The sequence below is a fragment of the Streptomyces longwoodensis genome (genome assembly GCF_001514125.1).
Classification (GTDB): Bacteria; Actinomycetota; Actinomycetes; order Streptomycetales; family Streptomycetaceae; genus Streptomyces; species Streptomyces longwoodensis.
In genome coordinates, this window is sequence record NZ_KQ948568.1 from 55470 (window position 1) to 144774 (window position 89305).

At 73.9% G+C, this 89305-nt stretch carries 83 protein-coding genes, 1 tRNA gene, 1 pseudogene and 1 riboswitch (1 of these 86 running past the window's edge); of the genes and pseudogenes, 46 read left to right on the plus strand and 39 right to left on the minus strand.

Going from position 1 to position 89305, the window contains the following annotated elements:
• A protein-coding gene (gene aspS, locus AQJ30_RS35530) for an aspartate--tRNA ligase (RefSeq protein WP_067242123.1) crosses the window boundary here: on the plus strand, positions 1-1316 show its 3' portion. 448 nt of this gene lie to the left of the window's left edge; the window shows 1316 of its 1764 coding nt (coding positions 449-1764); its start codon lies off the left edge, out of view; its stop codon occupies positions 1314-1316.
• Between the two features lie 60 nt (positions 1317-1376).
• Here the strand turns inward: aspS and AQJ30_RS35535 are convergent, their stop codons facing one another.
• Together AQJ30_RS35535 and AQJ30_RS35540 are read right to left on the minus strand one after the other, a co-directional pair.
• Positions 1377-3581 (minus strand): protein kinase domain-containing protein, encoded by a 2205-nt coding sequence (locus AQJ30_RS35535; RefSeq protein WP_067242125.1) that lies wholly within the window; start codon positions 3579-3581, stop codon positions 1377-1379.
• A gap of 137 nt (positions 3582-3718) precedes the next feature.
• Positions 3719-5140 carry an FG-GAP-like repeat-containing protein gene (locus AQJ30_RS35540; RefSeq protein ID WP_067242126.1) on the minus strand — a complete coding sequence of 474 codons (1422 nt, stop codon included), beginning with the start codon at positions 5138-5140 and terminating at the stop codon, positions 3719-3721.
• 179 nt (positions 5141-5319) lie between these two features.
• Here AQJ30_RS35540 and AQJ30_RS35545 point away from each other — a divergent pair, with 179 nt between their 5' ends.
• The gene (locus tag AQJ30_RS35545; RefSeq protein WP_067242128.1) at positions 5320-6660 is read left to right on the plus strand and encodes a pectate lyase family protein; all 1341 of its coding nucleotides are present in this window, start codon (positions 5320-5322) and stop codon (positions 6658-6660) included.
• A 141-nt stretch (positions 6661-6801) separates the two neighbouring features.
• Here AQJ30_RS35545 and AQJ30_RS35550 read toward each other — a convergent pair whose 3' ends face one another.
• Together AQJ30_RS35550 and AQJ30_RS35555 are read right to left on the minus strand one after the other, a co-directional pair.
• Entirely contained in the window at positions 6802-7689 is an 888-nt protein-coding gene (locus tag AQJ30_RS35550; RefSeq protein WP_067242129.1) for a helix-turn-helix domain-containing protein, read from the minus strand.
• Positions 7690-7838: 149 nt separating this feature from the next.
• On the minus strand, positions 7839-8354 hold the full coding sequence (locus AQJ30_RS35555) for an ATP-binding protein (RefSeq protein ID WP_079084535.1): 516 nt from the start codon (positions 8352-8354) through the stop codon (positions 7839-7841).
• Between the two features lie 112 nt (positions 8355-8466).
• On the opposite strand from AQJ30_RS35555, the gene AQJ30_RS35560 reads away from it, so the two are divergent.
• Positions 8467-9342, plus strand: a complete 876-nt coding sequence (locus AQJ30_RS35560; RefSeq protein WP_067242133.1) for a helix-turn-helix domain-containing protein — start codon at positions 8467-8469, stop codon at positions 9340-9342.
• On the plus strand, positions 9339-9539 hold the full coding sequence (locus AQJ30_RS35565) for a DUF397 domain-containing protein (RefSeq protein ID WP_067242134.1): 201 nt from the start codon (positions 9339-9341) through the stop codon (positions 9537-9539). The genes AQJ30_RS35560 and AQJ30_RS35565 overlap by 4 nt, the downstream gene beginning before the upstream one ends.
• Here the strand turns inward: AQJ30_RS35565 and AQJ30_RS35570 are convergent.
• The 3 genes from AQJ30_RS35570 to AQJ30_RS35580 form a co-directional block, all read right to left on the minus strand.
• Positions 9536-10219 (minus strand): nucleotidyl transferase AbiEii/AbiGii toxin family protein, encoded by a 684-nt coding sequence (locus AQJ30_RS35570; RefSeq protein ID WP_067242307.1) that lies wholly within the window; start codon positions 10217-10219, stop codon positions 9536-9538. The two genes, AQJ30_RS35565 and AQJ30_RS35570, sit on opposite strands and share 4 nt — an antisense overlap.
• A 55-nt stretch (positions 10220-10274) precedes the next feature.
• Complete coding sequence (metG, locus tag AQJ30_RS35575) at positions 10275-11990, minus strand: methionine--tRNA ligase (RefSeq protein WP_067242137.1); 1716 nt, start codon at positions 11988-11990, stop codon at positions 10275-10277.
• A gap of 136 nt (positions 11991-12126) precedes the next feature.
• Positions 12127-13776, minus strand: coding sequence for a VWA domain-containing protein (locus AQJ30_RS35580; protein ID WP_079084536.1), 1650 nt, complete (start codon positions 13774-13776; stop codon positions 12127-12129).
• 209 nt (positions 13777-13985) lie between these two features.
• On the opposite strand from AQJ30_RS35580, the gene AQJ30_RS35585 reads away from it, so the two are divergent.
• The gene (locus AQJ30_RS35585; protein WP_067242138.1) at positions 13986-16067 is read left to right on the plus strand and encodes a PhoX family protein; all 2082 of its coding nucleotides are present in this window, start codon (positions 13986-13988) and stop codon (positions 16065-16067) included.
• 92 nt (positions 16068-16159) lie between these two features.
• Here the strand turns inward: AQJ30_RS35585 and AQJ30_RS35590 are convergent, their stop codons facing one another.
• The gene (locus AQJ30_RS35590) at positions 16160-16954 is read right to left on the minus strand and encodes an alpha/beta fold hydrolase (RefSeq protein WP_067242141.1); all 795 of its coding nucleotides are present in this window, start codon (positions 16952-16954) and stop codon (positions 16160-16162) included.
• Between the two features lie 100 nt (positions 16955-17054).
• Here AQJ30_RS35590 and AQJ30_RS35595 point away from each other — a divergent pair, with 100 nt between their 5' ends.
• Complete coding sequence (locus AQJ30_RS35595) at positions 17055-18410, plus strand: aminotransferase-like domain-containing protein (RefSeq protein ID WP_067242142.1); 1356 nt, start codon at positions 17055-17057, stop codon at positions 18408-18410.
• A gap of 55 nt (positions 18411-18465) precedes the next feature.
• Here the strand turns inward: AQJ30_RS35595 and AQJ30_RS35600 are convergent, their stop codons facing one another.
• Positions 18466-19353, minus strand: coding sequence for a hypothetical protein (locus AQJ30_RS35600; protein ID WP_067242145.1), 888 nt, complete (start codon positions 19351-19353; stop codon positions 18466-18468).
• 105 nt (positions 19354-19458) lie between these two features.
• On the opposite strand from AQJ30_RS35600, the gene AQJ30_RS35605 reads away from it, so the two are divergent.
• Together AQJ30_RS35605 and AQJ30_RS35610 are read left to right on the plus strand one after the other, a co-directional pair.
• Positions 19459-20397 (plus strand): sigma-70 family RNA polymerase sigma factor, encoded by a 939-nt coding sequence (locus tag AQJ30_RS35605; protein WP_067242148.1) that lies wholly within the window; start codon positions 19459-19461, stop codon positions 20395-20397.
• A gap of 56 nt (positions 20398-20453) precedes the next feature.
• Positions 20454-21011, plus strand: a complete 558-nt coding sequence (locus AQJ30_RS35610; RefSeq protein WP_067242150.1) for a dihydrofolate reductase family protein — start codon at positions 20454-20456, stop codon at positions 21009-21011.
• Between the two features lie 26 nt (positions 21012-21037).
• Here the strand turns inward: AQJ30_RS35610 and AQJ30_RS35615 are convergent, their stop codons facing one another.
• A complete protein-coding gene (locus AQJ30_RS35615; RefSeq protein WP_067242152.1) occupies positions 21038-21478 on the minus strand; it encodes a hypothetical protein in 441 nt (146 codons plus the stop codon).
• 136 nt (positions 21479-21614) lie between these two features.
• Here AQJ30_RS35615 and AQJ30_RS35620 point away from each other — a divergent pair, with 136 nt between their 5' ends.
• The 6 genes from AQJ30_RS35620 to AQJ30_RS35645 all read left to right on the plus strand — a co-directional run bounded on the left by AQJ30_RS35620 (position 21615) and on the right by AQJ30_RS35645 (position 26938).
• Complete coding sequence (locus tag AQJ30_RS35620; RefSeq protein ID WP_079084537.1) at positions 21615-22874, plus strand: PP2C family protein-serine/threonine phosphatase; 1260 nt, start codon at positions 21615-21617, stop codon at positions 22872-22874.
• Between the two features lie 63 nt (positions 22875-22937).
• Positions 22938-24179 (plus strand): hypothetical protein, encoded by a 1242-nt coding sequence (locus AQJ30_RS35625; protein ID WP_067242155.1) that lies wholly within the window; start codon positions 22938-22940, stop codon positions 24177-24179.
• Between the two features lie 22 nt (positions 24180-24201).
• A complete protein-coding gene (locus AQJ30_RS35630) occupies positions 24202-25047 on the plus strand; it encodes a helix-turn-helix domain-containing protein (RefSeq protein WP_067242158.1) in 846 nt (281 codons plus the stop codon).
• Positions 25010-25204, plus strand: a complete 195-nt coding sequence (locus AQJ30_RS35635) for a DUF397 domain-containing protein (RefSeq protein WP_107119788.1) — start codon at positions 25010-25012, stop codon at positions 25202-25204. Before AQJ30_RS35630 ends, AQJ30_RS35635 begins: the two co-directional genes overlap by 38 nt.
• Before the next feature lie 37 nt (positions 25205-25241).
• A complete protein-coding gene (locus AQJ30_RS35640; RefSeq protein ID WP_067242160.1) occupies positions 25242-26180 on the plus strand; it encodes an ATP-binding cassette domain-containing protein in 939 nt (312 codons plus the stop codon).
• Positions 26177-26938 carry an ABC transporter permease gene (locus tag AQJ30_RS35645; protein ID WP_107119789.1) on the plus strand — a complete coding sequence of 254 codons (762 nt, stop codon included), beginning with the start codon at positions 26177-26179 and terminating at the stop codon, positions 26936-26938. The genes AQJ30_RS35640 and AQJ30_RS35645 overlap by 4 nt, the downstream gene beginning before the upstream one ends.
• 18 nt (positions 26939-26956) lie before the next feature.
• Here AQJ30_RS35645 and AQJ30_RS35650 read toward each other — a convergent pair whose 3' ends face one another.
• A complete protein-coding gene (locus tag AQJ30_RS35650) occupies positions 26957-30202 on the minus strand; it encodes an AfsR/SARP family transcriptional regulator (RefSeq protein ID WP_067242162.1) in 3246 nt (1081 codons plus the stop codon).
• Between the two features lie 694 nt (positions 30203-30896).
• Between AQJ30_RS35650 and AQJ30_RS35660 the strand changes: the two genes are divergently transcribed.
• Both AQJ30_RS35660 and AQJ30_RS35665 read left to right on the plus strand, forming a co-directional pair.
• Positions 30897-32240 carry a tetratricopeptide repeat protein gene (locus AQJ30_RS35660; protein ID WP_067242167.1) on the plus strand — a complete coding sequence of 448 codons (1344 nt, stop codon included), beginning with the start codon at positions 30897-30899 and terminating at the stop codon, positions 32238-32240.
• A gap of 134 nt (positions 32241-32374) precedes the next feature.
• Positions 32375-33085: a GAF and ANTAR domain-containing protein gene (locus AQJ30_RS35665; protein ID WP_245727294.1), complete on the plus strand. Its 711-nt coding sequence runs from the start codon at positions 32375-32377 to the stop codon at positions 33083-33085.
• Between the two features lie 19 nt (positions 33086-33104).
• Here AQJ30_RS35665 and AQJ30_RS38600 read toward each other — a convergent pair whose 3' ends face one another.
• Both AQJ30_RS38600 and AQJ30_RS35675 read right to left on the minus strand, forming a co-directional pair.
• A complete protein-coding gene (locus AQJ30_RS38600; protein WP_067242170.1) occupies positions 33105-33878 on the minus strand; it encodes a hypothetical protein in 774 nt (257 codons plus the stop codon).
• 282 nt (positions 33879-34160) lie between these two features.
• The gene (locus AQJ30_RS35675) at positions 34161-34517 is read right to left on the minus strand and encodes an ArsR/SmtB family transcription factor (protein WP_067242172.1); all 357 of its coding nucleotides are present in this window, start codon (positions 34515-34517) and stop codon (positions 34161-34163) included.
• Between the two features lie 80 nt (positions 34518-34597).
• Positions 34598-34783: riboswitch (cobalamin riboswitch) on the plus strand.
• A 28-nt stretch (positions 34784-34811) separates the two neighbouring features.
• Between AQJ30_RS35675 and nicT the strand changes: the two genes are divergently transcribed.
• Positions 34812-35894 (plus strand): Nickel transporter NicT, encoded by a 1083-nt coding sequence (nicT, locus tag AQJ30_RS35680; RefSeq protein ID WP_211279168.1) that lies wholly within the window; start codon positions 34812-34814, stop codon positions 35892-35894.
• A 34-nt stretch (positions 35895-35928) separates the two neighbouring features.
• On the opposite strand, the gene AQJ30_RS35685 is transcribed toward nicT, so the two are convergent.
• Positions 35929-36891, minus strand: coding sequence for a nucleoside hydrolase (locus AQJ30_RS35685; protein WP_067242178.1), 963 nt, complete (start codon positions 36889-36891; stop codon positions 35929-35931).
• 80 nt (positions 36892-36971) lie between these two features.
• Here AQJ30_RS35685 and AQJ30_RS35690 point away from each other — a divergent pair, with 80 nt between their 5' ends.
• Complete coding sequence (locus AQJ30_RS35690) at positions 36972-38618, plus strand: glycoside hydrolase family 13 protein (protein WP_067242180.1); 1647 nt, start codon at positions 36972-36974, stop codon at positions 38616-38618.
• Between the two features lie 13 nt (positions 38619-38631).
• Here the strand turns inward: AQJ30_RS35690 and AQJ30_RS35695 are convergent, their stop codons facing one another.
• A complete protein-coding gene (locus AQJ30_RS35695; protein WP_067242183.1) occupies positions 38632-39372 on the minus strand; it encodes a DUF4142 domain-containing protein in 741 nt (246 codons plus the stop codon).
• Between the two features lie 231 nt (positions 39373-39603).
• Between AQJ30_RS35695 and AQJ30_RS35700 the strand changes: the two are divergent.
• From AQJ30_RS35700 to AQJ30_RS39905, 3 genes and pseudogenes are all read left to right on the plus strand, one after another.
• A pseudogene (locus tag AQJ30_RS35700) lies at positions 39604-40354 on the plus strand (hypothetical protein).
• A gap of 367 nt (positions 40355-40721) precedes the next feature.
• A complete protein-coding gene (locus AQJ30_RS35705) occupies positions 40722-41516 on the plus strand; it encodes a glycoside hydrolase family 26 protein (protein ID WP_342671655.1) in 795 nt (264 codons plus the stop codon).
• A gap of 106 nt (positions 41517-41622) precedes the next feature.
• Entirely contained in the window at positions 41623-42384 is a 762-nt protein-coding gene (locus AQJ30_RS39905) for a M23 family metallopeptidase (protein ID WP_067242324.1), read from the plus strand.
• A gap of 325 nt (positions 42385-42709) precedes the next feature.
• Here the strand turns inward: AQJ30_RS39905 and AQJ30_RS35715 are convergent, their stop codons facing one another.
• Positions 42710-44293: a protein-lysine 6-oxidase gene (locus AQJ30_RS35715; RefSeq protein ID WP_245727295.1), complete on the minus strand. Its 1584-nt coding sequence runs from the start codon at positions 44291-44293 to the stop codon at positions 42710-42712.
• Between the two features lie 293 nt (positions 44294-44586).
• On the opposite strand from AQJ30_RS35715, the gene AQJ30_RS35720 reads away from it, so the two are divergent.
• A complete protein-coding gene (locus tag AQJ30_RS35720) occupies positions 44587-46740 on the plus strand; it encodes a TerD family protein (RefSeq protein ID WP_211279169.1) in 2154 nt (717 codons plus the stop codon).
• A gap of 46 nt (positions 46741-46786) precedes the next feature.
• On the opposite strand, the gene AQJ30_RS35725 is transcribed toward AQJ30_RS35720, so the two are convergent.
• From AQJ30_RS35725 to AQJ30_RS35745, 5 genes are all read right to left on the minus strand, one after another.
• Positions 46787-47596, minus strand: a complete 810-nt coding sequence (locus AQJ30_RS35725; RefSeq protein ID WP_245727297.1) for a GAF and ANTAR domain-containing protein — start codon at positions 47594-47596, stop codon at positions 46787-46789.
• A gap of 118 nt (positions 47597-47714) precedes the next feature.
• Complete coding sequence (locus AQJ30_RS35730; RefSeq protein WP_067242326.1) at positions 47715-49100, minus strand: hypothetical protein; 1386 nt, start codon at positions 49098-49100, stop codon at positions 47715-47717.
• Positions 49097-49897 carry a class I SAM-dependent methyltransferase gene (locus tag AQJ30_RS35735; RefSeq protein ID WP_079084539.1) on the minus strand — a complete coding sequence of 267 codons (801 nt, stop codon included), beginning with the start codon at positions 49895-49897 and terminating at the stop codon, positions 49097-49099. The genes AQJ30_RS35730 and AQJ30_RS35735 overlap by 4 nt, the downstream gene beginning before the upstream one ends.
• Before the next feature lie 106 nt (positions 49898-50003).
• Complete coding sequence (locus AQJ30_RS35740; protein WP_079084540.1) at positions 50004-50696, minus strand: TIGR04282 family arsenosugar biosynthesis glycosyltransferase; 693 nt, start codon at positions 50694-50696, stop codon at positions 50004-50006.
• Positions 50693-51424, minus strand: coding sequence for a glycosyltransferase family 2 protein (locus AQJ30_RS35745; protein WP_067242192.1), 732 nt, complete (start codon positions 51422-51424; stop codon positions 50693-50695). The genes AQJ30_RS35740 and AQJ30_RS35745 overlap by 4 nt, the downstream gene beginning before the upstream one ends.
• A gap of 111 nt (positions 51425-51535) precedes the next feature.
• On the opposite strand from AQJ30_RS35745, the gene AQJ30_RS35750 reads away from it, so the two are divergent.
• Both AQJ30_RS35750 and AQJ30_RS35755 read left to right on the plus strand, forming a co-directional pair.
• On the plus strand, positions 51536-52453 hold the full coding sequence (locus AQJ30_RS35750) for a response regulator transcription factor (RefSeq protein ID WP_067242194.1): 918 nt from the start codon (positions 51536-51538) through the stop codon (positions 52451-52453).
• Between the two features lie 2 nt (positions 52454-52455).
• Positions 52456-53565: a sensor histidine kinase gene (locus tag AQJ30_RS35755; protein WP_067242197.1), complete on the plus strand. Its 1110-nt coding sequence runs from the start codon at positions 52456-52458 to the stop codon at positions 53563-53565.
• A gap of 24 nt (positions 53566-53589) precedes the next feature.
• On the opposite strand, the gene AQJ30_RS38605 is transcribed toward AQJ30_RS35755, so the two are convergent.
• A complete protein-coding gene (locus AQJ30_RS38605; protein WP_067242200.1) occupies positions 53590-53955 on the minus strand; it encodes a hypothetical protein in 366 nt (121 codons plus the stop codon).
• Positions 53956-54044: 89 nt separating this feature from the next.
• Positions 54045-55622 (minus strand): carbohydrate-binding protein, encoded by a 1578-nt coding sequence (locus tag AQJ30_RS35765; protein ID WP_067242203.1) that lies wholly within the window; start codon positions 55620-55622, stop codon positions 54045-54047.
• Between the two features lie 390 nt (positions 55623-56012).
• Between AQJ30_RS35765 and AQJ30_RS35770 the strand changes: the two genes are divergently transcribed.
• The 6 genes from AQJ30_RS35770 to AQJ30_RS35795 all read left to right on the plus strand — a co-directional run bounded on the left by AQJ30_RS35770 (position 56013) and on the right by AQJ30_RS35795 (position 63226).
• Positions 56013-56477 carry a luciferase domain-containing protein gene (locus AQJ30_RS35770; protein WP_067242206.1) on the plus strand — a complete coding sequence of 155 codons (465 nt, stop codon included), beginning with the start codon at positions 56013-56015 and terminating at the stop codon, positions 56475-56477.
• 165 nt (positions 56478-56642) lie between these two features.
• Positions 56643-58145, plus strand: coding sequence for a hypothetical protein (locus tag AQJ30_RS35775; RefSeq protein ID WP_067242208.1), 1503 nt, complete (start codon positions 56643-56645; stop codon positions 58143-58145).
• Between the two features lie 90 nt (positions 58146-58235).
• On the plus strand, positions 58236-59507 hold the full coding sequence (locus tag AQJ30_RS35780; protein ID WP_067242210.1) for an AAA family ATPase: 1272 nt from the start codon (positions 58236-58238) through the stop codon (positions 59505-59507).
• On the plus strand, positions 59504-60790 hold the full coding sequence (locus AQJ30_RS35785; protein WP_067242213.1) for a vWA domain-containing protein: 1287 nt from the start codon (positions 59504-59506) through the stop codon (positions 60788-60790). The genes AQJ30_RS35780 and AQJ30_RS35785 overlap by 4 nt, the downstream gene beginning before the upstream one ends.
• A gap of 472 nt (positions 60791-61262) precedes the next feature.
• On the plus strand, positions 61263-62045 hold the full coding sequence (locus AQJ30_RS35790) for an SDR family NAD(P)-dependent oxidoreductase (RefSeq protein WP_067242216.1): 783 nt from the start codon (positions 61263-61265) through the stop codon (positions 62043-62045).
• A gap of 176 nt (positions 62046-62221) precedes the next feature.
• Positions 62222-63226, plus strand: coding sequence for a phosphotransferase family protein (locus AQJ30_RS35795; protein WP_067242218.1), 1005 nt, complete (start codon positions 62222-62224; stop codon positions 63224-63226).
• A gap of 37 nt (positions 63227-63263) precedes the next feature.
• Here AQJ30_RS35795 and AQJ30_RS35800 read toward each other — a convergent pair whose 3' ends face one another.
• On the minus strand, positions 63264-64253 hold the full coding sequence (locus AQJ30_RS35800) for an SCO2400 family protein (protein WP_067242221.1): 990 nt from the start codon (positions 64251-64253) through the stop codon (positions 63264-63266).
• Positions 64254-64608: 355 nt separating this feature from the next.
• On the opposite strand from AQJ30_RS35800, the gene AQJ30_RS35805 reads away from it, so the two are divergent.
• Positions 64609-65382 carry a VOC family protein gene (locus AQJ30_RS35805; RefSeq protein WP_067242224.1) on the plus strand — a complete coding sequence of 258 codons (774 nt, stop codon included), beginning with the start codon at positions 64609-64611 and terminating at the stop codon, positions 65380-65382.
• Positions 65383-65623: 241 nt separating this feature from the next.
• Positions 65624-66313, plus strand: a complete 690-nt coding sequence (locus tag AQJ30_RS35810) for a hypothetical protein (RefSeq protein WP_245727299.1) — start codon at positions 65624-65626, stop codon at positions 66311-66313.
• Positions 66314-66332: 19 nt separating this feature from the next.
• On the opposite strand, the gene AQJ30_RS35815 is transcribed toward AQJ30_RS35810, so the two are convergent.
• Positions 66333-67433 carry a carboxylate-amine ligase gene (locus AQJ30_RS35815; protein WP_425424184.1) on the minus strand — a complete coding sequence of 367 codons (1101 nt, stop codon included), beginning with the start codon at positions 67431-67433 and terminating at the stop codon, positions 66333-66335.
• A gap of 124 nt (positions 67434-67557) precedes the next feature.
• Here AQJ30_RS35815 and sigJ point away from each other — a divergent pair, with 124 nt between their 5' ends.
• Positions 67558-68502, plus strand: a complete 945-nt coding sequence (gene sigJ, locus AQJ30_RS35820; RefSeq protein WP_067242226.1) for an RNA polymerase sigma factor SigJ — start codon at positions 67558-67560, stop codon at positions 68500-68502.
• 122 nt (positions 68503-68624) lie between these two features.
• Complete coding sequence (locus AQJ30_RS35825; RefSeq protein ID WP_067242229.1) at positions 68625-69824, plus strand: NAD(P)/FAD-dependent oxidoreductase; 1200 nt, start codon at positions 68625-68627, stop codon at positions 69822-69824.
• Positions 69825-69901: 77 nt separating this feature from the next.
• Here AQJ30_RS35825 and AQJ30_RS35830 read toward each other — a convergent pair whose 3' ends face one another.
• The 3 genes from AQJ30_RS35830 to AQJ30_RS35840 all read right to left on the minus strand — a co-directional run bounded on the left by AQJ30_RS35830 (position 69902) and on the right by AQJ30_RS35840 (position 72175).
• Positions 69902-70192, minus strand: coding sequence for an SCO5918 family protein (locus tag AQJ30_RS35830; RefSeq protein WP_067242232.1), 291 nt, complete (start codon positions 70190-70192; stop codon positions 69902-69904).
• Positions 70193-70271: 79 nt separating this feature from the next.
• Positions 70272-71777 (minus strand): DEAD/DEAH box helicase, encoded by a 1506-nt coding sequence (locus AQJ30_RS35835; RefSeq protein WP_067242234.1) that lies wholly within the window; start codon positions 71775-71777, stop codon positions 70272-70274.
• Positions 71778-71971: 194 nt separating this feature from the next.
• Positions 71972-72175, minus strand: coding sequence for a cold-shock protein (locus tag AQJ30_RS35840; RefSeq protein ID WP_030379203.1), 204 nt, complete (start codon positions 72173-72175; stop codon positions 71972-71974).
• 563 nt (positions 72176-72738) lie between these two features.
• Here AQJ30_RS35840 and AQJ30_RS35845 point away from each other — a divergent pair.
• Both AQJ30_RS35845 and AQJ30_RS35850 read left to right on the plus strand, forming a co-directional pair.
• Positions 72739-73179, plus strand: coding sequence for a BlaI/MecI/CopY family transcriptional regulator (locus AQJ30_RS35845; RefSeq protein WP_067242236.1), 441 nt, complete (start codon positions 72739-72741; stop codon positions 73177-73179).
• A gap of 6 nt (positions 73180-73185) precedes the next feature.
• On the plus strand, positions 73186-74118 hold the full coding sequence (locus AQJ30_RS35850) for a M56 family metallopeptidase (protein ID WP_067242239.1): 933 nt from the start codon (positions 73186-73188) through the stop codon (positions 74116-74118).
• Between the two features lie 69 nt (positions 74119-74187).
• Here the strand turns inward: AQJ30_RS35850 and AQJ30_RS35855 are convergent, their stop codons facing one another.
• The 4 genes from AQJ30_RS35855 to AQJ30_RS35870 form a co-directional block, all read right to left on the minus strand.
• Positions 74188-74643 (minus strand): tellurite resistance TerB family protein, encoded by a 456-nt coding sequence (locus tag AQJ30_RS35855; RefSeq protein ID WP_067242240.1) that lies wholly within the window; start codon positions 74641-74643, stop codon positions 74188-74190.
• Between the two features lie 107 nt (positions 74644-74750).
• The gene (locus AQJ30_RS35860; RefSeq protein ID WP_067242243.1) at positions 74751-75524 is read right to left on the minus strand and encodes a polysaccharide deacetylase family protein; all 774 of its coding nucleotides are present in this window, start codon (positions 75522-75524) and stop codon (positions 74751-74753) included.
• A 144-nt stretch (positions 75525-75668) separates the two neighbouring features.
• Complete coding sequence (locus AQJ30_RS38610; RefSeq protein WP_067242246.1) at positions 75669-76244, minus strand: hypothetical protein; 576 nt, start codon at positions 76242-76244, stop codon at positions 75669-75671.
• A 70-nt stretch (positions 76245-76314) separates the two neighbouring features.
• Positions 76315-77700: a helix-turn-helix domain-containing protein gene (locus AQJ30_RS35870; protein WP_067242249.1), complete on the minus strand. Its 1386-nt coding sequence runs from the start codon at positions 77698-77700 to the stop codon at positions 76315-76317.
• Positions 77701-77888: 188 nt separating this feature from the next.
• On the opposite strand from AQJ30_RS35870, the gene AQJ30_RS39910 reads away from it, so the two are divergent.
• Entirely contained in the window at positions 77889-78695 is an 807-nt protein-coding gene (locus AQJ30_RS39910) for a DUF4232 domain-containing protein (protein ID WP_067242252.1), read from the plus strand.
• Between the two features lie 71 nt (positions 78696-78766).
• Here AQJ30_RS39910 and AQJ30_RS35880 read toward each other — a convergent pair whose 3' ends face one another.
• The 4 genes from AQJ30_RS35880 to AQJ30_RS35895 all read right to left on the minus strand — a co-directional run bounded on the left by AQJ30_RS35880 (position 78767) and on the right by AQJ30_RS35895 (position 80648).
• Positions 78767-79132 carry a MerR family transcriptional regulator gene (locus AQJ30_RS35880; protein ID WP_067242255.1) on the minus strand — a complete coding sequence of 122 codons (366 nt, stop codon included), beginning with the start codon at positions 79130-79132 and terminating at the stop codon, positions 78767-78769.
• Positions 79133-79632: 500 nt separating this feature from the next.
• On the minus strand, positions 79633-79965 hold the full coding sequence (locus tag AQJ30_RS35885) for an SCO5918 family protein (RefSeq protein ID WP_067242257.1): 333 nt from the start codon (positions 79963-79965) through the stop codon (positions 79633-79635).
• A 60-nt stretch (positions 79966-80025) separates the two neighbouring features.
• Positions 80026-80238, minus strand: coding sequence for a hypothetical protein (locus AQJ30_RS35890; protein WP_067242260.1), 213 nt, complete (start codon positions 80236-80238; stop codon positions 80026-80028).
• A 206-nt stretch (positions 80239-80444) separates the two neighbouring features.
• On the minus strand, positions 80445-80648 hold the full coding sequence (locus AQJ30_RS35895; RefSeq protein ID WP_067242263.1) for a cold-shock protein: 204 nt from the start codon (positions 80646-80648) through the stop codon (positions 80445-80447).
• Between the two features lie 359 nt (positions 80649-81007).
• Here AQJ30_RS35895 and AQJ30_RS35900 point away from each other — a divergent pair, with 359 nt between their 5' ends.
• The 3 genes from AQJ30_RS35900 to AQJ30_RS35910 all read left to right on the plus strand — a co-directional run bounded on the left by AQJ30_RS35900 (position 81008) and on the right by AQJ30_RS35910 (position 82919).
• Positions 81008-81862, plus strand: a complete 855-nt coding sequence (locus tag AQJ30_RS35900; RefSeq protein WP_067242266.1) for a hypothetical protein — start codon at positions 81008-81010, stop codon at positions 81860-81862.
• Positions 81863-82101: 239 nt separating this feature from the next.
• Positions 82102-82494 (plus strand): hypothetical protein, encoded by a 393-nt coding sequence (locus AQJ30_RS35905; RefSeq protein ID WP_067242269.1) that lies wholly within the window; start codon positions 82102-82104, stop codon positions 82492-82494.
• Positions 82491-82919: a DUF5994 family protein gene (locus AQJ30_RS35910; protein WP_067242272.1), complete on the plus strand. Its 429-nt coding sequence runs from the start codon at positions 82491-82493 to the stop codon at positions 82917-82919. Before AQJ30_RS35905 ends, AQJ30_RS35910 begins: the two co-directional genes overlap by 4 nt.
• 363 nt (positions 82920-83282) lie before the next feature.
• Here the strand turns inward: AQJ30_RS35910 and AQJ30_RS35915 are convergent.
• Positions 83283-83356, minus strand: a tRNA-Gly gene (locus AQJ30_RS35915).
• A gap of 567 nt (positions 83357-83923) precedes the next feature.
• Between AQJ30_RS35915 and dcd the strand changes: the two genes are divergently transcribed.
• Positions 83924-84499, plus strand: coding sequence for a dCTP deaminase (gene dcd, locus AQJ30_RS35920; RefSeq protein WP_067242275.1), 576 nt, complete (start codon positions 83924-83926; stop codon positions 84497-84499).
• Positions 84500-84506: 7 nt separating this feature from the next.
• Complete coding sequence (locus tag AQJ30_RS35925) at positions 84507-85016, plus strand: phosphoribosyltransferase (protein ID WP_067242278.1); 510 nt, start codon at positions 84507-84509, stop codon at positions 85014-85016.
• Between the two features lie 17 nt (positions 85017-85033).
• Here the strand turns inward: AQJ30_RS35925 and AQJ30_RS35930 are convergent, their stop codons facing one another.
• Positions 85034-85513, minus strand: a complete 480-nt coding sequence (locus AQJ30_RS35930) for an ArsI/CadI family heavy metal resistance metalloenzyme (protein WP_067242281.1) — start codon at positions 85511-85513, stop codon at positions 85034-85036.
• A gap of 78 nt (positions 85514-85591) precedes the next feature.
• Between AQJ30_RS35930 and AQJ30_RS35935 the strand changes: the two genes are divergently transcribed.
• Genes AQJ30_RS35935 through AQJ30_RS35950 form a run of 4 tightly spaced genes read left to right on the plus strand, consistent with a single transcriptional unit; the run spans position 85592 to position 88008 of the window.
• Positions 85592-85999, plus strand: coding sequence for an ArsR/SmtB family transcription factor (locus tag AQJ30_RS35935; protein WP_067242284.1), 408 nt, complete (start codon positions 85592-85594; stop codon positions 85997-85999).
• A gap of 23 nt (positions 86000-86022) precedes the next feature.
• The gene (gene arsB, locus AQJ30_RS35940) at positions 86023-87093 is read left to right on the plus strand and encodes an ACR3 family arsenite efflux transporter (RefSeq protein WP_107119793.1); all 1071 of its coding nucleotides are present in this window, start codon (positions 86023-86025) and stop codon (positions 87091-87093) included.
• Positions 87086-87505 carry an arsenate reductase ArsC gene (locus tag AQJ30_RS35945; protein ID WP_067242289.1) on the plus strand — a complete coding sequence of 140 codons (420 nt, stop codon included), beginning with the start codon at positions 87086-87088 and terminating at the stop codon, positions 87503-87505. The genes arsB and AQJ30_RS35945 overlap by 8 nt, the downstream gene beginning before the upstream one ends.
• Positions 87502-88008: a GNAT family N-acetyltransferase gene (locus tag AQJ30_RS35950; RefSeq protein WP_067242291.1), complete on the plus strand. Its 507-nt coding sequence runs from the start codon at positions 87502-87504 to the stop codon at positions 88006-88008. The genes AQJ30_RS35945 and AQJ30_RS35950 overlap by 4 nt, the downstream gene beginning before the upstream one ends.
• Positions 88009-88095: 87 nt before the next feature.
• Here the strand turns inward: AQJ30_RS35950 and AQJ30_RS35955 are convergent, their stop codons facing one another.
• On the minus strand, positions 88096-89133 hold the full coding sequence (locus AQJ30_RS35955) for a Yip1 family protein (protein ID WP_079084542.1): 1038 nt from the start codon (positions 89131-89133) through the stop codon (positions 88096-88098).
• Positions 89134-89305: the final 172 nt, after the last annotated feature.

The window sequence follows — 89305 nt, forward strand, 5'->3', positions numbered from 1 at the left end:
CGGCCATCCGGCAGAAGATGAGCGGGCTCGGCTTCAACGAGCTGGCCACCCCGATCCTGACCGCGACCTCCCCCGAGGGCGCGCGCGACTTCGTGGTGCCCTCCCGCATCCACCCGGGCCGCTTCTACGCGCTGCCGCAGGCGCCGCAGCAGTTCAAGCAGCTGCTGATGATCTCCGGCTTCGACCGCTACTTCCAGATCGCGCCCTGCTTCCGCGACGAGGACGCCCGCGCCGACCGCTCGCCGGGCGAGTTCTACCAGCTCGACGTCGAGATGAGCTTCGTCGAGCAGGAGGACGTCTTCCAGCCGATCGAGAAGCTCATGACCGAGCTGTTCGAGGAGTTCGGCGGCGGCCGGCACGTCACCTCGCCGTTCCCGCGGATCCCGTTCCGCGAGGCGATGCTGAAGTACGGCTCCGACAAGCCGGACCTGCGGGCCCAGCTGGAGCTGGTCGACCTCACCGACGTGTTCGAGAACAGCGAGTTCAAGGCGTTCGCCGGTCAGCACGTGCGCGCGCTGCCCGTGCCGGCCGTCCAGGACCAGCCCCGCAAGTTCTTCGACCAGCTCGGCGACTTCGCCGTCTCGCAGGGCGCCAAGGGCCTGGCCTGGGTCCGCGTCGGCGAGGACGGCAAGCTGTCCGGCCCGATCGCGAAGTTCCTCACCGAGGAGAACGTCAAGATCCTCACCGAGCGCCTCGGCCTGGAGGCCGGTCACGCCGTGTTCTTCGGCGCGGGCGAGTTCGACGAGGTCTCCAAGATCATGGGCGCGGTGCGCGTCGAGGCCGCCAAGCGGGCCGGCCACTTCGAGGAGAACGTCTTCCGGTTCTGCTGGATCGTCGACTTCCCGATGTTCGAGAAGGACGAGGAGACCGGCAAGATCGACTTCTCGCACAACCCGTTCTCGATGCCCCAGGGCGGCATGGAGGCCCTGGAGTCCCAGGACCCGCTGGACATCCTGGCCTGGCAGTACGACATCGTCTGCAACGGCGTCGAGCTGTCCTCCGGCGCGATCCGCAACCACGAGCCGGACATCATGCTCAAGGCGTTCGAGATCGCGGGCTACGACCGCGAGACCACCGAGCGCGAGTTCGCGGGCATGCTGCGCGCGTTCCGCTTCGGCGCCCCGCCGCACGGCGGCATCGCCCCCGGCGTGGACCGCATCGTCATGCTCCTCGCGGACGAGCCCAACATCCGCGAGACGATCGCGTTCCCGCTCAACGGCAACGCGCAGGACCTGATGATGGGCGCCCCGACCGAGCTGGAGGAGTCCCGCCTGAGGGAGCTCCACCTGACGGTGCGCAAGCCGCAGCCGAAGTAGGAGTACACAGAGCGGACGGCCCCGGGACATCACAGTCCCGGGGCCGCGTTCATTCGGGCATCACCATTGCTCGATGCCTGCTACAGCGGCAGAGATGATGTCGGTCACCCGGTTGACGCCAGTGACGTTCAGCGTGACGTCGTTGATCGTGAAGAACACCTGATAGGCGCCCTTGTTCCCGGCATGCCGCTGCACGCCGGGCAGCCTCGCAACGACTTTGTCGAGCCGGATGTTGATGGAATCACGGGCCGAGCGGCCTGACTTCAGTGACGGCACCGGGATCTTGTCGGTGACCGCGCACTCGAGTTCCATCGATGCCGTCCCCCTGGGAGTGATGTTCTTGATGCGCGCCACTATCTCGACCTGGCCCGATCGGCTGTTCATCCGGCACTCACCCTCGGTGGCCGAGTAGTGATTGATACCGGCGTACAGGTGGCCGATGCGGCGGCAGAGGTCCCCCTCGGGTATCTGGTCCGTGCCGCTGGCGATTTGGATGACCGACTCCGCGCGGCGCAGCTCACTGACGAAGTCGACCACTGTCTGCGGCCGCTCGCTGGGCTGTTTCGACGTCGAGGACTTGTAGAGGTTGATGAGCGTTGCGGCGGCGCGGTCGTCGACCCAACTCGCGAGATCGTGAGTGAGGATCTCCACGTTCTTCGTGAAGTTCTCACCGCTCGGATCCCGCCCAGTGATGACGAAGAACATCAACTGAGCCAGGCTGAAAACGTCGACGGTCTCGCTGCGGGCCGTTCGGGCGTTGGGCTCGAACAGTTGCTCAGGGGCTGCGTAGTTGATGACCCCACCCACACCGATGTTCGTGGTGACCGTGCGGTTGGTCTCGTGGTAGGCGAGATCGAAGTCGGTCAGGTAGGGGGCGAGCCGACCATCGCCGTTGTACTCGGCGATGATGTTCTCCGGCTTTATGTCCCGGTGACGGACCTGCTGTGAGTGGGCGTGCTGAACCGTCTCACAGATATCGATCATCAGTTGGAGCACGGACTCGGGGTCACCGCGGTCGATGTAGGCCTTGCGCAGGTTGTCGCCGGGAATCGAGTCCATGAGGAACCCGTACGGTGCGGCCAGCATCTCGTGAACTCGCACGATGTACGGATGTTCCAGCTTCCGCATGTTGTTGTAGCCGTTCGCGAAGCGCCGGACCTTCACCTCGTCGTCGAGCTCGTTGCCATGAAACACTTTCATGGCGTACCGCTTTCCTCCGTCACCCTCCAGTTCCCAGACATGGCCGTATCCGCCATGCCCCAGGTGCCGGATGACGCGACCGAACCGGGTCTGCTCGCCGACGCTGATGTCAGCGAGGTTCTTCCTGAACTCGCGTACGCGGGCAACCAGGTTGATCCAGTCGCTGTTGCGGCGCAGGTCCGGTAGTGCCTTCTCCGTCTCCTCGAACCAGTTCACCACGGGCTCGAGTTCGATGGAGCACGTCTTGGAGCCCTGCTGCAGCCGTACGTTGCGTTCCGACAGTTCCGTGAGCTGGAGGTAGTGGTACTGGTCGACGAGATGGTGTGCCTTGGCCAGATTCTGCGCCAGCTCGCTTCGGTCGATGGGCGGCCCCTCCCGCTTGGGGAAGCCGGAACCCAGAACCACCGTGCCGGCGATGTCGCCCTTGAAGACAGGTGTCTGGATTTCGGATGACAGAGCCGCGGTGACGTACTCGTAGATACCCAGCAGCGTGATGTTGCCGTCCCAGTTGACCGCGTCGCCCAGCATCGCGCTGGTCAGAGCATCCGTGAAGATGCCTCGTCCTCGCCGCTCCTCGGCCTCCTCCTCAGGCCGGCAGGCGGCAAGGATGCAGCGGCTTTCGTTCACCGCTGGTACTTCGCGCTCGATGTCACCGGCCTGGAGCGGCCTGCTGTTCGTCCAGCTGTATGCCGAGCCGGAGTGGCAGCAGTCGAGGATGGTCACCACATGGTCGAAGTTGTTGCTGGCAGACTCCATGATCTGTGCCATGTCGCCGAGCGAGATACCCGGGTCGTACATCTCACCGTCGTGGGTGACCAGGTGCCCCCCTTGGCCGAGAACCTGTCCATGCCCGGCGAAGTAGAAAAGGAGAGTCCCTCCCTCTTCCTCGCCGTACGCCAGCTCGTGCAGATGACGACGAATGTTGCTGCGGGTCGCCTGCCCGTTGAGCAGCAACTTGCTGTCGAAGTCGTACTGCTCCAAGGAAAGGCAGGACGCGACGTCCTTCGCGTCGTTCACACAGCCGAACAAGGGTGCGCCCGGATAACTGTCGATACCTACGATCACTGCTCGGTTCACTCGGCCCCCCAGGCGCGTGCGTCGGACATGGTCCGTTGACCAGATGTCACGCATCGTAGTGCTGGCAGCTAAGTTCGGGTACCGCAAAGCAAGGTGAAACCGTACCGATCGCACTGAGGCGGGGGTCAGGCCCAGAAGGAGAGGCCGGTGCCGCCCAGCATGGTCGAGGCCTGCTGGGTCAGGCCCAGCGCGGCGGCCGTGAATACGCGGCTGCGGGTGGTCGTGGGGCCGGAGGTGACGCCGGGGAAGACCCAGGCCGCACCGGTGTGGTTGTTCTCACCGAAGCCGCCGACGAACAGCTCGGGACGGCCGTCCCGGTCCACGTCCCCGACGGCGACCGTGGCGCCGAACTGGTCGTCGGTCTCGGAGGCGTCCGGCACGTTCGCGCTGTCCTGGCTGAACAGGTACGACCCGGTGCCGAGGGCGCCGGTGCGGCGGCCGGGGACCACGGTCACCTGGCCGGCGTGCACCTGGCCGCCCAGGGTCTCCGACGGGGCGCCGATCACGATGTCGGCCAGCCCGTCCCGGTTCAGGTCGGCCACCGTGAGCGCGGTGCCGAACGCGTCGCCCTTCTCGCTGGTCTCGGGGACACCGGCCGTGTTCTGCGTCAGCTGCTCGGGCACCGTGTCGGGCGTGATGCCGGCGGCCGAGCCGCGCCAGACCAGCACCCGGCCGCCCACGGCGCCGTCCACGCCGTCCCGCTCGGGCTCCCACGGGTCGCCGGCGACCAGGTCGGCGTACCCGTCGCCGTTGACGTCGCCGCTCGCGATGACCAGCCCGTTCCCGTTCAGGGCCTCGCGGTACCCGGTGCCCGTGGAGACCTCGCCGCCGCTGAGGCCGCTCATGCCCCCGGTGACGACCGCCGGGTCGCTGGTGCCGTTGCCGTCGAAGTCGCCGAGGGCGACGCCCAGCGGCGAGGGGGTGTCCTGGTCCAGGTGGACCGAGCCGTAGCGGCCGGTGCGGGTGAACGGGCCGTCGAACAGGACGGTGCCGTGCCAGCCGCTCACCCCGACGCGGGTGCCGGGGCCGGCGGTGCGCACGGTGACGTCCAGTCCGTAGTACCCGGGGTCCGTCTCCGGCGTCGGCAGGTCGGTGCCGCTGGTCAGCCCGTTCGGGCCGCCCCACAGCACGGTCACCGACCCGGCGTCCGTGCCCAGGGCCGTGTCCTCGTGGGGCGTGCCGACGACGAGGTCCGCGTAGCCGTCCCGGTCGAGGTCGGCCGTCGCCGTGGACGAGCCGAACCGGTCGAAGGCCTCGGCCGTGTCGGGAACGCCCGCGGAGTTCTGGGTGATCACGGCTCGCCGGGTCGGCGACAGCCCCGCCTTCGCGCCGTACAGGACGACGACGGCGCCCGCGGCCTCCTTGCCCGCGACGTTCGCGCCGGGTGCCGACAGCACGGCGTCGCGGTAGCCGTCGCCGTTGAAGTCGCCCGGTGCCGCGTCGTGCACGGCGGCCGCCGGGGCCGCGGGCAGCAGCGCGCCGCCGAGCAGCGCGGCCAGCAGGACGGCGGCGGCGCGCGGGGCGCCCCTGCGCGGACGGTCGTTCATGGCCGTGGATCCCCTCCCCCTCGGGGCGCGCACGTCACACCCCCTCGCGGAGCCTAGACGGAACGCGCGGGGCGCCGGGGGCCGTGGCGTAAAAAAGATCACCACGGGCGGCAACTCCCGGGCGGGCGGCGGCCACTGACAGGTGTACGACCGTTCCCTCCCGTTCGAAGGAAGTCCCCGTGGCAGCTCCCTCCCACCGCCGGTCCCTCCGCCGCCGCCGTGCGCTCGTCGTCTCCGCCGCCGTCGTGGCCGCGGGCGTGGGTGCCGGTGTCGTCGTGTTCAGCGCGAACGCCGGGACCGTCGACCTGTACCACCAGACGCTCGCCGCGAAGGACGGCTGGGCCTCCTCCGGTACGGGCACCTCCGGCGGGGCCAAGGCCGACGCGGCCCACACCTTCACCGTCTCGACCCGCGCCGAGCTGGTGAAGGCGCTGGGCTCGGCGTCCGACACCACGCCCCGTGTCATCAAGGTCAAGGGCACCATCGACGCCAACACCGACGCGAGCGGCCGCAAGCTCACCTGCGCCGACTACGCCGCCGGTACCGGCTACTCGCTGAACGCCTACCTGAAGGCGTACGACCCCGCCACGTACGGCCGCTCCGAGCTGCCCTCGGGCACGCAGGAGAAGGCGCGGGCCGCCGCGCAGAAGAAGCAGGCCGCGCAGATCGTCTTCAAGGTGCCGGCCCACACGACCGTCGTGGGCGTGCCCGGCACCGGCGCCGGGATCACCGGCGGTTCGCTGCAGATCCAGAACGTCGACGACGTGATCGTCCGGAACCTGACGTTCGCCGCGACCGAGGACTGCTTCCCGCAGTGGGACCCGACCGACGGTGACGACGGCAACTGGAACTCCGCCTACGACGCGGTGACCCTGCGGGGTGCCACGCACGTGTGGGCGGACCACAACACGTTCACCGACGCGCCGCACTTCGACAGCGCCAACCCGAGGTACTTCGGCCGCGAGTACCAGATCCACGACGGCGCGCTCGACATCACCAAGAGCTCGGACCTGGTGACCGTGTCGCGCAACGAGTTCACGAACCACGACAAGACGATGCTGATCGGCAGCAGCGACAGCGAGCCCGCGGGCAAGCTGCGGGTGACGATCCACCACAACGTGTGGAAGGGCATCGTCCAGCGCGCCCCGCTGGCCCGGGTCGGCCAGGTCCACCTCTACGACAACTACTACGACGTCACGGCCGTCAACGGCTACGCGGTGCAGTACAGCATCAACTCCCGCGCCAAGGCCCAGGTCGTCGCCGAGAACAACTACTGGAAGGTCCCCTCGTCCGTGAAGGTCGCCAAGCTGCTCAGCGGCGACGGCACGGGCGCGGTCAAGGGCTCCGGCAACCTCGTCAACGGCACGGTCACGGACCTGGTCGCCGCGTACAACGCGGCCGCGTCGAAGGACCTGAAGACCTCGGTCAACTGGACCCCGACCCTGACGGCGACCCTCGAACCGGCGACGAACCTGCCGACGACGCTGGCGACGACGACGGGCGCGGGCGTCCTCAAGTAGCCATGTGCCCGGTCGTCGCGGCTTCCTCGACGCCGAAGGCGTACTCCCACTTCCAGCTCAACCGCGCACTGCCCTCAGGGCCTCGTCGGAGGGCCTCGGGTGGGTGCTCGGGACGGGGAGGGCCGTACGTCATGGCGAGTCTCACTGCTGGTGGTCGCTTCCCTCTGGGTGGGGTGACCGAGCGGGACGGCAGTCGCGGCAGCGGCCGGGGGTCGGGGCGCGGAAGGGGCGGTCGCAGCCGTCGCAGGTCTGGAACGGGTGGCGGGGTTCCCGGGGGGTGGGGGGTGGGGTGAACGGGGGTGGGGGTGGGAGGTGGGCCGTCAGGCGGTGGGCCAGGAGGGCCGCCGGGCGGGTCAGGGGCTCGTGCGGGAGGTTCGCGGTCAGGGCCTCGCGTACGGCCGTGGGGGTGAGGTCGCGCTCCAGCCAGGCGGCGACCCCGGGAGCCAGGTGTTCCGCGTCCGTGGCCGACAGCAGCAGGCGGGGATCGTGACGGCGCAGGCCCGCCAGGACGTCGACGGCCGTCCGGAGGAGCGCGGGGGCCGGGTACGCGGGCTGCGGGACGGCGGGGAGGCGCTTGCGCGGGGCCGGCTCGTCGGGGGTCGTACGCCGGGCGGGCCTGCGGGGTGCCGTCTCCCGGGCGGCGGCCCGGTGGCCCGGGCGGTTGCAGGACACCGTGCGGGTGACGATCCGGCCCGTCGCGGTGCGCTCGCGGCTGCGGCGCAGGTAGCCGTGGGTCTCCAGCTCGCGCAGCGCCGCCGCGATGCGGGTCGGGCCCTCGGGGAAGCGGGCGGCCAGGGACTTGATGTCGACGGCCGTGCCCGGGCGCACCGACTGGATGTGGCAGGCCAGTCCGATGGCGAGCAGGGACAGCTCCGGGTGCTGCGCCAGGTCGTTGCCGATCACCGTGAAGTTCTCGGTGTGGCGGACGTGTTCGTGGACGACGCCGGCCGGACGGTACCCGGCGGGGTGGTTTTTCGCCGGGACACGGGACTCGGCGGGGGTGGTCGCGCTACGGTTTTCGGTGTCCATCGGGAAGCTGTTTCCTTCCTCGGTGGTCAGGCCCTCGCAGTGGGATGGCAGTCCCGGCGAGGGCCGTCGCATGTCTGGAGTTGTCGCGTGCTGCTGGCGCTGAGCGTAGGGCACGCAACCGGGTGCGAATCCAGCCCAGTTGGGCATATTCACTCGCCGGAGTGACGCTGCCCCGCGGGAGGGAGGGGTGGGGCTTGGTGGGGTGCTTTTTCCCCGGTGGGTTGTTCTTGGGGAGCGCCGGTCCGACCGGGGCGTGGGGGCTCAGGTTCCGGTGACTGCCCTGCCCGGAGGGTGACTTCGGCCCACACCGTCTTGCGGGGCGGCAGGCCCGGGACGACCCCCCAGCGGTCCGCCAGGGCGGCCACCAGCGCCAGGCCCCGACCGCCCTCGGCACCCTCGTCCGCGGCTCGGCGGTGCGGGAGCCGGTCACCGCGCGTGTCCGTCACCTCGATACGGAGGGTCCCGCCGACCACGTACAGCAGGAGCCGGAAGTTGCGGCCCGGTACCCGGCCGTGGGTGGCGGCGTTGTTCGCCAGCTCGGCCACGATGAGCCGCGCCGGGTCCAAGGGCAGCCCCCAGCTGCGCAGTTGCTCGGTCGCCAGCAGACGGGCGAGGCGGGCGCCGCGCGGGGTCGGGGACAGCAGGACGCTGAAGTTCTGGATCACGTCACTCAGCGTGGCCGGATGCGCCTACCGTGGGGAGTGACACCGTGCTTGCGTACGGTGACTGTCCGGTCGTTGTCCGGGGGTGTCCGGGCCTGTCGGGGGAGGAACGCGCATGTCGGTGGACGGTGAGGTCCGACGTCTGAGGACCGAGGCCGACGAGCCCGGGTGGGAGGTCGACCCGGACGACGAGTGGGGCGTGGCCGTCGTCGCCACCGTGGGGCGGCAGGTGAAGCTGCGGCGCGAGGCCGTCGGCATGCGGGCCGGCGAGTTCGGCCGGGCCGTGGGGTACGGCGAGGACCTCGTCTACAAGATCGAGAGCGGGAAGCGCATCCCCCGGCCCGAGTTCCTGGACAGGGCGGACGAGGTGCTGGACGCGGGCGGGCTGCTCGCGGCGATGAAGGAGGACGTGGCCAAGGTCCGCTATCCGAAGAAGGTGCGGGATCTGGCGGACATGGAGGCGCGGGCCGTTGAGATCGGCACCTATGAATGCAACATCGTCGCTGGTTTGCTGCAGACCGAGGAACATGCCCGGTCCGTCATCGGGGCGGCGCAACCGCCGTATTCACCGGACGACGTGGAGCGCATGGTGACGGCTCGGGTGGCCAGGCGGTCGGTGTTCGCGCGGGACCCCGCCCCCGCGCTCAGCTTCGTCCTGGAAGAGGGCGTGCTGCGGCGTCCCATCGGGGGCAAGGTGGTGTGGCGCCAGCAACTCGAACGGCTGCTGGAGGTCGGGCGCTTGCACAACGTCGTCCTCCAGGTGATGCCGATGGACTGCGACACCCACTCCGGACTGGACGGGCGCATCGAGCTGTTGAAGTTCGCGGACGGCACGGCGGTGGGCCGCTCCGACGGGGCGTTCAACGGCCGGCCGATCCACGATCCCAAGCACCTGCGCATCCTCGAACTGCGGTATGGCACCATCCGGGCTCAGGCCCTCCCGCCCCGGGAGTCGCTGGCCCTGATCGAGCACCTGCTGGGAGAGACATGAACCGCAAGGACACCGCCGAGTTGACGTGGTTCAAGAGCAGTTACAGCGGCGGCAACGACGGCAATTCCTGCGTAGAGATCGCCCACACCCCCGGCACCGTCCACGTCCGTGACTCCAAGTACCGCGACGCCGGCCCCCGGCTCGCCCTCGCGCCGCAGGCCTGGGTCGGCTTCCTCGTGCTCGCCGCCGGGCGCTAGGGCTCCGGGTCCGCGTCCGGGGACGCGCCCTCCTCCAACAGGCGTTCCGCGATGTCGTCGGACCAGTGCTGGGCCCACGCGCGCAGGTCGGGGATGGAGGAGGCCTCCAGGCCGTACGCGGTGAAGGCGCTCTCCGGGTAGTAGTCCGAGCCCGTCAGGCGGGACTGGAGGGTGGGCAGGTCGAACGGGTCGCGGGCGTGGCGGCGGCCCAGTTCCTCCAGATCGGGGAAGCCGAAGCGGGTGGCGGCCGCGCGGGCGTCGATCAGGTCGACGGCGGCGCCCCGGTCGTACAGGGCGCGGATCTTGGTGCCCACCGCGTCCTCCAGGGCCAGTACCGGGCCGAGGTCGGTGACGGCGAGCGGGTGCCCGAGGGCCTCCTTGTGGAGGGACAGCTCGCTCGTCCCCCCGGTCTGCGGGTCCGTGACCGTGAGCTGCGCGGACAGCGGGGTGAGGGAGCGGATGACCACCTCGTGGCCCCGGCCGGTCAGCGCCCGCTCGACGGCGGCGGTGACCTCCTCCATCGGCTCGGGGCCCTCCGTGGCCAGGTCGACGTTGGCGTGCGGGCGCTCGATCAGGCCGTGGGCCTCCAGGGCGTGGCCGCCGGCCAGGGCCAGCGGGTGGGACAGGCCGGCGGCGACGACGTCCGCGAGGAGACGCGCGTGGGGTGCGGGAACGTTCACGGGGTGTGGAGCGTAGCGGTCCGCGCCCACACCCCGCTGGTCACGCGCTGCGCGCTCAGGCGTCCTGGCCGCCGAAGCGCTCCTTGTAGCCCTCCAGGTCCTCGTCCGTCAGCTTCGCGAACAGCACCGGCGGGACCGTGAAGGGGGTGCCGGAGGGCACCGCGGTCAGGGACCGCGCCTCGTCCGCGGTGACCCAGCGCGCGGTGTCGTCCGGCAGGGTGAACGCGGCACGCATCGCGGCCGAGGTGGTCGGGATGAACGGCTCGGAGACCACCGCGTACAGGTGGATGAGGTTCATCGCCGTGCGCAGCGTGAGGGCCGCGCCGTCCTTGTTCGTCTTGATCTCGAGCCAGGGGGCCTTCTCCTCCAGGTAGGAGTTGCCGGCCGACCACAGGGCGCGCAGCGCCGCCGCCGCCTTGCGGAACTGGATGGCCTCCATCTGCTCCTCGTACTCCGCGAGCAGCCGGGCGATCTCCGCGCCGAGCCTGGCCTCCGCCTCGCCCGGCTCGCCGCCCTCGGGGACGGCCTCGCCGAAGCGCTTGCGGGAGAACGACAGGACGCGGTTGACGAAGTTGCCGAGGGTGTCGGCCAGGTCCTTGTTCACCGTGGCCGTGAAGTGCTCCCAGGTGAACGACGAGTCGTCCGACTCCGGGGCGTTGGCCATCATGAAGTAGCGCCAGTAGTCGGCGGGCAGGATGTCGAGCGCGTCGTGCGTGAACACGCCCCGGCGCTGCGAGGTGGAGAACTTGCCGCCGTAGTAGTTCAGCCAGTTGAAGGCCTTGATGACGTCGACCTTCTTCCACGGCGCCCGGGTGCCCAGCTGGGTCGCCGGGAACATCACGCTGTGGAAGGGGACGTTGTCCTTGCCCATGAACTGCGTGTAGTGGACGTCCGCGTCCGACTCCCACCACCACGAGCGCCAGTCGCGGTTCTCCGGGTCCTGGTCCGACCACTCCTTCGTCGCGCCGATGTACTCGATCGGGGCGTCGAACCACACGTAGAAGACCTTGCCCTCGGCCGCCAGGTCCGGCCAGGTGTCCGCGGGGACCGGGACGCCCCAGTCCAGGTCACGGGTGATCGCCCGGTCGTGCAGGCCCTCCGTGAGCCACTTGCGGGCGATGGAGGACGCCAGCACCGGCCAGTTGTCGGCCCGCTCGTCCACCCACGCCTCGACCTCGTCGGCCAGCGTCGACTGGAGCAGGAAGAGGTGCTTGGTCTCGCGGACCTCCAGGTCGCTGCTGCCGCTGATCGCCGAGCGCGGCTCGATCAGGTCCGTCGGGTCCAGGACGCGGGTGCAGTTCTCGCACTGGTCGCCGCGGGCCTTGTCGTAGCCGCAGTGGGGGCAGGTGCCGATGATGTAGCGGTCCGGGAGGAAACGGCCGTCGGTCACCGAGTAGACCTGGCGGATCGCCCGCTCCTCGATGAAGCCGTTCGCCTTCAGCTCGCGGGCGATCTCCTGGGTGATCTCGTGGTTCTGCGGGGAGGAGCTGCGGCCGAAGTAGTCGAACGCCAGGCTGAACCCGTCGTAGATCGCCTTCTGCTGCTCGTGCGCCTGGGCGCAGAACTCCGCCACCGGCAGGCCCTGCTCCTGGGCGGCCAGCTCCGCGGGGGTGCCGTGCTCGTCCGTCGCGCAGATGTACAGGACGTCGTGGCCGCGCTGGCGGAGGTACCGGGAGTACACGTCCGCCGGGAGCATGGACCCCACCATGTTGCCCAGGTGCTTGATCCCGTTGATGTACGGAAGGGCGCTGGTGATGAGGTGTCGAGCCATCGGGGGCTGCTCCCAGGTCGGGTTGTTTTACGAACCTGGAAATGGTAGCCGACACGGGTCGGCCGCCCGCTTGCCGTTTTACGGGGTGGGAAGCGGGCGGCCGGGGTGCTGTTCCGGTGGCTTTTCCTGCGGGTGCTTACGGGCGCCAGTTCGTGAGGACGCCCTCGTAGAGCTCGGCGTCCGTCAGCTCGCGGGGGGTGGGGCCCGCGTGGAAGAACGACACGTTGTCCGTCTTCAGCTTGCGGAGGTAGTCGAACGCCTTGTTGTCGTGCTCGCCGAACGCGACGAACGAGAAGAACACCTCGGGGTGCTTCTTCGCGGCGGCCGTGAGGGCCTGGGTGGCCGGGGTCTTCGCGTCGGGCGCGCCGTCCGTCTGGAAGATCACGAGGGCGTTGGCCTTGGGGTCTGCGGACTTCTTGTGGTGGGCGAGGACCGCGTCTACGGCGACGTGGTAGCTCGTACGGCCCATGCGGCCGAGGGAGGCGTGCACGTCGTCGATCTTCGTGGCGCGGTCGGGGTCGGTGGGGGTGAGGTCGGTGGTGCCGTCGACCTCCGTCGAGAAGAAGACGACGTGGACGGTGGGGGTGTCGGCGGGGTCCAGGTGCTCGGCGAGGGCGAGGGTCTGGTCGGCGAGGGCCTGGGCGGAGCCGTCCTTGTAGTACGGGCGCATGCTCGCGGAGCGGTCGAGCACGAGGTAGATCTTGGCGGGGGTGTGCTGTCTGTTGAGCTTGGCCAAGGTGTGGGCGACGGGGTTCTGGGGCTCGGGTGTCTCGGTGTCGGCCTCAGGTGCCGGTGCGGGTGCCTGTGCCGGCGTCGTCTCGGCCTCGGCTTCGCCTTCGGCCTCGGTCTTGTTCCCACCCGCACCACCCGTGCTGCTTTCGTCGTCGGGTGCGGGTGGCCCCTGCGGGGCGTCCTCGCCGTCGGCGGCTGCGGGCTCGTCCGACGCCGACTCGTCCTCGACGGCCTCCGCCGTCTCGGCCTCCGGCTCGGCTGCTACGGGCTCGTCGGCCTCCGGCTCTTCGGCGACGGCCTCCGCCGCGACCGGCTCCTCGGCCGTGGGCTTCTCCTCGGCCTCTGGCTCTGCCGCGACGGCCTCCGCCGCGACCGGCTCCTCGGCCGTGGGCTTCTCCTCGGCCTCCGGCTCTTCCGCGACGGCCTCCGCCGCGACCGGCTCCTCGGCCGTGGGCTTCTCCTCGGCCTCCGGCTCTGCCGCGACCAGCTCCTCCGCGACGGGCTGCGGCTCCTCGGCTATCGGCTCCTCGGCCGCAGGCTCAGCCTCGACCGGCTCGTCCTCGGCCTTGGCCTTCTCCTCGGCCTGCGGCTCCTCGGCCGCAGGCTCAGCCTCGACCGGCTCGTCCTCGGCCTTGGCCTTCTCCTCGGCCTGCGGCTCCTCGGCGACGGGCTCTTCGGCCGCGGGCTCCGCCTCGGCCACCGGCTGCTCGGCCGGCTCCTCCTGAGGATCGGCCTTCTCCTCCACCTTGGGCTCCGCCTCGGCGGCCGGCTCGTCCTCGGGCTTGGGCTCCGCCGTGACCGGCTTCTCCTCGGTCACCGGCTTCCGTTCCGCCGCCGGGGGCTCCTTGGGGACCGTGACGTTGTCGAAGGCTGCCGCCACCAGCTCGTGTTCGTCGTCCGCCGCCGTGCGGGGCTCCGGGATCGTTGCCGTCGGGGTGTTCGCGACCGGTGTCGTCGGGGTTGCCTCCTGGGAAGGGGACGCATCCTCGGGCTGGGGACCCCGGCCCTTGCGTGGCCTGCTGAACGCGTTTCGCAGGAGAGTGAGAATGCCCATGTGCGGAACCCTTCGCGTGAGGTGAGCCGTCGAACCCTGGCCAGGACGGACACGTAAGGTTAGCGGCGGTCGGTGTCAATACCGCCCCCTGCCCTCGGGAACCGTGCCGCTGCTCGGGATTCACCCGTCGTTCACCGCCATGCCGCGCACATGCACAGACGCACCCCTAGCGTCACGTTCACACCAAGGGCACGCAAGGGGAGAGCAAAGTGCGCAAGCTGCTGCCGATCATCGGGACGCCGTCCGCGGCCCACCCCGGCGGGCGTTCCGCCATGACCTGTCGTTTCCGGTGCGGTGACGCCTGCTTCCACGAGGTCCCCAACACCAGCGACAACGCGTACGTCGGCGACGTCATCTCCGGTGCGCTGAGCCGCCGTTCGATGATGCGCGCCGCCGCCGTCGTGACGGTGGCGACCGCCGCCGCGGGCACCGTGGCGGGGACCGTGGGGGCCCCGGCCGCCTCCGCCGCGCCGACGGCCGGGAAGGGCGGGTGGCCCGCCGGGAAGGGTGACGGTGCGCGCGGGCTGCGGTTCGGCGCCGTCGCGCCCAACACGGTCGACGCGGTCGTCGTGCCGGACGGCTACCGGCAGAACGTCGTCATCCGCTGGGGCGAGCCCATCCTGCGCGGTGCCCCCGCCTTCGACCCCGAGCACCAGACCGCCGCCGCCCAGGCCGGTCAGTTCGGGTACAACAACGACTTCCTCGCGCTGCTGCCCCTGCCGGGCGAGCACGGCCGGCAGCTCCTCGTCGCCAACCACGAGTACACCGACGAGGTGCTGATGTTCCGCGGCTACGACGCCGCCAACCCCACTCGGCAGCAGGTCGAGGTCGCCTGGGCGGCGCACGGTCTGTCCGCCGTCGTGGTGGAGGAGGACCGCCGTACCGGGAAGCTCACGCCCGTGCCGCGCCACCACCTCAACCGGCGCGTCACCGCCACCACCGAGTTCCGGCTCACCGGGCCCGCCGCCGGGTCGGACCTGCTGAAGACCTCCGCCGACCCGACCGGCACCAAGGTGCTCGGCACGCTGAACAACTGCTCCGGCGGCACCACCCCGTGGGGCACGACCCTGCACGGCGAGGAGAACTTCAACCAGTACTTCGCGAACAGCGGCCGCCCCACCGACAAGCGCTACGGCATCGGCACCGGCGCCACCGAGCGCAAGTGGGAGCGTTTCGACCAGCGGTTCGACGTCGCCCGGGAGCCCAACGAGGTGCACCGGTTCGGGTACGTCGTCGAGTTCGACCCGTACGACCCGTCGTCCACGCCGCGCAAGCACACCGCGCTCGGCCGGTTCAAGCACGAGGCCGCCACCGTGCGGCTGACCGCCGACGGGCGGCCGGTCGTCTACTCGGGCGACGACGAGCGGTTCGACTACTTCTACAAGTTCGTGAGCAGCAAGCGGATGCGGAAGGGGTCGGGCCGTGCCGTGCGCGAGCACAACCTCTCGCTGCTCGACGAGGGCACCCTGTACGTCGCCCGGCTCACCGGTGACTCCCCGGCCGCCGAGATCGACGGGACGGGCACGCTGCCCGCCGACGGTGAGTTCGACGGCAGCGGCGCGTGGATCCCACTGGCCACCGCGACCGCCGACGGCGCCGTCTCGCACGTCGAGGGCATGACCGCCGACGAGGTGTTCGTCTTCACCCGCCTCGCCGGTGACAAGGTCGGCGCCACCAAGATGGACCGGCCCGAGGACATCCAGCCCAACCCGGTCTCCGGCAAGGTGTACGTCGTCCTCACCAACAACTCCAACCGCGGGGTCGGCGCCAACGCGAAGGCCGACGAGGCCAACCCGCGCACCGCCAACAAGCACGGGCACGTCCTGGAGCTCACCGAGCGGCGCAACCGGCCGGAGTCGCTGACCTTCGCCTGGTCGCTGTTCCTGGTCGCCGGCGACCCGGACGACCCGGCCACCTACTTCGCCGGGTTCCCGAAGGACCAGGTCAGCCCGATCTCCTGCCCGGACAACGTGGCCTTCGACCCGCACGGCAACCTGTGGATCTCCACCGACGGCAACCAGCTCGGCTCGCACGACGGCCTGTTCGGCGTGGCCACGCGCGGCGAGCGGCGCGGTGAGCTGAAGCAGTTCCTGACCGTGCCGACCGGCGCCGAGACCTGTGGGCCGATCGTGCAGGACCGGCGCGTCCTGGTCGCCGTGCAGCACCCCGGGGAGATCGACGGCGCGTCCGTGGAGAAGCCCGCGAGCACCTGGCCCGACGGGCCCGGCAAGATCGTGCGGCCCGCGGTCGTCGCGGTGTGGCGGGCGGACGGGCGGGACATCGGCGTCTGAGCCGTCTGTCCTGTGACGTCGTCCGTGTGACGTCGTCCGCGTGACGTCGTCCGTGCGGCGGGGGCCGTGGTCTCCGCCGCACCGGGCATCGGTCACCGGTCCCGGTCCGCCGCCTCCACGCGCGTGAGGAACGCGGCCAGGGCTTCGTCGAAGGCCGCCGGGGACTCCAGGTTGGGCAGGTGGGCGGTGCGGGGGATCACCGCGAGGGTCGCGTCGGGGAGCGCGGCGTGCAGGGAGCGGGCCTCGGCGACCGGGGTGTACGTGTCGTCCTCGCCGACGACCACCAGCGCCGGGACGGTGACCTCGGCCAGCAGGGGGCGGTAGTCGGGGCGTTCGGCCCGGCCGCGCAGGGCCGCGGCGGCGCCCTCGGGGGAGGTGGCCGTCATCATGCGGTGGACGTGGGCCTTGACCTCGGGGTCGGCGTAGGGGGCGACCATCTTCTCCAGGACCTCGTCGGCGTAGCCGCGCAGGCCCTCGGCGAGCAGCCGGTCGGCCATGGCGGCCCGGGCCGCCTTCCCCGCGCTCGTCTCGGGTGCCGCCGAGGTGTCCGCGAGGACCAGGCCCCGGACGCGGTGGCCGAAGCGGGCGTAGCACTCCAGGGCGATCTGGCCGCCCATGGACAGGCCGGCCAGGACGAAGCGGTCCACGCCGAGGGTGTCGAGCAGGTCCTCGACGTCCTCGGCGAAGCGGGACAGCGGGGTGCGGCCGGGGGTGACGGGGGAGGCGCCGTAGCCGCGCAGGTCGGGCGCCACGACCCGGCGTTCCGCCGCGAACGCGGCCACCTGGGGAGCCCACATCGTGCGGTCGAAGGGGTGGCCGTGGATCAGGACAAGGGGAAGCCGGGGGGAATCCGCACCTTTGTCCTCGTATGCGAGGAAGGGGGTCATGGGAGCGACCCTAGGCGGGGCCAACTCCTCGGTGCAATATCGTCTTTGCCCTCGGTGCAATGCCGGGACGAGGGTGTGGGCGAGGGGGAGGGGGCCGGGCGTGGAGTCCTATCGGCGCATCGTCGAGCGGATCGCCGGTGACATCCGGGACGGGCGGCTGCTGCCGGGGCAACGGCTGCCGCCGCAGCGGGTGTTCGCGCGGCGGCACCGCATCGCGCCGTCCACCGCCGGGCGGGTCTACGGCGAACTCGTGCGGCGCGGGCTGGTCGTGGGCGAGGTGGGGCGGGGGACGTTCGTGCGGGCCGCGCCCGGGGCGCCGGCGGGGCGGGCGCTGGTGGAGGGCGGCGGGCCGCGCGACGTGGTGAACCTGGAGCTCAACTACCCCTCCGTACCAGGCCAGTCGGAGTTGCTGGCCCCCGCGCTGGCCCCGCTGCTGCGCCCCGACGTCCTCACCGAGGCCCTGCGCCCGGCCCCGGCCGTGGGGACGCCGGCCGCCCGCGAGGCCGCCGCGGCACTGCTCGCCGTCCCGGGCGGTGCCGCGCGGGCCGGGTGGCGGCCCGAGGCGGGGCAGGTGCTGTTCACCGGGAACGCGCGGCAGGCCATCGCCGCCGCGCTCGGCTCGCTGGTGCCGGCCGGGGGGCGGGCCGGGGTGGACGAGCTGACGTATCCGCTGGTCAAGGAGATCGCCGGGCGGCTGGGGGTGCGGCTGGTGCCGGTCGGCGGGGACGAGGAGGGGATGCGGCCGGACGCCCTGGCCGCGACGCACCGCTCGGGCGCGCTGTCCGCCCTGTACCTCCAGCCGGCGCTGCACAACCCGACCTCGCGCGCAACCGGTGAGCGGCGGCTGGCCGAACTCGCCGCGGTGATCGGCGACCTGGGGCTGCCGGTCGTGGAGGACCGGATCTGGTCCTTCCTGCGGCCCGGTGCCGTGCCGCTCGCCGCGCACCTGCCCGGCCTCGCGCACGTCGTCGACGGGCTGTCCAAGCGGGTCGCGCCGGGGCTGACCGTCGGGTTCCTCGTCGTCCCGCCGGAGCGGGTGGAGACGGTCGCCGCGGCCGTGCGGTCCGGCGGGTGGAGCGCGGGGCGGTTCGCGCTGGAGGCGGCGGTGCGGTGGCTCGGGGACGGGACGGTGGAGCGGCTGGTCGCGGCCAAGCGGGAGGACGCGCGGCGGCGGCAGGAACTGGTGCGCGAGCACCTGGCCGGGCTGCGCGTGCGCAGCGACCCCGGCGCCTACGTCGCCTGGTGGGAGCTGCCCGCGCCCTGGCGGGCCGACACCTTCACCGCCGCCGCGGCCGCACACGGCATCGCCGTCACCCCGGGCACCGCCTTCACCGTCGACCCGCACCGCACCCCGGACGCCGTCCGTCTGGGCCTGGCCTCGGCCCCGCCACGCACCCTGGAACGAGCGCTGCGAACCCTGGCCGACGTCGCCCGCGCGGGCCCGCCCGGCGGGTGAGCCGGGTGAGGGTGGCCGCCGTCAGGCCGGGGAGGGCACCGCACGCCGGGCGCCGTCAGGCCCTCGCTCGGCCCGGTTGTGTCGGGGAGCCCGGGGTCGGTGTCGGGGGCGTGCGGCGGCGGCTGCGGAGGGAGGCGCGGCGGGTGAGCCAGGTGATGGCGGCCGCCGTGAGGCCCAGGACGAGCAGGAGCCATGACGCGGTGCGCAGGGTCGCGGTGAGGGCGTCGTAGACGGCGGCGGCGGCCGGGCGGTGGGCCGGGTCGCGCAGGTCGGCCAGGGTGAGGCGGCGCCCGATGGCCACCGCGAGGCCCAGGAACGCCCCGCCCAGCGCGGTGCCCAGCGCGGTCGCGGTGACGGCGCGGCGGCGGCACGCGGCGACGGTGATCCCGGCGGCGCCGCAGAGCACGGCCGCGAGCGGCAGCCAGAATCCGGCGGTGTGCAGCACGTGGTAGCCCTTCCTCAGGGCCGCCAGCTCCCCCGGCGGCAGGACCGCGACGGGCCGGTGCTCGACCGGGAGGCGGGCGGCGAACGGGGCGTGGTCCTCGGTGAGGCTGCGCTTGAGCGGGGTGGTGACCGTGGCCAGGTCGACGGTCACGGGTCCGGCGCGGGTGTCGTCGTGCAGGGCCGTCATCACCGCCGCGTGCGCGGCCTGGTTGCCCGCGTCCCAGGCGGTGCGGAAGGCGCGGGTCGCGGTGAAGGAACGGGCCGCGTCCTCGGCGAAGACCCGGTTCACGCCGATCTCCTGCGCGATGCCGTCGCCCACGGTGTCCGCGACGGCGTCCCGCACCGCCGGGTCGGCGGCCAGCGGGGCCATCGTGGTGACGTAGCGGTCGGTGTCCGTCAGGTCGTACGCCGCCCAGGCCGCCAGCGTGCCCAGCGGCACGAGCAGGCAGGCGAGCGCGATCAGGACGGCCGAGGAGGCGGTCCTCAGACGGGGCGACACCCTTCAAGGCAACGGCGCCGGAGGGCGCACCGCGAGCGAGCGTGGGCCGTTCGGGTGGGCGGTCCGGCGCCTAGGGGGTGTCCGCCGGTGCGCCATGATGGGCCCGTGGACTTCGAGCCGTACCGGGGCGAGTTGGTGGCGTACTGCTACCGCATGCTGGGCTCCTTCCACGAGGCCGAGGACCTGGTGCAGGAGACGATGCTGCGCGCCTGGAAGGCCCGCGACCGCTACGACGCCACGCGCGCGTCCGTGCGGACCTGGCTGTACCGGATCGCGACCAACGCCTGCCTGACCGCGCTGGAGGGGCGCGCGCGGCGGCCCCTGCCGTCCGGCCTGGGCGCGCCGGGCGAGGACATCGGGGCGCCGCTCACGCCGGCCCTGGACGTGCCGTGGCTGGAGCCGTTCCCGGACGCGCGCCACGACGCGGAGGCGCGGGCGGACCTGCGGCTGGCGCTGGTGGCGGCGCTCCAGGTGCTGCCGCCGCGCCAGCGGGCCGTGCTGGTGCTGCGGGAGGTGCTCCAGTTCACCGCCGCCGAGGTCGCCGACCAGCTGGGGACGACGGCCGCGGCCGTGAACAGCGCGCTGCAGCGGGCCCGCGGGGCCGTCGCGGAGGTGGGCGGCGCGGACGAGGTGACCGAGCCGGGCGATCCCGAGGTGCGCGCGGTGGTCCAGCGGTACGTGTCCGCGTTCGAGGCGGCCGACGTGCCCGCGCTGGTGCGGCTGCTCACCGACGACGCGGTCCTGGAGATGCCGCCGGTGCCGCTGTGGTACCGGGGCAGCCGCGCCTACGGCCGGTTCCTGGACCGGGTGTTCGCCCTGCGCGGCACGGGCTGGCGCATGACGGTCCTGACCGCCAACGGGCAGCCCGCGCTCGCCGCGTACGCGCCGGAGCCGGACGGCGGGCACCGGCTGCACTCCCTCCAGGTGGTCACGGTCACCGGCGGCCGGGTCGCCCGCACCGTGGTGTTCGCCGACCCGCGGGTGGGCGAGGCGTTCGGCCTGCCCGCGAGGACCGACGGGGACGGGTTCCGCCCGGAGCGATGAACCGGGCCGGTGCCGCCGGTACGTACCGGTGAGCACCGAGCGAAGGGACACCCCTCATGAGCGTCATCGTCATCGAGTTCCTCACCCTGGACGGCTTCGCGTCCGACCCGGACGGCTCCCAGGGCACGCCGGGCGGCGGCTGGGCCTTCCGGCACGGCCCCGAGGCGGTCGCCGGGGACAAGTTCCGGCTGGGCGCCACCCTCGACGAGGGGGTCCTGCTGCTGGGCCGCACCACGTGGGAGCTGTTCTCGCGGATCTGGCCCGGACGCGACGACCCCTTCGCGGCGCGCATGAACGCCGTCCCCAAGCAGGTCGTCTCCCGGACCCTGACCGACACGTCGGCGTGGGCCCGCTCCGGGGTCGTCGGCGGCGACCCGGTCGAGGCCGTGCGGCGCGAGGAGCGCGACGTGATCGTCACCGGCAGCCTGGGCGTGGTGCGCGCGCTGATGGCCGCGGACCTGGTCGACGAGTACCGGCTGCTGACCTTCCCCACCGTGCTCGGCGCGGGCCGGCGGCTCTTCCCGGACGACGGCCCGCAGGCCGACCTGGAGTGCGTGTCGGCCGAGCGGGCCGGCGCCGCCGTCCTCGGGCGGTACCGCAGGACGGCGGCGTGACGGGGTGACGGGCGGGGGCGGCGGGGCTACCGGACGCGGTGGCCCTCCGCGTCCTCGCGGGTGTAGTAGCGGTAGAAGAGCAGCAGGAACGCGCCCGCCGAGACCGCGAGCGACATGAGCACCGCGCGGCCCACGCTCGCGTCGGTCTGGCTGTAGCTGAAGCCGAACGCGCAGCCGATGAACGCCGTCCACAGCCCGGCGTGCAGTTCGCGGGGCAGGCGCCGGGTCACGGTCCGCACGGCCACGTACAGCACCATGAACGCGAGGGCCGTGACGAAGCCGAACAGGACGTTCCAGCCCGTGATGGGGCCGCCCGAGCGGCGGATCTCGGCGGTCCAGTAGCCGTAGACGAGGCCGAGCGCGACGGGCGTCACCCAGGCCATGACCCGGTGAACGCTCGCGTCGAAGACGTCGCGTGTCCGGTGCATCCCGGTGGGCGTGCCCGCGGTGGGTGCGGCGTTGGCCATGGGAGCACTCCTTTCTCCTCGCTGCTCCTGGCAGCTCCTCGCCCCGGCTTCCAGGGCACACCCGCGGCGGAGCGGGGGCAACTCGGGCGGCGTCGGCGCGGATGCGGGCCCGTGCGGGCCGTGCTTGTCTGGGCCCATGAAGCGGAGGGCCCGAGCCGGACGCCCGCCCGCGCCGTCGCACGTCCCGGGCCGGCCGGGCGTCGCCACAGCCGTCGTGCAGCGCCTGAACCCGGCCCCGCGCCGGGCCGTGCTCCAGCGGCAGCAGCTGCTGCGGTTCCGGGGGCACAGCGTCACCTGGCTGGTGCCGCTGCTGCTCCTCGTGACCATCACGGTGGTCGACTTCAACACCACGGGACGGTTCCGGATCGTCTCGTGGTGCGTGTTCGTGTCGGCGATCGCCGCGGCACTGTGCGGGGTGTGGACGACGGCGGCGTTCGCCGTGCTGTCGCTCGCCACCTACGTCGGCACGGACGTCGTCGCCGCCGAGCAGTACAAGTCCGGGCCGTCCGACTTCGTCCTGGTCGCCGTCGGCGGGGTGCTGTCCGTGCTGGCCTGCGAGCTGCGGGTGCGCGGGGAGCAGCGGCTGATGCACATGATGGACGTCGCCGACACCACGCGCCGCACCGTGCTGCGCCCGCTGCCGCCGTCCTGGGGCGGCCTCGACCACGCGGCGGTGTACCTCGCCGCCGACGCCGAGGCCCGGGTCGGCGGCGACTTCTACGACGTCCAGCCCGGCCCGCACGGCACCCGCGTCCTCGTCGGGGACGTGCAGGGCAAGGGGCTCGGCGCGGTCGAGGCGGCGGCCGCGCTGCTCGGCACGTTCCGGGAGGCGGCCTACCACGAGGCGGACCTGGCGGTCGTCGCCCGGCGCCTGGAGACCCGGATGCGCCGGCACCGCCTGCACCTCGGGGCGCTCGGCCGGTCGGACGGCGACCGGTTCGCGACCGCGGTCCTGGTCGGCTTCCCCCAGGACGACGAGGGGTACGTCGACCTGGTCGGCTTCGGGCACGAGGCGCCGCTCGCCGTCGGCCCGGACGGCTCCGTGCGCCGCCTGCCGCAGGGCGACGGGCTGCCGCTCGGCCTCGCCGACCTCACCGGCGACCCGGGCCCGCCCCCGGTGCGGCGCGTGCCGCTCGCCCCCGGGGAGACGGTGCTGATGGTCACCGACGGCGTCACCGAGGCCCGCGACGAGCAGGGCTGCTTCTACCCGCTCGCCGACCGGCTGGCCCGCGCCGTCGCCCGCGACCCCCGGCTCGCCGAGCCCGCCCGGCTGGTGCGGTTCGTGCGCGACGGCACACTGCGGCACTGCGGCGGGCACCTCGCCGACGACACGACGGTCTTCGCGGTACGGCGCACCGCGCGCGACACCCCCGTACGGGGACGTTCGCCGTCCTGACACCCCTCTTTGCAGGCGCAGCGGTTACGGTGCTGACGTACGTGATCGAAGGGGGAGGGGACCATGCCCGGAACCGTGCTGCTGCTGGCGGCCTCGCCCGTGGGCCGGGGACGCCTGGTCGACGCCGCCTCCGTGCTGCCCGTGCTCGCGGCGGTGCCGCCCGCGGTGCTCGCGGGGACCGACACGGCGAACGTCGTGGAGCTCGCCGACCCCCTGGAGCCACAGGCCGTCCTGACCCGGCTGCGGGCCGCCGCGACGGCGCCCGGACCGCTGACGCTGTTCGTCACCGGCCAGCTCCAGCTCGACCGGCGCCAGCGGCTGCCGCACCTCGCGCTCGCCCGCACCACGCCCGCCACCGTGCGCTACACGGGCCTGCCCTGGCACTGGCTGCGCGAGGAGCTGCGGCTGCGCCCGCCCGGCAGCACCACCCTCGTCGCCGACCTGCACGCGGACGCCGAGTCCTGGGCGTGGCTGGGCGCCAACCCCCTCGACTGCGGGCGCACCACCGCCGTCTACGGACGGATCGCGCCGCCGCGCGGGCGGCGGACGGTGGCCGCCCCGACCTACATGAAGGCGGTCGCCACGATCCTGCGCAGCGGCAGCCGTCCGGCGGTGGACCAGCTCCACCAGGCGGCCGTGACCCGCGTGACCGCCGACGGGGAGGTCGGCGACCTGCTCCTGCCCCAGCACCTCGTCCCGGCCCAGCAGCAGTGGCCGGTGCCCGCACCGGCCGGGACCGGGCAGCAGCCGGTGGTCGCGCCCGGCGGGGCGTTCCCCCAGCCGCCGCCGCTGCCCGCGCCCGCGGGCGGTGCGGAGCCGGTCGCCGTGGCCGGGGCTCCGGCAGCCGTTCCCGCCGCCCGGCCGTCCGCGCCCGGCGCGTCCACCGACCCGCACACCGCCATCTCCGCCGCCGTCAAGGACGGACGGCACCGCGAGGCCGACGACCTCGCCGCCCAGTGGGAGCGGCAGGCGCGCGAGACCCACGGCGAGGGGTCCGACCAGGCCCTGCACTGGGCCGAAGTGCGCGCCGACCTCGCCATGTTCGCGGGCGACGCCGAGCGCAGCTGCCGCACCTGGCTGACCGTCGCCGAGGCCCGCCTCGCCGCCGGCCAGCCCGCCGACGCGCCCGCCGTGGAGGCCGCCGTCGACCGCGCCCACCACCAGTGGGGGCGCATCGGCGACCCCGCCCGCGCCCGTGAGCTCGGCCCCGCCCTCGCCGATCTCCGGCGCCGGGTGCCGGGCCGGCGGGAGGGCGCGCTGGACGACGTACGGGGACGGTTGCGGGACTTGCAGACGCAGGTGTAGTCGTCCGGCTACGCTCTGCTACATGGCGAACATCCGTGAACTCGACCCGAGCGCGTCGCCGTTGGACTACTTCGGCTACGAGCTGCGGCGCAAGCGGGAAGCGGCGGGCATGCGGCTGGCCGACCTGGGGTCCGTGATCTTCTGCACGGGGTCACTGGTCGGCCAGATCGAGACGGCGAAGAAGGTCCCCACGCGGGAGTTCGCCGAACGGGCGGACGCGGCGCTGATGACCGACGGGTTCTTCTCCCGCCTGGTGGGGCTGGTGCTGCGGAGCCAGTTGCCGACGTGGTTCCAGGCCTACGCCGACATGGAGGCGAAGGCGACGTACATCTCCACGTATCAGGCCCAGATCGTCTACGGCCTCCTGCAGACCGAGCCTTACGCCCGCGCGGTGCTGGCGACCGGTGTACGGGAGCGGCTTGACGAGCTGGTGGCCGCGCGGATGGAACGGCAGCGCATCCTGACGCGTGAGCAGCCGCCGTTGATCTGGATCATCCTCGATGAGGCGGCGCTCCACCGACCCGTCGGGGGGCAGGAGATCATGCGGCAACAACTCGCCCACCTGTTGGACTTCCTTCACCGCAGGTGGGTGCGTATCCAGGTGCTGCCGTTCGGAGCGGGTGAACACGCCAGTCTGATCGGGTCGTTCAACACCCTGCGCTTCGACGACCATCCGGACATCGTCTACACCGAGGACCTGATCTCGGGACACATGACTGCCAGCCCGGACGCGGTCCGCGAAGCCGCCCTTCGTTACGCTCACTTGCAGGCGTCCGCCCTCTCCGTAGAGGATTCGGCGGCATTGATCGCCCGCGTGATGGAGGAACGCTATGGCCGTGCAGCTCGACCCGACGATGCGGTGGCGTAAGTCCTCGTACAGCGGCAACACCGGCGGCGATTGCGTCGAGGTCGCCGACACCCCCACCCTCGTCGCCGTACGCGACTCCAAGAACCCCGACCACGGCACCCTCACGCTCACGCCGAAGGCCTTCGCCGCGTTCGTGGGGTTCGTGTCAGCGTCCTGACAGCGCCGTGTCAGGGCTCCCCAACACGCTGGGGGGCATGAAGAGTTCGGCGATCGCAGTCACGGGACTGCGCAAGGCATACGGCGACAAGGTCGTGCTCGACGGCATCGACCTGGACGTCGCCGAGGGATCGGTCTTCTCCCTGCTCGGACCCAACGGGGCGGGCAAGACCACGACGGTGAACGTCCTGACCACCCTGGTCGCGGCGGACGCCGGCACCCTACGGGTCGCCGGGCACGACGTGTCCGGCGCCACCCGAGAGGTGCGCGCGGCGATCGGCGTGACGGGACAGTTCGCCGCGGTGGACGACCTGCTGTCGGGCCGCGAGAACCTGCGGCTGATGGCGGACCTGAAGCGGGTGCGTGACCGGCACGGGGTGGTCGGGGGGCTGCTGGAGCGGTTCGACCTGACGGAGTCGGCGGACCGGCTGGTGTCGACGTACTCGGGCGGGATGCGCCGCAAGCTGGACCTGGCGATGACGCTGGTCGGCGGCCCGCGGATCATCTTCCTCGACGAGCCCACGACGGGCCTGGACCCGCGCAGCCGGCGCACCCTGTGGGGCATCGTGCGCGAGCTGGTGGCCGAGGGGACCACGGTGTTCCTCACCACCCAGTACCTGGAGGAGGCCGACCAGCTCGCCGACCGGATCGCGGTGCTCGACCAGGGCCGCGTGGTCGCCCAGGGGACCCCCGACGAGCTGAAGCGGCAGATCCCCGGCACCCACGTACGGCTGCGGTTCGCCGACGGCGACGCGCTCGACGCGGCGGCGCGGGTGCTGGCCGGGGCCACGCCCGACGACCAGGAACTGACCCTGCGGGTGCCCGGCGACGGGGACGTCAAGTCGCTGCGGTCCCTGCTGGACCGGTTGGACGAACACCGGATCGCAGCCCAGGAGTTCTCCGTGCACACGCCGGACCTCGATGACGTCTTCCTCGCCCTGACCGGGCGCCCGAGCGCGGAGGAGAGCGCGAAGTGAGCAGTGTCCCGTCGGCCTGGACCGACTCCGTGATCATGCTGCGCCGCAACCTGACGCACACCCGGCGCAACCCGATGGTCCTGTTCAACGCGGTGCTGTTCCCCGTGGTGATCATGCTGCTGTTCGTGAAGGTGTTCGGCGGCGCGTTCAGCGTGGGCGGCGCCTACGTCGACTACGCGACGCCGGGCATGCTCGTGATGGCCGTCGCCTACGGGCTCGGCGCCACGGCGATGGCCGTCCACGACGACATGGCGAAGGGCGTCATCAACCGCTTCAAGGTCATGGACGTCTCCCGCGGTGCGGTGCTGACCGGGCAGGTCGTGGTCACCACGGTGCGCTGCCTGGCCGCCAACGCCGCCATCGTCGGCGTGGCGTTCGCGATGGGGTTCGACCCGGGGGCGGACGTCCTCGACTGGCTGGGCGTCGTCGGTCTCGTCGTCCTGCTGAGCTTCGCGACCGGCTGGCTCACCATCGCGCTGGGGCTCGCCGCGAAGAGCGCGGAGTCGGCGGGGCTGACGAGCGTGCCGCTCGTGATGCTGCCCTTCCTGAGCAGCGCGTTCGTCCCCGCGGACACCATGGGGGCCGGGGTGCGGCAGTTCGCCGAGTACCAGCCCTTCACCCCGATCATCGAGACCCTGCGCGGACTGCTGGCGGGCCACCCGTCGGGCGGCGACGCGCTGGCGGCCTTCGCCTGGTGCGCCGGGCTCTCCGTGGTCGGGTACCTGTGGGCGGTGTCCTCCTTCACGAAGCGGGCCTGACGGCCGGCCGCCCGCCGTTCACGGGGCGAGCGTGACCTCCACCAGCTCCGGCCAGGGGGTCCGCGCGCCTTCCCGGACCGCCTCGGCGTAGCGCGCCTCGCCGAGGCGGTCGCGCGCGTCCCGCTCGACGCGGGCCGCGTCCGGGTGGGAGCGGTCGAGCAGACCGCGTACCGCCGCGCTCGCCGCGAGCAGCCGCGCCGCCTGCCCGGGGTCGTCGCGGCGCAGCGCCAGGTCCGCGACCCCGACCAGCACCTGCGCGACGATCAGCGGCTGACCGGCCTCCGTGGCCGCCGCGCAAGCCGCCGCGCGGTGTCCGCGGGCCTCCTCCGGGTCCTCGGCGAGGTAGCCCAGCAGGTCGTGCGTGCCCGCGCGGACGACGGCCCGCTCCGCCTCGTCGCCCCACAGGTCCGACGCGACCGCGAGCTGGCGGCGCGCCCCGGCGCCGTCCCCGTCCGCCCGCGCGAGTTCCGCCTTCACCAGGGCCAGGTCGATCAGCGCGTCCGGCCAGGTGACCCCCCGGGCGAGCTGTTCGGCCCCGGCGACGGCGGCCGCGCAGGCTTCACCGTCGCCCAGCAGCCGGTACAGCCGCGCCTGGCGCGCCCGCATCCGGATCGCGTCCTCGGTCGCGCCGACCTCGGTGACCGCCGTGATCGCCTCCTCGTAGTGCGCGCAGGCCGCCGCGAACGCGCCGCGCGCGGCGACCAGGTCGGCCCGTTCGCTCAGCGCGAGCGACAGGCCGTAGCGCTCGCCGAGGGCGCGGAACGCGGCGACCGCGTTCTCCAAGTGCGCTTCCGCCTCGGGGCCGCCCCGGCCGAGCGCCACCCGCATCTTGCCCAGGTGCCACCGGCCCAGCGCCCGCACCCAGGGGTCCTCGTCGTCGAGCAGCGGCTCGAACGCGGCGAGCGCCTCGTGCGGTTCGCGCAGCAGGCGCTCCAGGGGGGTGACGAGGCGGAGCAGCGGGTAGCGACTGCCGTTGCCGCCGCCGTGGGCGAGCCGGTACGCCTCGTGGATCCACCGTTCGGCGTGGTGCTCGTCGCCCCGGCCGCCGCTGACGAACAGCACGACCAGCGCGTACGTCATGGCTCTGACCTCGTCGTCCGCCGGGCCGGGCGCGGTGGCGGCCGCGGTGAGCAGCTCGACGCCCTCGGCCTTGTGGCCGCTGAGCCACCAGTACCAGCCCGCGCCGGCCGCGAGCCGCATCGCCTCTTGGGCCTCGCCGGCCGCGAGGGCGCCGCGCAGGGCGGCGGCGATGTCGTCGTGCCCGGCCGACAGCCGCGCCAGCCAGGCGAGTTGACCCGCGCGGCGCAGGTGCGGCTCCGCGGTCTCGGCGAGGTGGGTGAAGTGGGCCAGGTGCGCGCGGCGCGTGCGCTCCGCCTCGCCCGTCTCGGCCAGCCGGTGCCCGGCGTACTCCTTGATCGTGCCGAGCATCCGGTAGCGGGGGGCCGCGCCGCCCTCGGCGGTCAGCAGGGACTTCTCGGTGAGCGCGGTGAGCAGTTCCAGCACTTCGTCCGCCGCCACCGGGCCGCCCGCGCAGACCGCTTCCGCCGCGTCCAGGCCGACCGGGCCCGCGAACACCGACAGCCGGCGCAGGACCGCCCGCTCCGCTTCGCCCAGCAGCTCCCAGCTCCAGTCGACCACCGCGCGCAGCGTCCGGTGCCGGGGCAGCGCGGTGCGGCTGCCGCCGGTCAGCAGGCGGAACCGGTCGTCGAGGCGGCTCGCCAGCTGCTCGGGTGACATCGTGCGCAGCCGGGCCGCGGCCAGCTCGATCGCCAGCGGCATGCCGTCCAGCGCCCGGCAGATCCGGGCCAGCGCCGCGCGCGTCCCGGCGTCGGCGGTGAGGTCCCGGCGCACCGCGGCGGCGCGGTCGCGCAGCAGCCGTACGGCGGGGGAGGCGTCCATGGAGTCCGGGTCGGTGTCCTCCGGGGGCAGGGCCAGGGGCTCGGCCTGCCACAGGGCCTCGCCGGTGATGCCGAGCGGTTCGCGGCTCGTCGCGAGGATGCGCAGCCGGCGGCACTCGCCGAGCACCCGGTGCGCGAAGAGCGCCGCGGCCTCGACGACGTGCTCGCAGTTGTCGAGGACCAGCAGGGCCTCGCGGTCGCGGACCGCGGCCACCAGGCGGTCCAGCGGCTCCGCGTGCGAGGGGCCGCCGAGCAGGGCGTCGCGCAGGCCGAGGCCGGTCAGCGCGGCCCGGGCCACGTCGCCGTCCGTCGCGGCCGGGGCGAGCGCGGCGAGCTCCACCAGCCAGGCCCCGTCGGGCAGTTCGCCGAGCAGGTTCCGCGCGGTCTCCGTGGCCAGCCGGGTCTTGCCCGAGCCGCCCGGCCCGATCACGGTGGTCAGCCGGTGCCCGGCGACGAGCGCGCGGAGGGCGGCCAGGTCGTCGTCCCGGCCGACGAAGCTGGTGAGCTCGGCGCGGAGGTTGGTGCGGGGGAGGTCGCGGGGGGTGGGGGTGGGGTGCTCGGGGTGTGGTGCGGACGGGTGCCGGGGTACGGACTCGCCCTGGTGTGCGCGCTCGGGCTCCTCGGGCCGTCCCCCCAGCTCGCCCCGCAGGAGGGCGACGTGCAGGGCGGCCAGCCGCGGGGACGGGTCGGCGCCCAGGGTGTCGGCCAGGGCCTCGCGGGCCCGCTGGTAGACCAGCAGGGCCTCGTTGTCCCGGCCGGCCGCGGCGAGGGCGCGCAGCAACGCGGCGACGAGCCGTTCGCGCACCGGGTGCGCGGCCACCAGGTCGGTCAGCTCGGGGACCAGCTCCGGGCCGCGCCCGAGGGCGAGTTCGGCGTCGTAGAACTCCTCCTGGGCGGCCAGGCGCAGCGCGTCGAGCCGGACGGCGGCGGCGTCGCACGCGTCGCTGTCCCGCAGCCCGACGTCCTGGAGGGCCGTGCCCCGGCACAGGCCGAGCGCCTCGCGCAGCAGCCGGGCCCGCGCGGGGACGTCGGCGCCGGGGGAACGGGCGGCGCCGAGGAGGCGTTCGAAGCGGACCGCGTCGACGGCGTCGGGCTCCAGCAGCAGGCGGTAGCCGTCGGGCCGCCCCTCGACGAGCCCGTCGGGCAGGAGCTTGCGCAGCCGGGACACCAGCCGCTGCAGGGCGTTCACCGCGTCGGCGGGCGGGTGCTCGCCCCAGATCCAGTCGACCAGCGCGCCCTTGGCGACCACCTGCCCCGGCCGCAGCGCGAGCGCGACGAGCAGCCCCCGCAGCCGGGCCCCCGGCACCTCGACCACCCCACCCGCGGGCCCGCGCACCACCAACGGCCCGAGCACCCCGATCACCACCCGCAGATTCTGACACGCCGCGGCCGGGCGACCCGGGCGGAAGGAGGTGCCCCGAGACGCACGCACGCCTGCCGGGGCCTGGCTAGCATGGTCGTCACAGCAGGTCAGAGGGGCGTCCGCGAGGCCCGGAGGGGACGGCGTCATAACCGAGCAGGCGATCTACCGGCACGTGCGGGAACTGCGCGCCCACTTCACGCCGCCGCCGGGCTTCACCCACCCCGAGATCAGCGACGGAAGCCTCGTCATTCCTCCGACTACTCGATCGTCACGGGCATCGGAACGTGGAAGCTCGACACCGGGGAACTGCCGCGCTGTTCGCGGAAGGACATGATGCTGCCGCCCGTGCCCACCCCCGAGCCCGGCTCCGGCACCGATGCCGGAGTCTGATGCGGGGCCGGTCGGGGGGTCGCTCTCGCGGGGACCGCGTTCGCGGCCGTGACGAGGGTGGCCACCGCGATCACCGCTGCGGCTACGCCGCGGGCGAGGCGGGTGGGCGGGTGTTCGTGGCGGGGGGTGGCGCGGTCGAGCACGACTACCTCGCAACGTCGGCGGCTCCGGATGGTCAGGCCGGAGATGACCAATCGGGCGACAGGCGGGGGTGAAGCCCTGTATTAAGCATGGTTAAGTCGTCGTTTAACCTAGGGGCAGTCCAACCCCAACGGCAAGGGCGTCACTGCGAGTTGGGGAGCGGGACATGGCCGAGCGGGACGAACCGGGCGTCATCGGCCGCCGCGTGCAGAAGCTGCGCGTGGACAAGGGCCTCACCCAGCGGCAACTGGCCGAGCCCACCTACACCCCCGCCTACGTCTCCACCCTGGAGGCCGGCCGCGTGCGCCCCTCCGACGAGGCCCTGCGCCACATCGCCGGCCGCCTCGGCGTCGACTTCGAGGAGCTGGCCACCGGCCGCCCCGCCCACCTCGGCACCGACCTGCGCCTGCGCCTCACCGAGGCCCAGCGCACCCTCGCCACCGGCGCCGCCGAGGACGCCGCCCGCCAGTACGCCGCCCTGCTCGCCGAGGCCGAGCGGCACGGGCTCGTCGAGGAACAGGCCACCGCCCTGCTCGGCCTCGGCGAGTGCGGCATCGACACCGGCGACCTCACCACCGCCCGCGCCCACTTCGAGCGCGCCGAGGCCCGCCTGGCCGACGCCCCCCTGCCCGCCCGCGTCCCCGCCCTGCGCGGCCGCGCCGTCACCCACTACCTCGCCGGTGAACTCCGCTACGCCGTCTACCTGCTGGAGTCCACCCTCGACGAACTCAACCGCGGCGGCCTGCACGACCCCGACGCCCTGCTCCTGCTGTACGCCTCCGCCATCGGCCCGTACATGGACATGGGCGCCCATGCCCGCGCCGCCCAGGCCGCCGAACTCGCCCTCGCCCTCGCCCCGCAGGTCGGCGACCCCGCCCTCGTCGCCCGCATGCACCGCTCCGTCGCCCGCACCCTCCTCGCCGAGGGCCGCATCGCCGAGGCCGACGCCTCCCTGGCCAAGGCGAGCGAGCTCTACCGCCAGCTCCAGCTCCGCACCGAACTCGCCAACTGCCACTGGATGCGCGGCTACGTCAGCGCCCAGCACGGCGACCTCGCCCGCGCCGAGGACGAGCTGCGCCAGGCGCAGAGCATGCTCGACGCCCAGCGCGCCGCCCTCTACAGCAGCCAGGTCGCCGTCGAACTCGCCGACGTGCTGCACCGGCGCGGCCGCTCCGACGAGGCCGCCGCCCAGCTGCACCGGGTCCTCGGCGACCTGTCCTCCGAGCGCGGCGCCGTCCACTCCGCCGCCGCACACCGCCTGCTCGGCATCATCGCCGAGGACGCCCGCGACACCGAGGCCGCCGAGGAGCACTACGTCCGCGCCCTCAGCCTGCTGGAACGGGCCGGCGCCGCCGGCGACCTCGCAGACCTGTGCCGCCTCCTCGGCGACCTGCTGCGCCGCACCGGCCGTACGGAGGCCGCCCTCGACGCCTACCGCACGGGCCTGGGCCACCGCACGGCCCCCGGCACCACCACCCTCGGCCCGGCCCCGGCCCAGCCACCCCTGTGACGCGCCAGGGGAGGCTCCGGCCCACGTCGGTCGGTCCAGCGCTCGCGAAATGGTCGTTTCTACCGCAAACCGGACGGGTACCCCGCCCGCACGGGGCGGTGGTGCGGGCGGAGGTGCGGGCGGAGGTGAGGGTCGTGTCCGAGCGGGACCGCGTCGTGCAGGTGCTCGCCGAGGAGGTGCGCGGGGCGGGCCCGGCGGAGACGCCCGGGCGGCTGTGCCACGCGGCGGTGCGGCTGCTGCCGGTGACCGGCGCGAGCGTGTCGTTGTGCTCCGAGGGGATGCCCGTACCGCTCAGCGCGAGCAGCCCGCGCGTGGAGTACCTCATGGAAGTGCAGGCCACCCTCGGCGACGGCCCCTGCCTCACCGCCGCGGCGACCGGCGCCCCGGTGTTCGCAGGTGACCTCACGGCCGACCGGGACGCGCTGCGCTGGCCGGTGTACGCCCAGCAGGCGGCCGCCGCCGGGATCCGCGCCGTGTACGCGCTGCCGCTCGGCCACCGCACCGTGTGCGTCGGCACGCTCGACCTCTACCGCGAGGCCCCCGGCATCCTCGACGTCGCCGACCTGGACGCGGCCCGCACCGTGGCCGACGAGATGACCCGGGCGCTGACGGCCCTGACCTGGTCCACGGAGAGCGGGCGCCGCGACGAGGACACCTGGCTGCGCGCGCTGATCGCCCACCACGACGAGGTGTACCAGGCCGTCGGCGTGGTCATGGCCCAGCTCGGCGTCCCCGCCGACGACGCCCTGGCCCGCCTGCGCGCCCGCGCCTTCGCCCAGGGCCGCACGGTGACGAACATGGCCCACGAGGTGGTGGACCTGCGCCAGGACTTCGACGCGGGCTGAACCGCCGGACGCCGTCGCGTCAGACCTGGGCCCGGCCCTGCTTGCGCACGTCCGCCAGGCGCAGGGCGCCGACCTGGACGGCGGCCTGGGTGGCCTCGTTCGCCACGTCGCCCAGGCCGCCGTTGGTCAGGGCGAAGGAGTCCTCGCCGACGCGCACGGCGGCCACGTCCAGCGTGAGCACGGTCGGCTCGCCGGTCGGCGGGTGCGCCGTGAGGACCACCCGCAGGCCCTGGCGCGCGTCGCCGACCTCCGGCAGGGGCGCGTCGAAGACCTGCACGTCCTGGGTGACGTCCTGACCGGCCCGGGCCGAGAACCGGGCGCAGTCCCGCGGCATCGTCGCCAGCCAGGCCAGCGTGCGGTCCGTGTCCTGCGGGGTGCGGCCGCCGATCTGGTAGCGCAGCTGGGCGCCGGTGTCGGCGTCGTCCAGGCCGACGGCCGCGCGGGGCGGGCCGCCGAGGAGTTCGTCGGTGTAGAGCACGTCCAGCAGGCGCTGGCAGGGGCCGGCCACGGTCGACTTCAGCATGCCGTCCCGCCAGGTGGCCGCGCCGCGCGTCGCGGACCAGGGCGCGCCCAGGTCGGTCTCGGTGATGAGCGCGGCCTGCGCCTGCGCCTCGGTGAGCGCCGCGCCGTTGCCCGACGTCCGCGCCTTGGGCGAGGGCACCGCCGAGGGGGAGGCGATCGTCGGCAGGGAGCGGGGCGCGGTCGGCGGATGCTCCAGCCCGAGGCTCTGGCAGCCGGTGGCGCCGAGCAGTCCCACAGCGAGCAGGAGGACGCGGGCGGGTGCGACGGTCATCGGGTGCCTCCTGGGCGGGCGGGCCGTGGGGGTGCGGGGACCTCCGGTCGGGATGTCGCGGAGATACCTCCCTCACGGCACCACCAGCCGCACCACCCGACCAGCGCCCGAGCCCGTACGGGTGACCCAGGTTGCTGCGCCCGGGTGCCCCACCGGGGCCTGCCGGCCGACTCAGGGGCCCGGGCCGGCCGTCCGCCGGGGCAGTCGCGCTCGTCGGCTCGGCCGCCACCTGGCTCGGCCGCCCACTGGCTCAGCCGCGCGCCCGCTCAGTCGCCCCCGGGCTCAGTCGTCCGCCGTGCAGTGGGCCAGGAGGGCCGCGAGTTCCGGGTCCACCACGCGGTAGCGCACCACGCGGCCCTCCTTCTCGCCGGTGACCGCGCCCGCCGCGCGCAGCAGGCGCAGGGCCTGGGAGACGGCGGGGTCGTTCATGCCGGTGGCGACGGCGAGGTCGGACACGGCCAGGGGGCCGGTCCGGTGCAGGGCGAGGAGCAGCGCCAGCCGCTTGGGGTCGGCGAGCAGGGCGAAGCGGTCGGCCCAGGCGCGGACACGACCGGCGTCACCGATCGCGGCGATGGCGTCGCACACCCGGTGACCGTCGATGGTGCGGCGGTCGGCACGGTCGGCCGGTACGAGATGCATGGGGGCATCCTCGCAGGCGCCCGTATGTGATCTTGCATACCTGCGTAGCTGTGCAGCTATGCAGAGGACGGCGCGGCCCCCTACGGTGGGCGGGCCGTGGTGCTCGGGAAGCCGGTGGGAAACCGGCGCGGCCCTCGCCACTGTGACCGGGGAGTCCCCGTTCCGTCCGGCACCCGCCGGGCCACTGGTCGTACGACCGGGAAGGCAGGAACGGCGGACGCACCAGCCCCGTAAGCCAGGAGACCGGCCACGGCAGCTCACGAAGTGATCCACGAGGTGCTGGAGCGTGAACCCATGACCGATGCCGTCTCCTTCCGCTGGCGACGCGAGGACACCGTACGGACCGCGGGGCTGATGGCGGTGATCGCCGCCCTGCACGTGGTGGCGTTCGGCATCCTGTTCCTGCTGGTCGTCCCGGCCCACTACGAGGTCGGTGACAAGGCGTTCGGGATCGGCCTGGGCATCACCGCGTACACGCTCGGCATGCGGCACGCCTTCGACGCCGACCACATCGCGGCGATCGACAACACCACCCGCAAGCTGATGGCGGACGGCAAGCGGCCGGTGTCCGTGGGCTTCTGGTTCGCGCTCGGCCACTCCAGCGTGGTGGTGCTGATGGCCGGTCTCGTCGCGGGCGGCGCCGCGCTCGCGGGCGTCCTGATGAACGACGACTCGCGCACCCACCAGGTCCTCGGCGTCGTCGGCACGACCGTCTCGGGGACCTTCCTCTACCTGATCGCCGCCCTCAACCTGGTGGCCCTGCTGGGCATCCTGAAGGTGTTCCGGGCGATGCGGGCCGGCGAGTACGACGAGCGGGAGCTCGAACAGCACCTGGACTCACGGGGGTTCATGAACCGCATCCTCGGCCGCCTCACCAAGTCCATCAGCCGCCCCGGCCAGATGTTCCCGCTCGGCTTCGTCTTCGGCCTGGGCTTCGACACGGCCACCGAGATCACCCTGATGGTGATGGCCGGCTCGGGCGCGGCGGCGGGGCTGCCCTGGTACGCGGTGCTGTGCCTGCCGCTGCTGTTCGCGGCCGGGATGAGCCTGTTCGACACGCTCGACGGCACGTTCATGAACTTCGCCTACCAGTGGGCGTTCTCCAACCCGGTGCGCAAGGTGTTCTACAACCTCACCATCACCGGCCTGTCCATCGCGGTCGCCTTCGTCATCGGCACCATCGAACTCGTCGGCGTGCTGCACGAGAAGCTCGACCTGACCGACGCGGTCACCACCTGGATCGCCGACATCGACCTGGACCACGTCGGCTACCTCATCGTCGGCCTGTTCGTCGTCGTGTGGGCGGCGGCGGTGGCGTACTGGAAGCTCGCCAAGGTCGAACAGCGCTGGACGCCGCGCCCGGCGGACACGGCCTGAGCGCCGGGCCGCGGGCGCTGGGGCGCGACCGCCGTCACGGGCCCTCCACCGTCGCCAGGTACAGCTTCACGTAGCGGTCCACGTCGACGTCCAGCGCCACGTCCACCAGGGCCGGGGTGCGCGACGCGCCGTGGATCTCGGACTCGCCGGGGCGCGGGCGGCGGTCCACGACCGTCTGGCCGCGGGTCGGGCCGGGGGCCAGGGACACCTCCACCGGGAGCAGCCGGGTGGTGATGCCCTGCGGGTCGGCCACCGCGCAGACCGCGCCCGCGTCGCCGAGGCCGCCCGCGTCGTCCTCCGCGGCGGGGGAGGCGGGGCGGTGCGCGAGGAGGTCGCCGGCCAGCCGGGCGCCGGGTTCCGTGCTCGCGCGCAGCCGCCGTACGTCCGCGCCGGGCACCACGACCCGGGTGAACACGTCCAGGCCGTACATCGTGATCGGCACCCCGGCGGTGAGCAGGACCGCGGCCGCCTCCGGGTCGTGCCAGACGTTGAACTCGGCGACGGGCGTGGCGTTCCCGGTGGTCACCGCGCCGCCCATGAAGACGATCCGCCCGATGTTGCGGACCACCTCGGGGTGGGTGCGCAGCAGCAGCGCGATGTTCGTCAGCGGGGCCGTGGGGACGAGGGTGACCGGGCGGGGGCTGGACAGGATGGCGTGGCGCAGCAGCGTCACGGCGTCCGTGTCGGCCGCCCGGCGGGTCGGCGCGGGCAGGCCCAGGTCGCCCATGCCGTCGCTGCCGTGCACGTGCCGGGCCACCCGCACCGGCTCGATCAGCGGCCGCTCGGCGCCGCGCGCGACCGGCACCTGCGGGGCGCCGGCCTGCTCCAGCACGGTCAGCGTGTTGCGGACGACGCCGTCGACGTCGGTGTTCCCGGCGACACAGGTCACCGCCCGCAGGTCCAGCCCCGGGTGCCGCACGGCGAACAGCAGCGCGAGGGCGTCGTCGACCCCCGTGTCGCAGTCGATGACCACCGGAATGGGCTCCGCACCGTCCATGACACCACGCTCCTTCAGCTCACCTCCGAGCGTAGGCGCCGGGGGGTTCACTTTCCCGGCAAGCTGGACACCCTTTCCTCGTGACCGATCTCTCCACGAGGAACCCCGACTGGTGGCGCCAGTCCGTCGTCTACCAGGTGTACCCGCGCAGCTTCGCCGACGCCGACGGGGACGGCCTGGGCGACCTGCGGGGCGTCACCGAACGCCTGGCCCACCTCGCCGCGCTCGGCGTGGACGCGCTGTGGCTCAGCCCCTTCTACCCCTCCGAGCTCGCCGACGGCGGCTACGACGTCATCGACCACCGCGACGTCGACCCGCGTCTGGGCAGCCTCGACGACTTCGACGCGCTCACCCCCGAGGCGCACCGGCTCGGGCTCAAGGTCGTCGTCGACCTGGTCCCCAACCACACCTCGCACCGCCACGTCTGGTTCCAGGAGGCCCTGGCAGCCGGTCCCGGCTCGGCGGCCCGGGCGCGGTACGTGTTCCGCGACGGGCGCGGCGCGCACGGCGAACTCCCGCCCAGCGACTGGCAGTCCGTGTTCGGGGGCAGCGCCTGGCAGCGGGTGCCGGACGGGCAGTGGTACCTGCACCTGTTCGCCGCCGAACAGCCCGACCTCGACTGGTCGAACGAGGAGGTCCGCGAGGACGCCCGCACCACGCTGCGGTTCTGGTCGGACCGGGGCGTGGACGGCTTCCGCGTCGACGTGGCGCACGCGCTCGTGAAGGACCTGGGCGAGCCGCTGCGCGACCTCGGCGCGCTGCCCGCCACCGGCGAGGAGGCCCTGCCCCTGGTCCCGCCCGGCACGCACCCCTACTGGGACCGGGACGAGGTGCACGACGTCTACCGCGACTGGCGCCGCGTCCTCGACTCCTACGACCCCCCGCGCACGGCGGTCGCGGAGGCGTGGGTGCCCGTCGAGCGGCGCGCGCTGTACGCCCGCCCGGACGAACTGGGCCAGGCGTTCAACTTCGAGTACCTCCAGGCCCCGTGGGACGCGGAGACGCTGCGCGCGGTCATCACCGGGTCGCTGCGCAGCGCGCGCGAGGCGGGGGCGTCGGCCACCTGGGTGCTGTCCAACCACGACGTCGTACGGCACGCCTCCCGGCTGATGCTGCCGCCCGGCACCGACGAGAACACCTGGCTGCTGTCCGGCGGCCACGCCCCGCGCGTCGATCCGGAGGCCGGGCTGCGGCGGGCGCGGGCGGCGACCCTGCTGATGCTGGCGCTGCCCGGGTCCGCGTACCTCTACCAGGGCGAGGAACTGGGCCTGCCCGAGGTCGCCGACCTGCCGGTGGAGGTGCTCCAGGACCCGGTGTGGGAGCAGACCGGGCACGTGCGCAAGGGCCGGGACGGCTGCCGGGTGCCGCTGCCGTGGACGACCGACGGCCCGTCGTACGGCTTCGGCGCGGGCGGGGCGTGGCTGCCGCAGCCGTCGTCCTTCGCGGCGTACGCCGTCCAGGCCCAGGACGGGGTGGAGGGCTCGACCCTGGAGCTGTGCCGCAGGGCGCTGCGGCTGCGGCGCAAGCTGCTGCAGGGCGAGGAGCTGACCTGGGCGCCGGACGCGCCGGACGCGGTGCTGTCCTTCGCGCGCGGGGACGGCTGGCGGTGCGTCACCAACCTCGGCACCGACGCCGTGCGGCTGCCGGGGGGCGAGGTGCTGCTGGCCAGCACCCCGCTGGACGACGAGGGCGTCCTGCCGCCGGACACCACGGTCTGGCTGGCCTGAGGCCGCGTGGGGCTCACCCCACCGTCGGCACGGGGGCGGGGGCCGGCGCCGCCCCGCCGGCGAGGCGGTCGATGTCCACCGGGGTGGACGTGGCGGTCGGCGGCGGGGTGAGCACGATGGGCGGCTGACCGGCGCCCGGGGGCGGCGGGGTCAGGTCGGACTTGGGCAGCTTCGGCGGGGTGGTCTGCTGGAAGAGGGTCTGGTCGAAGTCGACCAGACCGGTCTGCTCCATCACCGTGATGTGGTCCAGGACCGTGTCGTTGGCCTGGTCGGCGAGCGCGCGGACCAGGGAGTTCTTGGTGGTGGAGCGGATCTTCGCGACGGTGTTGAAGATCGAGCCGTGCGTCATCCGCAGGATGTTGGCGAAGTCCTTGTCGAACTGCTGGCCCTTGCTGTCGGAGGCCAACTGGTTGACGAAGCCGACCTGCTGGGGGCTGGCGATGTTGGGCAGGGTGATGTTCAGCATCGGCGCGATCTTGCGGCAGGTGGTGTCCAGCGCCGAGTGCCCGTCGATGAGGTGCTGGCTGGCCGTGATGACGCCCTTGCTGCTGCCCTTCTGCACGCCCATCTGCCCCACCGGGTACTCCCACAGCCCGGCCGCCCGCACCTTCACCACGAAGTCCCGGTCGGACTCGGTCAGCGGCCCCCACTGGGTGTTGGCGATGACCCGGTCCGGCGCGCTGGACACGGTGGTGATCCCGAGCATCGACGGATAGGCCAGCGCGACGAGGGTGACGCTCAGGGCTCCCCCCACAAACAGAGTCCCCAGGGTGTTACGCGAAAGTCGCACCGTGCCTCCTGCCCGGCCGGGTTCATCGGACACCCACAGATACGCAGCGGAGGTCGAGTCGTCTCGACCGGATCCGCAGTTTTCTCTCCGCGGCGGCACGAAAGTGCCCGAGGTCTGTCCGAAACTCACCCTGGCATATGCGGTAACCCCCTGTCGACGACGGCCGTTGTGCAGGTCGGACAGGAGGGAGAGCCGATGGTCGGTTCGTCGCACGAGGGCATGCACCGGGTCTTCCAGAAGGACCCGGGGCTGGTGACGCGCACCTGCCAGCAGATCCTGCAAGCGGGGCAGCTGGGCGTACTACTTGTCGTACTTGTACGCCAAGTACGGCTGGGAGCCGGTGCTCATCGTCGTCACACAGAGCAGCGCCACCGCGCGCTGGGCGGCCCGGCCGATCCGCCTCGGCCTGCCCGGCTGGCACTCGCTGACCCTGAGGCCCCTGGTCCTGAGCCCCGACAACGTGCCGGTGATCACGGATGAGAAGGAGGCGGCGCGGGACGTCGCCCTGGCGGTGTTCTCGGCGATGACACATGGCCGTGGAAGGGGGGCCGCCGCCATACTGGAACCCCTGGCGGCCGCTCTGGAGACAGTCGAACCCGAGACCGCGGTGGTGTTCGCGGAGCTCGTCGAAGCGTGTCTGGTGGATGCCCAGGCACAGGAGATCTGGAGGAACCTCATGGCACCCGTGAACTACTTCTTCAAGAACCCGGTCGCCGAGAAGGTGCGGGACGAGGGCCGCGAGGAAGGCCGCGAGGAGGAGCGGGCCGCCATGGTCCTGCGGATCCTCGAGTGGCGGGGGATCGCGGTGTCCGAGGCGGTGCGGGAGCGGGTGACCGGCTGTGCGGACCTCGAACTCCTGGAGACGTGGGCGCAGCGGGCCGTGCACGCGTCCACGGCGGAGGACCTGTTCGTCGGCACCGGGCCGGTTGGGGAGGCGTTGACCTGATCGTGGGGAGTGCGGGGGTGCTCGGGGGTGAGTCGTGGGGGTGGGCGGTCCCAGGTTCGGGGCATGGCCCCCTCGTCCTCCGTGCTGCCGTACCGGAAGCCGACCCCTGGTCGTGACCGCCGTCTTCTTCTGGATGGCCCGAGCACCGGCGTGCCGTGGTGGGGCGGTGGGGCGTTGGGCAGGTGTGCGAAGTCGTCCTTCTCTTTTCGTCCTGTGTCTGCTGCTGGTCGTCGGGGTGCTGTCGTGCGGGGCCGGTGGTGCCGGGCCCCCGCCCCCCGCCACCGGGGCGCTGCCCGCCTTCGGTGCCTATCTCGGGTACGGGGGTGACGGGGCGCGGCGGACCGGGGGGTTCGGTGCCTGGACGGGGGTGGCCGGGCCGCGGGTCGGGCGGGCCTATCTGCCCGGGGACGCGTGGCACGGCATCGAGGGCGCCTCGGGGGACCTGGAGCCGTGGGCGCGGTGGCGGGCGGCCCGCGCGGACCGGCTGTTCGTGCTGAACGTGCCGCTGCTGGAGCGCACCGAGGACCACCTCACCGACGCCACCGTCCGCACCGAACTGCGGGCCGGCGCGCGCGGCGCGTACGACGGGCACTTCCGGGCCCTCGCCCGCCGGCTCGTCGACCTCGGTCTGGGCGACACCGAGCTCGTCCTCGGCTGGGAGATGAACGGCGTGACGTACACCCACCGCTGCGCCCCGGACCCGGCGGCCTGGAGGACGTACTGGCGGCGCATCGTCGACACGATGCGCTCCGTGCCCGGCCAGCGCTTCCGCTTCGAGTTCACGCCCACCCGCGGCCGTGACGCCATCCCCTGGCCGCGCTGCTACCCCGGCGACCCCCACGTCGACGTCATCGGCATGGACGCCTACGACGCCCCCCGCGGCCTGTCGTTCGCGGAACAGCTGCGCGAGCCGTACGGCCTGTGGGACCACGTCCGGTTCGCCCGCGCGCACGGCAAGCCGGTCGCGTACCCGGAGTGGGGCCTGTTCGAGAACGGCGACGACCCGGCGTACGTGCGCGGCATGCTGCTCTGGACGGCCGCCCAGCGGCCCCTCTACCAGACGATCACCGACTACTGCCCGCACGGCGTCTGGCGCTGCCGGGACAACCCCCGCTCGTCCGCCGCCTACCGCGAGCTGCTGCGCACGACCACGGCACCCTGACCGCCCCGCGCACCTCCCACCCCGCCCTCGGCCGATCGGAGGAACCCCGCGGCGCGTACGGGCCGTCGTGCCGCCGTACGCCCCCGTCCGGTCGGACGATCCGACCATGCGACGAGTACTCCGCGCCCCCCTGACCCTGCTGCTCGTGGCGCTCGCCGCCTTCCCCGCGGCGGCCGCCACCCCCGCCGGGCCCACCGCCGGCCGGGCCGCCCGCGACGTCCGCGCCCATGAGGAGGCCCGCGCCCGCGTCGAGGAGTTGCGGGAGGCCGACGCCCCGCCCGGCGAGGTGCGCGACGCCGAACGGCACCGCAGGGACGTCCGCAGCCGCCTGTGGGACCTGCTGTGGGCGGTGGAGCACGCCCTCGGCGACCCGGTCGCCGTCGACCCCGCCGGCCGGGCCGGGCACTGCCCCCTCGGCCCGCGCAGCACCCCCGCCGCCCCGGTCCCGGGCGAGGACCCCTCCTGGACCGTGCCGACCACGGGCTACCGGCTCACCGCCGGGTACGCCGAGCGCGGCCGCCGCTGGAAGCACCGGCACACCGGGCAGGACTTCGCGGTCGGCTCCGGCACCCCCGTGCGCGCGGTCGGCCCCGGCACGGTCCGCGTCACCACCTGCGGCGACGGCTTCGGCAACCAGGTGCTCGTCCGGCACCGCGACGGCTACTTCACCCAGTACGCCCACCTCTCGCGCATCGACGTCCGCAAGGGCCAGAAGGTGCGCGCCGGGCAGCTCCTCGGCCTGTCCGGCGCCACCGGCAACGTCACCGGCCCGCACCTGCACTTCGAGGTGCGCATCACCCCGTACATCGGATCGGCGGTGCCGCCCCTGCCGTGGCTCGCCCGCAAGGGCGTGCACCCCGAGCAGTGATCCCCCCTCAAGATCAGAAATTCGGTCGGAGAACCACAACCATCCCTCCCGGCGGACCGTCCAACTCCCGCCCGGTGCGGGTTGGCGCACCGGGTTCTCCAACCGTTCCCTGGGGGAAGTCATGAGTTCAGTCTCCGCCGGGCGCCTGCTGCGCCGCGGGGTGTGCGCCTCGGCCGCCGGTGCGCTCGTCGTCACCGGGCTGGTCACCGCACTCGGCGGCGGGGTCGCCGTCGCCGACGAGGCGCAGAGCGACCAGCTGTGGATCCAGGCGCCGTACGAGCAGGCGGTCCTCGTCGCCCCTGACGGCGGCACCGCGCCGTACCGTTCACTGGCCCTCGGCCTGTACCACGACAACACCAACTTCACCGTGACCGACGGCCGGCTGACCGTCGACGTCTCCGGCCTGGCCGGGGTCGCCGAGGTCGAGTGGCCCGCCGCCTGCACGCCCGACGCCGCCGGCACGGTCGCCGTGTGCGACACCGGTGACGTGCCCGTCCGCCCCGGCCCCCAGGTGGAGCTGAAGCTGCGCGGCGCGCCCGGCGCCGCCGCGGGCACCCAGGGCACCATCGCGTACGCGGCCACCGCCACCGGCGGCCCCGACGGCACGCTGACCGCCCCGGATGGCGAAGTCCGTGAAGTGCCAGTGCTCGTGACCGATCCGCGGGTCCCACTCCATGGTGCCGGTGGGGGCGTAGCCGACCTGCTTGCCGTGCGCGTCGTAGAAGTACTGGTAGGCGTCCATCAGGTCGGCGCCCGGCTTGCGGAAGCCGTCCACGACGAGCGGGGCGGGGCCCGCGTTCCACACGTTGGCGCTGAACGCCAGGTAGTCCTTGCCGGGTACGTCGCCGTCCTCACCGTCGGTGACCGCGATGTCCCAGGCCGGCAGCGAACGCAGGTCCGGCTTGGGCACGTTCGCGGGGACGCCCGCCCGGCCGGTGGGCCGCCGGCCGTCGGCCCGCAGCGCGGGGGCGACCCGCGAGCCGTCGGTGTGGCCGAGCCCGTCCCCGAGGTGGTGGGCGAGCCCACGGGCCTCCAGGGCATGGGGCAGGGCGCCCGGGGTGGGGGCGTCGGCGCCGCGCGGCCCGAAGAGGTGGCCCGTGTGACCCGCGGCCGTGGAGTGCTGGGCGTGCGGGTCCGACGGGGACGCCGAGCGCTGCCCGGCCGTGCCACCGCCGGAGGTGCTCCCGCCCGTCGTACCGTCATCGGTCTGCCGGACGGTCACCTTGACGGTCGGGTGGTCGTTCGGGATGCCGAACAGGTCGCGGTACTTCTTGGCGACCGACACCGTGGCGGTGTACTCGCCGACGGGCAGGTCGACCGGCTTGTCGTAGTCGACGGTGCTGGAGTTGGCCGCCCAGCCCTTCTCGACGCCCCACACCGAGCCGAGGGTGAACGGGTTGGTGGAGCAGCTCTCCGGGTAGTGCGAGGTGGCCGGGGCGTCCGGACGCAGGCGCCCGGAGGCGTTGTTCGGGCAGAACGTGCCCTTGCTCCGCGTCACCTCCTGCCCGGCCGCGTTCTTCACGGACACCTCCAGGAAGCCCGGCAGCCCGGAGAAGTCCTTGACGAGCCCGGCGGGCAGCGTCCTGGTGGTGGTGTGCGTCCCGTTGCGCAGGATCTGCCGCGCGACCACGGGGTCCTTGTAGGACTTGCGCGTCACGTTCAGTTCCAGGGGCGCGCCGTCCACCGTGACGTACGTGCCGAGGTCGAGGTAGACCCCGGGTTCCCCCTCCCAGCGGTCGAGGGTCACGGCCTTCGACGCGGCGATCAGCTTGAGCTTCGGTGTCCCGGCCGGGCTCGCCGGCGCCGCACCGGCACCGGGGGCGGCCCCGGCGACGGTGACGACGGTGAGCACGGCCGCCGCGGCGAACGCCGCGCGCGTCAGGGCCTTGCGGTCTGGCTGACTGGTCATCGGTTCCTCGTCTGCGAGTGCCATGGTCAGTGGCATCGGACTGGACAGCCCACACCCCCGGCCGACCGAACGACGCACCCCAGGCGCCCCGACCGCGACTGTGAACATCCTGTGAGAGGGGCAAAGGGTGGGCGGGGGTTGCCTGTTGGGGCGGATGTCCACCGGAGGAGGGGACGCCGACTATGGTGATCCCGTGTGGGGAGTGTGTGCGAGGTCACACACAGGTGGTACGGCGGGCGGGCGGGGGGCCGTCGTCGCCCGTCGTCGGGCTGCTTGGGGGGCTTGTGTACGAGATGGTCAAGGGCGCCAACGTGGGACTGGCGACCCTCAGCGACAACGTCGACGCGGTGATCGTGAGCCTCGGGTGGGCGAGCCCCACCGGTGACGGCGACGCGGACGTGTCCGTGCTGCTGCTCGACGGGAGCGGCAAGGTCCGCAGCGACGCGGACTTCTACTTCTACAACCACCCGGTCGCGGCCGACGGCAGCGTGCACCTGCTGGGCAAACAGCCCGCAGGGGAGGGCAGCGAGGACCGCATCGGCTTCGACCTGACCGCCGTCCCGGCCGGGATCGAACGGGTGGTCATCGCCGCGAGCCGCTACGAGGGCGCCCGCTTCGACGAACTCGAGGACCTGCGCGTCACGTTGGCCGACGGGTCCGGTGAGGAGCTGCTGCGCTTCCCGATCGACGACGCCGGGTCGGTGAGCGCGTTCATCTTCGGCGAGCTGTACCGGCGCGGCGAGGAGTGGAAGTTCCGCGCGGTCGGCCAGGGCTACGACACCGGCCTGGCGGGGCTGGCGATGGACTTCGGGGTGGACATCGACGACGCCGCCGACGCTGCCGACGCTGCCGATGCCGCTGACGGCGTGGACGGTGTGGAGGCCGATGACGCCGGTGGTGAGGGGGCTGTGGGAGCCGGCGTCGAGAGCGCCGTCGAGGTGGCGTCGCCGTCGCCCGCGCCGCTCGTCCCGCCGGAGGGCGGTGAGCCGTTGCCCGCCGTACCCGCTCCCCGGCGGCCCGAGGCGCAGGGTGAGCCGCGGGACGCCGTACGGGACGAGCCGCGGGGCGAGGCGGGCGGCGAGGCCGGGGGCCAGCCGCGCAGGGCCGCTCGGCCCCGCACCGCCCGGCGCAAGGTGACCCTGCCGAAGACGGCGCGCGCCTCCCTCGCGGAGAACGAGTCCTGGCGGCCCGCCCGGATGTTCCCCGTCTCGGCGCTCAAGAGCGACCGCGACCGCGAGACGCGGGCCACGTCGGTCCTGCTGTCGGTGATGGCGCAGGTTCCGGAGTTCGGCCGGCGGCTCACGGCGGGCTTCGGCGCCCCGGCCGGCCGGATGGAGACGTTCACCGAGGTGTCCCTGCCGCACGGCGACACCCCGCGCCGGCCCGACGGCGTCCTCCGCGTCGAGCGGGCCGGCAAGCTCTGGACGGCGCTCGTCGAGACCAAGACCAACGGCAACGCGCTGCGCACCGAACAGGTGCAGGCGTACATGGACATCGCCGCCCGCCGCGGCTACGAGGCGGTCGTCACGCTCTCCAACGACGTGGCCCTGGAGGGCAGTCCGCTGGTCGAGGTGAAGACCGACGGGCGCCGCAAGCACAAGGTGGCCCTGTGGCACCTGTCCTGGGCCGAGGTCGCGCACCAGGCGCAGATGCTGATCCGCCACGAGGGCGTCGGCAACAGCGCGCACGCCTGGCTGCTCCAGGAACTGCTGCACTACCTCCAGCACGAGAACTCCGGGTGCCACGGCTTCCAGAACATGGGCGCCGCCTGGGTGCCCGTGCGCAAGGGCATCGACGACGAGACCCTGTGCCAGGGCGACCCGCGGGCCCTGGAGGTCGTCGAGAGCTGGGAGCGGCTGATCCGGCAGGTCTGCCTGGGCCTCGGCGGCGAGCTCGGCCAGAAGGTGCTGCCGGTGCGGCGCGCCCGGCGCGGCGCCGACCCCGGGGAGCGCCGGGCCCGGATGGCCGACGAGCTGTGCCGCGACGGCAGGCTGCACGCGGAGGTGCTCATCGAGGACGCCCCGGGCGTCCTGACCGTCGCCGCCGACCTGCGCACCGGCAAGCTGCGCACCTCCATCGAGGTCCCGGCGCCCGAGCAGGGCTACCCGCTCAACTGGGTCAAGCGGCTCGTGCGGCGGCTGGCCGAGGCACCGGCCGACCTGCACGTGGAGACCCTGGTCGAGGGCGACGGCGGCGGGCCGCGCGGCACCCTGGAGCGGCTGCGCCCCGAGCCGGCCGACCTGCTGCCGAAGAACGGCGCCCGGATCACCGGGTTCCGGCTGTCCCTCTTCAAGGGCATGGGCAGCACCCGCGGCAACGCGGAGACCGGCTTCATCCGCAGCGTCGACGACGCCGTGCACCGCTTCCACGACGGCGTGGTGGTCCACCTGGACCGGCCCGCCGCACGCCGGTCCACGACCGCGGCGCCGGCGGGCGCGGCGGGCTGAGCGGACGCGCCCCCTGGTCCCGACCGGGACCGCAACCCGGCCCGGGTCAGGGGGTGTCGTCGTCGGGCGGGTCCGCCTCGGTGGGGGGCTCGTCCTGGGGTGGGGCGAGGTGGAGTCTCCGGGTGGTGATGTCGTGGGCCAGTTGGGTGAGGGTGCGGCCCTCGGCGAAGGCGCGGGCGCGCAGGCGGTCCAGGGCCTGGTGGGCGTCGGCGTCGAACTGGGTCATCACCATGCCGACCGCCTGGTGAATTTCCGGGTGGTCCAGGGCCGGGGGGCGCCTGCGGGCGTGCAGGTCGAGCAGGGTGGTGGTGAGGACGTCACGGACGCGGAGGGCGGTGCGCAGGGCGGCGGCGTCCAGGGGGCCCGGCGTGTCGCGGAACAGGTCGACCGTGCCGATGGCCTGGTCGCCGACGCCCAGCGGGAGCGAGAAGACCGCGCGGACGCCGAGCCCGACCGCCTGGTGCGCGAAGACCGGCCAGCGGCGGACGTCGGGGCCGTCCGTGAGGTCGGCGGCCAGGACCGGCGCCGCCCGTTCCAGCGCCGTCCGGCCGGGGCCGTCGCCCAGCGTGAACTGGGTCTCGGCCAGCCGGGCCGCCGTGGGGCCACTCGCGCACCACGTGGACTGCACGTCCGGGCCGCCCGACAGCGTCACCGACGCGCCGCTCACCGGGAGCAGCCGGACGCAGGCCCGGCACAGGGCCTCCGGGATGGCGTCGTCCGCCAGCCCCTCCGCGGCCCCCGCCAGTGCGGCGGCGATGCGGCGCCGCTCCTCCGCCCCGGTGGGCGCGCCGCCGCCGTCCTCCGGTGGCTCCCCGTCCGCCGGCCGCATCTCCCTCACTCCCGTCAGCCCGGGCACGTCCCGTCCTCCGGTGGACGGAACCGGTGCGTGGAGCCCGGTTCCCCGCCCGCGCCGATGAAACCCGCCGTGGTCGCCCTGGTTCATCCACAGGGTGTGGACAACTGTTCGGCCCGGGTCACCAGCCCGTCAGCAGGACGTGGTTGAGCAGCAGGGCCAGGACCGCCTGCGCGGCGAGCCAGGCCCGGGGGCGGGTGAGGAAGGCGCAGCAGGGCAGCAGCCACAGGGCGAACGGGATCCAGATGCGCTCCGTCTCGGCCTTGCTCATGCCGGACAGGTCCGCGACCAGCAGGGCGGCCAGGGCGGCCGCGACCAGCAGGGCCAGCCGGCGGTCGGCGCCCGTCGCCGGGTGCCGCAGGGCCGTACCGCCGCGGCTCAGGGCCGCCGCCGTCGCCGGGCCGGTGATCAGCGCCGTGCAGGCCAGGTTCGCCCACACCCAGTAGCCGTACGGGCGGACGCCGCCCGCGCCCTCGTAGTAGCGGGTGACCAGCAGGCGGTACGCCTCCCACCAGTCGAAACCGGCCACCGTGAACGCCGCGGGCACCACCGCCAGGCCCGCCAGGAACAGCACCGCCCGCGGCACCGGGCGCTCCCGCGCGCCCCGCCGGCCCAGCACCACCACGGCCGCGCCGATCAGCGCGAACAGGGTGAGGCCGTACGAGAGGTAGCAGGTCAGGCCGAACAGCAGGCCGGAGAGGGCGGCGTACGCCAGCGACCGGCGCGTCGGGCCTCCGGTCACCGCCAGGGCCAGACAGGCCACCGCCCACGCGGCCACCGCCGCGAAGTACGCGTCCGCCGACACCCCCTGCCACACCGCGGCGGGCGCCAGCACCAGGAACGGCGCCGCCCTCCGGGCCAGGGACTCGCCGGCCAGGGCCCGCACCGCCACCAGCACCGCCACGCCCGCCGTCGCGCCGGTCACCACGCACCACCCGGCCGCCCAGCCGCCGCCCCCGAGTCCGGCCCGGTCGAGGAACACGAACGTGAGCGTCGAGGCGGGCGGGTGACCGGCGACGTGGGCCGGCCAGTTGTCGGGCGAGTGCAGCAGGATGTGCCGGGTGAAGTCGGCCAGCGCGGCCGGGATGTCGTCGAAGCGGCCGACGGAACGCAGGTACTCGTTCCGGGTGGTGAGCCGGCCCGCCACGCCGCGCTCCCAGCCGTCGACCAGGGCCAGCGACAGGATCCAGGCCGTCGCCGTCGCCCAGACCGCGGCGAGCAGGGCGGGCCAGCGCAGCCGTGCGGCCAGGACGGGGCCGTAGGCCACCACCGCGGCCGCGAGGGCGACGGCCGCCGGGGTGCCGGGGCCGACGTGCGGGTCCCATGTCGCCAGCAGCGGCGGCCAGTTCACCCGCAGCCGGTCCTGGATCGGCCGGCCCACCAGCACGGCGGCGACCACCAGCAGCACGGCCGCGGCGACGGCGTACGCGTCCCGGCGCGGGGCGCGCTGCTCGGGGCGCGGGTCGGGGCGCGGGTCGGCGGCGGTCGCCGTGCGCCCGGCGCTCACCGTGCCCTCCGTCCGCCGGCCGGCGCCGCCCCGCTGCGCAGGGCCGCGAACCGGCGGTCGTCCGCCGTCCACGCACCGGCCGGGGTCCAGCCACGGGCGTACCGCAGCAGGGCGGCGGTCCCCAACCGCGCCCAGGGGAAAGGCGATTCGGTCGGGCCCACATCGCTCACGCCGACGACCTGCACCTGCGTGCGCTCGTCCACGTCCACCGGCGCGGTCTCGGCGATCAGCAGGCCGCCGGGGCGCAGCAGCCGGGCCACCCGGTCCAGGAGGGCGCGCGGGTCGCCCCCTATGCCGAGGTTGCCGTCCATCAGCAGCACCGTGTCCCAACGGCCCTCCGCGGGCAGCGGGTCGAACACGGAACGGCGCAGCGCCTGCCCGCCGAGCCGCACGGTGCGGGCCACGGCGGCGGCACTGACGTCGATGCCGAGGACGGTACGGCCGCGCGCCGCCAGCTCCGCGACCAGCCGCCCGGGGCCGCAGCCCACGTCCAGCACCGCGCCCTCGCAGCGGTCCAGCACCGCCCGGTCGACCGCGTCCGCCCGCGCGCACCAGCGTTCGACGTCCAGCGGCAGCAGCCAGCCGTCGGCCCGGCGCAGGAACAGCGGCCCGCGCCCGGTGCGCAGGGCGGTGGCGTACGGGTCGGAGGCGGACCACGCCCCCGGGGCCTCCGGGGCCTCCGGGGCCTCCCGGACCCCCGGGACCCCCAGGACCCCCAGGACCCCGGGGACCGCCTCTCCGGTCGGCGGGTGGTGGGCCGCCGCGACCTCCGTCGCCGTACCGCCGCCGCCCCTCATGCCGCTCCCTCCGTCGTCGTACAGCCGTCGCCGGTCACGCCGCTCCCTCCGTCGTCGTACAGCCGTCGCCCCTCACGCCGCCCTTCCGTCGTCGTACAGCCGCCGGTCACGACCGCACCCCCGGCCCGCACGCGGCGAGTCGCCGGGCGAAGCGGCCCGTCGGGGCCAGGGCGGCGACCTCCGCCGCGTCGGCCGCCGTGTCCACGTCCCGCAGGCACGGCAGGTCCCGCACCCGCAGCCCCGCCGCCCGCAGCCGCTCGCGCTGGACGGCGCCGGTGGCCGGCGTGGACATCGGCACGCCCCGCAGCAGCGCCTCCGCCGCGCCGGGGTCGGCGAGCCCGAGCGCCCAGAAACCGCCGTCGGCGGCGGGCCCGAACCAGGCGTCGCAGCCGGTGAAGTCCACGCCCAGCAGCTCGGGGGTGACCTGCGGGGTGTCCATGCCGATCAGCAGGGCCGGACCGGGCCGGTGCGCGAAGGCGGCGGCGATACGGGCGTCGAGCCCCCCGCCGCACTGCGGTACGACGTCGATGCCGGGCGGCAGCCACGGGCCGGGGGCGCCGTCGAGCACGAGGACGCGGTGGGCGGCGGGCGTGGCGGCCACGGTGTGCAGGGTGTCGGCGAGGGCGGCCTCGGCGAGGGCGGCGGCCTCGTGCGGCGAGTACGGCGGGGTGAGCCGGGTCTTGACCCGGCCCGGGCGCGGCTCCTTGGCGATGACCAGGAGGGTGGCGAGCGGGGTGGTGGGGGGAGTGGCGGGGGCGGCGGCGAGGACGGCGGGGCGGGCGTCCCGCGCGGTCGTCATGAGCGGTCCGCCGGGTGGGCCGGGGCCGGGGCCGGCTCGGTGAGGAGCCGGGGCGTCTCCCGGAGCACGCCGCTCATGTCCCGTACCGCCTGCCAGGTGCCCCGCCAGGTGCCGGTCACCTTGGAGGTGCCGGTGCGCGGGCGGTACGGCACGTCGTGCTCGGTGATCCGCCAGCCCGCGTCGGCGGCGCGGACCACCATCTGCAGGGGATAGCCGCTGCGGCGGTCGGTCAGGCCGAGGGCGAGCAGCGGCTCGCGGCGCGCGGCCCGCAGCGGGCCGAGGTCGTGCAGGCGCAGGCCGGTGCGGCGGCGCAGCAGGCGGGTGAGGGCGAGGTTGCCGGCCCGGGCGTGGGGCGGCCAGGCGCCCCGGGACTGCGGCCGGCGCCGGCCGAGCACCAGGTCGGCCGTGCCGGAGCGCACCTCGTCGACGAAGGGCACGAGCAGGGCGGGGTCGAGGGAGGCGTCGCAGTCGCAGAAGCAGACCACGTCGGCGGTCGCGGCGGTCAGCCCGGCGTGACAGGCGGCGCCGAAGCCGCGCCGGGCCTCGTGCACGACCGTCGCGCCGAGGGCACGGGCGAGGTCGGCCGAGCCGTCGGTGGAGCCGTTGTCCACGACGAGCGCGCGCCAGCCTGCCGGGACGCGGTCGAGGACCCAGGGGAGGGCCTCGGCCTCGTTCAGGCAGGGGAGCACGACGTCGACGCCTTGCGGCGGGGGTGAGGTCGTCGTCACGCTCTCACCCTACGAACACGAAACGGGCATTCCGGACGTCCGCTCCTTACGGAACGCGGACGTCGGCGCCGGACCCGCGCCGCCCGCCGGACCGGGTGCGAGGCTGGTGGCATGCAGCAGTCCCACGAGCGGCAGGAGCCGGCCGGCCCCGCTCCCGCCCCCACCCCGGCCGGTGCCGCCTCCCCCGGTCCCACCCCGGCCGGTGCCGCCTCCCCCGGTCCCACCCCGGCCGGTGCCGCCTCCCCCGGTCCCGCCGGCGCCGGTCCCGCCTCCCCCGCTCCCGCCGGCGCAGCCTCCACCGCGCCCGCCCCCGCCCCCGCGCGTCCCGCCCGCATCCTGGTCGTCGACGACGACCCCACCGTCGCCGAGGTGGTCACCGGGTACCTGGACCGCGCCGGCTACGTCGTCGACCGGGCCGGTGACGGCCCCGCCGCGCTCGCGCGGGCCGCCGGGCACCGGCCCGACCTGGTGGTGCTCGACCTGATGCTGCCCGGCATGGACGGCCTGGAGGTGTGCCGGCGGATGCGCGCGGACAGCGGCCCGGTGCCGGTCGTCATGCTCACCGCCCGCGGTGACGAGGAGGACCGCATCCTGGGCCTGGAGGTCGGCGCCGACGACTACGTCACCAAGCCGTTCAGCCCTCGCGAACTCGTCCTGCGTGTCGAGTCGGTGCTGCGCCGCACCCGCCCCCGCGCGGAGACCGGCCCGCTCGGCGCGGCCGGCCTCACGGTCGACCCGGAGGCCCGCCGCGCCACCAAGAACGGCGCGGAACTGGCGCTCACGCTGCGCGAGTTCGACCTGCTGGCGTTCTTCCTGCGGCACCCGGGGCGGGCGTACGGGCGGGAGGACCTGATGCGTGAGGTGTGGGGCTGGGACTTCGGCGACCTGTCGACGGTCACCGTGCACGTACGGCGGCTGCGCGGCAAGGTCGAGGACGACCCGGCCCGGCCGCGGCTGATCCAGACGGTGTGGGGCGTCGGCTACCGCTTCGACCCCTCCGCCGCCGGGCCCGCCGAGCAGGAGGCCTGACCGTGCACGACACCCTCCTGATCGCCCTGTACGCCTTCGCCGGCGCGGCCCTGACCGGTCTGGCCGGGGCGGCCGTGCTGCGCGGGACCCGCCGCCGCTCGCTCACCGCCTCGCTCGCCGTCGTCGCGGCGGTCGGGGTGGTCGCGATGCTCGCCGGGACGCTGGCCGTGGCGTGGGCGATGTTCCTGTCCCCGCACGACCTGAAGGTCGTCACCACGGTGGTCGCCATGGCGGCCGCGGTGTCGCTGGCCACCGCGCTGCTGCTGGGCCGCTGGGTGGTGGCCCGTAGCCGTGAACTGACGGTGGCGGCGCGTTCGTTCGGTGACGGCGGCGCCTTCGCCCCGCCCGTGCAGCCCGGCACCGCCGAACTGGACGCGCTCAGCCGGGAACTGGCCGCCACCAGCGCCCGGCTCGCCGAATCCCGCGAGCGCGAGCGGGCGTTGGAGACGTCCCGGCGGGAACTGGTCGCCTGGATCTCGCACGACCTGCGCACCCCGCTGGCCGGGCTGCGCGCCATGTCGGAGGCGCTGGAGGACGGCGTCGCCGCCGACCCCGACCGCTACCTCAAGCAGATCCGCACCGAGGTCGAACGGCTCAACGACATGGTCGGCGACCTCTTCGAGCTGTCCCGCATCCACGCGGGCACCCTCCCGCTGAGCCCGTCCCGGATCTCCCTGTACGACCTGGTCGGCGACGCCCTCGCGGGGGCCGACCCGCTCGCCCGGGAGCACGGCGTCCGGCTGGTGGGCGCCCACGTGGAGCCGGTGCCGGTGGAGGTCGACGGCCGGGAGATGAGCCGGGTCCTGGGGAACCTGCTGGTCAACGCGATCCGCCGGACGCCCGCCGACGGCACGGTCGCGGTGGCCGCCGAACGCTCCCCGGACGGCGTGGTGCTGTCGGTGACCGACGGCTGCGGCGGCATCCCGCCCGAGGACCTGCCGCGGGTCTTCGACACCGGCTGGCGCGGCAGCGACGCCCGCACCCCGCCCGCCGGGGCGGGCCTGGGCCTGGCGATCGTCCGCGGCATCGTCGAGGCCCACCGGGGCCGGGCCGGCGTGCGCAACGTCCCCGGCGGCTGCCGTTTCGAGGTGACCCTGCCGGTGGCGCCGTGAGGGAACGGCCGGCCTCAGGGGGCCTCAGGGGGAGGGCACGCCGGGCTGCGCGTGGCGGAAGAGGACGAGCAGGACCAGCAGCAGCGTGAGCGTCCCGAGGAACCGGACCAGGCGCCGGACCCTGGCCCCCGGGTCCAGCTGCCGCCAGGCGGGGGCGGCGGGGGACTCGTCGGGACACCACACCTCACCGACGGCGTCGTCCACGCCCGCGTCGCCCACGCCCCGGTCGCCCACGCCCGCGCCGTCCACCCCCGCGCCGTCCACCCCCGCGCCGGACGCGCGCTCGCGGGCCGACGGCTCGCGCGGTGCCGAGCGGCGTATGGCCTCCTCGGTGTCGCGGAGGAACTTCCCCCACTCCGCCTCCGGTACGACCGGCTCCCTCGCGGTCACTCCCCTCGTCCTCCTGTCCGCAGCGGTGTCGACGTCCGCCTGTCAGGACGACGGAGGGGAGCAACGCGTTCCCGCACCCGGTCAGCGGGTCACAGGGTCACCGGGTTGCCGCCGAAGGTGACCACCAGGTGGCCGTCGGCGGCGAAGGACCAGCCGAGGGCGCCCGCGTAGGAGGGGCAGCGGGAGCCGTTGGCGCCGGTCCAGAACTGGTTGCTGCCGTCGGCGTCGCCGACGGTCTTGTCGTTGGAGCCGCTGACCGCGAAGCGGCAGGAGGTGTTGGAGCGGAAGACCGACGTGCCGGCGTCCCAGGAGAAGTTGCGCTGGGCGTTGTCGACGCCGATGTTGCTCGTCACGGTCATGGCGCCCGGGTTGCTGTTGTAGGTGAACCCGTGCTTGCCGTTGCGGTAGGCGACGCTGTGCCGGACCACGTGGCCGACCGCGATGCCGTCGCCGCCGAGCTTGTAGCCGTTGCGGTCACCGTTGGCGTTCACGGTGCCGTCGGAGAGCGTGCCGTTGCCGTACGACAGCGAGTACTCGACGGTCACCGGGCCGATCGCGCCGGTGTCGGTCTTGGTGTAGAGGTCCCAGCCGTCGTCGATGTTGTGGTGCGAGACGGCGTAGCGGAAGACGTTCCCGGTGCCGGTGGTGAGCTTGGCCGCGAAGCCGTCGGCGTCCTCGCCGTCGGAGTCGGCGTTGTCGTGCGACTCGGCGCTCAGGACCAGGTTGTCGGACGGCCACTGGCTGCTCGGCGTGGTCGACGCGATCCGGCCCAGCTGCAGCCCGGTGTCGCGGTTGTAGCGGGTCACGGTCCGCTCGATCACGTTGTGGCTGCCGCCGACGTAGATGCCGTTGTCCCCGGCGTGCTCGACGACGAGGCCGTACACCCGCCAGTACGACGCGTTGAGCTGGAGGCCGCGGTTGGACGGACTCTCCGTCTGCGCCGCGAAGTTGAGGATCGGCGTCTCACCCGGGTACGCGGACAGCGTGGTCCGCGCCGACTGGGTGCCGTCGCTGCCCTCCGGGACGGTGATCGTGGACGCGTAGGCGTAGGTGCCGCCGCGCAGGTAGATCGTGCCGCCCGGGGCGATCCGGCTGATCGCCGACGGCAGCGTGGTGGGCGCCGCCTGGGTGCCCGCCGCGCCGTCCGTGCCGCCGGGCGCGACGTACAGCGCCCCGCTCGTCGGCGGGGTGGTGGTGCCGCTGGTCTCCACGTCCAGGTAGTCGAGGTTCGGCAGGCCGCCGGAGGTGGTCGGGTTCAGGCGGACGGTGTTGCTGCCCGCGTTCAGCGGCACCGTGAGCGTCTTGGTGGCCCAGGCCGACCACGCCCCGGTCCCCTCGAACGACGGCGTCTGCACCGTCGTGCCGTTGACGACCAGCGCGGCCGGGCGCGCCGTCGTCGAGCCGTTGGCGAAGCGGACCGAGAGCGTGGCCGTGCCGGAGTTCGCCGCGTTCACCGTGAACTGGGCGTAACCGCTGATGGAGTTGGTGCCGTTGCAGAAGCCGGAGCCGGAGTAGCCCGTCCAGTCCGAGTCGAGGGTGCCGCTGCAGACCGCGGGGGAGCTCTCGGCCTCGTAGCGCGTGGACGCGGCCTGCGCGGAGGGGCCGGACAGCGCGATGAGCGCGCCGGCCAGGAGGCCGACGGACGCGATGACTGGTCTCAGGTGCATCGTTCGTCTCCAGGGGTGGTGAGTACGGCTGGGTGGGGGTGGTGCCGGGTGCCAGGTGCCGTGCCGGGTGCCATGAGCCGAGTGGCATGAGCCGAGTGCCGGGTGCCGGACGAGTGCGGTCGCGGGCTCCGGGCGGTGCGTTCGGGTGCGTGAACGCGCGTCGGAGCGCGCCGCCCGACTGCGCTGGAGCGGGTGCGCCGATACGCTGTGAAAGCGCTTTCTCCGGGACCGTAAAGGTGTCGCTCCAAACGCGTCAAGAGACGTGTACGTGATCGAAGTTCACCAGCATGAACGATCAAGGCGTACGACACCCCACCCCCGAACCTCACGTCCAGGTTACGGAACCCTCAATCCCCGGTGGCCGCGAGATGAGGGGGTGACGATGGGGTCATGACCCCGGCCCAGCGCGCCCTCGCCCAGCTCGAAGCCTGGCCCGACCTCACCGAGGGTCCGGCCGCCTGCGGGACGGGACGGGCGCTGCGCACCCCGCGCGCGGAGATCGTCCACTTCCACACCGACCACGAGGTGGACCTCCACCTCACCGGCGGTGCCATCCGGCGCATCGCCGCCGACCTGCGCGCCTCGACGGCGATCCGTCTGCTGCCCGGCTCCCGCTGGGTGACCGTACGGCTCGACTGCGAGGCCGACCAGCACCTGCTGATGAGCCTGGTCAGCATGGCCCTCAAGGCCCACCAGGGCCCGGGCCCCGCGGGCGCCCCGGCCCAGCCGCTCGACGGGGTACCCGCACAGGCCACCGCCGGACGCCCGGTCCAGGAGCCGACCGTGCGGCCGCCCACCCCGGAGTGCAACCTGCGGCGCGTCATGCTCGTGCCGCGGGACGCGCCGCTGGGCTGAGCCGGTGTCGACGGGGTGAGCCCGGGTCGGGCCGGGTCCGTGGCCCAAGTGCTGCCGGGCGGGAAAACCCGTGGCAGGCACCGGAGTCCGGGCGCTAGCCTCGCCGGCGATGACGACTTTCCCCGTTCCTGGAAGGGGGGTCCCGTCCGCGCAAGGTGAGTGGTGATGGCCACTCCCCCCGCGAACGGGGACACCCGGTACTCCCTCTGGCTGCGCGTGCGCGAGTTCGCCGTGCCGCCCTCCGTGATCGAGGCCGCGACCGCCCGGCGCCGTGCCGGTGACTGGGCGGGCGCCTGCGCCGCGGCCGGCGTCGACGTCGACGTCCGGCCCCGTGCCGTCGCCCGCACCCACGGCCACGACCTCGCCGCCCGGCTGCGCGACGACCTGCGGCACCTCGCGCCCGACCTGCTGCGCTGGCACCTGCCGCGGATCGCCCCCCACGGGCTGCTGCGCCCCGGCCTCACCCTCACCCTGGCCCGCTACGCCACCGGCCCCGGCGACCCGTCCCCGGTGCACCTCGTCGCCCGCACCGCACCGGCGTGGGCGGACGGGGGGCAACGGATCAGCCTGGCGCTGTGGGACGGGCAGCAGGGCCGGCGGCCGGCCGCCACGCCCTCGCACCCGTCCCCCTCCCACGGGCACCCCCATCCCCGGCCCAGCCGGTGGTTCCGGCTGGACCTGCACCGGCACCTGTGGGACGCGCGCCGGGCCGGTGAACTGGCCGGCCGGGCAGGCGCGGTCGATGCCCCAGGCGGCGATCTCGCCGCGCCGCCAGCGGAGTTGGATGGTCTTCTGCCCCACGACCAGTGGTGTGCCGTCGAACGGTGGGCCGAGGAAGCGGCGTTGGTGCTCCGCGGCGAGGGGCGGCACGGCGGCGGAACCGTCGCCGTACGGCTCGGCGGGCGGCGACGGCTGGTGCTCGACGTGGGACCGGACGGCGCGGGCGGTGCGCCCGTGCTGCGGGGCGTGACCCCGGCCACCGCCGGCCGCGCCCGTGTGCTCCCCGCCCTGCCCCACGCGGCCACGTGGGTCCTGCCCGACCTGCACCTGCTGCGCGCCGGGCTCCTGGACGCGGGTGCGTTGCATCCGCTGGTCGCGGCGGCACTCGTACCGGAACGGGTCAAGGGCGCCGGGGACCGCTCGTCGCGTCCGACGGCCCGCGGGCCGAGGCTCGTGGAGTGCCGGGGGGACCTGCACCGCATCGGGCTCGCCGACGGCGTGCTGGTGCCGTGGGACCACTCGCCCGAGGAGATCCGGCGCGAGGAACTGCTGGCCGCGCTGACCGGCACCCCGCTGCCCTGCCTGCGGGTCATCGCCGAGGCCCACCGCACGCCCGACGACCTCGGCCCGGTCCGCGAGCGCCTGGACCACGGGGACCTCCCCGGTGCGCTGGCCGTCGTCGAGGACCTGCTGGGGCCCGGCGCGAGCCTGCCCGACGGTGCCCTGCGGGACGAGCTGGAGGCGGCCGCGCAACGACGCGTCGCCCACGGGCTGTTCCGCGCGGGCCTGGCCGAACCCGGCGGCGGGAGCCGCACCGGGTGGCGCACGCACCCCAGGCCCACCGGGACACCGGTCGTCCCCGGGCCCCTGCCCGGCCGGGTCGTGCCGGACCACCGCCGCAGCCGGGAGCACCCGTTCCGCCCCCGGCACGCCAACCGGTGTCCGTGAGCCGGCCCCCACCCCGGCCCGACGTTCCCCTGACGCCCTCCGCCCCGGGTGACTCCGTCCGCCACCCCCTACGACCCCAAGGTGATGCCCATGCCCGCCCACCCGACCCCCGCCACCCCCTCGCCGTCCACCCACTCCTCGTCCACCGCCCCCGAACTGCCCGAACTCGACGTCGCCCGCGACCTGTTGGCGCTGCTCGCCGACACCACCACCGAACCCCGCCCCGACACCCAACTGGAGGCGCTCACCCTGGCCGTCGCGGCCGACCTGCCCGTCCTGCTGTGGGGTGAGCCGGGGATCGGGAAGACCGCCGCGCTGACGCAGCTCGCCGAGGCGCTGGAGCTGCCGCTGACCACGGTGATCGCCAGCGTGCACGAGCCGTCCGACTTCTCGGGGCTGCCCGTCGTCGGGGACGACCCGGCCGGGCAGGGCGTGCCGCTGGCCCCGCCGGACTGGGCCGTACGGCTGGTGCGGGCCGGGCGGGGGCTGCTGTTCCTGGACGAGCTGTCCACGGCGCCGCCCGCCGTGCAGGCGGCGCTGCTGCGGCTGGTGCTGGAACGGCGGATCGGTGCGCTGCGGCTGCCGCCGGGCGTGCGGATCGTGGCCGCCGCCAACCCGCGGTCCTCGGCGGCCGACGGCTGGGAGCTGAGCCCGCCGCTGGCCAACCGGTTCGTGCACCTGCAGTGGGTCCACGACCACGAGGTCGTCGTCCGCGGGCTCGGTGGCACCTGGCCCCGCGCGACCCTGCCCCGCCTCGACCCGCGGCGGCTGCCGGACGCGGTGGACTTCGCGCGCCGGGCGGTGTGCGGGCTGCTCACCGCCCGGCCGGAGCTGGTGCACCGGCTGCCGTCGGGCGAGGGCCGGCGGGGCGGGCCGTGGCCGTCGCCGCGCAGCTGGGAGTCGACCCTGCGGCTGGTCGCCTTCGCCACCGCGGCGGACGTGTCACGGGACGTGCTGTCGCTGCTGGTCAGGGGCACCGTCGGAGACGGTCCGGGGCTCGAACTGCTGGCGAGCGTGGACCGGATGGACCTGCCCGACCCGGAGACCCTGCTCGCGGACCCGGCCGCCGCCGACCTGCCCCGGCGCGGTGACCTGCGCCAGGCGGTACTGGACGGCGTGGTCGACGCCGTACGGCGCCGTCCGGGGCGGGACCGCTGGGACGCGGCCTGGGCGCTGCTCGTGCGCGCGGCCGAGACCGGCGCCCCGGACCTGGTCGTCGTCCCCGCCACCACCCTCGCCTCGCTGCGCCGCGAGGACTGGGACGTCCCGCCGTCGATCGAACGGCTGACGGGTGTGGTGGCACTGTCGCGGCGGGCGGACCGGGCGGACCGTACGGCGGCGGGCGCCGGGGCCCGCCGGTGACGGGGGAGCAGGCTTCCCCGGGGGCCGGCACCGGCGCCCTCGACGTCGGCAAGCTGTACGCGGCCCGGCTGCACGCCGCCCGCGTGCGGCCGTACCTGGCGACCGCCCTGTTCGCGCTGCACACCGTGGAGTCGCGGCGGGTGCCGACGATGGCGGTCGACCGGCACTGGCGGTGCTACGTCTCCCCGGCGTTCGTGGACCGCACGCCCCTGGAGGAACTGGCCGGGGTGTGGGTGCACGAGGTGTCCCACCTGCTGCGCGACCACCACGGGCGCGGTGACCGGGTGGCCCGCGAGCGGGGACTGACCGGCGCGGGGGAGCGGCTGCGCATGAACATCGCCGCCGATCTGGAGATCAACGACGACGTGTACGGCGACGGCCTCGCCCGCCCCGAGGGCGCCGTCCGGCCGGACGACCTGCGGCTGCCGGAGGGCAAGGTGATGGAGGACTACCTGCGCCGGTTCCGGCTCGGGCCGCTCACCCAGCACCTCGCCTGGCTGGACTGCGGCAGCGGCGCCGACGGCCTGCAGCGGGAGTGGGAACTGGGCCCCGAGGGCGCGGACGGGCTGAGCGACCAGGAGCGGGACGCGGTGCGCTTCCGCGTCGCCCGGGGCATCAAGGGCCGCCCGGGTGACGTGCCGCGGGGCTGGCGGCGGTGGGCCGAGGAGGCGCTCCACCCGCCGCAGCCCTGGCGGCAGCTGCTGGGCGCGGCGATCCGCTCGGCCGCCTTCGGGGCGGGCACCGGCGACGACTACAGCTACGGCCGCCCGGCCCGGCGCTCGGCCGGGCTGCCCGGGGTCGTCCTGCCCGCCCTGCGGCGCCGGCCGCCGCGAGTGGCCGTCGTCATCGACACCTCGGGCTCGGTCAGCGATGCCGAACTGGGCAGCGCGCTGCTGGAGGTCACCGCCGTCTCCCGGGCCGTGGGCGGCCGGCGGGACCAGGTCCGCGTGGTGCCCTGCGACGCGGTGGCCCGCAGCGTGCACCCGCTGTGCCGTGCGGAGGGCATCCCGCTGGTGGGCGGTGGCGGCACGGACCTGCGCACCGGCTTCGCGAAGGCGTTGCGCACCCGGCCCGCCCCGGACGTCGTCGTGGTCCTGACCGACGGCCAGACCCCCTGGCCGGACACCCGCCCGCCGTGCCGCACGGTGGTGGGCCTGTTCCCACGCCAGGAACCGGACGGCTCCTGGGACGAGAACGACCCCGACTACGTCCCGGACGGACCGCCCGCCTGGGCACGGACGGTGGTCATCGGGGACGGGGGCGGGAACGGGAGCAGGCCCTGAGGCGCGCCGGGCCGCGGTCGCCCCCGGGCGCCGGGCCGCGGTCGGGCCCTGGGCGCCTGGCCGTGGTCGGCCCTCGGGCGCCCGGCCGCCGTCGCCCCCGGGCGCCTGGCCCGTCCTCGCCCCGAGACTCTTGGCCCGCCTTCGCCCCGGGATTTGGCCCGCCTTAACTCCGGGCGTCGGGCCCGCTTAGCTCCGTGACTCTTGGCCCGCCTTCGCCCCGGGATTTGGCCCGCCTTAACTCCGGGCGTCGGGCCCGCTTTAGCTCCGGGCGTCGGGCCCGCCTTCGCCCCGGGATTTGGCCCGCCTTAACTCCGGGCGTCGGGCCCGCTTTAGCTCCGGGCGTCGGGCCCGCTTAGCTCCGGGACTCTTGGCCCGCCTTCGCTCCGGGCGCCGGGCCCGCTCTCGCCCCGAGCGCGGGGCCCACCCTCGCCCCGGCCGCCGTCCCACCCCGCGCGTCTCCTAGGGTGCGACCATGACCACCTCGCAGGCGTACCTCTCCGACTTGTTCTCCCTCGACGGCCGGGTCGCCCTGGTGACCGGGGGCAGTTCCGGCATCGGGCGGGCCGTGGCCGAGGCGCTGGCGCGGGCCGGCGCGCGGGTCGTGGTCGTGGCCCGCAGGGAGGCCGAACTGGCGAAGACCGTCGGCGAGTTGGAGGCCCTGGGCGCCCGCGCGGCCTGGGTGAGCGCCGACCTGGGCACGCGGGCCGGGGTGCGCGCGGCGGCCAAGGAGGCGGTCGGCGCCTTCGGGGAGCCGGACATCCTGGTCAACAGCGCCGGGGTCAACCTGCGCCCCCCGATGGGCGAGGTCGGCGAGGACGTCTGGGACACCACCCTGGCGGTCAACCTGGAGGCCCCCTTCCTGCTCGGCGAGCGGTTCGGCCCCGGCATGGCCGAGCGCGGCTTCGGGCGGATCATCCACATCAGCTCCCAGCAGGCCCACCGCGCCTTCGTGCAGAGCGGCGTCTACGGCGTCTCCAAGGGCGGCCTCGAGTCGCTGGCCCGCTCCCAGGCCGAGGCGTGGTCGCCGTACGGCGTCACCAGCAACACCCTGGTGCCGGGCTTCGTGATGACGCCGCTCAACGCCCGCCTGTCGTCCGACCCCGGGCGGGTCGCCGCCCTCGCCGCCCGCACGATGGTCGGCCGCAACGGCCTCGCGGAGGACTTCGCCGGGGCCGCGGTGTTCCTGGCGAGCCGGGCCTCCGCCTACGTCACCGGGCAGTCCCTGTTCGTGGACGGCGGGCTCTCCGTCCACTGACCCACTTCCCCTGACCGGGCCGCGGGCTCTCCGTCCACAGACGGCACCTCCCTTGACCGGGCTGCGGACGGGCGGCAGGGTGGGAGCGCTCCCAGGGCGCGGTGTCCAGGCGCCGTCGCCGTCCGGGCAGGCGTCGCCGTCGCCGTCGCCTCCGCCGAAGCCGAAAGCGGGCCGCCATGCAGAGCCGGACCAAGCGCCACCTGTCCCCCGCCGACCTCGACGCCCTGCTGCGCGCCTCCGCCGGCGTCGGGTGCCGGGTGGAGGCGGAGCTGACCGACGGCTGGTTCGCCGCGGCCTACCGGGTCGTCCTCGACGACGGCCGCCCCGCCGTCGTCAAGCTCGCCCCGCCGCCGGACGCCCCGGTGCTGCGCTACGAACGCGGCATCACGGCCACGGAGGCGATGGTCTACGGCCGCCTCGCGACCCTCCCGCCCGGTCAGGTGCCCACGCCGGAACTCCTGTACTCCGGCCCGGAGTTCCTGGTCCTCTCCGTGCTGGACGGCACCCCCTGGGACAAGGCGGCCGACGGCCTGCCGCCGGTCACGCAGAGCGCGCTGCGCCGTGAACTCGGCGCCGTCACCGCCCGGTTGCACACCCTGACCGCGCCGGACGGCCGGTTCGGCTACCCGGCCCCCGAGGCCGCGCTGTCGGCGCCCGACTGGCCGTCGACCTTCACGCTGATGGTGGACGCCCTCCTGGAGGACGCCGCTGCCCAGGGGACGTCCCCGCTCGACGTGCCGCCCGCCGACATCCGCGGCCTCGTCGCCGAGGGCAAGGGTGTCCTCGCCGAGGTCACCGAGCCCCGCCTGGTCCACTTCGACCTGTGGCCGGGCAACGTCTTCGTCGACGTCCCCGCCGGTGGGAAGGGCCCGCGGGCACCCCGGATCACCGGCCTCATCGACCACGAAAGGGCGTTCTGGGGCGACCCGGTGGCCGAGCTGGTCTCCCTCGCCTTCGGCGGCGACACCGGCCCGGACAGCGACCTGGTCGCCGGGTACACCGAGGCCGGCGGCCGCCTCGACCCCACCCCGGCCGTCCGCCACCGGCTGGCCCTGTACCGCCTCTACCTGGGCCTGCTCCTCGTGGTCGAGTGCGGCCCGCGCGGCTACGCCGGCGACCACCTGGCCTTCTGCCGCCGCACCCTGGCCGGGGCCGTGGCGGACCTGCGCGCGCTGGGGTAGGCGCCGTCACCCGGTCCGGGGCGGGCGCGACCCGGACTCAGCCCAGGCACACCACGAGCAGGCAGAGCCGGGTCTGCTGACCGGGGGAGGTGGCCGCCGGGTCGGGTGCCGGCTGGGTGGTGGGCGCCGGGGCCTGGGGCGCCGGGTCGGTGGCCGCCGCCGGCTGGTCGGCCGGGGTCGTACGGGGAGCCTCCCCGGTCATCGGCGCCGTGGTGGCCGTCCCCGACCCGGCGGTGTCCGAGCCGACCTGGCGCGGCGCGGCCGCGGAGTCCGGGCGGGCCGCGGTGGGGTGGGCCGCACGGGCGCCCGGCGCGGAGGGACCGGTGGCGCCTGCCGGGGTGCCCGCGGCCGGTGACTGCGTGCGGGGCATGGTGCGGGCCGGGGCGGAGACCGGGGACGCCGGTGCGGCCGCCGTCGTACCGCCCGTGTCGTCGTCCCGCACCTGTTCGCGTGCCGCGCCCATGGCCCGGTCGTCCGGCGCCGCTGCCGCCTGGGTGCGGTCGGGCGCGTGCCGGTCGAGCGAGGCGAGCGTCAGACCGCCGCCGACGAGCGCCACGGCCGTCGCCACCACGGCCCGTCGCTGGCTCTTCTTCCAGCGCACCCGCTGACGACGCCGCGCGGCACGGCCCCGCGGGGCGGGCGGCGCGTCGGGGAGGACGCCGGTCTCCGTTCCGTGGGCGTCGGCCGTGTCGTCCGTGTCGGCCGTGTCGTCGGCGGCGTCCTCGTGCCAGGACGGCGGAAGGACGGACCCGGGCTCCCGCGACACGTCGTCCCAGGCGCCCCGGGGTTCTGCGGGGCCCGTCGGACCCGCGGGACGCATGGGCCTCGGCACGGTGGAGGCGGCCCGGCCGGGCCGTCCGGAAGCCCCGGAGCCGCCGTCGGCCCCTCCCGCACCCCCCGCGTCCCCCACCGCGAACGGCCGGCGGCCCTCCGTGCCGGGCGGGGCGATGTCCGGGGCGTAGGCGCCGCACCCGGGGCACACCAGGGCGCCGTTGAGGTGCCGGCGACACGCGGAGCAGTAGTCCATCTGCGGTCTTCCTGGTTCGACTGCGCCGTGGGCCCGCCGGGTCCACGGCCTGGTCCCGCTCGCACGGGGGGTCGAGCGGCCAGTCACGCTAACGAGGCTTTGGCCAGGCCGTGTGCAGCGTGTGTGGTGCTCCTGCACGGATTCCGGGCGGCTCACGTGGACCGGAGCCGCGCCGCTCCGTACCGTCCCGTCCCGCGCACGCACCGTCGCCGCCCGGCCCGGCCCGCCGCCCGCTCCCGCGCCGGCTCCGCGCCCCGGGTGAAACCCCCGCACCACGCGGGCCCGGTGGGCCGTGTCGTACGCCGCCGTCGGCATAGTGGCGGGCGCCCCCGCTTCCCACCGGCAGGAGAACCCCATGCTCGGCACCCGCTTCCGCACCGGCTCACCCGTCTGGATCGACCTCGGCAGCCCGGACACCGCGACGGCGGCCGCCTTCTACTCCGCCGTCTTCGGCTGGACGTACGAGCCCGCCGGGCCGGAGGGCGGCGGGTACGGCGTCTTCCGCAAGGGCGACCGGACGGTCGGCGCCGTCGGCCGGCTCACCGAGCCGGGCGCGCGGTCGGCGTGGATGACGTACTTCCGCAGCGACGACGTCGAGGCGACCGCGCGGGCGGTGGTCGCGGCGGGCGGCACGGTGCGGGCCGAGCCGATGAGCATGGGCGACTCCTCGATGGCGCAGTTCACCGACCCGCAGGGTGCGCAGTTCGCCGTGCTGAGGTCCGACCAGGGCCTGGAGCGGGCGGCCGAGGACGACACGCTGCTGTGGGTCGAGCTGCACACCGAGGACCCGGAGGCCGCGATCCACTTCTACAGCGGGCTGTTCGGCTGGCGCTCGGAGGTGATGCAGGCGCCGGGCATGACGTACCGGGTGCTCAGCCTGGCGGAGGGCGACCGGCAGCAGACGGCGTTCGGCGGTGTGGCCGAGCACCGGGGCGAGCCGGAGGGCGTGCGCTGGGTGCCGTACTTCGCCGTCGCCGACGCGGACGCCTCGGCCGACCTGGTGCGCAGCCACGGCGGAACGGTGGTGATGCCGGCCTCCGACGTGCCCGAGGTGGGCCGCATCGCCTGGCTGGCGGACCCCTCCGAGGCCCTCTTCGCGGTCCTCAAGCCGAACCCCCGCCAGGCCTGACGCGGGCGGGGGCGGGCGCACCGGGTGGCCGTCCCCCGCCTCCGCCCGTCGTTTCTCCCGGAGGGCGACGGGAACCCGCCGGCTGTGGTGGCCTACGGAGCCGAGCAGCGGGTGCCAGGGGGTGTCTTGCCGATCAGGCCGGGCTCGCGGCGCCTGGCACCGCAGGAGAACCTGACCAGGGCGGCCGGCCTGCCCGCGCCCGCCTCGGCACCGCTGGTGCACTACTCGGAGGGGGTACGGCATGTCCGGTTCGGTCCGTCCCGGCCCGTCGGCCCGGCAGCGGGCCCGAGGTGAGCGCGGACGCCGGCGCCTGCGGTTCGACGGCTGGATCGCGGGGCTCGGCTTCTCCGGCGGCACCCGCGTCGTGCTGGGGCACTGGCCCCGGACGCCGCTCGGTGCGTTCAGCGACGTGATGGTCGAACGGCCGGACGGGGAGCGGCTGTTGCTCGCGCCCTCGCACCGGGTCGCGGACTTCGTGGCGGCCACGTACGTCTTCGACACGGTGCGGATCGTGCCCGTCGAGGTGAACGCGGACGGCGAGGGCGACGGTGAGGGCGGTGGACGGCTCTGGTCGGCCACGGCGGGCCCCCTCGCCCTGCGCTTCACGGTCGGCCGGCGGGGCGGTCTCGGCCTGCTGCTGCGGGCGGTGCCGGGCGCGCTCGCGACGCGTCCGGCGTGGTGCGCCCTGACCGACGGACCGGCCCGGCTGCTGCCGGGCGGCGTGCGGACCCGTGGCAGCGCGGGCGGGGGACGCCGGGAGTGGTACGGGGTGCGGGACCTGCACGCGATCGCCGGCGCGTCGGCGGCCTACCAGGGCGAAGACCTCGGCACCCTCACCCCCGTCACCCCACCGGTCCGCTTCGGGTTCGGCTCGGTCCCGCGCAAGCCGGGCCTGGCCCGGGTGGTGACCACGGTCGAGGTGAGGGAGTGAGGGAGGAGCGGTGGACGCGTCAGGGCAACGCCCCCGTGTCCGTGACCAGGTCGACCACCCCCGCCGGACCGCCCCGGGCCAGTGCCTCGCGCTGCCGGTCGGCACCCGTCCCCTCCTGGAACAGGCGGTGCACCAGGGACGTCACCTCGCGGGTGTCGCCGGCCACCTCCAGCGCCGGTTCCACGTGCTCCAGCAATTGGGACACCGCGTCGCCCGCCCGGCAGCGCCGCCCCTCCGGGTCGACGAGTTCCGCGCCGAGCCCGTGCCGGGCGGCCTGCCACATGGCCACCTGCAGCAGCTCCGGCGGGGTGTCCGGCGCCGGCCGCCCCGCCACGGCCTCCCGCTCCGCCGTCTCCACCAGGCCGCGCACCAGCCCGGCGAACATCACCGCGTCCTCGGTGCGCAGCTGGACGTCCATGCAGCGCACCTCCACCGTGGGGCACCGCTCGGACAGCCGGGCCTGCCAGTACAGCTGCCCGGTGTCCCCGATCACGCCGGTCTCCACCAGCCGGCCGATCCGCCGGTCGTAGTCGGTGTCGTCGGCGAAGGCCGGCGGGATGCCGCTGACCGGCCAGCGGTCGAAGACGACCGTGCGCCAGCTGGCGAACCCGGTGTCGTGCCCCTCCCACAGGGGCGAGTTCGCCGCCATGGCGGTCAGCACCGGCAGCCACCCGCGGATCCGGTTCAGCACCTGCACGCCGACGTACCGGCCGGGCACCGCGACGTGCACGTGCATGCCGTTGACCAGCTGCTCGGCGACCAGCTGCGGCGCCTGCCGCTCCAGCGCCCGGTAGCGGGGCAGCTCGGTGACGGTGACCGGAGCGCCCCTGGGCAGCGGCGGGGTGCCGCTCGCCACCACGCGGCAGCCGTGCGCCGCGGCCGCCTGGGCGACCGCGTGCCGCAGCCGCAGCAGGTGGCCGCCGACCTCCTCCAGCGCGCCGCAGATCGGCGTGACCACCTCCACCTGGGCCTGCAGCAGCTCGGCCTGGATCTCCTGCGGCGCGACGAAGGGCTCCAGACCGGCCGCGGAACGCACCTTCTCCGCGTGCGGGGCCAGGAGTCCGGTGGTCGCGTCCATCAGGAGGTACTCCTCCTCGACCCCGAGGGTTCTCGTCATCATCGAAGGTCCTGTCCTCCTCGCGGATGCGGAGGACGAGTGGGGCATTCACGGCCATTCCAAACGTCCCCGCCGTCCCGGCCCGCTCCCCGCGCCGCCCCGACGGGCGCGGACTAGGATCGCGCCCATGGCGACGACCGTCGGTGACGTGGAACGGTTCGAGGCGTCCAGGGGGCGGCTGGAGGCCATCGCCTACCGGCTGCTCGGGTCCGCGAGCGAGGCCGAGGACGTCGTGCAGGAGACGTACCTGCGCTGGCAGGCGGCCGACCCCGGGCGCATCGAGGTCCCCGAGGCGTGGCTGACCAAGGTCCTCACCAACCTGTGCCTGAACCAGCTCACCTCGGCCCGCGCCCGGCGCGAGACCTACGTCGGCGAGTGGCTCCCCGAGCCCCTCCTGGCCGGCGACCCGATGCTCGGCCCCGCCGACACCGCCGAACAGCGCGAGTCGGTGTCGTACGCGGTGCTCACCGTGATGGAGCGGCTGTCGCCCAACGAGCGGGCGGTGTACGTGCTGCGGGAGGCGTTCGACTACCCGCACCGGGAGATCGCCGAGATCCTCGACCTCACCGAGGCCGCCAGCCAGCAGATCTACCACCGCGCCAAGAAGCACGTGGCCGAGGGCCGGGCCCGCGCCGAGATCGACGAGTCCGCGGCCCGGAAGATCGTCGACGAGTTCCTCGCCGCGGCGACCAGCGGCCGGACCGAGCCGCTGGTCCGGCTGCTCACCGCGGACGCGGTCGCGGTCGGTGACGGCGGCGGTGTGATCCCGGCCCGCGCCAAGGGGTTCCGGGGGGCGCTCGCCGTCGCGACGTTCCTGCGGGGCCTGTTCAAGCCCGGCAAGGCCAAGCGCGCCCTGGTCGGCGGCTCGCCCGACGTGTACGCGACGACGGCGAACGGCGGGCCCGCCCTGGTGGCCGTGCTCGACGGCCGGGTCATCGGCGTCATGTGCCTGGAGGTGACCCCGGACGGCATCGCCGCGTTCCGCAACCAGGTCAACCCCGCCAAGCTCGGGCGGGCGACCCGCGCCTGGGCGGCCGACGACCACGGCGAGCCCCTGCTCACCGCCTTCTGAGTCCGGCGCCCCGCACACCCACGGTGATGTGACCTGCTTCACACCCGTCCGTTGTCAGGAATCGGCGCGCCGTCCGGTTCAAGGGGCGAACCGCCGACAACGGACCAGACAGGAGCACCGACATGCAGCACCGCATCGTCGTCCTCGGAGCCGGATACTCCGGAGCCAGCGCCGCCGGGCGGCTCGCCAAGCGCCTGCGCCGCGAAGACGTCTCCGTGACCCTCGTCAACGCCGAGCCCGACTTCGTCGAGCGGGTGCGGCTGCACCAGCTCGCCACCGGCCACGACCTCCCGTCCCGGCCGCTCGCCGAGATGTTCGAGGGCACCGGTGTCGACCTCCGGGTCGCCCGGGTCACCGCCGTGGACGCCGACCGCAAGGCCGTCACCCTCACCACCGCCGACGGCCCGGACGAACTGCCGTACGACACCCTCGTCTACGCCCTCGGCAGCCACTGGGACGACCAGGGCGTCCCCGGTGCCGCCGAGCACGCCCACGAGCTGGCCGGCCGCGCCGGTGCGCTGCGGCTGCGCGAGCGTCTGGCCGCGCTGGAGGCCGGGCGGCCCGTCGTGGTCGTGGGCGCCGGCCTGACCGGCCTGGAGGCCGTCACCGAGATCGCCGAGGCCCGCCCCGACCTCGACGTCGCCCTCGCCGCCCGCGACGGGCTCGGCGACTGGCTGTCCGACAAGGGCCGCCGGCACCTGGGGGAGGTCCTCGACCGGCTGGGCGTCACGGTGCACGAGCACACGGCGGTCGTCGCCGTCGAGGCCGACCTCGTCCTGACCGCCGACGGCACGGTCCTGCCGTCCGCCGCGACCGTGTGGACCACCGGCTTCACCGTCCACCCGATCGCGCGGGCCACCACCCTGGAGGTCACCGACACCGGCCGGATCGTCGTCGACGGCACGATGCGCTCGGTCTCCCACCCGGACGTCTACGCCGTCGGCGACGCGGCCTGGGCGATGGGACCCGGCGACAAGCCGCTGCGCATGTCGTGCGCCTCGGGCACCCCCTCGGCCTGGCAGGCCGCCGACGCCATCGCGGCCCGTCTGACCGGCGGCAAGCACAAGGACGTCCCGCTGCGTTACTTCAACCAGTGCGTCTCGCTGGGCCGCAAGGACGGCCTCATCCAGTACGTCACCGCCGACGACCGCGCCGTCCCGCGCGCCCTGGCCGGACGCGTCGCCGCCGTTTACAAGGAGCTGGTCTGCAAGGGCGCGGTCTGGGCCGTCGCCCACCCGACCCTCGGCATGCCGACCCGCCGCCGCGCCGTCGTGGAGCAGCCGGCGTCCACCGGGACGGCCCCGGCCGAAGCCGCCGCGTGAGCCGCGGAACGACCGCGTGAGCCGTGGCACGACGAGGCCCCGGCACCACCAGGTGCCGGGGCCTCACGTGGGAAGGGCTACCAGCCCCAGCCCTCGGCGGACACCTCACCGGCCGGCGCGGCGGCCGGGGTGACCACGGCCTCGTGGCAGGTGAACCCGAGCCGGGTCAGCGCCCGGTGCATCTCGGCGGCGGTGAAGTCGCGCCGGTCCTGCCGGGTGACGATCTCGCCGACCTGCTTGACCGGGAAGACCTGACTCCCGACGGTCACGCACGTGCCGACGGCCGGCTCGGGCGTGACGTCCCGCATCGAGTGCTCGACCTCGCTCTTGGTCAGGTCGAAGGGGAACCGGGCGATGACACAGCGCATGACGCCTCCACGGGAGTACGGGAAGGAAGGACCCCGGCCGGGACCGGGGCCGCGAGGGTGAGCTGGAGCAGGGGGCGGGTCAGCGGTCGTCCCGCGGCGCGGAGCGCCGGGGACGGGACGCGCCCCGTCGGCCGCGGTTGCGCCCGCCCGCCGACCCGGTGCCCGTGCCCGTGCGCCGCTGTCCGGCCGGCGGGGCCGCCGGGGCCGGGACGGTGATGGTGACGGGCACGCCGGACGGGGTCCGTGCGCCGGTGATGCGGCCGAGTTCCGCCTCGCCGGGCCGCACCCGGGCGCTGCTGGGCGTGATGCCGGCGTCGGCCATCAGCCGGTCCATCGCGCGCCGCTGGTGCGGCAGCACGAGGGTGACGACGGTGCCCGACTCGCCGGCGCGTGCCGTACGGCCGCCGCGGTGCAGGTAGTCCTTGTGGTCGCCGGGCGGGTCGACGTTCAGGACCAGGTCGAGGCCCTCCACGTGGATGCCACGGGCGGCGACGTTGGTCGCGACCAGCGCCGTGACCTGGCCGTCCTTGAACTGGGCGAGCGTGCGGTTGCGCTGCGGCTGGGACTTGCCGCCGTGCAGCGCCGAGGCGCGCACCCCCACGGACAGCAGGTGCTTGGCCATCTTGTCCACCGCGTGCTTGGTGTCCAGGAACATGATCACGCGGCCCTCGCGGGCGGCGATCTCGGTGGCCGTGGCGTGCTTGTCCGTGTCGTGCACGTGGAGCAGGTGGTGCTCCATGGTGGTGACGCTGCCGGCGGAGGAGTCCACCGAGTGCACGACCGGGTCGTGCAGATAGCGGCGCACCAGCAGGTCGATGTTCCGGTCCAGGGTGGCCGAGAACAGCAGCCGCTGTCCGCCCGGCGCGACCTGGTCGAGCAGCGCGGTCACCTGAGGCATGAAGCCCATGTCGGCCATCTGGTCGGCCTCGTCGAGCACGGTGGTGCCGACCTGGTCGAGCCGGCAGTCGCCGCGCTCGATGAGGTCCTTGAGGCGGCCGGGCGTGGCGACGACGACCTCGGCGCCGGCGCGCAGCGCGCCCGCCTGACGGCCGATCGACATGCCGCCCACCACGGTCGCGAGCCGCAGCCGCAGCGCACGGGCGTACGGGGTGAGCGCGTCGGTGACCTGCTGGGCGAGCTCGCGGGTGGGCACGAGGACCAGCGCGAGCGGCTGGCGGGGCTGGGCCCGCTGTCCGTCGAGCCGGGCCAGCACGGGCAGCCCGAAGGCGAGCGTCTTGCCGGAGCCGGTGCGGCCACGGCCGAGGACGTCCCGGCCGGCCAGCGCGTTCGGCAGGGTGGCCGCCTGGATCGGGAACGGCTCGACGACACCCTCGGCGTCCAGCGCCGCGAGCAGCCGTGCGGGCATGTCGAGTTCGGCGAACGCCTCGACGGCCGGCAGCGGCGGGGTGATGGTCTCCGGCAGCGCGAATTCCTGCGGGCGCTGGGCCGGGCCCGAGCCGCGGCCCCGGTCGCCCTGGCCCTTGCGCCCGTTGGGGCGTCCGGTGCCGGCGGTGGGACGGGAACCGCGGTGGTGCGAGTCCTGGGATCGGAAACGATTGCCACGCGCGGGGCGGGCGCGGTTCATGGGGGAACCTTCCTCGATGCGGCACGTATCGAGGAATTCCTCCGGGGGCGTGGTGACGCGACGCTCGACCGCACGAGGATTCACAAGAATGAGCCGAAAGAAAATCCGGGAATGAGCGGGGGCCCGCACCCCGAGAGCGCGGGCCCCAGCCACATGAGATGTCGCGGGCTCAAGGCCCGCGGTACGCGTCAGCGTCAGGCAGGAACGATGTTCTCGGCCTGCGGGCCCTTCTGGCCCTGCGTGACGTCGAAGGTAACCTTCTGGCCTTCCTGAAGCTCACGGAAGCCGGACGTGGCGATGTTCGAGTAGTGGGCGAACACGTCAGCGCCGCCACCGTCCTGCTCGATGAAGCCGAAGCCCTTTTCCGAGTTGAACCACTTCACGGTGCCAGATGCCATTTGAATCTCCCTTGGGGGGCAGTACCGGACTCCGCACTTTACGGAATCCGCGTCGCCGCGATGATCACCCCTCCGGAAGAATCCGGAAAGCACTGCAAAGACTTGAATCTCTGGCAACCAAAACTGCAACAGTTATCACGCTAACACAGGTCACCGGCACGCGGCCATGCGTTTCCTCCGCGCGCGGATAGTCTGATCCCCGCACCCACCGCAAATCTGTACCGGTGGCCATAGATATTCGTCGCGGTTGACGTCACCCTCCGGGCCCTCGCCTCCCGGCGGCCCGTCCCGGCGGCCCGTTTTCCGGACCGGGCGCCGCACAACTGGCGGCGGATGCGGCACCGGTGGCCGGCCCGGGGGCGGGGCGGTGCGCTGCACCACACCCGGCAATCTGCATGCGTCGCGGCAGATTTCCTCCCCCGCTCACCCCCTTCTCGTACTCGCCGCCGTGCTGCTCCCGCCACTCCGGGCGCCTCCGCCGTTCGGGTGCCTACGATGGGCCGCTGGACCACTCACGGGACCGGTCCGGCACGGGGACCGCGGAGCGGCGGAGGGGAGCGAGGGTGACGGACGACCGGGAGCCCGGCCGGCGCGACCGGCGGCAGCGCCCCCGGCGCCGGGCCCAGGGTGAGCTCGAGGGGCTGGTCCTGGCGGCCCTGCGGGAGGCCGACGGCCCGGCGACGGCGGGCTGGGTGCAGGAACGCCTCGGCGGCGACCTCGCCTACACCACCGTGATCACCATCCTCACGCGGCTGCTGGCCAAGGGCGCGGTGACCCGGGAGCGCGCGGGCCGGTCCTTCGCCTGGACGCCGGTGTCCGACCGGGCGGGACTCGCCGCGCACAGGATGCGCAAGGTGCTGGACCGCGAGAGCGACCGGGAGGCGGTCCTCGCCAGCTTCGTCACCTCCCTCGACGCCGGCGACGAACGCCTGCTGCGGGAACTGCTGGAGCGCGCGGGGCCTGAGGGGGCCGAGGGCCCCGAGGGCCGCGAGGGGGAGGACTGAGGCGGCGTGGGCGTGTTCGTCTTCCTCCCGCTGGTCCTGCCGCTGACGGCGTGGCCGGTCGCCCGGCTCGCCGCGCAGCACCTGCACCCCCGGACGGCGACCCGGCTGCTCACCGCGCTGGCGGCCGTCATGGCGGTGTGCAGCACCGTGTGCCTGGCGCTGCTGATGGTGGTGGGCACCGCCCAACTGCCCGGCAACCCGCTGCCCGACGGCTGGTCCGACCCCGAGGTCCGCGCGGCGGTGCCGTACGACGAGGTGGCCGGCCGGGCGGCCGTGCCCGCGCTGCTCCTGGTGCTCGCCGCGTGCACGGGCACCCTCCGGCGCCACCGGCGGGTGCGCCGCCGGGGCCACGCGGCCCTGGCCGGCCTGCCGGACACCGAGGTCGCCGTGCTGCCCGACGGCGAGCCCTACGCGTACGCTCTGCCGGGCGGGCCGCGCGGCCGGGTCGTCGTGACGACAGCGCTGCTGACGCACCTGCAACCGGCCGAACGCCGGGCGCTGTTCGCCCATGAGCGGGCGCACCTGACGGCCCGCCACCACCGGTACCTGCTCACCGTGCGGCTGGCCGCCCGCGCCAACCCGTTCCTGCGCCCCCTGCGGGCCGCGGTGGCGTACACGACGGAGCGCTGGGCGGACGAGGCGGCGGCCGAGGCGGTCGGCAGCCGCCGGGCCGTGGCCCGCGCGATCGGCCGGGCGGCGCTGGTCTCCCGGGGCACGCCGGTGCCGACCCTCGCGGGCCTGGCGGCGCCCGGCCCGGTGCCGCGCCGGGTCGCCGCGCTCCTCGCCCCGGCCCCGGTGACCCGGGCCTGGCCGTCGGCGTTCACGGCCGTGGGGCTCGCGGCCTGGACGGCGGCCGCGGGGACGGCCGTGTCGGCCATGTCGTCCGCGAACTCCGCCGTCACCCTGGCGCTGGTCCTGCGGGCGGCGACACCCCTGTAACGGCGACACCTCCGTAGGGGCGTCCCGGCCCCGGGGCGGGGGCCATGAACAGGGGTGCCGCCGGACCGGTCAGAGGTCGAACTCGTGCGGCGGCAGGTCGAGCGTGAAGCACGCCTCGCGGACGACGGCCTGCTCGGTCTTGTCGAAGTCGCCGTCGGCGCCGCCGATGACGATGCCGATCTGGATGACGGCCCGTGCCTCGGCGGGCTTCTTCTTCGCCTTGGCGACCTCCTGCAACACGCTGACCTTGCCGAAGGCGAAGTCGGCGGTGAGCTTGTCGAGGTTCGCCTCGAAGCGGCGGCGCAGGTCGTCGGCGTCGAAGTTCTGCAACACCTCGTTCGTGGCGATCAGTTGGGCCACGCGCTGCCGCTCGGCCGGGTCGATCGTGCCGTCGGCGGCCGCGACCAGGGCGCACATCGCCATGCTCGCATCGCGGAAGGCGCCGCTCTTCAGGTCGTTCTTCTTCGCCACGAGCTGGGTCTGCATCGTCGACGCGGACTCCTTGATGCGGTCCCACAGGGCCATGCGAACTCCATGTGTGTGCGTTGTCGTCAGATCTACAGCACCGTAGAAACTAGCGACGCGGCGGATAAGTTCCTGGCTCCGGCGGGCGCCCGCACCTCACCGCCGGCTCACCGCACCGGGAAGCCGAACGCGTACCCCTGGTCCTTGAGCCAGGGCAGGACCCGGCGCAGCGCCTCGACCGTCTGGGAGCGGTCGCCGCCCGCGTCGTGGAAGAGCAGCGTCGGCCCGTTCGCCACCTCCCGCTGGACGGTGGCGACGATGGCGTCCGTGCCCGGCCGCTCGAAGTCCTTGGTGTCGACGTTCCAGCCCAGCGGGCGCATGCCCCGCGAGGCGGCGAGCGTACGGCTGTACGGCGTGAACGCACCGCCGGGCGCCCGGTAGTACATCGGCCGGACACCCCCGGACGCCTCGGTGATCATGCGTTCGGCGTCGAGGACCTGCTGCTTCTGGTACGCCTCGGACTGCTTGTCCATGGTGGTGTCGTGCGACACCGAGTGGTCGCACAGCCGGTGCCCCTCCGCGACGACCCGCTTCACCAGGTCGGGGTGGGCCTGCGCCTGCGTGCCCACCATGCAGAAGGTGGCCTTCACGCCGTACTCCCGGAGCACGTCGAGCACTTGGGGGGTCCAGCGCGGGTCGGGCCCGTCGTCGATGGTGATGTTGACGCCCCGCGGGCCCCGGTCGGAGGCGTGCACGATGCTCACGTCGACGGCCTTGACCTGGCCGGCCGGCGTGGCGGACGCGGCCGCCTTCGACGGACCGCCCCCCGCGGCACCGGCCTGCGCCGCCCACACCGAGGCCCCGGCGGCGACCAGCGTCACCCCGAGCGCCGCACCGACGACCTTGCCGTACCAGCCCCGCCTGCCCCCGTGCCGCGCCATGCCCGCCCCGCCTTCCCGCAGTTGCCCCGTCTGTTCGAACGACCACCCGGCAGGACGACAACGGGGCCCGGGAGGATCCGCCCGTTACGGACTACGGACAATTCCGGGGAACTCCGGGAACAACTCGACGGACGCCGACCCGTCTCACACGCAGCACCGGCAGTACAGGTGGGCCCTCGCCGCGCGCGCCCGGCCTGCCAGGCGCACGAAGGTGACCACCGCGTCCTCGGCGTCGCGCGGATCGGCGAAGTACAGCTCCTCGATCCCGCCCCACCGGGCCGCCACTGCGGGAACGGCATCCTCGGGCAGCGCGGCGAGCACGTCCCGCCAACGGTCGGGGAGCTGCTGGAGTATCAGTCCGGTCTCCCACGGGGAACCGGGCTCGCCGGACCCGCCCTCCGGGTACGGCACGTCGGGCCAGACCAGCTCGGGCCCGTCGGCCGGACCACCGTCCACGAAGGCGCTTCCCACGGAGGCGCTTCCCACGGAGGCGCTTCCCACGAAGGCGCTTCCCACGGAGGCGCTTTCCACGGAGGCGCTTTCCACGAAGGCGACCAGTTGCGCGAGCACCACGTCCGGGTCGATCCCCTTGGCGTCGATCCAGTCCGCGCCCGCGTCCTCCAGCGACGTCCCGCTCAGCCAGTCGCCGCCCGGACCGATGGCCAGCTCCACCGCCGACGCACCGTCGCCCGCGTGGAAGTAGTCGCACAGCACACCCATGTCGCTCCCCCGGTTCCCCCGTTCGACCCCTGGGGGAAGTAGAGCAGACGGCACTGACAACGCCCTGCGGTCAGCCGCCCTCGCGCTTGATCCACTCCCCGCCGCCCAGCGGGTAGTCGTAGCCCGGCCGGCCCTTCCCGGCGCTCGTGCGGAAGGGCGTACCGGAGTTGTCGATGCGCACCGTCCCCCGGCGGCTCCCGCTGGACCAGTCCAGGGTGAGGTCCCAGCGCACGTCGTGGGTGTCGGTGCGGGCGGTGACGTAGAAGACCTCGGGGTCGGACTCGCTGACCTTGTAGGGGAAGGGACGCTGACCGTTCTTCACCCCGACCGTCGGGCTGCCGTCGTCGAGGTCGACGTCGAACGTCTTCGTCCCCACGCCACCGCCGCAGCCGACGCCCATCGAGTAGTCGTTCCAGGCGAGCGGTGCGCCCTTGCTGAGGACCCGTACGTGCAACGCCTCCAGGACGACGGTGTCCTCACCCGTGCCCTGCACGGTGAGCGCGACCTCCTGCTCACCGGAGGACACCGCCCCGTACGCGGCCGCCCAGCGCACGGCGTCCTGCTCACCCGCCGGCGGACCCACCTGCCCGGGTTCGCTGTCGACGAGGAAGTGCTGGCTGCACGGGCTGTCGTAGACGTACGGCCGGGTCCCGACGGTGAGCGGGACGGCACCGGTGTCGCGGTCGTCGCCGCGCGGGACGGCCCCGGCGCCGTCCTCCGGCGCACGGGAGCGGGCGGCGGTGGGGGAGCCGGACGGGGACGGCGCCGGCCGCGACGCGCTCGGGGACGGGGAAGGGGTGGCCTCGGCCGTCCTGTCGTCCGGCGTCCCGCTGTGACCGGACGCGGTCGCACCGGCCACCGTCTGGCGACCGCCAGAGTCGTCGTCCCCACCGCCGACCAGCGACGGAACGACGAACACGGCGGCCCCGAGCGCGACGACACCGGCGACACAGGCGGCGACCAGGGCGATACGCCGCTGACGGGGGTGGTCGCGGGGGAGGTCGGAGACGATGGAGTCGGGGTGGGGGGCGGCGTCGGCGGGGGTGCCGGTCGTGGCCGCGGCCTCGGGAGCGGGGGCCGCCGTTGCCCCGGTGCCGGCATCGATGTCGGTGTCGATGTCGGTGTCGGGAAGGAGGCCCATCCCGGGCGCCGCGGTTGCCGCCGCCGCACCCGGCTGCTCCCGCTCCCCTTTGTTCCCGCGCGCCGCGTCCGCCAGGATCCAGCGCCGGTGCAGCTCCACCAGCTCGTCCGGCGTCGCCTTGCAGACGCGGGCGAGGCGCTCCACGGGCGCGTAGTCGACGGGCACCGCGGTGCCGTTGCAGTAGCGGTGCAGCGTCGACGTACTCATGTGCATCCGCTTGGCGAGCGCCCCGTAGCTCAGCCCCGAACGGTCCTTGAGTTCGCGCAGCAACCGCGCGAACGCCTGCGCCCCCTCGGTCCCCGTTGCCCCCGGCACCCCGTTCCCCCGTCTCCTCGTGTCCCAGCACAGCGTTCCAGGACGTTGGTGTTTCCCCAGCTCAGAGCCTGTTTCACCGTTCCAGCGTCCCGAACTCCCCGCTGGTCGTGGCGGGTGGGACGCAACGCCGCACAAGCTTCGGTCATCCAATCACCACGGCAACCCGAACTCCGAAGGGGCTCAGCCACATGTCCAGCTTCCGCACCGCCCGCACTCCCCGCGTCCGTCTCGTCGGCGCCGCCGCGACCGTCGTACTCGCCACCCTCTCCCTGACCGCGTGCAACGACGGGACGGGCGTCGAGAGCGAGGGCAGGGCGACCGGAACCGCCCCGACCGCGAACGGCACCGCGACCGCGCCCTCACAGGACGAGTCCGCGGCCGGCACGACCCAGGGCTCGGGGACGGGCACCTCGGCATCCGGGGGAAACGGCCCGGCGGGCAAGACGTCGTCGTCGAAGGCATCCGGTGGGACCGGTGGGACCGGTGGGTCCGGTGGGACTGGTAGGTCCGGCGGGTCCGGTGAGGCCGCGGCTTCCGGCGGTTCCAGTGGGGCCGGTGCGTCCGGCAAGCCGGTCACCTGCGAGGGGTCGGTCACCAGGACGACCGCGGCTCCGCTGACCCGCCCCGTGAACCACATGCTGCTCACCGTGACCAACACCGGCAGCCGGACGTGCTTCCTCTACGGCTACCCGGCGGTCCGTTTCGGCGAGGCCCAGGCCGTGCCCCCGGTCATCGAGGACTCCCAGCCGCAGGCGGTGGTCACGCTGGAGCCGGGCCAGTCCGGCTACGCCTCGGTGAATCTGGCCGCCGCCGACGGCAGCGGCACGAACGGCCACACGGTGAAGTCCCTGACCGTCCACTTCCAGGGCCGCTCGGGCAACGGCAGCGTCGGCACGGGGGCCCACCCGTCCCTCCCGGCGCAGGGCGTCTACGTCGACGACTCGCTGAAGGTGACGTACTGGCAGCAGTCGATGGACGACGCGGTCAGCTGGTAGTCCGCACGGCCTACGGGCCTACGGGCCTACGGGCCTACGGGCTTACGGCTCGACGGGCCGGCCGGTGGTCCTCAGCCGGCGTTCGCACCGGAGCGGGAGCCGGAGCCGCCCGCCGGCGACCCGCTGGCGGCGCGGCGGTACTCGGCGTTGATGCGCTGCGCCTCCTCGAGCTGGTCCTCCAGGATGACGATGCGGCACGCGGCCTCGATCGGAGTCCCCTTGTCGACGAGCTCCCGGGCGCGCGCAGCGATCCGCAGCTGGTAGCGGGAGTACCGGCGGTGTCCACCCTCCGAACGGAGCGGCGTGATCAGACGGGCCTCGCCGATGGCACGCAGGAACGCCGGCGTGGTGCCGAGCATCTCGGCTGCCCGGCCCATCGTGTACGCCGGATAGTCGTCGTCGTCCAGACGATCATTCAGAGGGTTGTCCGATGTCATGTCACCTCGCTGTGCAACGCGTCGAGGGGCCTTGGTGCCGTACGGCACCAAGGCCCCGAAGGAAATTCAACACCATCTGTCGGCCCTAGTGCGGTGCCGACCTTCTGTTTCCGCTACCCGGCCCGGCAGGGCGGAGCGGGGGATCGCAGCTGCTTGACCGGGGACCACCATCCATTCCGGGGTCTTGCGGTACCCGGGCCGAACGCTCTCGGACCGGGCGATCCTGATGGCGTCTGCTCCTCCATTTCTTCCGAACGGACTGCTGACCTCGTACTTCGTCTTCAGTCATCCGCCAGTTCATGTCTGGCGGTTCGCGTTCGACCGTTGTCTACGAGAAGAAGCATACCCCGCGAGCGCGCGAAAACCTACATCGGCAAGGACAGATTTCACTCGCTCGGCAGAGGGGGAACCGGATCCTCCGCCGACACGACAGCGGGGCCCCACCGACACGTGTCGGCAGGGCCCCACTGGGTTGTGTGAAGGCGGTCACCCGCCCGGTGTCATGCGGCCATGGGCCCGGCACCGCCGAGCAGCAGGGACGCCGCGGTGAGCGGACCGGCCGCGCCCGGGGCATCCGATTCCCCCGGGCCCGCGCCGCCGGGCCGCTCGTGACAGGTGAAGCCGAGCCGCGTCATGGCCCGCAGGACCTCGCCGGCCGTGAAGTCGCGCCGGTCCTGCCGGGTGAGGACCTGACCCACCTGCATGACGGGGTAGCGACGCCGGCCGACCGTCACGGACTCGGTGGTGATGAGTTCGGGCCTGACCCCCTTCATGGAGGCGAGCACTCCGGTCCGGGTCAGTTCGAAGGGGTACCGGGCGATGACGCAGCGCATGGTTCCTCACAGGGGGGGAAGTCGCGGGAGGGGAGAACTCGGGGCGGCGCGGTGGCGTCGTCAGTGTGAGGAGGCGAGGACTCCGCCGTCCAGGAGATCGCGCAGCTGGACGCGGTCCGTGTACGCGGCACTGTCCCGCAGTCCGGCGAGCCGGACCAGGGAGACGGATCCCGTGCTTTCCTCGTCCCCGTCGCACACGGTCAGGTACTCGACCCGCGCCCCCGCCATGACGGCCAGGGCGACCTCGACGGTCATGTCGTCATTAACCCTCATCGGATCTCCTTCGGAGCGAAAGCGGGAATGGCAGGAATACGGCAATGCACCGGGCGGCAACCGGGGCCAAGGCGGTAATGGGGAAATGCGGCATGAGCAGCGCGATCGAGGGGCCGGTCAAAAGCGCGCCCGGGCGCAACACAACGAGCCGGGCCCGCACCCCAAGGTGCGGGCCCGGCTCGCAAGTACGCGTGAGCGCGGGCGGATCAGGCGGGAACGATGTTCTCCGCGGTGAGACCCTTCTGGCCCTGCGCGATGTCGAACGACACCTTCTGGCCTTCGAGCAGCTCGCGGAAGCCCGAGGAGGCGATGTTCGAGTAGTGGGCGAAGACGTCGGCGCCGCCGCCGTCCTGCTCGATGAAGCCGAAGCCCTTTTCGGCGTTGAACCACTTCACGGTGCCAGTAGCCATGTTGTTTCTCCTTCGGAGACGGTTTCAGGAATGCACCCTGTGCGCATTCCGTGTCGCCGTGATGATCGACCGTCGGAAAAACCTTCTGGCAACCACACCTGCAACTGACACCGACAGTAGCACGTCGCCCCGGAAGGTGCACGCTGCGTAATTCTTTCCCAGTTGCCGCCCCAGTAATAATCACGATCCCCGGAGCGAATTTCTCACGTCACGACAACAGATATGTGCCCGTACACGGGGCCTTCCGGCCGTCACGCGCTCGTGACATGGCACCGACGGTTCCGGGACGGCTGATCCGTAACGTGTTCCTGCTGGTCAGGGAGACCGGCGCGTCAGAAGCTGAACCCGCAGGAGCCGTCATGCGCATCGCACTCCGTACCACCCTCGCCGCCGTCGCCCTCGTGGGCACCGTCACCGCTTCTGTCGCGACAGCCACCGCGGCCGGCGCCGCCACCACGACCGCGACCTCCGCGAGCAGCTCCTGCGTCGCCACCAAGACCATCCCCTCCGTCTTCGGCGGCTGGAAGGTGAAGCTGGTCAACCGCGCCGACAGCGGTGCGTCGGCCAAGCTGCTCGACGAGAAGGGCCGCGTCGTCTCGACCGTGGACCAGAGCAGGACCGTCGACCCGGCGGTCGGCCTGCGGATCACGGGGGTGCTCAGCGCCAAGCCGGTGTTCGGCCAGCGCAGCCAGGGCGGGTCCACCCCGTGGAAGACCACCGCCTTCCCGGCGCTGACCGCCGACTGCACGCAGCGCGGCACCCCGGTGAGCACCCAGCGCCTCGACTCCCGTACGACGGCGCAGGTCTTCAAGGTCTCGGCCGGCCACTACCAGGCCCGGGTGTTCCAGAGCGGCAAGCTGGTGCGGTTCATCGACGCGCACGGCCGATCGGGGGCCGCCCTGTTCGGCAGCCGCACGCTGGTCCTGAACCCGGACGGCACGACCGTCACCTGGACCGGAGCCAAGACCGCCGCCAACCCGCGCACCGGCCGCTACCGGCTGGCCAACGGCGCCGTCGTGAAGCTCGTCAAGAGCGCGGGCGTCTACGGCGCCCGGCTCACCACCGGCCACGGCACCTTCCCCGTCACGTACGCCAACGGCCGCCCCTCCGTCCAGCAGGACGACGTCACCCTGATCGCCCTGGGCACTGACGGCACCCTCAGCGCGTACGTGTACGGCAAGCCCCTGAAGGCGCCGGTGTACCTGGGCGCCTGAGCCGGCAGCAGGCGCACGCAACCGGCAGCAGCCCCTGACCCGTCGTCCTGACCGGGCCGGGGGCCGCTGCCCGTCGGGCCGGCCGGAGCGTGCGGGGGCAGGAGTACGGTGGGGAGGGTCGAGGGCCCTTCGTACTCCGGTGACCGGGCTGGTCTCGTCCTCGGCGTGCGGCAGCAGCAGGCTGGGGCCGCGCGACAACACGGGCCGCGTCCGCCGCCGCCCGGGACAGGTTCCGCCCGATGAGCGCCGCATCCGAATCCCCACCGCACTCGTCCCCGACTCCGGGAGACCTCGACGATCCGCCTGCCGGAGGCAGGGTCGAGGTCCGCATCGTCTCCCTCGACCCCGAAGCGGCCCGGCAGGTCGCCGACGCCCTCCGGCTGCTGTTCGCGGGGGGCGAGCAGCGCAGCTACCCGGCGTTCCCGTCGGGCGCGGGGACGCGTCTGCACCTCACCCTCGACGCCGGGACGGCCGCCGATCCACTCCGCTCCTGGCTGGAGGCCAGCAGACCGCGGACCGACCGGACCCATCCGGGAGAGACCGCGGCCGCCGCGCCGCCCGCCCCGCCGGCGTCCGCCGGATCCCCGGCCGTGACGAGCCCCCGGCCCCCCGCGTCCCAGGAGTCTTCATGACCACCCCGCCCCCGCTCGTTCCGCCCGCGGTGCGGCTGCGACTGGGTACGCGGCCCGGCCATGGCGACGCCGTACGGCGCATCGACGGGGCCTGGTGGCCGCGATCGTACGACCTGACCGCCGAACTTCCCGCTCTGCTCGCCGCGCTGCCGCCCGGCTGGGGAAACGTCACCAGCGTTCTCGTGAACGGGGCCATGTGGTCGCTGTCCGACGACGGTGCGCCCGTCGGGGGTCAGCAGGTGCACCTGCGCCGGGCGGAGGCGTCGCGAGCCGAGGACACCGTCTGCCTGGTCACTCCCGGAAGGGGCCGCTGGGACCTGGTCGTCGTGCCGCCCGCCGCCACGGCGGAGGAAGCCGAACGTCTCATGGAGACGGCCGCGGCAGAGGCTCCGCTCACGTTCCCCCCGACTCGCTCGGGTGGATGAGAGGGCAGACCGCCACCTCGTGATCATTGACGATGATCGCACCCCCCGGGCCGAGCAGCCACGGGCGGGGATCGAGGGCCACGTGGGTGAGGTGAGTCGGCCCCACAGCGGATCGATCACGTCGGCGAGTTCACCGAGCTCCGTGCCAGGTCGCGGGTCCGTGGCCCCAAGATGCCGTCCGGACGGCCGAGACGATGGGTGGGTCCGAGGACCAGGCGTGCGGCACGAGGCCGGAACGGTGCCGTGGGCGGTCGGAGCTGAGCGGTGTCCAAGGTCATGGTGGGAAGCCTGACCGCGGGCCTGCGTCGACCGACGGACGTGGACAACAAGAAACCCCCGGCTTGACGGCCTGGGGGTTCGAAGTGGAGCGGGTGACGAGAATCGAACTCGCGCTCTCAGCTTGGGAAGCTGATGTTCTACCATTAAACTACACCCGCGCAAGACGCCGACCGGAGTCGGTGTCGAACTGCGTGGTCACTGTACCAAACCCCGGGCCCCCGGCGCTGAAAGCCGTGGGGCCCGAGTGCGTTTGCGGGGCCGCAGCGGTGGTATCCGCCTGCGGTGGGCCCGAGTTGGGGCGTACCGTGGAGGGGTTGGAGAGGGTCTTCCCGGGGTCGGAGTGCCGCCTGGAGGGGCGTCCGGTCCGTCCCGTAATGTGGCTTTCGTCGTCACGGCATCCCAGCCAGACGTGACGCGGCTCTTGGGGAAGGGACTCTAGGACTTGATGGAAAGCACCGTCGTCCGCTGTGCCGATGGGCACGTGTTCAACACCGCTTCGTTCCCGATGCAGAAGGCCGAGCGGCTCGGTCCCGGACGCCTCGTCCGGTGCCCCCGCTGCGCCCGGCTCCGCAGCGTCGTACCGGTATCGGTCGCCCTGCAGAAGCAGTAACGGAAGCAGTAGAGGGAGCGGCAACACCAGCAGCCGTACCGCCAGGCGGTACGCACGCACGGCGCGCGGCTCGTCCGGTTGGGGCGAGTCCGCGCGCCTTGCGTATCCTCGGGGCGTGCTTCTCTCAGACAAGGACATCCGGGCCGAGATCGACGCCGGGCGCGTGCGGATCGATCCTTACGACGAATCCATGGTGCAGCCGAGCAGCGTCGACGTGCGCCTCGACCGGTATTTCCGCGTGTTCGAGAACCACCGGTACCCGCACATCGACCCCTCGGTCGAGCAGGCGGACCTGACCCGGCTCGTCGAGCCGGAGGGCGACGAGCCGTTCATCCTGCACCCCGGCGAGTTCGTCCTGGCCTCCACCTACGAGGTCATCACCCTGCCCGACGACCTCGCCTCCCGCCTGGAGGGCAAGAGCTCGCTCGGCCGGCTCGGGCTCGTGACCCACTCCACCGCCGGGTTCATCGACCCCGGCTTCAGCGGCCACGTGACCCTGGAGCTGTCCAACCTCGCCACGCTCCCCATCAAGCTGTGGCCGGGGATGAAGATCGGCCAGCTGTGCATGTTCCGGCTGAGCTCGCCGGCCGAGCACCCGTACGGCAGCGAGCGGTACGGGTCCCGGTACCAGGGGCAGCGCGGGCCCACCGCCTCCCGCTCCTACCTCAACTTCCATCGGACGCAGGTGTGAGGGCCGTATGAGCGACGTGCGGGAGAACCTGACCTACGAGCGCTTCGGCACCGCCGTCCGCGAGCTCGCCCAGACCATCGCCGACGACGGGTACGAGCCCGACATCGTGCTCAGCATCGCCCGCGGCGGCGTCTTCGTCGCCGGCGGCCTCGCCTACGCCCTCGACTGCAAGAACCTGCACCTGGTCAACGTCGAGTTCTACACCGGCGTCGGGACCACCCTCGAGATGCCCGTCATGCTCGCCCCGGTCCCGAACCTGATCGACTTCTCCGACAAGAAGGTCCTGATCACCGACGACGTCGCCGACACCGGCAAGACGCTCAAGCTGGTGCGCGACTTCTGCCTGGAGACGGTCGCGGAGGTGCGCAGCGCCGTCATCTACGAGAAGCCGCACTCCCTGGTGAAGTGCGAGTACGTCTGGAAGCGCACGGACGACTGGATCAACTTCCCGTGGAGCGTTCTGCCTCCGGTGCACAAGTCCGGAGAGGCGCCGAAGGAGAACAAGGAAGCGCTCTGAGTCGGGTGCCGTACTGATCACTGGCCGCAGGCGCACCCCGCTGCTGCCGGGGCTTCCTCCGGGGTGGTCCGGCTGGTGCAGCATCCGTCACCGGTCGTGGTGTCGGGGGTGGCGCTCGCGCCGAGGGTGTCCGCGTCGGCCTTCACGACGTAGACCTCCCAGGGCTCCTTGCCGGGGCCGTGGACCCACACCTTGTCCTGGAGCGCGTAGCAGCAGGACGTGTCGTTCTCCTCGAAGGTGGCCAGGCCGGCGTCCTTGAGGCGAGCGGTGGCGGCGTGGACCTGGTCGGTCGACTCGACCTCGACGCCGAGGTGGTCCAGGCGGGTCTCCTCGCCGGGCGCGCCCTCGATGAGCACGAGCTTGAGCGGGGGCTCGGTGAGGGCGAAGTTGGCGTAGCCCTCGCGCCGCTTGGCCGGTTCGGTGCCGAACAGCTTCGCGTAGAAGGTGATCGACGCTTCCAGGTCGCTGACGCGCAGGGCGAGCTGGGCACGGGCCATGACGGACTCCCATCCGGTTGCATTGATGTCTGTCGATGCAAGATTGCGGGCTGGATCGAAGGATGTCAACATAGAGGCATGTCGAAACAAGAGCTGGCGGTTCTGGGTCGGAGTGGTGACGCCGGGGCGTGCTGCCCCGGGCTGCTGACCACCCCCCTGGACGAGGAACAAGCCGCCGACCTGGCCAAGGTGTTCAAGGCCCTGGGCGATCCCGTGCGGCTGCGCCTGCTGTCGATGATCGCCTCCCGGTCGGGCGGGGAAGTGTGCGTCTGTGACCTGACCCCGGCCTTCGAGCTGTCCCAGCCGACGATCTCGCACCACCTGAAGCTGCTGCGGCAGGCGGGCCTGATCGACTGCGAGCGGCGCGGTACCTGGGTCTACTACTGGCTCGTTCCGGAGACGACCGACCGTCTCGCCGGAATCCTGACCCGTCCGGCGGGTGAGCCGTTGCCCGAGCGCACCGCGTCGGCCGGGGCCGCCTCGTGAGCGCTGCCGTACCCGAGGGGAACGTGGCCGGACGCCTGTCCTTCGTCGACCGCTACCTGGCCGTCTGGATCCTCGCGGCCATGGCCGTGGGCCTCGGTCTGGGCCGCCTGGTGCCCGGCCTGGGTGACGCGCTGGCCGAGGTGACCGTGACGGGGGTGTCCCTGCCGATCGCCCTGGGCCTGCTGGTGATGATGTACCCGGTGCTGGCCAAGGTGCGGTACGACCGCCTCGACACCGTCACCCGCGACCGCCGCCTGCTGGTGCCGTCGCTGCTGCTGAACTGGGTGGTCGGACCGGCGCTCATGTTCGCGCTGGCGTGGCTGTTCCTGCCGGACCTGCCCGCCTACCGCACCGGCCTGATCATCGTCGGCCTGGCCCGCTGCATCGCCATGGTCATCATCTGGAACGACCTCGCCTGCGGCCACCGCGAAGCCGCCGCCGTCCTGGTCGCCCTGAACTCCGTCTTCCAGGTCATCGCCTTCTCGGCACTGGGATGGTTCTACCTCTCCGCCCTGCCCGGCCGGCTCGGCCTGCAACAGACCGGCCTGGACGTGTCCGTGTGGGAGATCGCCCGCAGCGTGCTCGTCTTCCTCGGCATCCCCCTCGCGGCCGGCTACCTCACCCGCCTCGTCGGCGAGAGGACCAAGGGCCGCGCCTGGTACGAGACCACGCTCATCCCGCGCATCGGCCCCTTCGCCCTGTACGGGCTGCTCTTCACGATCGTCGTCCTCTTCGCCCTGCAAGGCGACGCCATCACCTCACAGCCCCTCGACGTCGCCCGGATCGCCCTGCCGCTGCTGGTCTACTTCGCCGTCATGTGGGCCGGGTCCATGGCTCTGGGCCGCGTGGTCGGTCTCGACCACTCGCGGGCCACGACGCTGGCGTTCACCGCCGCGGGCAACAACTTCGAGCTGGCCATCGCCGTCGCCATCGCCACCTTCGGGGCCACCTCGGGCCAGGCCCTCGCCGGCGTCGTCGGCCCCCTCATCGAAGTTCCCGTCCTGATCGGCCTGGTGTACGTCGCCCTGTACGCCCGCCGCTACTTCACCGCCCCCGTCGTCCCCGCGCCCCAAGAGGACCCCGCCCATGTCTGACACCGCCACGCCGTCCGTGCTCTTCGTGTGCGTCCACAACGCCGGACGCTCGCAGATGGCCGCCGCCTTCCTCACCCACCTCGCGGGCGACCGCGTCCGGGTCCGTTCCGCGGGCTCCGCTCCCGCCGACGCCGTCAACCCGGCCGTCGTGGACGCCATGGCGGAGGTGGGCGTCGACATCGCCGCCGAGGTTCCCAAGGTGCTCACGGTGGAAGCGGTCCAGGCGTCCGACGTCGTCATCACGATGGGCTGCGGTGACACCTGCCCCGTGTACCCCGGGAAGCGCTACCTCGACTGGGAGCTGCCCGACCCGGCCGGGCAGGGCGTGGAAGCGGTACGCCCGATCCGCGACGAGATCGAGAAGCGCGTCCGCGGCCTGGTCGACGACATCGCACCGGTGGCCCGGCCATGAGTACGGCCGGTGCGTACCGCGTCGTCCCGCTGGGTGCCGAGCACGCCCAGCAGGTCCTGACGATCTACCAACTCGGCATCGACGAAGGCAACGCCACCTTCGAGACCACCGCTCCGACCTGGCCGGAGTTCGACGCCGCCAAGCTTCCGCACCACCGGCACGTCGCCGTCGACGACACGGGCCGGGTACTCGGCTGGGTCGCCGCCGTGCCGGTCTCCGACCGGTGCGCGTACGCCGGCGTCGTCGAACACTCCGTGTACGTCCACCCCGCGGCACGCGGACGGAGGGTCGGCTCAGCGCTCCTGCGGGCGCTGATCGCGTCGACCGAGGCGGCCGGCATCTGGACGATCCAGTCCGGCATCTTCCCCGAGAACACCGCCAGCCTCGCGCTGCACGAGCGGGCCGCTTTCCGCGTCATCGGCACCCGCGAACGCATCGGCCGGCACCACGGCGTCTGGCGCGACGTCACCCTGGTCGAACGCCGCAGCCCTGTCGTCGTGTAGACCGACACTCGACCGGACCGACGCTCGACGCCCGCGCCGAGGGACGGGGTGGGCCCGGCAGGGCCGTGCCCCCCGCCCGACCCACCGTCAGAACGTCCCCAGCTTCACTATCGACAGCAGGGCGACCAGTTGGATCGACGCCGCTCCCAGGGCCTTCGGCCACGGCAGGTCGTGGGAGCGACTGACCATCATCGTCAGGAGGGCGCCCGCCGCGACCCACGTCGCCCAGCCCAGCAGCTGCACGAACGTCGCGTCGCCGCCGAGGAACATCGCCACGACCAGGCGGGGCGCGTCCGTGAGGGACATGATCAGCATGGACAGGCCGACCGTGGGCTGCCACGCCCCGTCGCCGCCCAGCTGACGGGCCAACGTGTGGGTGACCACGCCGAGCACGAAGGCGCTGAGCACCATCGCCACGGCCGTGGTGAGCACGATCGGGACGGCGTTGGACAGCGTCGCGTTGATCGCGTCCTCGCGGGCCCCGTCGAAGCCGAACACCGCCAGCAGGCCGTACAGGAACGTCACGATCAGGGCCGGGCCCCACATCGCGTAGTCCCGCATCCGCAGGAAGGTCGGCGCGGGCGACAGCACGATGCCCCGCAGCAGGTCCTTCCAGTGCAGCCGTGGTCCGATCGGGCCCGAGGGGGCCGCCGAACCCGCGTAGTACGTCTCGCCGCGCGTGTAGTCCTGCCCGCCCGGCCCGTACGGCGCCGCCTGCTCGTCGATCGAGAACGCCTGGGTGTGGCCCGGGTTGTTGGCCGCGTACGGGTCGTGCGGGGCGTGCGGCGGGTACGCGTCGCCGCCGAAGTACTCCGGCTCCTCGCCGCCCCGGCCGCCCTGACCGCCGTAGCCGCCGCCGTAGCCGCCCCCGTGACCACCGCCGTTGTACGGCGGCTGTCCGTCGCCCCCGCGGTACTGCGGTGGCGCGGGCGGGTAGCCGTACGACGGTCCCTGGGGCGCCTGCTGTCCGTACGGAGGGTGTTGCGGTCGCGTTTGCGGGGTCCGGCCGTCCCGGCCGCCGCGTCCGATCCTGAATCCAGCCACGTCATCGAACGTACCCGTTCCCGGCGACGGACGGGTCCGGCCCCCGGCCGCCCGGGGGCCTTTGCGGCCGACCTGTGACATCCCCTAAGGGAATCCCCGGAACGTCCTCGCCCCTCACGACACGACCGCCCCCGCACCCTTCAGCAGGGCGCGGGGGCGGTCGGCGGCTGGTCGGCCGGTGCCGTCGGTTACTTCACCGGCTCCGGTTCCGGCGCCGTCTCCGGCTCCGGGGCGTCCTCCGGGCCGGCCGGGG

What these genes read in the sequence shown, in the direction of transcription:
- AQJ30_RS35890 (WP_067242260.1), bottom strand. Translation starts at nt 80,238, where the DNA reads ATGAGGGTTAATGACGACATGACCGTCGAGGTCGCCCTGGCCGTCATG.
- AQJ30_RS35720 (WP_211279169.1), top strand. Translation starts at nt 44,587, where the DNA reads ATGGTCAAGGGCGCCAACGTGGGACTGGCGACCCTCAGCGACAACGTC.
- AQJ30_RS35780 (WP_067242210.1), top strand. Translation starts at nt 58,236, where the DNA reads ATGCCCGCCCACCCGACCCCCGCCACCCCCTCGCCGTCCACCCACTCC.
- nicT (WP_211279168.1), top strand. Translation starts at nt 34,812, where the DNA reads ATGACCGATGCCGTCTCCTTCCGCTGGCGACGCGAGGACACCGTACGG.
- AQJ30_RS35950 (WP_067242291.1), top strand. Translation starts at nt 87,502, where the DNA reads ATGAGTACGGCCGGTGCGTACCGCGTCGTCCCGCTGGGTGCCGAGCAC.
- AQJ30_RS35945 (WP_067242289.1), top strand. Translation starts at nt 87,086, where the DNA reads ATGTCTGACACCGCCACGCCGTCCGTGCTCTTCGTGTGCGTCCACAAC.
- AQJ30_RS38610 (WP_067242246.1), bottom strand. Translation starts at nt 76,244, where the DNA reads ATGGGTGTGCTGTGCGACTACTTCCACGCGGGCGACGGTGCGTCGGCG.
- AQJ30_RS35800 (WP_067242221.1), bottom strand. Translation starts at nt 64,253, where the DNA reads ATGGACTACTGCTCCGCGTGTCGCCGGCACCTCAACGGCGCCCTGGTG.
- sigJ (WP_067242226.1), top strand. Translation starts at nt 67,558, where the DNA reads ATGGCGACGACCGTCGGTGACGTGGAACGGTTCGAGGCGTCCAGGGGG.
- AQJ30_RS35860 (WP_067242243.1), bottom strand. Translation starts at nt 75,524, where the DNA reads ATGGCGCGGCACGGGGGCAGGCGGGGCTGGTACGGCAAGGTCGTCGGT.
- metG (WP_067242137.1), bottom strand. Translation starts at nt 11,990, where the DNA reads ATGGCTCGACACCTCATCACCAGCGCCCTTCCGTACATCAACGGGATC.
- AQJ30_RS35935 (WP_067242284.1), top strand. Translation starts at nt 85,592, where the DNA reads ATGTCGAAACAAGAGCTGGCGGTTCTGGGTCGGAGTGGTGACGCCGGG.
- AQJ30_RS38600 (WP_067242170.1), bottom strand. Translation starts at nt 33,878, where the DNA reads ATGACCGTCGCACCCGCCCGCGTCCTCCTGCTCGCTGTGGGACTGCTC.
- AQJ30_RS35855 (WP_067242240.1), bottom strand. Translation starts at nt 74,643, where the DNA reads ATGGCCCTGTGGGACCGCATCAAGGAGTCCGCGTCGACGATGCAGACC.
- AQJ30_RS35615 (WP_067242152.1), bottom strand. Translation starts at nt 21,478, where the DNA reads ATGGCCAACGCCGCACCCACCGCGGGCACGCCCACCGGGATGCACCGG.
- AQJ30_RS35900 (WP_067242266.1), top strand. Translation starts at nt 81,008, where the DNA reads ATGCGCATCGCACTCCGTACCACCCTCGCCGCCGTCGCCCTCGTGGGC.
- AQJ30_RS35675 (WP_067242172.1), bottom strand. Translation starts at nt 34,517, where the DNA reads ATGCATCTCGTACCGGCCGACCGTGCCGACCGCCGCACCATCGACGGT.
- AQJ30_RS35830 (WP_067242232.1), bottom strand. Translation starts at nt 70,192, where the DNA reads ATGCGCTGTGTCATCGCCCGGTTCCCCTTCGACCTGACCAAGAGCGAG.
- AQJ30_RS35630 (WP_067242158.1), top strand. Translation starts at nt 24,202, where the DNA reads ATGGCGAACATCCGTGAACTCGACCCGAGCGCGTCGCCGTTGGACTAC.
- AQJ30_RS35930 (WP_067242281.1), bottom strand. Translation starts at nt 85,513, where the DNA reads ATGGCCCGTGCCCAGCTCGCCCTGCGCGTCAGCGACCTGGAAGCGTCG.
- AQJ30_RS35805 (WP_067242224.1), top strand. Translation starts at nt 64,609, where the DNA reads ATGCTCGGCACCCGCTTCCGCACCGGCTCACCCGTCTGGATCGACCTC.
- AQJ30_RS35560 (WP_067242133.1), top strand. Translation starts at nt 8,467, where the DNA reads ATGTCGGTGGACGGTGAGGTCCGACGTCTGAGGACCGAGGCCGACGAG.
- AQJ30_RS35895 (WP_067242263.1), bottom strand. Translation starts at nt 80,648, where the DNA reads ATGGCTACTGGCACCGTGAAGTGGTTCAACGCCGAAAAGGGCTTCGGC.
- AQJ30_RS35750 (WP_067242194.1), top strand. Translation starts at nt 51,536, where the DNA reads ATGCAGCAGTCCCACGAGCGGCAGGAGCCGGCCGGCCCCGCTCCCGCC.
- AQJ30_RS35580 (WP_079084536.1), bottom strand. Translation starts at nt 13,776, where the DNA reads ATGGGCATTCTCACTCTCCTGCGAAACGCGTTCAGCAGGCCACGCAAG.
- AQJ30_RS35810 (WP_245727299.1), top strand. Translation starts at nt 65,624, where the DNA reads ATGTCCGGTTCGGTCCGTCCCGGCCCGTCGGCCCGGCAGCGGGCCCGA.
- AQJ30_RS35550 (WP_067242129.1), bottom strand. Translation starts at nt 7,689, where the DNA reads ATGGACACCGAAAACCGTAGCGCGACCACCCCCGCCGAGTCCCGTGTC.
- AQJ30_RS35625 (WP_067242155.1), top strand. Translation starts at nt 22,938, where the DNA reads ATGCCCGGAACCGTGCTGCTGCTGGCGGCCTCGCCCGTGGGCCGGGGA.
- AQJ30_RS35770 (WP_067242206.1), top strand. Translation starts at nt 56,013, where the DNA reads ATGACCCCGGCCCAGCGCGCCCTCGCCCAGCTCGAAGCCTGGCCCGAC.
- AQJ30_RS35740 (WP_079084540.1), bottom strand. Translation starts at nt 50,696, where the DNA reads ATGACGACCGCGCGGGACGCCCGCCCCGCCGTCCTCGCCGCCGCCCCC.
- AQJ30_RS35885 (WP_067242257.1), bottom strand. Translation starts at nt 79,965, where the DNA reads ATGCGCTGCGTCATCGCCCGGTACCCCTTCGAACTGACCCGGACCGGA.
- AQJ30_RS35590 (WP_067242141.1), bottom strand. Translation starts at nt 16,954, where the DNA reads ATGACCCCCTTCCTCGCATACGAGGACAAAGGTGCGGATTCCCCCCGG.
- AQJ30_RS35795 (WP_067242218.1), top strand. Translation starts at nt 62,222, where the DNA reads ATGCAGAGCCGGACCAAGCGCCACCTGTCCCCCGCCGACCTCGACGCC.
- AQJ30_RS35925 (WP_067242278.1), top strand. Translation starts at nt 84,507, where the DNA reads ATGAGCGACGTGCGGGAGAACCTGACCTACGAGCGCTTCGGCACCGCC.
- AQJ30_RS35635 (WP_107119788.1), top strand. Translation starts at nt 25,010, where the DNA reads ATGGCCGTGCAGCTCGACCCGACGATGCGGTGGCGTAAGTCCTCGTAC.
- AQJ30_RS35660 (WP_067242167.1), top strand. Translation starts at nt 30,897, where the DNA reads ATGGCCGAGCGGGACGAACCGGGCGTCATCGGCCGCCGCGTGCAGAAG.
- AQJ30_RS35765 (WP_067242203.1), bottom strand. Translation starts at nt 55,622, where the DNA reads ATGCACCTGAGACCAGTCATCGCGTCCGTCGGCCTCCTGGCCGGCGCG.
- AQJ30_RS35825 (WP_067242229.1), top strand. Translation starts at nt 68,625, where the DNA reads ATGCAGCACCGCATCGTCGTCCTCGGAGCCGGATACTCCGGAGCCAGC.
- AQJ30_RS35910 (WP_067242272.1), top strand. Translation starts at nt 82,491, where the DNA reads ATGACCACCCCGCCCCCGCTCGTTCCGCCCGCGGTGCGGCTGCGACTG.
- AQJ30_RS35540 (WP_067242126.1), bottom strand. Translation starts at nt 5,140, where the DNA reads ATGAACGACCGTCCGCGCAGGGGCGCCCCGCGCGCCGCCGCCGTCCTG.
- AQJ30_RS35905 (WP_067242269.1), top strand. Translation starts at nt 82,102, where the DNA reads ATGAGCGCCGCATCCGAATCCCCACCGCACTCGTCCCCGACTCCGGGA.
- AQJ30_RS35880 (WP_067242255.1), bottom strand. Translation starts at nt 79,132, where the DNA reads ATGACATCGGACAACCCTCTGAATGATCGTCTGGACGACGACGACTAT.
- AQJ30_RS35955 (WP_079084542.1), bottom strand. Translation starts at nt 89,133, where the DNA reads ATGTCACAGGTCGGCCGCAAAGGCCCCCGGGCGGCCGGGGGCCGGACC.
- AQJ30_RS35840 (WP_030379203.1), bottom strand. Translation starts at nt 72,175, where the DNA reads ATGGCATCTGGCACCGTGAAGTGGTTCAACTCGGAAAAGGGCTTCGGC.
- AQJ30_RS39910 (WP_067242252.1), top strand. Translation starts at nt 77,889, where the DNA reads ATGTCCAGCTTCCGCACCGCCCGCACTCCCCGCGTCCGTCTCGTCGGC.
- AQJ30_RS39905 (WP_067242324.1), top strand. Translation starts at nt 41,623, where the DNA reads ATGCGACGAGTACTCCGCGCCCCCCTGACCCTGCTGCTCGTGGCGCTC.
- AQJ30_RS35565 (WP_067242134.1), top strand. Translation starts at nt 9,339, where the DNA reads ATGAACCGCAAGGACACCGCCGAGTTGACGTGGTTCAAGAGCAGTTAC.
- AQJ30_RS35610 (WP_067242150.1), top strand. Translation starts at nt 20,454, where the DNA reads ATGAGCGTCATCGTCATCGAGTTCCTCACCCTGGACGGCTTCGCGTCC.
- AQJ30_RS35735 (WP_079084539.1), bottom strand. Translation starts at nt 49,897, where the DNA reads ATGAGGGGCGGCGGCGGTACGGCGACGGAGGTCGCGGCGGCCCACCAC.
- AQJ30_RS35775 (WP_067242208.1), top strand. Translation starts at nt 56,643, where the DNA reads ATGGCCACTCCCCCCGCGAACGGGGACACCCGGTACTCCCTCTGGCTG.
- AQJ30_RS35790 (WP_067242216.1), top strand. Translation starts at nt 61,263, where the DNA reads ATGACCACCTCGCAGGCGTACCTCTCCGACTTGTTCTCCCTCGACGGC.
- AQJ30_RS35620 (WP_079084537.1), top strand. Translation starts at nt 21,615, where the DNA reads ATGAAGCGGAGGGCCCGAGCCGGACGCCCGCCCGCGCCGTCGCACGTC.
- AQJ30_RS35835 (WP_067242234.1), bottom strand. Translation starts at nt 71,777, where the DNA reads ATGAACCGCGCCCGCCCCGCGCGTGGCAATCGTTTCCGATCCCAGGAC.
- AQJ30_RS35815 (WP_425424184.1), bottom strand. Translation starts at nt 67,433, where the DNA reads ATGATGACGAGAACCCTCGGGGTCGAGGAGGAGTACCTCCTGATGGAC.
- AQJ30_RS35715 (WP_245727295.1), bottom strand. Translation starts at nt 44,293, where the DNA reads ATGACCAGTCAGCCAGACCGCAAGGCCCTGACGCGCGCGGCGTTCGCC.
- AQJ30_RS35685 (WP_067242178.1), bottom strand. Translation starts at nt 36,891, where the DNA reads ATGGACGGTGCGGAGCCCATTCCGGTGGTCATCGACTGCGACACGGGG.
- AQJ30_RS35640 (WP_067242160.1), top strand. Translation starts at nt 25,242, where the DNA reads ATGAAGAGTTCGGCGATCGCAGTCACGGGACTGCGCAAGGCATACGGC.